101 protein-coding genes, 2 tRNA genes and 1 riboswitch (2 of these 104 only partly in view) are annotated in these 114910 nt (G+C 67.5%); of the genes, 57 read left to right on the forward strand and 46 right to left on the reverse strand.

The annotated features are described in order from the left end of the window. The 8 genes from D3877_RS13265 to D3877_RS13300 form a co-directional block, all read right to left on the reverse strand. On the reverse strand, positions 1-71 hold the 5' end (the start) of the coding sequence (locus tag D3877_RS13265) for a dicarboxylate/amino acid:cation symporter (protein WP_119831270.1). Its footprint begins 1315 nt before the window's first position; the window shows 71 of its 1386 coding nt (coding positions 1-71); the start codon lies at positions 69-71; its stop codon lies off the left edge, out of view. 14 nt (positions 72-85) lie between these two features. Next, a complete protein-coding gene (locus D3877_RS13270; RefSeq protein WP_238474875.1) occupies positions 86-2404 on the reverse strand; it encodes an NADP-dependent malic enzyme in 2319 nt (772 codons plus the stop codon). A gap of 36 nt (positions 2405-2440) precedes the next feature. Next, positions 2441-4186 carry a dihydrolipoyl dehydrogenase gene (lpdA, locus tag D3877_RS13275; RefSeq protein ID WP_119831271.1) on the reverse strand — a complete coding sequence of 582 codons (1746 nt, stop codon included), beginning with the start codon at positions 4184-4186 and terminating at the stop codon, positions 2441-2443. Between the two features lie 69 nt (positions 4187-4255). Then, entirely contained in the window at positions 4256-5536 is a 1281-nt protein-coding gene (locus tag D3877_RS13280; RefSeq protein ID WP_199720796.1) for a 2-oxo acid dehydrogenase subunit E2, read from the reverse strand. An 83-nt stretch (positions 5537-5619) separates the two neighbouring features. Continuing rightward, positions 5620-8289 (reverse strand): pyruvate dehydrogenase (acetyl-transferring), homodimeric type, encoded by a 2670-nt coding sequence (aceE, locus tag D3877_RS13285; RefSeq protein ID WP_199720797.1) that lies wholly within the window; start codon positions 8287-8289, stop codon positions 5620-5622. A gap of 58 nt (positions 8290-8347) precedes the next feature. Then, a complete protein-coding gene (gene phbB, locus D3877_RS13290; protein WP_199720798.1) occupies positions 8348-9070 on the reverse strand; it encodes an acetoacetyl-CoA reductase in 723 nt (240 codons plus the stop codon). Positions 9071-9169: 99 nt separating this feature from the next. After that, positions 9170-10345 (reverse strand): acetyl-CoA C-acetyltransferase, encoded by a 1176-nt coding sequence (locus D3877_RS13295; RefSeq protein WP_119831273.1) that lies wholly within the window; start codon positions 10343-10345, stop codon positions 9170-9172. A 304-nt stretch (positions 10346-10649) separates the two neighbouring features. After that, on the reverse strand, positions 10650-12851 hold the full coding sequence (locus tag D3877_RS13300) for a tetratricopeptide repeat protein (RefSeq protein ID WP_119831274.1): 2202 nt from the start codon (positions 12849-12851) through the stop codon (positions 10650-10652). A gap of 192 nt (positions 12852-13043) precedes the next feature. Here D3877_RS13300 and D3877_RS13305 point away from each other — a divergent pair, with 192 nt between their 5' ends. Together D3877_RS13305 and D3877_RS13310 are read left to right on the forward strand one after the other, a co-directional pair. After that, positions 13044-13679, forward strand: a complete 636-nt coding sequence (locus tag D3877_RS13305) for an NUDIX domain-containing protein (RefSeq protein ID WP_338014616.1) — start codon at positions 13044-13046, stop codon at positions 13677-13679. 3 nt (positions 13680-13682) lie between these two features. Then, entirely contained in the window at positions 13683-14603 is a 921-nt protein-coding gene (locus D3877_RS13310) for a LysR family transcriptional regulator (RefSeq protein ID WP_119831275.1), read from the forward strand. Between the two features lie 28 nt (positions 14604-14631). Here D3877_RS13310 and D3877_RS13315 read toward each other — a convergent pair whose 3' ends face one another. Continuing rightward, positions 14632-15846 (reverse strand): plasmid replication protein, encoded by a 1215-nt coding sequence (locus D3877_RS13315; RefSeq protein ID WP_119831276.1) that lies wholly within the window; start codon positions 15844-15846, stop codon positions 14632-14634. Between the two features lie 694 nt (positions 15847-16540). Here D3877_RS13315 and D3877_RS13320 point away from each other — a divergent pair. From D3877_RS13320 to D3877_RS13390, 15 genes are all read left to right on the forward strand, one after another. Beyond that, entirely contained in the window at positions 16541-17323 is a 783-nt protein-coding gene (locus D3877_RS13320) for a helix-turn-helix domain-containing protein (protein ID WP_119831277.1), read from the forward strand. A 3-nt stretch (positions 17324-17326) separates the two neighbouring features. Next, complete coding sequence (locus tag D3877_RS13325; protein ID WP_119831278.1) at positions 17327-17968, forward strand: hypothetical protein; 642 nt, start codon at positions 17327-17329, stop codon at positions 17966-17968. 99 nt (positions 17969-18067) lie between these two features. Then, entirely contained in the window at positions 18068-18730 is a 663-nt protein-coding gene (locus D3877_RS13330) for a ParA family protein (protein WP_119831279.1), read from the forward strand. Beyond that, a complete protein-coding gene (locus D3877_RS13335) occupies positions 18727-19293 on the forward strand; it encodes a hypothetical protein (RefSeq protein ID WP_119831280.1) in 567 nt (188 codons plus the stop codon). Before D3877_RS13330 ends, D3877_RS13335 begins: the two co-directional genes overlap by 4 nt. Positions 19294-19315: 22 nt before the next feature. Beyond that, positions 19316-20224 carry a LysR family transcriptional regulator gene (locus D3877_RS13340; RefSeq protein ID WP_119831281.1) on the forward strand — a complete coding sequence of 303 codons (909 nt, stop codon included), beginning with the start codon at positions 19316-19318 and terminating at the stop codon, positions 20222-20224. Between the two features lie 155 nt (positions 20225-20379). Continuing rightward, positions 20380-21705, forward strand: a complete 1326-nt coding sequence (locus D3877_RS13345; RefSeq protein ID WP_199720799.1) for an ABC transporter substrate-binding protein — start codon at positions 20380-20382, stop codon at positions 21703-21705. Positions 21706-21932: 227 nt separating this feature from the next. Beyond that, a complete protein-coding gene (locus D3877_RS13350) occupies positions 21933-22799 on the forward strand; it encodes a branched-chain amino acid ABC transporter permease (protein ID WP_119831282.1) in 867 nt (288 codons plus the stop codon). Then, complete coding sequence (locus tag D3877_RS13355; RefSeq protein WP_119831283.1) at positions 22799-23797, forward strand: branched-chain amino acid ABC transporter permease; 999 nt, start codon at positions 22799-22801, stop codon at positions 23795-23797. The genes D3877_RS13350 and D3877_RS13355 overlap by 1 nt, the downstream gene beginning before the upstream one ends. After that, positions 23797-24516 carry an ABC transporter ATP-binding protein gene (locus D3877_RS13360; protein WP_119831284.1) on the forward strand — a complete coding sequence of 240 codons (720 nt, stop codon included), beginning with the start codon at positions 23797-23799 and terminating at the stop codon, positions 24514-24516. The genes D3877_RS13355 and D3877_RS13360 overlap by 1 nt, the downstream gene beginning before the upstream one ends. Positions 24517-24520: 4 nt before the next feature. After that, positions 24521-25225: an ABC transporter ATP-binding protein gene (locus D3877_RS13365; RefSeq protein ID WP_119831285.1), complete on the forward strand. Its 705-nt coding sequence runs from the start codon at positions 24521-24523 to the stop codon at positions 25223-25225. Positions 25226-25398: 173 nt separating this feature from the next. Continuing rightward, positions 25399-26181 carry a putative hydro-lyase gene (locus tag D3877_RS13370; protein ID WP_119831286.1) on the forward strand — a complete coding sequence of 261 codons (783 nt, stop codon included), beginning with the start codon at positions 25399-25401 and terminating at the stop codon, positions 26179-26181. Positions 26182-26280: 99 nt separating this feature from the next. After that, entirely contained in the window at positions 26281-27045 is a 765-nt protein-coding gene (locus tag D3877_RS13375; RefSeq protein WP_119831287.1) for a substrate-binding periplasmic protein, read from the forward strand. A gap of 86 nt (positions 27046-27131) precedes the next feature. Further along, a complete protein-coding gene (gene pxpB, locus D3877_RS13380) occupies positions 27132-27899 on the forward strand; it encodes a 5-oxoprolinase subunit PxpB (RefSeq protein ID WP_119831288.1) in 768 nt (255 codons plus the stop codon). Continuing rightward, positions 27896-28918, forward strand: a complete 1023-nt coding sequence (locus D3877_RS13385; protein WP_119831289.1) for a 5-oxoprolinase subunit C family protein — start codon at positions 27896-27898, stop codon at positions 28916-28918. The genes pxpB and D3877_RS13385 overlap by 4 nt, the downstream gene beginning before the upstream one ends. A gap of 17 nt (positions 28919-28935) precedes the next feature. After that, positions 28936-29697, forward strand: coding sequence for a LamB/YcsF family protein (locus D3877_RS13390; protein WP_119832431.1), 762 nt, complete (start codon positions 28936-28938; stop codon positions 29695-29697). Between the two features lie 4 nt (positions 29698-29701). On the opposite strand, the gene D3877_RS13395 is transcribed toward D3877_RS13390, so the two are convergent. Further along, positions 29702-30211 (reverse strand): winged helix DNA-binding protein, encoded by a 510-nt coding sequence (locus D3877_RS13395; protein WP_119832432.1) that lies wholly within the window; start codon positions 30209-30211, stop codon positions 29702-29704. A gap of 426 nt (positions 30212-30637) precedes the next feature. Here D3877_RS13395 and panD point away from each other — a divergent pair, with 426 nt between their 5' ends. After that, positions 30638-31066 carry an aspartate 1-decarboxylase gene (panD, locus tag D3877_RS13400; protein ID WP_119831290.1) on the forward strand — a complete coding sequence of 143 codons (429 nt, stop codon included), beginning with the start codon at positions 30638-30640 and terminating at the stop codon, positions 31064-31066. Here panD and D3877_RS13405 read toward each other — a convergent pair whose 3' ends face one another. Next, positions 31067-31645, reverse strand: coding sequence for a hypothetical protein (locus D3877_RS13405; RefSeq protein WP_119831291.1), 579 nt, complete (start codon positions 31643-31645; stop codon positions 31067-31069). A gap of 209 nt (positions 31646-31854) precedes the next feature. On the opposite strand from D3877_RS13405, the gene D3877_RS13410 reads away from it, so the two are divergent. The 3 genes from D3877_RS13410 (at position 31855) to D3877_RS13420 (ending at position 32913) form a co-directional block, all read left to right on the forward strand. Beyond that, positions 31855-31930: transfer RNA gene (locus tag D3877_RS13410), tRNA-Asn, on the forward strand. A 3-nt stretch (positions 31931-31933) separates the two neighbouring features. Then, positions 31934-32010, forward strand: a tRNA-Asp gene (locus D3877_RS13415). Between the two features lie 156 nt (positions 32011-32166). Then, positions 32167-32913, forward strand: a complete 747-nt coding sequence (locus D3877_RS13420) for a glucose 1-dehydrogenase (RefSeq protein ID WP_119831292.1) — start codon at positions 32167-32169, stop codon at positions 32911-32913. 14 nt (positions 32914-32927) lie between these two features. On the opposite strand, the gene D3877_RS13425 is transcribed toward D3877_RS13420, so the two are convergent. Further along, positions 32928-33674 carry a phytochelatin synthase family protein gene (locus tag D3877_RS13425; RefSeq protein WP_119831293.1) on the reverse strand — a complete coding sequence of 249 codons (747 nt, stop codon included), beginning with the start codon at positions 33672-33674 and terminating at the stop codon, positions 32928-32930. 263 nt (positions 33675-33937) lie between these two features. Between D3877_RS13425 and D3877_RS13430 the strand changes: the two genes are divergently transcribed. Beyond that, on the forward strand, positions 33938-34741 hold the full coding sequence (locus D3877_RS13430; RefSeq protein ID WP_119831294.1) for an enoyl-CoA hydratase/isomerase family protein: 804 nt from the start codon (positions 33938-33940) through the stop codon (positions 34739-34741). Positions 34742-34808: 67 nt separating this feature from the next. After that, positions 34809-35990, forward strand: a complete 1182-nt coding sequence (locus tag D3877_RS13435; RefSeq protein ID WP_199720800.1) for an acetyl-CoA C-acyltransferase family protein — start codon at positions 34809-34811, stop codon at positions 35988-35990. A 27-nt stretch (positions 35991-36017) separates the two neighbouring features. On the opposite strand, the gene D3877_RS13440 is transcribed toward D3877_RS13435, so the two are convergent. Further along, entirely contained in the window at positions 36018-36629 is a 612-nt protein-coding gene (locus tag D3877_RS13440) for a TetR/AcrR family transcriptional regulator (RefSeq protein WP_119831295.1), read from the reverse strand. Between the two features lie 217 nt (positions 36630-36846). Here D3877_RS13440 and D3877_RS13445 point away from each other — a divergent pair, with 217 nt between their 5' ends. The 3 genes from D3877_RS13445 to D3877_RS13455 are packed head-to-tail and all read left to right on the forward strand — an operon-like array spanning position 36847 to position 41458. After that, entirely contained in the window at positions 36847-38409 is a 1563-nt protein-coding gene (locus D3877_RS13445; protein ID WP_119831296.1) for a fatty acyl-CoA synthetase, read from the forward strand. Next, on the forward strand, positions 38406-40196 hold the full coding sequence (locus tag D3877_RS13450; RefSeq protein ID WP_119831297.1) for an acyl-CoA dehydrogenase family protein: 1791 nt from the start codon (positions 38406-38408) through the stop codon (positions 40194-40196). The genes D3877_RS13445 and D3877_RS13450 overlap by 4 nt, the downstream gene beginning before the upstream one ends. 56 nt (positions 40197-40252) lie before the next feature. Further along, positions 40253-41458: an ABC transporter substrate-binding protein gene (locus D3877_RS13455; protein ID WP_119831298.1), complete on the forward strand. Its 1206-nt coding sequence runs from the start codon at positions 40253-40255 to the stop codon at positions 41456-41458. An 86-nt stretch (positions 41459-41544) separates the two neighbouring features. Here the strand turns inward: D3877_RS13455 and D3877_RS13460 are convergent, their stop codons facing one another. Together D3877_RS13460 and D3877_RS13465 are read right to left on the reverse strand one after the other, a co-directional pair. Beyond that, the gene (locus D3877_RS13460; protein ID WP_119831299.1) at positions 41545-43233 is read right to left on the reverse strand and encodes a methyl-accepting chemotaxis protein; all 1689 of its coding nucleotides are present in this window, start codon (positions 43231-43233) and stop codon (positions 41545-41547) included. Between the two features lie 274 nt (positions 43234-43507). After that, positions 43508-44791, reverse strand: coding sequence for a glycerate kinase type-2 family protein (locus tag D3877_RS13465; RefSeq protein ID WP_119831300.1), 1284 nt, complete (start codon positions 44789-44791; stop codon positions 43508-43510). Positions 44792-44995: 204 nt separating this feature from the next. Between D3877_RS13465 and D3877_RS13470 the strand changes: the two genes are divergently transcribed. Continuing rightward, a complete protein-coding gene (locus D3877_RS13470) occupies positions 44996-47050 on the forward strand; it encodes an NADPH-dependent 2,4-dienoyl-CoA reductase (protein ID WP_238474876.1) in 2055 nt (684 codons plus the stop codon). A gap of 117 nt (positions 47051-47167) precedes the next feature. Next, a complete protein-coding gene (locus D3877_RS13475; protein WP_119831301.1) occupies positions 47168-47476 on the forward strand; it encodes a hypothetical protein in 309 nt (102 codons plus the stop codon). A gap of 16 nt (positions 47477-47492) precedes the next feature. Here D3877_RS13475 and D3877_RS13480 read toward each other — a convergent pair whose 3' ends face one another. The 5 genes from D3877_RS13480 to D3877_RS13500 form a co-directional block, all read right to left on the reverse strand. Continuing rightward, a complete protein-coding gene (locus tag D3877_RS13480) occupies positions 47493-47918 on the reverse strand; it encodes an Lrp/AsnC family transcriptional regulator (protein ID WP_119831302.1) in 426 nt (141 codons plus the stop codon). A 91-nt stretch (positions 47919-48009) separates the two neighbouring features. Continuing rightward, the gene (locus D3877_RS13485; protein WP_119831303.1) at positions 48010-48654 is read right to left on the reverse strand and encodes a 2-dehydro-3-deoxy-6-phosphogalactonate aldolase; all 645 of its coding nucleotides are present in this window, start codon (positions 48652-48654) and stop codon (positions 48010-48012) included. Positions 48655-48708: 54 nt separating this feature from the next. Then, entirely contained in the window at positions 48709-49701 is a 993-nt protein-coding gene (locus tag D3877_RS13490; protein ID WP_119831304.1) for a 2-dehydro-3-deoxygalactonokinase, read from the reverse strand. Beyond that, entirely contained in the window at positions 49698-50525 is an 828-nt protein-coding gene (locus D3877_RS13495; protein ID WP_119831305.1) for an IclR family transcriptional regulator, read from the reverse strand. The genes D3877_RS13490 and D3877_RS13495 overlap by 4 nt, the downstream gene beginning before the upstream one ends. 102 nt (positions 50526-50627) lie before the next feature. Further along, complete coding sequence (locus D3877_RS13500; RefSeq protein WP_119831306.1) at positions 50628-51977, reverse strand: ATP-binding cassette domain-containing protein; 1350 nt, start codon at positions 51975-51977, stop codon at positions 50628-50630. Positions 51978-52245: 268 nt separating this feature from the next. Here D3877_RS13500 and xdhA point away from each other — a divergent pair, with 268 nt between their 5' ends. Genes xdhA through xdhC form a run of 3 tightly spaced genes read left to right on the forward strand, consistent with a single transcriptional unit; the run spans position 52246 to position 56892 of the window. Continuing rightward, a complete protein-coding gene (xdhA, locus tag D3877_RS13505) occupies positions 52246-53721 on the forward strand; it encodes a xanthine dehydrogenase small subunit (protein WP_119831307.1) in 1476 nt (491 codons plus the stop codon). Then, positions 53714-56062 (forward strand): xanthine dehydrogenase molybdopterin binding subunit, encoded by a 2349-nt coding sequence (gene xdhB, locus D3877_RS13510; protein WP_119831308.1) that lies wholly within the window; start codon positions 53714-53716, stop codon positions 56060-56062. The genes xdhA and xdhB overlap by 8 nt, the downstream gene beginning before the upstream one ends. Continuing rightward, positions 56062-56892 (forward strand): xanthine dehydrogenase accessory protein XdhC, encoded by an 831-nt coding sequence (gene xdhC / locus D3877_RS13515; protein WP_119831309.1) that lies wholly within the window; start codon positions 56062-56064, stop codon positions 56890-56892. The genes xdhB and xdhC overlap by 1 nt, the downstream gene beginning before the upstream one ends. Before the next feature lie 61 nt (positions 56893-56953). Here the strand turns inward: xdhC and amaB are convergent, their stop codons facing one another. Together amaB and D3877_RS13525 are read right to left on the reverse strand one after the other, a co-directional pair. Further along, positions 56954-58450 (reverse strand): L-piperidine-6-carboxylate dehydrogenase, encoded by a 1497-nt coding sequence (gene amaB / locus D3877_RS13520; protein ID WP_119832435.1) that lies wholly within the window; start codon positions 58448-58450, stop codon positions 56954-56956. A gap of 70 nt (positions 58451-58520) precedes the next feature. Next, complete coding sequence (locus D3877_RS13525) at positions 58521-60179, reverse strand: thiamine pyrophosphate-binding protein (protein ID WP_119831310.1); 1659 nt, start codon at positions 60177-60179, stop codon at positions 58521-58523. Between the two features lie 113 nt (positions 60180-60292). On the opposite strand from D3877_RS13525, the gene gcvA reads away from it, so the two are divergent. After that, the gene (gene gcvA / locus D3877_RS13530) at positions 60293-61189 is read left to right on the forward strand and encodes a transcriptional regulator GcvA (protein WP_119831311.1); all 897 of its coding nucleotides are present in this window, start codon (positions 60293-60295) and stop codon (positions 61187-61189) included. 15 nt (positions 61190-61204) lie between these two features. Here gcvA and phoU read toward each other — a convergent pair whose 3' ends face one another. Continuing rightward, entirely contained in the window at positions 61205-61987 is a 783-nt protein-coding gene (gene phoU, locus D3877_RS13535; protein WP_119831312.1) for a phosphate signaling complex protein PhoU, read from the reverse strand. A 283-nt stretch (positions 61988-62270) separates the two neighbouring features. On the opposite strand from phoU, the gene D3877_RS13540 reads away from it, so the two are divergent. The 4 genes from D3877_RS13540 to D3877_RS13555 all read left to right on the forward strand — a co-directional run bounded on the left by D3877_RS13540 (position 62271) and on the right by D3877_RS13555 (position 73872). Continuing rightward, entirely contained in the window at positions 62271-62954 is a 684-nt protein-coding gene (locus D3877_RS13540; RefSeq protein WP_119831313.1) for a hypothetical protein, read from the forward strand. Positions 62955-63015: 61 nt separating this feature from the next. Further along, entirely contained in the window at positions 63016-65115 is a 2100-nt protein-coding gene (locus D3877_RS13545; RefSeq protein ID WP_238474877.1) for an adenylate/guanylate cyclase domain-containing protein, read from the forward strand. A 3-nt stretch (positions 65116-65118) separates the two neighbouring features. Next, entirely contained in the window at positions 65119-66849 is a 1731-nt protein-coding gene (locus D3877_RS13550) for a ShlB/FhaC/HecB family hemolysin secretion/activation protein (protein ID WP_119831314.1), read from the forward strand. 18 nt (positions 66850-66867) lie between these two features. After that, a complete protein-coding gene (locus D3877_RS13555) occupies positions 66868-73872 on the forward strand; it encodes a two-partner secretion domain-containing protein (RefSeq protein WP_119831315.1) in 7005 nt (2334 codons plus the stop codon). A gap of 243 nt (positions 73873-74115) precedes the next feature. Here D3877_RS13555 and D3877_RS13560 read toward each other — a convergent pair whose 3' ends face one another. The 10 genes from D3877_RS13560 to D3877_RS13605 form a co-directional block, all read right to left on the reverse strand. Beyond that, the gene (locus D3877_RS13560) at positions 74116-74805 is read right to left on the reverse strand and encodes a class I SAM-dependent methyltransferase (RefSeq protein ID WP_119832437.1); all 690 of its coding nucleotides are present in this window, start codon (positions 74803-74805) and stop codon (positions 74116-74118) included. 17 nt (positions 74806-74822) lie between these two features. Beyond that, positions 74823-75731 carry an NAD(P)/FAD-dependent oxidoreductase gene (locus tag D3877_RS13565; RefSeq protein WP_119831316.1) on the reverse strand — a complete coding sequence of 303 codons (909 nt, stop codon included), beginning with the start codon at positions 75729-75731 and terminating at the stop codon, positions 74823-74825. Continuing rightward, positions 75721-76137 (reverse strand): Rrf2 family transcriptional regulator, encoded by a 417-nt coding sequence (locus tag D3877_RS13570; RefSeq protein ID WP_238474878.1) that lies wholly within the window; start codon positions 76135-76137, stop codon positions 75721-75723. The genes D3877_RS13565 and D3877_RS13570 overlap by 11 nt, the downstream gene beginning before the upstream one ends. Before the next feature lie 135 nt (positions 76138-76272). Next, on the reverse strand, positions 76273-76536 hold the full coding sequence (locus tag D3877_RS13575) for a hypothetical protein (RefSeq protein WP_119831318.1): 264 nt from the start codon (positions 76534-76536) through the stop codon (positions 76273-76275). Between the two features lie 75 nt (positions 76537-76611). Continuing rightward, the gene (locus D3877_RS13580) at positions 76612-77940 is read right to left on the reverse strand and encodes a GH1 family beta-glucosidase (protein ID WP_119831319.1); all 1329 of its coding nucleotides are present in this window, start codon (positions 77938-77940) and stop codon (positions 76612-76614) included. Positions 77941-77977: 37 nt separating this feature from the next. Beyond that, a complete protein-coding gene (locus D3877_RS13585; RefSeq protein WP_119831320.1) occupies positions 77978-78313 on the reverse strand; it encodes an acyl carrier protein in 336 nt (111 codons plus the stop codon). A 360-nt stretch (positions 78314-78673) separates the two neighbouring features. Continuing rightward, entirely contained in the window at positions 78674-79474 is an 801-nt protein-coding gene (locus D3877_RS13590; RefSeq protein ID WP_119831321.1) for an ABC transporter permease, read from the reverse strand. Continuing rightward, entirely contained in the window at positions 79471-80250 is a 780-nt protein-coding gene (locus D3877_RS13595; protein ID WP_119831322.1) for an ABC transporter ATP-binding protein, read from the reverse strand. Before D3877_RS13595 ends, D3877_RS13590 begins: the two co-directional genes overlap by 4 nt. A gap of 15 nt (positions 80251-80265) precedes the next feature. Then, the gene (locus D3877_RS13600; protein ID WP_119831323.1) at positions 80266-81267 is read right to left on the reverse strand and encodes a YVTN family beta-propeller repeat protein; all 1002 of its coding nucleotides are present in this window, start codon (positions 81265-81267) and stop codon (positions 80266-80268) included. Beyond that, positions 81264-82469 carry an ABC transporter substrate-binding protein gene (locus tag D3877_RS13605; protein WP_119831324.1) on the reverse strand — a complete coding sequence of 402 codons (1206 nt, stop codon included), beginning with the start codon at positions 82467-82469 and terminating at the stop codon, positions 81264-81266. Before D3877_RS13605 ends, D3877_RS13600 begins: the two co-directional genes overlap by 4 nt. A gap of 221 nt (positions 82470-82690) precedes the next feature. Between D3877_RS13605 and D3877_RS13610 the strand changes: the two genes are divergently transcribed. The 15 genes from D3877_RS13610 to pqqE all read left to right on the forward strand — a co-directional run bounded on the left by D3877_RS13610 (position 82691) and on the right by pqqE (position 95135). After that, positions 82691-83557 (forward strand): substrate-binding periplasmic protein, encoded by an 867-nt coding sequence (locus D3877_RS13610; protein ID WP_119831325.1) that lies wholly within the window; start codon positions 82691-82693, stop codon positions 83555-83557. 44 nt (positions 83558-83601) lie between these two features. Further along, complete coding sequence (locus tag D3877_RS13615) at positions 83602-84468, forward strand: quinoprotein dehydrogenase-associated SoxYZ-like carrier (protein ID WP_119831326.1); 867 nt, start codon at positions 83602-83604, stop codon at positions 84466-84468. Next, entirely contained in the window at positions 84465-85430 is a 966-nt protein-coding gene (locus tag D3877_RS13620) for a quinoprotein relay system zinc metallohydrolase 1 (protein WP_119831327.1), read from the forward strand. Before D3877_RS13615 ends, D3877_RS13620 begins: the two co-directional genes overlap by 4 nt. Positions 85431-85669: 239 nt before the next feature. After that, positions 85670-87439: a PQQ-dependent methanol/ethanol family dehydrogenase gene (locus D3877_RS13625; protein ID WP_119831328.1), complete on the forward strand. Its 1770-nt coding sequence runs from the start codon at positions 85670-85672 to the stop codon at positions 87437-87439. A gap of 221 nt (positions 87440-87660) precedes the next feature. Then, positions 87661-88086: a cytochrome c-550 PedF gene (gene pedF / locus D3877_RS13630; protein ID WP_119831329.1), complete on the forward strand. Its 426-nt coding sequence runs from the start codon at positions 87661-87663 to the stop codon at positions 88084-88086. A 47-nt stretch (positions 88087-88133) separates the two neighbouring features. Continuing rightward, positions 88134-88616, forward strand: coding sequence for a cache domain-containing protein (locus tag D3877_RS13635; RefSeq protein WP_119831330.1), 483 nt, complete (start codon positions 88134-88136; stop codon positions 88614-88616). Positions 88617-88646: 30 nt separating this feature from the next. After that, positions 88647-89666 carry an ABC transporter substrate-binding protein gene (locus D3877_RS13640; RefSeq protein ID WP_119831331.1) on the forward strand — a complete coding sequence of 340 codons (1020 nt, stop codon included), beginning with the start codon at positions 88647-88649 and terminating at the stop codon, positions 89664-89666. Then, on the forward strand, positions 89663-90424 hold the full coding sequence (locus tag D3877_RS13645) for an ABC transporter permease (protein ID WP_119831332.1): 762 nt from the start codon (positions 89663-89665) through the stop codon (positions 90422-90424). Before D3877_RS13640 ends, D3877_RS13645 begins: the two co-directional genes overlap by 4 nt. Beyond that, positions 90411-91136 (forward strand): ATP-binding cassette domain-containing protein, encoded by a 726-nt coding sequence (locus tag D3877_RS13650; protein ID WP_119832438.1) that lies wholly within the window; start codon positions 90411-90413, stop codon positions 91134-91136. The genes D3877_RS13645 and D3877_RS13650 overlap by 14 nt, the downstream gene beginning before the upstream one ends. Before the next feature lie 27 nt (positions 91137-91163). Next, entirely contained in the window at positions 91164-91718 is a 555-nt protein-coding gene (locus tag D3877_RS13655) for a rhodanese-like domain-containing protein (RefSeq protein WP_119831333.1), read from the forward strand. A gap of 94 nt (positions 91719-91812) precedes the next feature. After that, entirely contained in the window at positions 91813-91908 is a 96-nt protein-coding gene (gene pqqA, locus D3877_RS13660; protein ID WP_238474879.1) for a pyrroloquinoline quinone precursor peptide PqqA, read from the forward strand. Positions 91909-92015: 107 nt separating this feature from the next. After that, positions 92016-92963 (forward strand): pyrroloquinoline quinone biosynthesis protein PqqB, encoded by a 948-nt coding sequence (gene pqqB / locus D3877_RS13665; protein ID WP_119831335.1) that lies wholly within the window; start codon positions 92016-92018, stop codon positions 92961-92963. Then, positions 92960-93736 carry a pyrroloquinoline-quinone synthase PqqC gene (gene pqqC, locus D3877_RS13670; RefSeq protein ID WP_119831336.1) on the forward strand — a complete coding sequence of 259 codons (777 nt, stop codon included), beginning with the start codon at positions 92960-92962 and terminating at the stop codon, positions 93734-93736. Before pqqB ends, pqqC begins: the two co-directional genes overlap by 4 nt. Continuing rightward, the gene (gene pqqD / locus D3877_RS13675) at positions 93733-94023 is read left to right on the forward strand and encodes a pyrroloquinoline quinone biosynthesis peptide chaperone PqqD (protein ID WP_238474880.1); all 291 of its coding nucleotides are present in this window, start codon (positions 93733-93735) and stop codon (positions 94021-94023) included. The genes pqqC and pqqD overlap by 4 nt, the downstream gene beginning before the upstream one ends. Then, a complete protein-coding gene (pqqE, locus tag D3877_RS13680; RefSeq protein WP_119831337.1) occupies positions 94020-95135 on the forward strand; it encodes a pyrroloquinoline quinone biosynthesis protein PqqE in 1116 nt (371 codons plus the stop codon). The genes pqqD and pqqE overlap by 4 nt, the downstream gene beginning before the upstream one ends. 239 nt (positions 95136-95374) lie before the next feature. On the opposite strand, the gene D3877_RS13685 is transcribed toward pqqE, so the two are convergent. From D3877_RS13685 to D3877_RS13705, 4 genes are all read right to left on the reverse strand, one after another. Further along, positions 95375-96094, reverse strand: coding sequence for a hypothetical protein (locus tag D3877_RS13685; RefSeq protein ID WP_199720802.1), 720 nt, complete (start codon positions 96092-96094; stop codon positions 95375-95377). Between the two features lie 1048 nt (positions 96095-97142). Beyond that, the gene (locus D3877_RS13695) at positions 97143-100658 is read right to left on the reverse strand and encodes an indolepyruvate ferredoxin oxidoreductase family protein (RefSeq protein ID WP_119831339.1); all 3516 of its coding nucleotides are present in this window, start codon (positions 100656-100658) and stop codon (positions 97143-97145) included. Positions 100659-100822: 164 nt separating this feature from the next. Continuing rightward, positions 100823-102163 carry a GH1 family beta-glucosidase gene (locus D3877_RS13700; protein ID WP_119831340.1) on the reverse strand — a complete coding sequence of 447 codons (1341 nt, stop codon included), beginning with the start codon at positions 102161-102163 and terminating at the stop codon, positions 100823-100825. Positions 102164-102245: 82 nt separating this feature from the next. Continuing rightward, positions 102246-103382 carry a cysteine desulfurase family protein gene (locus D3877_RS13705; protein WP_119831341.1) on the reverse strand — a complete coding sequence of 379 codons (1137 nt, stop codon included), beginning with the start codon at positions 103380-103382 and terminating at the stop codon, positions 102246-102248. Positions 103383-103481: 99 nt separating this feature from the next. Beyond that, positions 103482-103637, forward strand: a riboswitch (FMN riboswitch). A 137-nt stretch (positions 103638-103774) separates the two neighbouring features. On the opposite strand from D3877_RS13705, the gene ribB reads away from it, so the two are divergent. From ribB to D3877_RS13720, 3 genes are all read left to right on the forward strand, one after another. Continuing rightward, positions 103775-104437 carry a 3,4-dihydroxy-2-butanone-4-phosphate synthase gene (gene ribB, locus D3877_RS13710; protein ID WP_119832440.1) on the forward strand — a complete coding sequence of 221 codons (663 nt, stop codon included), beginning with the start codon at positions 103775-103777 and terminating at the stop codon, positions 104435-104437. Between the two features lie 141 nt (positions 104438-104578). Continuing rightward, entirely contained in the window at positions 104579-105190 is a 612-nt protein-coding gene (locus D3877_RS13715; RefSeq protein WP_119831342.1) for a DNA-3-methyladenine glycosylase I, read from the forward strand. A 277-nt stretch (positions 105191-105467) separates the two neighbouring features. Further along, positions 105468-106277, forward strand: a complete 810-nt coding sequence (locus tag D3877_RS13720; RefSeq protein WP_119831343.1) for a transglutaminase-like domain-containing protein — start codon at positions 105468-105470, stop codon at positions 106275-106277. Between the two features lie 25 nt (positions 106278-106302). Here the strand turns inward: D3877_RS13720 and D3877_RS13725 are convergent, their stop codons facing one another. Continuing rightward, complete coding sequence (locus D3877_RS13725) at positions 106303-106515, reverse strand: hypothetical protein (RefSeq protein ID WP_119831344.1); 213 nt, start codon at positions 106513-106515, stop codon at positions 106303-106305. A 13-nt stretch (positions 106516-106528) separates the two neighbouring features. Continuing rightward, positions 106529-106798 (reverse strand): hypothetical protein, encoded by a 270-nt coding sequence (locus tag D3877_RS13730; protein WP_119831345.1) that lies wholly within the window; start codon positions 106796-106798, stop codon positions 106529-106531. Positions 106799-107013: 215 nt separating this feature from the next. Between D3877_RS13730 and D3877_RS30245 the strand changes: the two genes are divergently transcribed. From D3877_RS30245 to D3877_RS13745, 3 genes are read left to right on the forward strand one after another with little or no spacing between them, the layout of a single operon-like run. Beyond that, the gene (locus D3877_RS30245; protein WP_199720803.1) at positions 107014-107535 is read left to right on the forward strand and encodes a hypothetical protein; all 522 of its coding nucleotides are present in this window, start codon (positions 107014-107016) and stop codon (positions 107533-107535) included. A gap of 52 nt (positions 107536-107587) precedes the next feature. Next, a complete protein-coding gene (locus D3877_RS13740) occupies positions 107588-107920 on the forward strand; it encodes a hypothetical protein (RefSeq protein WP_119831346.1) in 333 nt (110 codons plus the stop codon). 10 nt (positions 107921-107930) lie between these two features. After that, entirely contained in the window at positions 107931-108191 is a 261-nt protein-coding gene (locus D3877_RS13745; RefSeq protein WP_119831347.1) for a hypothetical protein, read from the forward strand. A gap of 18 nt (positions 108192-108209) precedes the next feature. Here D3877_RS13745 and D3877_RS13750 read toward each other — a convergent pair whose 3' ends face one another. The 7 genes from D3877_RS13750 to D3877_RS13780 form a co-directional block, all read right to left on the reverse strand. Then, the gene (locus tag D3877_RS13750) at positions 108210-109178 is read right to left on the reverse strand and encodes an isoaspartyl peptidase/L-asparaginase family protein (RefSeq protein ID WP_119831348.1); all 969 of its coding nucleotides are present in this window, start codon (positions 109176-109178) and stop codon (positions 108210-108212) included. Positions 109179-109188: 10 nt separating this feature from the next. Then, a complete protein-coding gene (locus tag D3877_RS13755; RefSeq protein WP_119831349.1) occupies positions 109189-110022 on the reverse strand; it encodes a M55 family metallopeptidase in 834 nt (277 codons plus the stop codon). Positions 110023-110052: 30 nt separating this feature from the next. Further along, complete coding sequence (locus D3877_RS13760) at positions 110053-111132, reverse strand: DmpA family aminopeptidase (protein WP_119831350.1); 1080 nt, start codon at positions 111130-111132, stop codon at positions 110053-110055. Then, positions 111107-111985, reverse strand: a complete 879-nt coding sequence (locus D3877_RS13765; RefSeq protein WP_119831351.1) for an ABC transporter permease subunit — start codon at positions 111983-111985, stop codon at positions 111107-111109. Before D3877_RS13765 ends, D3877_RS13760 begins: the two co-directional genes overlap by 26 nt. Then, positions 111982-112902 carry a glutathione ABC transporter permease GsiC gene (gene gsiC, locus D3877_RS13770; protein WP_119831352.1) on the reverse strand — a complete coding sequence of 307 codons (921 nt, stop codon included), beginning with the start codon at positions 112900-112902 and terminating at the stop codon, positions 111982-111984. The genes D3877_RS13765 and gsiC overlap by 4 nt, the downstream gene beginning before the upstream one ends. Before the next feature lie 70 nt (positions 112903-112972). Further along, complete coding sequence (locus tag D3877_RS13775; protein ID WP_119831353.1) at positions 112973-114505, reverse strand: glutathione ABC transporter substrate-binding protein; 1533 nt, start codon at positions 114503-114505, stop codon at positions 112973-112975. A 23-nt stretch (positions 114506-114528) separates the two neighbouring features. Further along, positions 114529-114910 carry the end of an ABC transporter ATP-binding protein gene (locus D3877_RS13780; protein WP_119831354.1) on the reverse strand. Its footprint extends 1508 nt past the window's final position, so the window shows 382 of its 1890 coding nt (coding positions 1509-1890); the start codon falls outside the window, past its right edge — the gene reads right to left on this strand; the stop codon is at positions 114529-114531.

Raw genomic sequence — 114910 nt, forward strand, 5'->3', positions numbered from 1 at the left:
TGGACATACAGGTGTTGGTAAAACTTCTTGTGCTCGGCGGGGGTGCGGACGGGCGTGCTGGAAACGGACATGGCGCGCTCTCTTTCTACTCAGCCGCAAGGGCGAGGGATGATGCGGCGGGTTGCGTCAGGGCATCGACCGCCGTCAGGGCGGTCATGTTGACGATGCGGCGAACCGTGCTGGTCGGCGTCAGAATGTGGGCGGGCTGCGCCGCGCCCAGCAGGATGGGGCCGACCGTCACGCCGTCCCCGGCCACCGCCTTCAGCACGTTGAAGGTGATGTTCGCCGCGTCCAGGTTCGGCATAATCAGGAGATTGGCCTCCCCAGTCAGGCGGGATCCTGGAAAGGCGCGGTCGAGGATCAGCTTGGACAGAGCGGCGTCGCCGTGCATCTCGCCCTCCACCTCCAGATCGGGCGACAGGCGTTGGATGAGCGCCAGGGCGGCCCGCATCTTCCGCGCCGAATGGGTGTCGGCGCTGCCGAAGTTGGAATGGGACAGCAACGCCACCTTCGGCGTCAGGCCGAAGCGCCGCAGTTCGGCGGCGGCCAGCCCGGTCATTTCGGCGATCTGCTCGGCGGTCGGGTCGGGGTTGATGTAGGTGTCGCAGATGAACAGCGTGTGACGCGGCAGCATCAGCAAATTCATCGCCGAAAAGTCGCGCACCCCCTCGCGCAGCCCGATGATGTCGGACACGTTTTTCAGATGCGTGCCATAGGGGCCGGAGGTGCCGCAAAGCAGACCGTCGGCCCGCCCCTGCCGGACCAGCGCCGCGCCCAGCAGCGTGGCGTTGCCGCGCGTTTCGGTGGCGGCGTAGGCCCGTTCCAGCCCGTGGCGGCGGCGCAGCTCGTAATAAAGATCCGCCGCCGGGCCGACCACCGAATCATCGTCCAGACCGGCGACCTCGTAATCGCGCCCGGCTTCCAGATGCAGGCCAAGGGCGGCGATCTTGTCGGTGATCGCGGCGGCGCGCCCGACCAGGATCGGGCGGGCCAAGCGTTCGTCCACCACGACCTGAACCGCCCGCAAGACGCGGTCGTCCTCCCCCTCGGCGTAGACCACGCGCTTGGTTTCAGCGGCGGCGGCGGCGGCGAAAACCGGCTGCATCACCGTGCCGGAGCGGTAGACGAAACCGGCCAACTGGTCGCGGTAGGCCTTGAAATCGGCGATGGGGCGGACGGCGACGCCCGAGCGCATGGCCGCTTCCGCCACGGCGGGGGCCACGCTGGTGATGAGGCGGGGGTCGAAGGGGTTGGGAATCAGGTAATCCGGGCCGAAGCGCTCTTGCCGCCCATAGGCGGTGGCGACCACGTCGGACGGTTCGGCGTGGGCGATGGCGGCGATGGCGCGCACCGCCGCCAGCTTCATCTCTTCGTTGATGGTGGTGGCCCCGACGTCCAGCGCGCCCCGGAAGATGAAGGGGAAGCACAGAACGTTGTTGACCTGATTGGGATAATCCGACCGCCCGGTGGCGAGGATGGCGTCCGGGCGGACGGCCTTGGCCAGCTCCGGGCGGATTTCCGGGGTGGGGTTGGCCAGCGCCAGGATCAGCGGGCGATCCGCCATATCCTTGACCATCTCCGGCGTCAGCACGCCGCCCGCCGACAGGCCGAGAAAGATGTCGGCCCCCGGCACGACGTCGGCCAGGGAGCGGGCGTTGGTCTGGCGGGCGTAGCGCGCCTTGTTGTCGTCCATGTACTCGGTGCGGCCTTCGAAGACCACGCCCTTGCTGTCGACGACGGTGATGTTCTGTTTGGACAGGCCAAGGCTGACCAGCAGATCCAGGCAGGCCAGCGCCGCCGCCCCGGCCCCCGAACAGGCCAGACGCACCGAGCCGATGTCTTTACCGACCACCTTCAAGCCGTTGAGGATGGCGGCGGCGGTGACGATGGCGGTGCCGTGCTGGTCGTCGTGGAAAACGGGGATCGTCATGCGGTCCCGCAGACGGCGTTCGATCTCGAAGCATTCCGGGGATTTGATGTCTTCCAGATTGATCCCGCCAAAGGTCGGCTCCAGGCTGGCGATGATCTCCACCAGCTTGTCGGGGTCGGTTTCGTCGATCTCGATGTCGAAGACGTCGATTCCGGCGAATTTCTTGAACAGGCAGCCCTTGCCCTCCATCACTGGTTTGCTGGCCAGCGGGCCGATGTTGCCCAGCCCCAGAACGGCGGTGCCGTTGCTGATGACCGCCACCAGATTGCCGCGCGCGGTGAGGTTCAGCGCCTCCAGCGGTTCTTTCTGGATGGCCAGACAGGGGGCGGCGACGCCCGGCGAATAGGCGAGCGACAAATCATGCTGGTTGGTCATGCTTTTGGTCGGCGTGACCGCGATCTTTCCCGGCGCCGGAAAGCGGTGATAGTCGAGCGCGCTTTGCGTCAGTTGCTCGTCGGCAAGATGAGTGTCCACGAATGCCTCCCTGGGGCGGTGCTGTGTGGCGGGGGCTTATTTGCGTTTGGGCAGATAGAGGTCGGTGATCGACCCCTCGAACACTTCGGCGGCCAGACCGACGGTTTCGGACAGGGTCGGGTGCGGGTGAATGGTCAGGCCGATGTCGTGGGCGTCGGCCCCCATCTCGATGGCCAGCGCGGCTTCGGCGATCAGATCCCCGGCGTTGCTGCCGACGATGCCGCAGCCGATCAGACGCCCCGTCGCCTCGTCGAACAAAACCTTGGTCAACCCCTCGTCCCGGCCCAGCGACAGCGACCGACCGTTGGCGGCCCAGGGGAAAACGCCCTTGCCGTATTTCAAGCCCTTGGCCTTGGCCTCAGTCTCGGTCAGGCCGACCCAGGCGACTTCGGGATCGGTGTAGGCGACCGACGGGATGACGCGGGCGTCAAAGACGCTGGCGTGGCCCGCCGCCACCTCCGCCGCCACCTTGGCCTCGTGCACCGCCTTGTGCGCCAGCATCGGTTGGCCGACGACGTCGCCGATGGCGAAGATGTGCGGCACGTTGGTCCGCATCCGCTTGTCCACCGGGATGAAGCCGCGCTCGTCCACCGCGACCCCGGCCAACTCGGCCCCGATCAAACGACCGTTCGGACGACGGCCCACGGCGACCAGGATTTTGTCGAAACGGTCGGTCGTCGCCCCCGTCGGCCCTTCAAAATGGACGGTCAAGCCATCCGCCCCGGCGTCCACCCGCGTGACCTTGGTTTTGAGGTGGATCGCCTCATACTGGCGCTGGATCCGCTTGGTCAGCGGCGTGACCAGATCCTTGTCGGCGCCGGGAATCAACTGGTCCATCCATTCGACCACCGTCACCCGCGCGCCCAACGCGCGGTAGACCGTGGCCATCTCCAGCCCGATGATGCCGCCGCCGATCACCAGCAGCCGATCCGGCACGCCGTCGAGCGCCAAGGCGCCGGTGCTGTCGATGACGCGCCGGTCGTCGTGGGGGATGAAGGGCAGAGTCACCGGCTCCGACCCGGCGGCGATGATCGCCTGATCGAAGGAGACGCTTTGGCTGGATCCGTCCGCCCCCGTCACCACCAGCCGGTTGGGTCCGGCGAAGCGGGCGGTTCCGGTCAGGGTGGCGACCTTGCGTTGCTTGGCCAGCCCGGCCAAACCGCCGGTCAGCCGCTTGACCACGCCGTCCTTCCAGGCGCGCAGCGCGTCGAGATCAATGGTCGGCGCGCCAAAACGGACGCCGTGCGCCGCCATGTCCTCCGCCTCGTCAATCACCTTAGCCGCGTGCAGCAACGCCTTGGACGGGATGCAGCCGACGTTCAGGCAAACGCCGCCCAGCGTCGGCCAACGATCCACCAGCAGCACCGATTTGCCGAGATCGGCGGCGCGGAAAGCCGCCGTGTAGCCGCCCGGCCCGGCCCCGATCACCACCAGCTCGGCGTGACGGTCGGCCTTGGGCTGGTTGTCGGGCGCCGGGGCGGGAGTTGGGGCCACGGTCGCCGGAGCCGCGACGGCGGGTGGCGCGGCTTGCGGCGCGGCGGCGGCCCCGCTGTTCAGCACCAGCAGCAGGTCGCCTTGCGACACGCGGTCGCCGACCTTGACCTTCACCTCATGGACGGTTCCGGCGCGGTCGGTGGGGACCTCCAGCGTGGCCTTGTCGGATTCCAACGTCACCACCGGATCCTCGGCGGCGAGCGTCGCGCCCGGCGTCACATGCAACTCAATGATCGGCACGTCCTTGTAATCGCCGATGTCCGGGACGCGAATCTCGATCATGCTCATGGGGTATTCTCCGCAAACGGTGGAACGCGATGAAGGGCGGACGGGGCGCCGCGTCCGGCGCCCGCCCGGTCAGTGCAGCAGACGGCGCACATCCTCCAACACGTGACCCAGATGCCGGGTGAAGCGGGCGGCCAGCGCCCCGTCGATCACCCGGTGGTCGTAGGACAGCGACAGCGGCAGCATCAGGCGCGGAACAAAGTTTTCGCCGTTCCACACCGGCGCCATTTTGGAGCGGACCACCCCAAGGATGGCGACCTCCGGCGCGTTGACGATGGGGGTGAAGCTGGTGCCGCCGATGCCGCCCAGGCTGGAGATGGTGAAACCCGCCCCCTGCATGTCGGCGGGCGTCAGCTTGCCGTCCCGCGCCTTTTTGGAGGCGCTGGCCAGCTCCTGGCTCAGCTCCACAATGCCCTTGCGGTCCACGTCGCGCAGAACCGGCACGACCAGCCCGTCGGGCGTGTCGGCGGCGATGCCGAGATGGTAGTAATTCTTCAAGATCAAGCTGTCTTTCTCCGGCGACAGCGAGCTGTTGACCTCCGGGAAGGCTTTAAGCGCCGACACCGCCGCCTTGATGAGGAAGGCCAGCAGGGTGACGCGATAGCCCTTGTCCTTGGCCGCCGCGTCCAGCTCCTTGCGGTAGGCCTCCAGATCGGTGATGTCCGCCTCGTCGGTGTGGGTGACGTGCGGGATGTTGAGCCAGGCGCGGTGCAGATGCGGCCCGGACAGTTTTTTGATGCGCGGCAGCGGGCGCGTTTCGATGGGGCCGAATTTGGAGAAATCGACCGCCGGGATCTCAGGAATCCCAGCGCCGCCCGCCGGAGCGGCGGCGACCGGGGCGGCGGCGGGGCCGCGCAGGAAGGCGGTCAAATCCTCTTTGGTGATCCGGCCCTTTTCGCCGGTTCCCTTCACCTTGGTCAGATCGACGTCCAGTTCACGGGCGGCGCGGCGCACGCCGGGGCTGGCGTGGACCTGCCCGAAATCGATGATCGGCGCGCGGCCATCCGGGAGCGCTGCGGCGGGCGCGACCGGGGCGGGCAGGGCCGCCGGGTGCGGCTCTTGCTGGCTGAGCAGGGTGTTCGGTTGCGACAGCCCGCCGTCGCCCGCCGTCAGCTCCAGAACCGGCGCGCCCTGGCTGACCCGGTCGCCGACCTTGACCAGCAGCTTGCCGACGGTCCCGCCGAAGGGGGCCGGAATCTCCATCGTCGCCTTGTCGGATTCCAGGACGAGCAGCGGATCCTCGGCGTTGATCCGGTCGCCTTCCTTGACGTGGATCTCGATGATGGGAATGTCTTTGAAATCACCGATATCGGGGACCGTCACCGTCGTGATGGGCATCGTGTTTTCCACCATGGTCGTCAGTTCCTATTCCCAGCGCCCCGCCGTCTTCGCGACGACTCGGGCGCGGCGTTGTCTATGCTGCCGAGCGGGAGCGCTCAGGTCCGGGCCGGGTTGTTTTTGTCGGGATCGATGCCAAAGCGGCGCATCGCCTCGGCGACGGTGGCGACCGGAATCGCCCCCTCCTCCGCCAGCGTTTTGAGCGCGGCCAGCGCGACCCACCGGCGATCCACCTCGAAATGGTGGCGCAGCTTGCGGCGGAAGTCGGAACGCCCGAAACCGTCAGTGCCCAACACGCGGTAACGCCCCGGAACCCAGCCCCGGATCTGGTCGGCGAACAGGCGGGTGTAGTCGGTGGCGGCGATCACCGGCCCCTCGCGGCTCTCCAGACAGGCCTGGACGTACGGCACGCGCGGCGTTTCCGTCGGGTGCAGCAGGTTCCAGCGTTCGACGTCGATGGCCTCGCGGCGCAGTTCGGTCAGGCTGGGGGCGCTCCAGACGTCGGCGGCGATTCCGAAATCAGCCTCCAGCAGGGCGGCGGCGGCGATCACCTCGCGCAGGATGGTCCCGCTGCCCAGCAGTTGGACGCGCGGGCCGGGCTTGTCCGCCGCCCCTTCGCGGAACAGATACAGCCCCTTGACGATGCCCGCCTCGGCCCCCTCCGGCATGGCGGGATGCTCGTAATTCTCGTTCATCACCGTCAGGTAATAGAAAACATCCTCCTGCTCGGCGAACATCCGGCGCAGGCCGTCCTGAATGATGACGGCGACCTCATAGGCGAAGGTCGGGTCGTAGGACACGCAGTTCGGAATGGTGCCGGACAGCAGGTGGCTGTGGCCGTCCTCATGCTGAAGCCCTTCGCCGTTCAGCGTGGTCCGCCCCGCCGTGCCGCCGATCAGGAAGCCGCGCGCCCGCATGTCGCCCGCCGCCCAGGCGAGATCGCCGATGCGCTGGAAGCCGAACATCGAATAATAGACGTAGAAGGGAATCATCGGCACGTTGCTGGTGCTGTAGGCCGTGGCGGCGGCGATCCAGGACGACATCGCGCCCGGCTCGTTGATGCCCTCCTGCAACAGTTGGCCCTGCTTGTCCTCGCGGTAATACATCAACTGGTTGGCGTCTTCCGGGCGGTAGAGCTGGCCGACCTGCGAGAAGATGCCGAACTGGCGGAACATGCCCTCCATGCCGAAGGTGCGGGATTCGTCGGGCACGATGGGCACCACGCGCTTGCCGATCTGCTTGTCGCGCAACAGCGTGTTCAGCAGCCGGACGAAGGCCATGGTGGTTGAAATCTCGCGCCCCTCGCTGCTTTTCAGCAGGGCGTCGAACGTCGACAGCGGCGGGATCTCCAGCGCCTCCGACTGACGGCGGCGCGCGGGCAGGCTGCCGCCCAGCGCGGCGCGGCGGGCCTTCAGATAGACGTCCTCCGGCCCGCCCTCGGCCAGCTTCAGGAAGGGGATCTCCATCAACTGGTCGTTGTCGATGGGCAGGCTGAAGCGGTCGCGGAACTCGCGCAGCACCGCTTCGCCCATCTTCTTTTGCTGGTGGGTGATGTTCTGGCCTTCGCCCGCCTCGCCCATGCCGTAGCCCTTGACGGTCTTGGCCAGGATGACGGTCGGGCGCTCGACGCTGCGCGCCGCCTCGGCGTAAGCGGCGTAGACCTTTTGCGGGTCATGGCCGCCGCGCGTCAGCCCCCAAATCTCGTCGTCGGACATGTGGGCGACCATCGCCAACAACTCCGGGTTTTTGCCGAAGAAATGCTCCCGGACATAGGCGCCGTTCTTGGACTTGAAGTCCTGGAACTCGCCGTCGACGCACTCCTCCATCCGCTTCAGCAGCAGGCCGTTGACGTCGCGCGCGATCAGCGCGTCCCATTGGCTGCCCCACAGCACCTTCAAGACGTTCCAGCCCGCTCCCCGGAAATCGCCTTCCAACTCCTGCACGATCTTGCCGTTGCCGCGCACCGGGCCGTCGAGACGCTGAAGGTTGCAGTTGATGACGAAGATCAGATTGTCCAGCTTCTCCCGCGCCGCCAGCGCGATGGCGCCCAGGCTCTCCGGCTCGTCCATCTCGCCGTCGCCCATGAAGGCCCAGACCTTGCGGTTGGCGGTGTCGGCCAGACCGCGATGGTGCAGATATTTCAGGAAGCGCGCCTGATAGATCGCCATCAACGGGCCAAGCCCCATCGACACCGTGGGGAACTGCCAGAAATCCGGCATCAGCCACGGGTGCGGGTATGAGGACAGGCCGACGCCGTCCACCTCCTGGCGGAAATTCAGCAATTGATCTTCGGTCAACCGCCCTTCGACGAAGGCGCGGGCGTAGATGCCGGGCGCGCAATGGCCCTGGATGAACACCAGATCGCCGCCATGCCCGGCGCGCGCGGCGTTCCAGAAATGCATGAAGCCGACGTCGTACAGCGTCGCCGCCGATTGGAAGCTGGCGATGTGGCCGCCCAACTCAGACGATTCCTTGTTGGCCTTCAGCACGATGGCCAGCGCGTTCCAGCGGATGATCGACCGGATGCGGTGTTCGACGGCGCGGTCGCCGGGATGCTGGGATTCCTTGTCGGGCGGGATGCTGTTCAGATAGGGGGTGTTGATCGAATAGGGGACGGGCGCGCCTTTGCGCCGCGCCTCCGCCACCATTTCGGTCAGCAGGAAATGCGCGCGGTCGGTTCCCTCGAAATCAACGACGGCGCTCAGCGCCTCGCGCCATTCCCGCGTTTCCTGCGGATCGCGGTCGCCGGATCGTTCAATGCTGTCCATGTCGGGTGGTCCTCACAAGATCGAAAGTCGGTCGGGTCGGCGTCTTGCGGGCGGGGCGTCAGTACATGTGCTGACCGCCGTTGATCGACAGGGTCGAGCCGGTCATGAAGCCGTTGTCGTCGCTGACGAGATACAGAACCGCGTTGGCGATTTCCGACGCGCGGCCAAGCCGCCCGACCGGGATGCGGGCGACGATCTTTTCCAGCACGTTGGCGGGGACCGCGCGCACCATGTCGGTGTCGATGTAGCCCGGCGCGATGGCGTTCACGGTGATGCCCTTGGCGGCGCTTTCCTGCGCCAGCGCCTTGGTGAAGCCATGGATGCCCGACTTGGCGGCGGCGTAATTGACCTGCCCGTATTGACCGGCCTGCCCGTTGATCGAGCCGATGTTGACGATGCGGCCAAAGCCGCGCTCGCGCATGCCGTCGATGACGTTGCGGCACATGTTGAAGCAGGAGGACAGGTTGGTGTGGATCACCGCCTCCCACTGCTCGTAGGTCATGCGGTGCATGACGCCGTCGCGGGTGATGCCCGCGTTGTTGACGAGGACGTCGATGGGGCCGAGATCGGCGGCGATCCGGGCGACGCCGTCCTTGCAGGCCTCAAAGCTCGCCACGTCGAATTTGTAGGCGGGGATGCCGGTGCGGGCGGTGAACTCCTTCGCCGCCTCGTCGTTTCCGGCGTAGGTCGCGGCGACGCTGTAACCGGCCCTCTTCAAACCAACGGCGACCGCTTCGCCGATGCCGCGCGTTCCACCCGTGACGACCGCAACTTTGGACATGAACAAACACTCCCATCAGGACAGGGTCCGTCGCGCCGCGACGGCGGCGGCGACGGGGAATTTTCGTGTGAGGTTTCGTGTGGGGGGTTGGGGCGCCGACTAATCGCGGGCGACGCAGAGCGCGATGCCCATGCCGCCGCCGATGCACAGCGTCGCCAGCCCCTTGCGGGCGTCGCGGCGGCGCATCTCGTGCAGCAGCGTCACCAGCACGCGGGCGCCCGACGCGCCGATGGGGTGGCCAAGCGCGATGGCCCCGCCATTGACGTTCACCTTGGCGACGTCCCAACCAAGATCCGTGTTGACGGCCAGCGCCTGCGCGGCGAACGCCTCGTTCGCTTCGATCAGGTCGAGGTCGTCCACGGTCCAACCGGCCTTCGCCAAGGCCAGACGCGAGGCCGGGATCGGACCCGTTCCCATGATCGCCGGATCAACCCCGGCGGTCGCCCAGGATATGACGCGGCCCAACGGCTGGATGGCCCGGCGGGCGGCCTCCTTGGCGCTCATCAACACCAGGGCGGCGGCGCCGTCGTTGATGCCCGACGCGTTGCCCGCCGTCACCGTGCCGTCCTTGGCGAAGGCCGGGCGCAACTTCGCCAGCGAGTCCACCGTGGTCCCATGCTTGGGGTGTTCGTCGTCCGACACGACGACGTCGCCCTTCCGGCCCTTGATCGTCACCGGGATGATTTCCTCCTGGAAACGCCCGGCCTTCTGCGCCGCCTCGGCCTTTTGCTGCGAGGACGCGGCGAAAGCGTCCTGCTCCTCGCGCGTCAGGCCCCATTGGCGGGCGACATTTTCCGCCGTGGTTCCCATGTGATAGCCCTGGAAGGCGTCCATCAGCCCGTCGCGCAGCATGGTGTCGATCATCTCCGCCGACCCCATCTTGACGCCGCCGCGCAGATGCAGGGCGTGGGGCGCCTGGCTCATGCTTTCCTGGCCGCCCGCCACCACGATGGTGGAATCGCCGTTGCGGATCGCCTGGAAGCCCAACGCCACCGACCGCAGGCCGGACCCGCAGAGTTGGTTGATTCCATAAGCGGTCTTCTCGACCGGAACGCCCGCGTTCACCGCCGCCCGCCGCGCCGGATTCTGCCCGGCGCCCGCCTGGAGCACCTGCCCCAACACCACCTCGGACACGTCGGCGGGATCCACGCCCGCCCGCGCCAGCGCCGCCTGGATGGCGACGGTTCCCAAGGCGTCCGCCGACAGGCTGCTGAGCGCTCCGTTGAACGCGCCCACCGGCGTCCGCGCGGCGGCGGCTATGACAATCTCGGACATCGCGTGCTTCCTCTCCCCTGGGCGTTTTCGTCGTCCAGACCGCCCGCCTTGCGGCGGCGACGGCGGTCTGTCGCCCAGGGGACAACGCATGTTCCGTGCCATGTTTCAGGAACCGCGCGCGATCAATCAACCCATTGAAACGGCGTTTATTTTCTCATTCGCGCAACGGCGTTTCCCCGCGCGTTTCCGAAAATTCGGAACATGTATGTTTATATGGCTGATTGTACGGACAACAAGCGTTAAGCGGCGGTGGACCGCGCGAGACGCTGGATCCCGTGGTTCCAGAGCGACAGGGCGCCGGATGTCAATCTTCACGCCCAAACCTCAGCCGCGTCGCCACCCAACGCCGCCAGAGCGCGCGGTAGGCGCGCTCGATCTGCCGCGCCCGCAGCGGCCCGTTCAGCGTCGGCGAGGCCGCCAGCCGCTGGCGCAAACTCGCGTGGTACAGCGCCCGGCGGTCGGGCGCGGCGGCCAGATCCGCCGCGATGGCGACGAACTCATCGGCGTCGCGGGCGATCAACTCAGGCGCGCCCACCGCCTTCAGATGCGCGGCGGACACCCGGCCCATCATGTTGGTTCCCGGCAGCGTCACCAGCGGCACCCCCATCCACAGCGCCTCGAAACTCGTGGTCGCCCCGCTGAAGGGGAAGCTGTCGAGCGCGATGTCGATGTCGTGATAGATGGCCAGATGATGCCGCCGGTCGGTCGCGCCGTCGGGAAACAGCAGGCGGTCGGCCCCAACGCCGCACCCCGCCAGAACGCCGACGACGTGGCGTTGCAAGGTCGGCTCCAGAAACTGCCCCTTGTAGCGCAGCAGCAGCCGGGCGCCGGGAACGGCGATCAGCGCGCGCGCCCACAGGGCGAGCACCGCGTCGTTCACCTTGGCCGGGTTGTTCAAGCTGCCGAACACCAGCGGACGCCCCGCCGCCAGTTCCACCGGATGGGGCGGCGGGGCGTCGAGCGGGACCGGAAAGGAATAGAAGCCCGGCAAGCGGAACGGCCGTTCGGTGAAGCGCTCCGGCCCGCCGCGCGGGGCCAGGATCCTGTCGGTCAAAAGCGCGTCCACCCCCGCCAGACCGCTGGTCCCGCCGTCATGCGCGCTGACCAACAGCGGAGCCGGACGGTGCGCCGCGACCAAGGGCCGGTTGGCGTCAAACCGCCCGCCCAGCATCACCAGAAGATCAACCCCATCCCCCCGGATCCGCTCGGCGATGGCGGCCTCGCTCAACCCGTCCACCGGGTGCCAAAGGTCGGCCCAGCCGCGCAGCCGCTCCGTCATCGCGTCCGACCGGGAATCGCTGGAATACAGCGCGATCTCGAACGCTGCATGGTCGTGATTCGCGAGGATCGACTCCATGTTCCGGGCAATCGGATGATCGTGAAAATCCGACGACAGATAGCCAATCCGCAGCCGCCGGTCGGGCGTCGGGTCGTTGCGGAAAGGGGGGGCGGCGACCGACGGCGCCCGGCGATGGGCGAAGGCCAACGCCTCGGCGAAGCGCGCCTCTTCGTCCAGGGTGGGGTCGTAGAGGATGGCCGACAACAGGCCGCGTTCGGAATCGTAATTGCCCAGCCGCGCGCCGCGCCGCAACAGCGGCAGCCCCGCCGTCACCGCCCCCAACGACCGCAGGCCGCTCGCCAGATTGCTCAAGGCCGGGCCGCAAGCCGGATCCAGGGCCAACGCCCGCCGAGCGGCGGCGACGGCGGCGGCGTGGCGGCCCATCCCGAGAAAGGCCGCGCTTCGGTTGATCCAGGCGGCGACCAACGTCGGGTCGGCGACCAGCGCGCGGCGTCCGCCGGTCAGGGCGGCGGCGACCGCCCCGCGCTCGTCCAGCAGGGCGGCGGCGTTGGCCCAGGCGTCGGCCCGCTCAGGGGCCAGCGCCAGAGTCCGGCGGAATCCCGCCTCGGCGGCCCGGCGGTCGCCCGTCGCGTAGGCCAGTTGCGCCGCCTCGAACCGTAGATCAGCGGAGTGGGGGGCAAGCGTCAGCGCCCGCCGCAACAGGCCGCGCGCGTCCGCCAGCCGCCCGGCCTCCCGCTCCCCCAAGGCGCGCCGGCGCAGCAGCAGGACGGCCCGCCCGGCGGACGCGCCGTCCGACGGGTCCAGCGCCGCCGCGCGGGTCAGCGCCGCGATGGCCCCGTCGCCATCGCCCAGCCGATGGCGCGTCGCCCCCAGCCGCGCCCAGGCGGTCGCGAAATCCGGGCGCAGCGCCAACGCCCGGCGATAGGCCGCCGCCGCGCGCTGCGGCTCCGCGTTCGCGTCGAACAAGGACCCCAGATTCGATGGGTAATCGGCGGCGTCGGGCCGCAGCGCCATCGCCTGCCCGATCAGGTCGATCCCCAAGGCGGCGCGCCCGGTCTGCCCGGCCAGAACCCCCAAAAGATGCCGTGCGTCGGGCTGCGCCGGGTCGGCGTCGAGAATGCGGCCATAGAGGGTTTCGGCAGCCTCCAGCCGCCCGCCCAAATGATGGTCCAGCGCCAGCGCCAGCGCTTCCGCAATCGTCGCCACAGCGTCCCCAACGGATCCAGGATTGTCCGCCCCTGTTGTCGCCCGGCCTCCGGGCCACGTCCAGGAAATCCGCGCCCGCCGGATTGGTCACGCCCACGGAATCGCACAGCCGCTCTTCAATTCTGACAGGCTGCGGCGCAGGCTCGATGACGGCAGACTGCGACCAACGCCCACCAAACAGGATCACGCCCCATGGCCGACGCCACGCCGCCCGCCGTCCCCAACGCAACCGCCCCCAACCCAACCGCGATGAGCGACCGCATCCGCGTCCGCGACGTCACCGTGTTGTCGAACGACTGGTATGTGCTGAAGAAAACCACCTTCGACTACCGCCGCCGCGACGGATCGTGGCAGACCTTGAGCCGCGAGACCTACGACCGGGGCAACGGGGCGGCTCTGCTGCTCTATGATCCGACGCGCGGCACGGTGCTGTTGACCCGCCAATTCCGCTATCCGGCTTACGTCAACGGCCACCCGGAACCGCTGCTGGAGGTTTGCGCCGGTCTGCTCGACGACCGCAGCCCGGAGGACGCCATCCGCGCCGAGGCGGTGGAAGAGCTGGGCGTCGCCGTCGCCGCGCCGCGCCGGGTGTTCGACGCTTTCATGAGTCCCGGCTCCGTCACCGAAAAGCTGGCCTTCTTCGTCGCCGAATACCGCGCCGCCGACCGGGGCGAGGGCGGCGGCAATCTGGAGGAGGGGGAGGACATCGACGTCGTCGAGTTGACCTTGGCCGACGCCCTTGCCATGGTCGAACGCGGGGCCATCGTCGATGGCAAAACCATCATGCTGCTGCAACACGCCGCCTTGCGCCGCCTGATGGAGGTCTGAGCCATGAATCCAGGCGGCGACGGGGGATGGATGATCGACGATGGGGCGCTTGATTGGGAGGACATCCGCGCCTTCCTCGCCACCGCCCGCAGCGGCAGCCTGACCGACGCCGCCCGCGCCCTGGCGCTCAGCCAACCCACCTTGGGGCGGCGGTTGAAACGTCTGGAAAACGCTCTCGGCGCGCCGCTGTTCGACCGTCTGCCCAACCGGCTGGCGCTGACGCCGCTGGGCCGCGCCGTTCTGGAGTCCGCCGAGGCGATGGGCGCGGCGGCGGCGGCCTTCGCCCGGCGGGCCGACCGGCAGGTCGCCGTTCCCCAGCCGGTGCGGGTCACGGCCACCTCGTCGGTCTCCACCTTTCTCACCATCCATCTGCCGGAGTTGCTGAGCGACACCGGCGCGGATCTGACCATCCTCAGCACCCGCGCCGCGCTCAACCTCGCCCAGCGCGAGGCGGAAATCGCCCTGCGCATGGACCGCGTGCCGGTGGAAGGCGATCTGGTGACGCGGCGGCTGGGGCGCTTCGGCTTCACTCTCTACGCCGCGCGCGGCTTGCGGCCCGACTGGTCGGGGCCGTGGAACGGCGCGCCGGTGATCGGCCTGCCGGAAACCCGGCGGCGGCCCTCGCAATCGGGTTGGGTGGACGACACGGCGGCGGCGCGGGGCGGGCGGATCGTCGCTCGGCTCAGCGAGTTGCCAATGCGGCTCGACGCTGTCCGGCGCGGGTTGGGTGTGACGCTGCTGCCCTGCGTGCTGGGCGACCGCGACGCCGATCTGGTCCGCGTGGTCGAACCGCCCGAAGAATTGCGCGAAGACGTCCATCTGCTGACGCACCGCGACGTGCGCGAGCTTCCGGCGGTGGCGGCGGTGGCCGAGGCGCTGGTCCGCCTGTTCCGCCGCCACGCCGACGCCCTGGCGGGCGTTTGAGACCCTGGCGGGCGTTTGAAACGTCGGCTCAGTCGTCGCTGAGCGGCAGCGACACTTGCGCGGAATCGGCGGCCAAGCGTTTCGCGCGCTTGCCGCGCATGTCAGCCGCGTCCACCGTCTTCAACGGCACGAAGCCGTCCGGGCGCATGGCGGTGCCGACGATGGCCTTCAACAAATCGATGTTGGTGCGCTGGACCCGACGGCCACGGCGGACCTGATCGAGGAACTTCGCCGACGGCGTCAGCAGATAGTCGATGGCGTCGATGCGCTTGCCGACCTTGGTGTATTCCTTGTCGGCCCGATCCAGAATCCCCTCGTCCACCAGGGCGTCCACGGCGGCGGTGACGACGCGCAGCGTGTCGCGCAGGCGCGACCATTCGTTCATGCCGCTGTTCTTGATGATCTCGTCGGCGCTGATCGCCACCGGCTTGGCCTCATCCTCCGCGCTGTCGCATTCGATGGACAGGCGGTTGTAGAGCCAGCGCGACACCGGCGATTTCAGCTTCATCAGCCAAGCATACGAGATGGGCTTGAACTCCAAATCGCGGATGGCGGCGGAGACCAGCGGGTTGAATTCCAGATAGGTTTCCTCGACGCCGCCGTCCTCGTCCACCAGATCCGGGCGCGAGCGGATCGCCAGCACCGGAAAAGCGGTCGATTCCAGCAAATTCTGGCCCCGGCTTTTCTTGCCCGGCTCCGGCGCCGGGCCGGTGGAGATGATGATGCGCGAGCGGGCCAGAATGGTCAGCGATTCGCGGATGTCCTGGATCGACAAAGTGTGATTGACCGCCCGCAGCTCCCGCTGAATTTCATACAGGCTGAAGCGCATCTGCACCTTGTCGTGATTTTCCCCGGTCAGCGACAGGCGCGAACGATCCATGGCGAGGCGGCGGACGACCTGCTCCACCACCTGCTCGCGTTCGGACGGGAAAATCTCGACTTCCACCAGATCCGGGGCGGATCCGGGGGCGCGGTCGTCTTTGCGCTGGGCGCTGAGCCGGTCGATACGGGCGGGTTGCACGGTCAGGCGGTAGTTGCGGCCACGGAAGGAAAACTCCCGGCGCACCGACTTGATGAAGCTGTCCTTGGTGACGATTTCGCCCTTGTCCTTGGCCTCGTTGTCGCGCGACACGAAAACGAAGCGCGGCGCCAGATCATACAGCGCGATCAAATGCGACTGCGAACGGTCTTCCAGCTCAAACAGAATGAGCTGGGCCGCGCTGGTCGGGGCCAATTTGGACATCGTCATCTCCGAAGGTCGAGAGTCAGCATGGCGCGGCCCGACGCTTCGCGCAACAAAAGCGCCGAATCCCCCCGTCGCGGCGTGGAGCGACGGCCCGCGATCATAACGCTTTTCCCCGCGATGATGGCGCGACAGCCCGCGATGATGGAGCCTTTGCCCGCGATTCGTCGCCACACCAAGCGAATCGAGAGGCCCTGGCGGAACCGCGAGCAAACACTCCATCCCGAACGGCGAATCGCGGGCTAAAACTCCACAAAAGCCGGTTGCCCGTTCCATCATCCGTTCCGACCAAGGCTGCCCGCCCGAAGAGTGACAGAAAAAAGTCCCTTTTCTTTGCCCTCTCCCTCCTCTGACCAAGGCTTTGCGGTCATTCCCATCCCTTCATCACCGCCAACCGGGATCAAGCCCAAGTCACGGCGGCTAATCGCGAGCAATCGCTCCAGGGCATTTGGCCGGGAATCGCGAGTCAAGGCTCTATAGTCGCGACCAAAGACACCAGGAATCCGATTCGGGCGGGCATCGCGAGCTGCGACTCCATGGTCGCGGGCTGTCGCGTCATGGTCGCGGGCCGTGGCTTTCGGGCCGCGAGCAATGACGTCATAGAGCGCTTGCCCGCGATTCGACTTTCCCACCGTCCGCTCCGAATCCTCGCCGCCAATCACCCCATCACGACTGGCGGAGGCCCATCCCCATCATGACCCATGACCCGAGCGAACACAGCGCCCCGCCCGAACGCGGCGGGACGCGATGGGGGCGTATTCCCGCCTGGTGGCTCGACCATCCGGATTTGGACGCCGACGGGCTGGCCGTGCTGGCAGCGCTGAGCACCTACGCCGATGAGGCGGGAGTTTGTTGGCCCTCGCAAACCACCTTGGCGGCCAAGCTGAAACGCAGCCGCCCGACAATCAACCGCATCGTCGGTCGGTTGGAGGCCATCGGGCTGGTCGCCGTCGAACACCGCAGCGCGGCCAATGGCGGACGTTTGACCTGCCGTTATCGGCTGTCGCTGACATCGCCCACCCTGACTCACGCACAAACAGCCCCTGACTCGGCAGCGGACTCCCCCTGTTCAGCCCCGAGTCACGAACAGCTTCAAACAAAACAAATTCCAGACTCGCTCTCCAAGCGCGAGCGAGCGGCTTCACCGTCAGCCTTGATCGACGAAGTTCCGGACAACTGGTCGCCGAGCGCCGATGACCGCGTTTGGGCGACGACCCGCTTTCCGGACGCCGACCTGGATCGCCACGCCGAACTCTTCGTCCGGCGCTGCCAAGCCCACGGCTACCGTTACAAGGATTTTGGCGCGGCGTGGCGGTCCTGGCTGTTGCAGGATATTCCGGCGCAAACGCGCGTTGCTCCGCCGCCCCGCAAGGACAGCGCCGCCGCGCGTCAAGACGCCGCCGACAACCGTTTGTCCGCCTGGACCAGCGTCGCCAACCGCTTGAACGCCGCCGTCCCCCCCTCACCCTGGGCGTAAAAAATGGCTAACCTGCATTCCCTGCCCACGCCGCCGACCCGCCCGCCGGTCAGCTTGGCCTTCGACCCGGCCTTGCCCGCCGCGCGGCGCCGCCAAAGCCTGATCGACGCCTTGCCCCCCGCCTTGCGGACGGTGTTGGACGGCGGACGGATCGACCGACGCAGCCGCTTCACCGAAGACGGCTTCGTCGGCATCGCCGAAGATTGGACGCCACCCGACGACGTCACGCCGCGTCACGCGCTGTTGGCCCGGCAGGCGCTGAACGAGCTGGTTGTGGAGATTTTGGTTCCCGCCACGCCCAACCATTTGTTGGGCCGGGTTCTGGCGTTGCTCAGCCATTACCCGGCCAAGGCGACCAGCCCGGATGTGGAGCAATTGCTCGCGATGGACTGGGCCGACGATCTGGGCGAGTTTCCCGCCTGGGCCATCGACCACGCCGCGCGGATCTGGCGGCGCACCCGCAAATGGCGGCCCAGCATCGCGGAAATCCGCGCCTTGTGCGAGGATGCCTGCGCCTCGGAACGCGCTCTGGCCGACCGGCTGCGCGCGGTGATCCAGGCGGGGGAGGCCGCTTCAGGGGGCGCCGCCGACCGTTCCGCGCCGCGCGCGGTTACGGCGACGGTGCGGCGCATGCCGGGGGTGTGACCGGCAAATACAAAGCTAAGACATGTCTTAACTTTGCCCCGCGCCACGGGTCTGCTATCAGGGGACGGCGCGCAGGAATTTGGTGAAAAAGGAACGGGAATGACCATCATCGATGGGCAAGCGCCCTTGAAACGGCTGTTGGTCAACGGCCCGAAGGGGGGCGTCGGCAAGACCACCCTCAGCCGCAACATCGCGGTGGCGGCAGCGCTGGATGGCTGCTCCGTCGCGACGCTCGATCTCGACCCGCAGCGCAGCCTGACCAAATGGTTCGCCAAGCGTCCCGACGGCATGGCCCCGATCACCCATTTCGAGGCGGGCATGACCCCCGCCGACATCCGCGCCGCGCTGGTCGGCATCAAGGGCTTCGATCTTCTGGTGATCGACACGCCACCCTCCATCGAGGATCACCCGGAGGAGTTCAAGCTGTTGGCGCTGTCGTCCGACCTGATCGTCGTGCCCACCGGCCAGTCCGACGATGATCTGGATTCGGTGCGCCCCTGGATGCGCTTTGTCCGCCGTTACGGCAAGAACGCCGCCTTCGTGATGAACCGGGTGAAGCCGCGCACGCGGGGCTTCACCGAGGCGCAGCGCAAGCTGTTGGGCGATGGGCGGATCTGCCCGGTCGAGGTGCCGGATTACGAAGACATCCAATTCACCGCCGGGCGCGGCCTGGGGCTGCTGGAGTTGAAGGGCGGCAAGGGCATCGAGCATGTCGCCGGGGTGTGGGCCTTTGTCCGTCACGAGCTGGAGTTGGGGCAATGAGCGGCTTCAAGCAGGTTTCCAAGGCGCAGGCCCGCCGTCACATGGCGGTGGATGAGCGGATCGAGCGGATGGCCGAAGCGCCGCTGGATCTGCTGCTGCGCGAAGAGTTCGTCCATGAAATCGCCACGCTGTGGCGCAGCGCTCAGGAAAAATTCCTGCTGATCGGGCGCTATCTGGTGCAGGCGCGCCAGCGGCTGCCGCATGGCGAATTTCAGGCGATGGTCGAAAACGAACTGCCCTTCGGCTATCAGGTCGCCTATCAGCTCCGCATGGTGGCCGAGGCGGTGGACAGCGGGCGTTTGCCGGGCGCCAAGCTGCCGCCCAGCTACGCCACGGTTTACCAATTGGCGACGCTGACCACCGAACAGCTTCGCTTGGCCGACCAGCGCAACCTGATCCGCCCGGACGTGACGCGGCCCGAGATCGTCCGCTTCAAGCGCGATTTGCGGGAAACCGCCATGCCCGCGCCCGACCAGCGCGAGGCGTTGATCGCCGAACGCGACCAGTTGCGCGCCCGTCTGGCGGTGATCGAAGCCGCGTTGGAGTCGTTGGGCGAGGTCTGAGGCTGGACCGAAGGGACGGGCGATGCTGGATCTGAAAGCGCTGGAAACCTTCATCTGGACCATGCGGTTGGGCGGCTTTCGCAAGGCGGCGGAGCGTTTGAACACCACGCAGCCCGCCATTTCCGCCCGCATCGCCCAGCTTCAGGACGAGTTGGGTGTGTTGCTGTTTGAACGGGTCGGGCGGCGGGTCGCCCCCACCCCACAGGCGATGGTTCTGCTGACCTACGCCGAACGGATGATGGCCTTGCGCGCCGAACTGCTGGACGCGGTGGCCGACCGCCAGGCGATCCGGGGCGTCATTCGGCTGGGGGTGGCCGAGACGGTGGTTCACACCTGGCTCAGCCGCCTGATCGAACGGTTGAACGCGCTATACCCCGCCGTGTCGCTGGAGATCGAGGTGGAAACCTCGCCCAGCCTGCGCGAGGCGCTGTTGCGGCATGAAATCGACATCGCGGTGATGCTGGGGTCCTACACCGACATCCGCTTCAAAACCGTGCCGGTTGGCAATTACCCGTTGGGTTGGGTGGTCAGCCCGGCGCTGAATCTGCCGCCGGAGCCGGTTTCTCTGCACGAGCTGTCGGCTTGGCCGATCATCACCTTTTCCCGCACCACCCAGCCCTATGGGGTGATCCGCGAGTTGTTTTCCTCGCAAGGGATTCCGGTGCGGATGTTCGGCAACAGCTCGCTGGCCAGCGTGGTGCGGATGGCGCTGGATTCCGTTGGGGTCAGCGTCATCCCCATCGCCATCGTCCAGCGGGAATTGACCAACGGAACGTTGCGGCTGATCCGTTCGCAGTCGCCGCTGCCGGATCTGTCCTTCTCCGCCGCCTACCCGGCCAACCACGACAACCACATGGCGGCCATCGTCGCGCAGCTCGCGGTTGAGGTGGCGACCGACTATGGCGCGTTGGGGCCTGAGTCGGGCGATTGATAGAAATCCGTTATCAATCTGTATCAAAATATTCGATTGGACGGCATCAGTACTGTTCGTGCCATCATCGGCTCAAGCGCACAATCATTTCAGCCGACAAGGCAGCGCCTCAGCCAACGACGAAAAACGACGGCACGAACAGAGGAGATTTTACGATGCGGTTTACGGTTGCGAAGGCCAAGGGTCAACACGCCGCCACCCGCCGACAGACGATCACGCGGTTGATGGCGACGGCGGCTTTGCTGGCGACCACCGCGCTGACCGGCCTGGGATTTGGCATGAGCAGCGCGCGGGCGGAGGACGAAATCCGCATCGGCGTGATCTACCCGCTGACCGGGGCCGCCGCCTCGACCGGCGTGGAGCTGAAGGCCGCCGCCGAGCTGGCCGCCGCCATGGCGAACAAGGAGATCGCCACGCCGGACGGTCTGGTGGTGGGCGCGGGCATGCCCCATCTGAAGGGCGCCAAGATCAAGCTGATTTTCGGCGACCATCAGGGCAACCCGCAGGTGGGCGCGACGGAGGCCGAACGCCTCATCACCACCGAAAAGGTCGTGGCGCTGACTGGCGCCTATTTCTCCAACGTCACCGCCACCGCCAGCCAAGTGGCCGAGCGCTACGGCGTGCCGTTCCTGAACGGCGAATCCTCCTCGGCGTCGCTGACCCAGCGCAAATTCAAGTGGTTCTTCCGCACCACGCCGCACGACGATCTGTTCGTGACCAACTTCTTCACCTTCCTTGAGGAGATGGAGAAGAAGACCGGCAAGGAGCTGCGCACGCTGGGCCTGTTCAACGAAAACACGCTGTGGGGCAACGAAACCACCAAGCTCCAGGTCAAGCTGTCGGACGAGCGCAAGTTTAAGATCACGGAAAAGATCATCTACCCGGCCAAGACCACGCAAATGACGTCGGAGGTGCAGCGCCTGAAGGCCGCCAACCCGGCGGTCATCATGCAAAGCTCCTATCTCGGCGACGCCATCTTGTCGATGAAGACCTACAAGGAGTTGGGCTTCTCGCCGAGCATGCTGCTGGCCAACGACGCCGGGTTCAACGACAGCGAGTTCCTCAAGACCCTGGGCAAGGACGGCGAATACATCATCAGCCGCGAGGTCTGGGCGCTCGATCAAGCCGAACGCAACCCGCTCATCAAAAAGGTCAACGACCTGATGCGCGAGCGGTCCGGCGTGAACTTCAACGGCAACTCGGCCCGCGCCTTCACCGGCATCGCCGTGCTGGCCGACGCCATCGACCGCGCCGGGTCGACCAAGCCTGAGGACATCCGCAAGGCCCTGCAAGAGACCAACATCCCGGCCAGCGGCCTGATTATGCCTTGGAAGGGCATCAAGTTCGACGCCAGCGGCCAGAACGAGCTTGGCCAGGGCATCATCGTGCAGGTCCAGGACGGCAAATACATGACCGTTTGGCCCTTCGACGTGGCGACCAAGGACATCGTGTTCCCGATGCCCGCTTGGGACAAGCGCTGAGTTTCTGACGCTTTCACAGGGGCTTTGACGGGGGTGAGTCCCTCTCCCGACGCGGGAGAGGGCGGCGCGATCCGCGCCGGTTGAGGGGGCTTTTCAGGATCGGCGCGTCCGGTCCCCGCCGTCCCCTCGCCCTTCCCATGCCATCGGGCATGGCCCCCCTGCCTCTCCTAGACCGGGAGAGGTCCAGCAAAGCCCTTCGGCCCACCCTGTTTCATGGGGGCGCGGCAATGACCGCCGACATTCTCCTTCAAGTGCTCGTCTCGGGCCTGCTGATCGGGCTGATCTACGCCCTGGTCGCGGTTGGCCTGACGCTGATCTACGGCGTGATGGACATCGTCAATTTCGCCCATGGCGAATTTCTCATGCTGGGCATGTACGCCAGCTTCTGGGCCTTCACCCTGTTCCACGTCGATCCGGTGATCGCGCTGCCCATCACGGCGGTGCTGCTGTTCGGGGTCGGCATCGTCGTCTATCAGACGGTCATCCGCCGGGTGTTGAAAGCGCCGATGCTCTCGCAGATTTTCGCGACCTTCGGCCTGATGATCCTGCTGCGCGGTTTGGCGCAATTCTTCTGGAAGCCCGATCACCGGCTGATCCCCGATTCTCTGGTCAGCGGCAACATCGCCCTGGGGCCGGTGCAGTTCGGTCTGCCGCAGGTGATCGCGGCGCTGGGGGCGGTGGGCGTCACCGGGGCCTTGTGGTTCTTCCTGCACCGCACCCGTCTCGGCACCGCGCTGGAGGCCACGGCGATTGACCGCGAGGCCGCGACCCTGATGGGCATCGACGGTCAGAAGATGTTCGCCCTGGCCTGGGGCATCGGCGCCGCCTGCGCCGGGATCGCCGGTGGGTTGATCGCCACCTTCTTCCCGATCTTCCCGGAGGTTGGCTCCAACTTCATCCTGATCGCCTTCGTCGTCGTCGTGTTGGGCGGGTTCGGCAGCGTCGCCGGCGCCTTTCTGGCGGGCATCATCGTCGGCCTGATCGAGGTGGTCGGCGGGTTTGTGATCGGCCCGGAATACAAGACCGCCATCGTGCTGTCGTTGCTGCTGATCGTTCTGCTGGTGCGCCCGAAGGGCCTGATGGGGAAAGCGTGATGTCGAACCGACCCGTCCTTGAACCGCGCAAGGCCCTGGGAGCGCTCGCTCTTCTCGCCTTCGCCCTTGTTCTGCCGCTGAGCGTCAGCGATCCGTCGCGGCTGAACTTCTTTGTCCTCATCCTGATGGGCGCGCAAATGGGCGTCGCCTGGAACATCGTCGGCGGCTACGCCGGGCAGGTCTCGCTGGGCCATGCGGTGTTCTATGGGATCGGCGCCTACACCTCGACCATGCTGGCCCTGTCGCTGGGGCTGTCGCCCTGGATCGGCATGTTGGCCGGTGGGCTGGTGGCGGTGGTCTTCGCGTTGGCCATGGGCTGGCCCTGCTTCCGCCTGAAGGGCCATTACTTCGCGATGGCCACCATCGCGGTGGCCGAGATCGTCCAGATCCTGGTGACGAACAGCGATTTCCTGGAAGGCGCCGTCGGCCTTTCGCTGCCGCTGGACCGCAGCGGTTGGGGCGCGATGGTCTTCCTGTCCAAGCTGCCCTACTACTACATCATCCTCGGCCTGCTGGTGGTGACGATCCTGGCGGCCTGGGCGATTGAGCGCAGCCACATCGGCTACTACTTCCGCGCCATCAAGGACGAGCCGGAAGCGGCCCGCGCGCTGGGCGTCAACCTGACCCGCTACAAGCTGATCGCGCTCAGCGTGTCGGCCTTCCTGACGGCGGTGGGCGGCAGCTTTTACGCCCAGAAGGAAATGTTCATCGATCCGGGTTCGGTCTTCGCCACCTCGATTTCGATCAAGATCGCGCTGGTCGCCATCCTGGGCGGCGTCGGCACCCTGATGGGGCCGGTGCTGGGCGCGGTGATCCTCATCACCATCGAGGAATACAGCCGGACCCTGTTCGGCAGCACTGGGTCGGGCACCGACATGATCATCTACGCCCTGATGATTATTCTGGTGGCCGTGTTCAGCCCGGCGGGCGTCCTGGGACTTTTGCAGGATTTGCGCCGCCATCTGCCCGGTTCGGGCAAGACTTCGGAGACGCGCTGATGAACGCTCCCCCTCTCTTGGCCGTGGACGGCCTGGGCAAGGCCTTTGACGGTCTGGTCGCCAACCGCGACATCAGCTTCATCATCCACCACGCCGAAATCGTCGGCCTGATCGGCCCCAACGGGGCGGGCAAGACGACGCTGTTCAACTGTCTGGCCGGGTTCCACACCCCGACCACCGGGCGCATCAGCTTCGAGGGCCAGGACATCACCGGCACGACGCCGGAAGCGGCGGCGGCGCTCGGCATCGCCCGCACCTTCCAGATCGTCCGCATCTTCCATTCGATGACGGCGTTGGAAAATGTGATGGTCGGCGCGATGCTGCGCAGCAAGCGGGTGGCCGACGCGCGATACCGGGCCGAACAGGAGTTGGCCTTCGTCGGGCTGTCGCACCGGGCCGACAATCAGGCGTCGGATTTGACGGTGTCGGAGCAAAAGCGGCTGGAGGTCGCCCGCGCGCTCGCCACCGAACCGAAGCTGATCCTTCTGGACGAGGTGATGGCCGGTCTGAACCAGACCGAGGTGCGCGAGGCCTCGCAACTCGTCCACCGCATCCACCAGCGCGGCATCGCCAGCATCATCGTGGAGCATGTGATGGAGGGCATCATGCCGATCGCCCATCGCATGCTGGTGTTGGATTACGGCGCGAAGATCGCCGACGGCACCCCGGCGGAGATCGCCGAAAACCCGGCCGTCATCGCCGCCTATCTGGGGGAGTGAGACCATGCTTGAGGTCCGCAACATCCAATCCAGCTACCGCCGCGTCCCCGCCATCCGCGACGTCAGCCTGACCCTGAACAAGGGCGAGATCGTCGCCATCGTCGGCGGCAACGGCAACGGCAAATCCACCACGCTGCGCGCCATCGCCGGTCTGAACGCGCTGGACGGCGGCTCGATCACCTTGAAGGGGCAGGATCTCTCCACCGTCCCGGCCCATGAGCGGGTCAAGAAGGGGCTGGTCCTGGTGCCGGAAGGCCGCCGCCTGTTCCCCCGCCTGACGGTCGAACAAAACCTGATGCTGGGCGGCTTCACCACGCAGGACGCGCACAAGCGGCAGGAAACCATGCAATTCGCCTACGACACCTTCACGGTGCTGGGCGAACGCCGCCGCCAGCAGGCGGGCACCCTGTCGGGCGGCGAACAGCAATTGCTGGCCATGTGCCGGGGGCTGATGAGCCAGCCGGATCTGCTGATGCTCGACGAACCGTCCTGGGGCGTCGCGCCGAAGCTGGTGACGCGCATTTTCGAGACGATCCAACTCATCAGCCAACGCGGCATCACCATCCTGCTGGTCGAACAGAACATCCACCGCGCTTTGGAAATCGCCGACCGAGGCTATGTCATTCAGACGGGCCGCGTGGTGATGGAAGGCAGCGGCGCCGATCTGCTCGGCAACGACGAGGTGCGGCAGGCGTATTTGGGCATGTGAGCGCTCTTCCGGTTGCCCCCTCCCCAAACCCTCCCCCGCGTTGCGGGAGAGGGGGCCTTGCGGAGAACCGGCATCCGTCCCCTCCACCGCCGCAGGCGGGGGAGGGTTAGGGAGGGGGCTTTCGAAGCCTGCCTTTTTGATCCCATGGACCACCCAACCCCGGAACTCCATCCATGACCATTCTCTCCGCCGCCGCTGAACGCCTCCGCATCCGTTCGGGCGCCTATTCCGGGCAGACCGCCGGGTTGGCGCGCGGGCATGTTCAGGCGAACCTCGCCATTCTGCCCGCCGATTGGGCGGGGGATTTCCTGCGCTTCTGCCAGGCCAACCCGAAGCCCTGCCCGCTGCTGGCGGTGTCGGAGGTTGGCGACCCGACCTTGCCGACGCTGGGCGCCGGCATCGACATCCGCACCGACGTGCCGCGTTACCGCGTCTACCGGGACGGCGTGTTGATGGACGGCCCGACCGACATCACCGACCTGTGGCGCGACGATTTCGTCAGCTTCCTGATCGGCTGCTCCTTCTCCTTTGAGGAAGCCCTGTTGGCCGACGGCGTGCCGGTGCGCCATGTCGAGCTGAACCGGAATGTGCCGATGTACGAAACCAACATCGACTGCGTCCCCGCCGGGCGCTTCTCCGGCAAGATGGTGGTGTCGATGCGGCCGATGACGCCGCGCGACGCCATCCGGGCCATTCAGATCACCTCGCGCTTTCCCTCGGTCCATGGCGCGCCGGTGCATTTCGGCGATCCCGCCGCCATCGGAATCCGCGACATCGCCGACCCCGAGCATGGCGAGGCGGTTCCCATCGCGCCGGGCGAGGTGCCGGTGTTCTGGGCCTGCGGGGTGACGCCACAGGTCGCGATCCGCACCGCCCGCCCGCCCATCGCCATCACCCACAGCCCGGGAACCATGCTCATCACCGATCTTCTGAACACGCATTTGTCAGTCTTGTAATTCGGCTCGCCTCTTCGTGGTTCCATCAGTCCCCTCCGCAGAAGAGGGGAATCGCGAACAAAGACTCCATCGATCCGACGAACAGCGGAGGCTCCTTCCATGTCCCACATCAGCAAGACCGGCGTCCTCGCCACGACCATGCTCGCCACCGGCCTTTTCACGGCCTTGCCCGCGTCCGCCGACGCGCTGCGCATGGTGGCGCTCAGCTTTCCGCCCTTGATCTACGACGACGGCGGCAAACCGGCGGGCATCGCCTATGAGATCGTCACCGAGGCGATGAAGACGGCCGGTCACACCGTGTCGGTGGAGATCATGCCCTGGGCGCGCGCGCTCGACACGGTGAAGGAGGGCGGGGCCGACGCCATCTTCACCGCCTACAAGACTCCCGAACGCGAGCAGTTCCTGAATTATTCGACGGAGGTTCTGGTCCCGCAGGTGGTGTCCTTCTTCGTCACCAAGGATTCGGCCATCACCTTCGACGGCGATCTGACCAAGCTGGGCAAGGCCAAGATCGGCGTGGTCAACCAGATCAGCTACGGGTCGGTGATCGACGAGGCCATCAAGAGCGGCGTTCTGGCCAACGTCGAGAAATCGAACGACAGCGACAGCAACGTGAAAAAGCTGCTGTCGGGCCGGTTCGACGTGATGCCCAGCAACCGCTACGTCGCCCAGTATTTCCTGAAGCAGCAAGGCGCGCTGGATCAGGTGAAGGAACTGACGCCGGAGGCGCAAAACCTGCCCAGCTACATCGCCTTCACCAAGGCCCGCGACACCGCCAAGCTGCGCGCCGATTTCGACGCCGGGGTGGCGGCGATGAAGGCCAGCGGCGCTTATCAGCAGGTTCTCGACAAATACGCGCGCTGACCCGCGCCTGAAGCGCGCTGGGGGCGGACCCTCCACCCCCAGCGCGCCCCTCATCCCATTCCCTTTCTCGTTCCTTGGGACCGACCATGAGCGTGACATCACCGTCGTCGCCCAGCCTGTCGCCGCGCCTGCTTGCCGCCGGCGACGGCGCGCTGATCGTCGAATTGGGCGAGGGCGTCGCCCCCGCGCTGAACGCCGCCGTCCACCGGCTGGACCGCCGCATCGCCGACGCCGGTTTGCCGGGGGTGGTGGAGACGGTGCCGACCTACCGTTCCGTTCTGGTCGTGTTTGATCCGGCGCTGACCTCGCCCGACGCGCTTGGCCCGGCCTTGCTGGACCTGGCGCGGGATCTCGCCCGCCCGACGGCGGAGCCGCAACGGCGTTGGATCGTGCCGGTCTGCTTTGGCGGCGCGCATGGCGAGGATCTGGACGACGTCGCCCGCCGCGCCAACCTGACCAGCGACGAGGTGGTGGCCCTGCATTGCGCCGCCGATTATCGGGTCTACATGCTGGGCTTTTCGCCGGGCTTCGCCTATCTCGGCGGGCTGCCGGACGCGCTGCACCAGCCGCGCCGGGAAAATCCGCGCATGGTCACTCCGGCGGGCAGCGTCATGCAGGGCGGGGCGCAGGCGGCGATTTCGCCCATCGCCATGCCCAGCGGTTGGCATCTGCTGGGGCGCACGCCGATCAAAACCTTTGATTTGCGGCGGACCCCGCCCTTTCTTCTGGCGCCCGGCGACCGCATCCGTTTTTCCCCGATCACGGCGGCGGAGTATGACCGTCTGGCCGCGCGCGACGGGCTGTCGCCCGACCAGGAAACCGTGACCGACGACCAGCAGGGAGCCGCCGCATGACCACCCATCTGCGCGTCGCCGCCGCCGGTCCCAGCTCCACCGTGCAGGATCGCGGACGGGTCGGCTATCAGCGCTACGGCGTGTCGGTGGCGGGCGCCGCCGATCCGCTGCTGCACGCCGTCGCCAACGCCCTGGTTGGCAATCCGGCCAGCGAGGGGGCGGTCGAGTTCACCATGCTTGGCGACACCCTGACCGTCGAAGGCGGGCCGGTGCGGCTGGCGGTGGCCGGGGACGCCGCGCTGTTCGTCGATGACCAGCCGGTTCCGTCCTGGACCAGCCTGCGCCTGCGCGACGGCGAGACGCTGCGCGTCGGCGCCCTGCGCGAGGGCACGCGCGGCTATTGGGCGGTGGAGGGCGGCTTCGCCCTGGATCCTGTGCTGGGCAGCGTCGCCACCCACAGCCGCAGCCGCATGGGCGGCCTGCACGGCACGGCGCTGAAGGCGGGCGACCGCATCCCGCTGCGGCTCGACGCGGCGGCGGATCGTGGCGAAGCCACCCTCGACCCGTCGTTGTTGCCGACGCGCGGCGAGGCGATCCGGGTGGTTCTGGGGCCGCAGGACGACGCCTTCACCCCGGCGGGGATCGCCGCCTTTCTCGACGGCGATTACAGCGTCAGCCACGAGGCCGACCGCATGGGCTACCGCCTGACCGGCCCGGTGATCGAACACGCGCGCGGCTTCAACATCACCTCCGACGGCATCCCCTTGGGCGCGGTCCAGGTGCCGGGAACCGGGCAACCCATCGTGTTGCTGGCCGACCGGCAGACGACCGGCGGCTATCCGAAAATCGCCTGCGTCATCGGGCCGGACGTGGCGGCGCTGGCGCAGAAGAAGCCGGGCGACCGCCTGCGCTTCCGCGCCGTCAGCGTCGCCGAGGCCCAGGCGATCCACGCCCGCCACCGGACGGCGTTGGCGGGTCTGCCCGGCCTGTTGCGCGCGGCGGGCGGCTTCGCGTTGTATGACAGCGCGCGGCTGTTGGGCTTCAACCTGATCGGCGGGGCCGTGACGGGCTGGGAATAGAGGGGGATTTGCGGATCATGCCGACCATCGATCTGAATTGCGACATGGGGGAAGGCTTCGGCGCCTGGGCGATGGGCGACGACCGGGCGATGCTCGACATCGTCACCTCCGCCAACATCGCCTGCGGCTTCCACGCCGGGGATCCGTCGATCATGGCGGAGACGGCGCGGCTGGCGCGGGAGAAGGGGGTGCGCGTCGGCGCCCATCCCGGCTTCAACGACATCCTCGGCTTTGGCCGCCGCAACATCCAGGGCGACAGCCCGGCGGTGATCGAGCGGATGGTCGCCTACCAGATCGGCGCGTTGCAGGCCTGCGCCGCGCTGTCCGGCCACCGCGTCACCCATGTGAAGCCGCACGGCGCGCTCTACAACATGGCGGCGCTGGACGCCGACATGGCCCAGGCCATCGCCCGCGCGGTCAAGGCGGTGGATCCCGCCCTGCTGTTCGTCGTGCCGCCGCTGAGCGCCATGGACAAGGCGGGGGAGGCGCTGGGCCTGCGGGTGGTGCGCGAGGCCTTCGCCGACCGCAGCTATGAGGATGACGGCACGCTGACCCCGCGCAAGATCGCCGGATCGGTGATCCATGTCCCCGAATTGGCGGCGGAGCGGGTGGTCCGCATGGTTCTGGACGGCGCGGTGACGAGCCGCCATGGCAAGCGCCTGCCGATCAGCGCCGACACCATCTGCGTCCATGGCGACACCCCGACCGCCGTGGCGATGGCGGCGGCGGTGCGGGCGGCGCTGGAAGCGGCGGGGGTGACGGTGCGGGCGGTCGAATAACCCCTTACAGCGAGGTCGCCGCCCGCGCCGCTTGGTCGTAGATGCCCGACAGGGCGCGCAGCAGGTTGGCGGCCTCGCCGATCTGCTTGTGATCGACGGTGCCCAACGCCTCCAGCGAACGGATCAGGCAATCCTCGCGGATGGCGCGGTAGCGGTTGACGGCGTCCTTGCCGACGTCGGACGTGCGGTAGGTCACTTCCTTGCCGCGCTTGCCGCGTTCGACCAGCCCCAGCCGGTGCAGCTTCTTCAGGGCGTAATTGACGATGTGGGTGTCTTCGATGTTCAGGACGAAGCTGATGTCGGCCAGGCTTTTGTCGCGGGCGCGGTGGTTGACGCTGTGCAGCAACAGAACCTCCAGCGCCGACAGATCCGGCAGGCCCGCCGCCGTCATGCAGCGCACGACCCAACGGTGAAAGGCGTTGCCCGCGACGATCAGGCCATACTCGAACTCGCTGGTTTCGCCGCTGTGTTCGGACGCCAGATGGGATGACGAAACGATCGGTTGAGCGTTCATCGGGTCGTTTTCTTTCGCCAAGCCCCCGAACGCGCGCCGAAGACGCAAGGTTTCAGAGGTCAATTCGCAATCTTGCTTGGCAATTTATCGACATATCGCCGTCGTCTCAACCGGAACCGATGATCCGGTCGTCGATGGCGATCCCGGTTCGGGCGGCCAGCGGTCCGCCCGAAGGCGTCGGCTGTCCTTGTCTCCCCTGCATGTCCGGGGCGGTCGCCGCCACTCCTCCCGACTGGAGCGGGTCCAGCCTTCGCGCTGGACCCGTCTTTTTTTGGGCGAAACCGGGCAATCGCGGGCGGGGACTCCATAGGCGCGACGGATGAGGGCGACCGGCGGAATGTTGCGCCGCACAAAGATCGCTTGCCCTTTCCATCATGGGCTTTACAAACGCTCTCCTCTGTCACAGACGATTCGGGGGACGCGTCGATGATCAAAGTGGTTCGGGCGAAGCTGCATTGCCTGCGGGTGACGGACGCCAATTTGAATTATCAGGGGTCGATCACGCTCGATCCTGAACATTGCGAGGCCGTCGGCATCGTGCCGCTGGAGTTCGTCGAGATCTGGAACAAGAACTCCGGCACGCGGATCAGCACCTATGTGATCTATGGCGAGCGCGGGTCGCGCGCCTGCGTGCTGAACGGATCGGCGGCGCGCAGTTGCCAGCCGGGGGACGAGGTGATCGTCGCCGCCTCCTGGTACTGCCAGCCGACGGAGATCGCCACGCTGAAACCGCGCGTGCTGACCTTCAACGCCGACAACAGCGTCGACAAGGCGCTGCATTACGACGTCACGGCGCTGGAGGAAGGGCGCTACGGCTTCGCCATCCGCGAGGGGTTGATTCCCGAAACGGCCTAATCAGCGCCGCATTGGCGCGGCGCGGCGGACCAGACGGCGGTCGAGGTCGCCGGACCCGACCGTCGGTTCGCCCAGGCTCTGCATGGCGAAGGCGAAGGTGTCCATCACCCGGTCCAGCACGATTTCCTGATCGTCGGGGCGGCGGCTGACCGCGATCACCGCGTAACCGGCGGCGCGCGCCACCGCCGGATCGCCGCGCAAACCCCGCACGCCCCAGCCCGACAGCGCCGCCTTGCAGCGGAACAGCTCCGCCGCGAAACCGCTGGTCGATTGGGCGCGGCCAATCACATAGGCGGCGGCGACCGCCAGCGGGGCCAGCAGCCCGTCCCAATCCAGGCAATCCTCCCGCGACACCCAAACCCCGCCGACCGAGCAGGCGGCGGGGCCGACGGCCTCGCCCAGCCCGGCGCGGAAGGCGCGCAGCGACTCCACGGCGTCAATCGCGGGCATTGGCTCCACCCGTTGCCCGTCCGGCATCAGCATCAAACGCCCAGCCCACTCGGCGGACGGCGGAAGCTGTTCGGTCAGGCGAGCGATCAGCGCCGCGCGGGCGGCGGCGAAGGGGACGACCTCGGGCATCGGGGCCTTGTTGCGTCAGGGATGCGGATGTGGGGGGAGAAGAAGCCGCAAGACGCCGGATTTGTCAAGATGTTGGCGGCTACTCCTCAATCAGGAGATGTGAAGGCATGCGACAGCAATGAAAAATCACACCCTTTGGTAAAAAACGCGACGCAACGCGATTTTGTGCTTGCCAGACCCTGCGATCACCCTTATAAGCCGCACTCCGTTCCCGGTTAGCTCAGTTGGTAGAGCAGCGGACTGTTAATCCGCTTGTCGCTGGTTCGAGTCCAGCACCGGGAGCCAGACGCGGGTGTAGCTCAGTTGGTTAGAGCGCCGGCCTGTCACGCCGGAGGCCGCGGGTTCAAGTCCCGTCACTCGCGCCATTCTCTCAAAGTCTCCCCCCTTTCTGGGGGAAAACCCCCACGATGATTGCACGCATTGGCGCCTGCCCCTCGGGCTGGCTTCGCGCTATCATGCGCTGTTTGCCATGCGCCAATCCGCCGCCCGAATGGGCGGCCATTCCGTGGGAGGATCGTCTCATGCGTCTTGCGGGCAAGGTTGCCGTCGTCACCGGCGGTGGTTCGGGTTTCGGGGAAGGCATCGCGCGACGCTTCGCGGCGGAAGGGGCGAAGGTCATCGTCGCCGATCTGGACGAGGCCGCCGCCGGGCGGGTGGCCGATTCCATCGGCGACGCGGCGCTGGCCGTCCGCGCCGACGTGGCGGTGGGGGAGGATTACGGGGCCATCGTGTCCGCCGCGCTGGGGGAATTCGGGCGGCTCGACATCCTCATCAACAACGCCGGATACACCCACCGTTACGGCTCGATGCTGGAGGTGGACGAGGCGACCTTCGACCGCATCTACGCCGTCAACGTGAAGTCGATCTACCACAGCGCGATCCACGCCGTGCCGGTGTTCCGCGAGCAGGGCGGCGGGGTGATCCTCAACATCGGCTCCACCGCCGGTCTGCGCCCGCGCCCGAATTTGACCTGGTACAACGGGTCGAAGGGGGCGGTCATCACGCTGACCAAATCCATGGCGGTCGAACTGGCGCCCGACAAGATCCGCGTCTGCGCCATCAACCCGGTGGCCGGGGAAACCGGCATGCTGCACCGTTTCATGGGGCAGGATTCGCCCGAACGCCGGGCGCAGTTCCTCGCCTCCATCCCGGCGGGCCGACTGTCCACCCCGACGGACATCGCCAACGCCGCGCTGTATCTCTGCTCCGACGAGGCCGAGTTTCTGACCGGCGTTTGCCTGGAGGTGGATGGCGGGCGCTGCGTCTGAGTCCGCTGGTTGGGTCAGCCAGAAACCCGGCGGGGGCGGACGCGGATCAGGCCGCTGCCCTCCGGGTCGGCCCGGTCGGGTTTCAGCATGGCGGCCAGAAGCTTCTCGTCGCTGGTCCAATAGGGCACATACCAGCTTCGGTCGGGATCCATCACCAGAACCCGCCGCGTCGCCGCGTCATAGGCCCCCAGCGGGGCGATGTGGCCGGCGCCGACGTCGCCGGTCAGCGTGCCCTGGTCAAAGGCCAGGAGGATGATGTCGCCGTCGCTCTGCTCGTTGTCGGCCAGGATGCGGCGCAGGGCGGCGAGCGTGCGCGGCGAGTCGTCTTGCGGGCGAAAGACCTCGACCTCGGCGTCAAGCCCGTAGGCTTCAAGGCTGCGGCGCACGTAATGGGCCAGATCGGTGAAGGAGATCCCCTCGCCATCCTCGGCCACGGCGTCGCGCCAACGGTCGTCGTCCACCGCGTCGAGAAGCTGTCTTTGTGTGACGATCCGATCCGCCGCCGCGTTGGGCAGGCCGCGCAGCGCGTTCATCATCATGGCGACGCTGGCGACCGAACAGGCGCTGCCCGTGACCTGTGGCACGTAGAAGGGGGCGAGCGCCCAGTAATCCGGGGCAGGCGCGCTGCGCACATAGCTGGCGGCGCGGGTGATCGGCTCCGCGTCCGGGCCGAATTTCGCCTTGATCGCTTCCTCCGCGTGGACAGGGGTCATCGCGGCCAACCACAGGGCGACGCCAACCGTTGTGATTCTGCGCATCATCGACACACCCCTTCCGTCACCGATCCCATCCCTGCGTTGCTGGGCGCGAGAAGCCCATATGGTGCAGCGCACTGGGATCGCCAAGAGGCAATGACGGCGAGATATGGAGCGTTTGCCCGCGCTTGTCCCGTGGTCCGGCCCATCACGTCGTTGACGGCGGTCGGGCGCCTCGATACCGTACTTTTGAGTAACATATCTTACTCCAAATCAATCAGCCCGGATCCCGCCGCCCGCGCGATCCCATGTGGAAAGGCCCGCTTCCGATGAACGACGCCGACGCGCCGGTCCTGCTGTCCCGCGAAGGGGATGTGGCGTGGATCCGCTTGAACCGCCCTGCCGTTCTCAACGCTTTGGACGAGCGAATGGCCGCCGCCCTGCGCGACGCCTGCCAAGCGGTGGCGGATGCGCAGGGGGAGGGTGGCGCGCGTTGTCTGGTGCTGGCGGGGAATGGCCGGGGTTTCATGGCGGGCGGCGATGTGGCGCGCTTCCACGATGATCCGGCGGCGGCCCCGGCGGTGGCGACGGCCATCATTGATTTGTTGCACGAGGCGCTGCGGATTCTCGACCGGCTGGACATGCCGGTGTTGGCCTCGGTCCATGGCCCGGTGGCCGGGGCGGGGATGAGTCTGGCTTGCGCCGCCGATCTCTGCGTCGCCGCCGACGACGCGCTGTTCACCACGGCCTACGCCCGGCTGGGGACGACGCCGGACGGCTCCGGCACCCATTCCTTGCCGCGTCTGGTGGGAACCCGCCGGGCGCTGGAGCTGGCGCTGCTGTGCGACCGGGTGGACGCCGCCGAGGCGTTGCGGCTGGGGCTGGTCAACCGCGTGGTTCCCGCCGCCGCTCTGGTTGACGAGACCCGCGCGCTGGCCGAACGGCTGGCCGCCGGGCCGACGCGGGCCTACGCTGGGATCCGCCATCTGATGCGGCAAAGCTGGACGGCCTCGCTCGACGAGCAGCTTGACGCCGAGCGCGCGTCCTTCCGCGCCTGCGCCGCGACCGGGGATTTCCGCGAGGGCGTGTCCGCCTTCCTCGCCAAGCGCAAACCGACGTTCCAGGGCCGCTGACGGCCCGTTCCAACCAACAGCCTCCAGCCAACAACCAGAAAAACCACCGGGAAGGATCACCAGAATCATGAAGCAAGACATCGTCATCGTCGGCGCCGCCCGCACCGCCATCGGCGCCTTTGGCGGCAGCCTCAAGGACGTGCCGCTGACCACGCTGGCCACCACGGCGGTCAAAGCCGCGCTGGAACGGTCGGGGACGGCGCCCGACAGCATCGGCCATGTGGTGATGGGCAACGTCATCCCGACCGACACCAAGGACGCCTATCTCAGCCGCGTGGCGGCGATTGACGCCGAGATCCCGCTGGAAGTTCCCGCCTTCAACGTCAACCGTCTGTGCGGCTCCGGCCTTCAGGCGATCATCTCGGCGGCGCAAGCCATCGCGCTGGGCGACGCGGACATCGCCATCGGCGGCGGCGCCGAATCCATGAGCCGTGGCCCCTACATCGTGCCGACGGCGCGCTGGGGCGCCCGTCTGGGCGACGGCGCGTTGGTCGATTACATGAACGGCATTCTGCACGACCCGTGGCAGAAGATTCACATGGGCGTCACGGCGGAAAACGTCGCCGTTCGCTATGGAATCAACCGCGACGACCAGGACGCGCTGGCGCTGGAAAGCCAACGCCGCGCCGCCCACGCCATCGCCGAGGGCCGTTTCAAGGAACAGATCGTCCCCGTCGAGATCGCCACCCGCAAGGGCGTCGTCCGCTTCGACACCGACGAGCATGTCCGCGCCGACGCGACCCTTGAGTCGCTTGCCAAGATGAAGCCGGTCTTCAAAAAGGACGGCACGGTGACGGCGGGCAACGCGTCCGGCCTGAACGACGGCGCCGCCGCCGTGGTGCTGGCCGAGGCGGGCCGCGCCGCCGCCCTGGGCCTGAAGCCGCTGGCCCGTCTGGTCGGCTACGCCCACGCGGGCGTCGAGCCGGACCATATGGGCATCGGCCCGATCCCGGCGACCCGCAAGGTGCTGGAGCGCACCGGCCTGACCATCGCCGACCTCGACGTCATCGAATCGAACGAGGCCTTCGCGGCGCAGGCCTGCGCGGTGGCGCGCACGCTTGGTTTCGACCCGGCCAAGGTCAACCCGAACGGCTCGGGCATTTCGCTGGGCCACCCGGTGGGGGCGACTGGCGCGATCATCACGGTGAAGGCGATCCACGAACTGCACCGCGTCGGCGGGCGCTACGCCCTGGTGACGATGTGCATCGGCGGCGGCCAGGGCATCGCCGCGATCTTCGAGCGGGTGTAAGAAAAAGCTTACGGTTGCGCCGGCGCGTCAGCGCGGGCGCAACCCGTTCAGCAGCAGCGCGATGGATTGCTGGGCCACCGCGTCGGCGTCCAGCGCGCCGTCGGGCTGGTACCAGCGGGCGATCCAGCTCAAGGCGCCGGACAGGGTGAAGGCGGCGATTTTCGGGTCGCAGGCGGTGATCGACCCCTCGGCGACGCCGCGTTCGATCAGGCTGCGGAATTTCAGGTCGATGCGGCGTTTGAGCGCGCGCAGCGTGCGGCGGCTCTCTTCGGTCAGCGGCTCTTCGCCGACGCGGATCACGCACATGCCGAAATCCATGGTGACGACGCCGACATAGGCGGTCATCACCGCCACCAGCTCCTCATAAGCGCTGCCGCCGTGGCCGATCACGTCGTTCGAGGCGGAATCGAGCCGCTCCAGCCCGATGCGCACGCACTCGAACAGGATCTCTTCCTTGTTCTTGATGTAATAATAGATCGTCGGTTTGGTGACGTTCAGCCGCCGGGCGATGTCGTCCAGCGAGGTGTTGTAATAGCCGACTTCGTTGAACGCCTGCGCCGCCGTCCGCAGGACGGCGATTCGCTTCTCTTCCCGTTCGTTCCGTCGATCGGTGGATGATTTCCACGGCGATTCCGACATCGTGCGTTTGCTCCTGTGCCGCAATCGCCCTTCCTTCCCACCTCGCCCCCGGATGTCCAGCCCCCGCGTTGTCGGCTGTGCGGCAAAATGGTGGTTTGACGAATTGTTCGTAGCACGCCCTTGTGCCTCGTCCTACTTTTAAGTAACGTTCCTTCCAAGAAGTACAAAGGCGCGGGCCGCCGGTGGCCGCGCGCGCGATCGGGGAGGAAAAACGGCCATGGACAGCATCGTAGCCGCGCGGGGAACCAGCATTGGCGGCGCTTTGGCGCGGGCGGCCCGCCGCCACGGCGACCGGGTGGCTCTGCGTTACGCCAGGCGGGAGTGGAGCTTCGCCGCGTTGAACCAAGCGGCCCGGCGGGTCGCCGGACGGCTCCGCGATCTGGGCTTGCGGCCCGGCGACCGGGTGGCGGCCTTCGGACGCAACTCCGACGCCTATGTGGTGGCGTGGCTGGGCTGCGCGGTCGGCGGCTTCATCCATGTGCCGGTCAACTACGCCCTGACGGGGGAGGAGCTGGCCTACATCCTGGGCCAGTCCGGCGCGCGTCTGGTTTTGCGCGACGGCGATTTGGCGGGCGTTCTGGACAGCGTCGGCGACGGAGTCGCGGTGGAATGGACGGGGAGTTTCGCCGACGGCGCGGCGACCGGCGGCGCAGCCTTCGACGCGCTGGCCGTGGCGCTGGATCCGACCGCGCCCGAGCATGAAGGCGCGGCGGTCGAGGCCGACACGGTGGCGCAGCTTCTCTACACCTCCGGCACCACGGCGGCGCCGAAGGGCGCGATGATGACCCATGGCGGCTTGCTGGCGGAGTATCAGAGCGCCATTCACGATTGCCGGTTCTCAGGCGCCGACCGGGCGCTGGCGGCCCTGCCGCTGTACCATTCGGCGCAGATGCATGTTTTCCTGATGCCGCAACTGATGGTCGGGGCGATGACGCTGCTGATCCAAGCCCCGGCGCTGAAAAGCTGCCTGGAATTGATCGAGGCGCATCGCGTCACCTCCTTCTTCGCGCCGCCGACGGTGTGGGTGGGGCTGCTGCGTCACGCCGATTTCGACGCGCATGATCTGGGATCGCTGGAAAAGCTCTATTACGGCGCGTCGATCATGCCGGTGCCGGTGTTGCAAGAGCTGCGGCGACGGCTGCCCAACGCCCGCCCCTTCAACTGCTACGGCCAAAGCGAAATCGGCCCGCTCGCCACCGTCCTGTCCCCGGAAGAGCATGAGGCGCGTCCGGCCTCCGCCGGGCGTCCGGTGCTGAACGTCGAAACCCGGGTGGTCGATCCCGACATGAACGACGTGCCGGTTGGTCAACAGGGTGAAATCATCCACCGCTCGCCGCAATTGATGATCGGTTACTGGGGCAAGGAGAAAGAGACGGCGGAAGCCTTTTCCGGCGGCTGGTTCCATTCCGGCGACGTCGGCGTTCTCGATGCGGACGGCTATCTCACCATCGTGGACCGCATCAAGGACGTCATCAACACCGGCGGCGTTCTGGTCGCCAGCCGCGAGGTGGAGGAGGCGCTCTACACCCACCCGGCGGTGGCGGAGGTCGCGGTGGTCGCCTTGCCCGATCTGAAATGGATCGAGGCCGTCGCCGCCTTCGTCGTGCTGCGCGAGGGCCGCAGCGCCGACGCTGAGGAGTTGATCGCCCATTGCCGGGCGCATCTGGCCCCCTTCAAGCTGCCCAAACAGGTGCATTTCGTCGACGCGCTGCCGCGCAACACGGCGGGCAAGCTGCTGAAACGCGAATTGCGCCGCGCATACGCGGATGCGGCGTCGTGAGCGTCTATCAGCCGCCGCTGCAATCGCTGCGCTTTCTGCTGAACGCGGTGTTGCGCGCGCCCGAGGCATTGGCCGAGGCGGGGTGGGAGGATCTGTCCGCCGATCTGTTCGACGAGGTTCTGGCCCAGGCCGGGCGCTTGGTCACGGACCGATTGCTGCCGCTCAACCTATCGGGCGACGAGGAGGGCGCGGCGGTGGTGGACGGGGGCGTGCGGACCCCCGCTGGTTTCGCCGCTTTCTGGCAGATTTGGCGGGCGGGCGGCTGGGCCGGGCTGGCCGGGGATCCGGCCTATGGCGGGCAGGGGATGCCCGCCGTGCTCGACACGCTGGTCACGGAAATGCTGTGCGCCGCCAATCTGGCCTTCAGCATCACCCCCGGTCTGACTCAAGGGGCGATTCGCGCGCTGGCCGCCCATGGCGACGCGGCGATCAAGGGCTGGTGCCTGCCGCCGATGATCGCCGGGGAGTGGACCGGCGCCATGGCGCTGACCGAACCGCAGGCGGGCACCGATCTTGGCCTGCTGCGCGCGCGGGCGGATCCGGATCCGGCGGGCGGCTTTCGGTTGACCGGCCAGAAGATGTTCATCTCGGCGGCCGATCATGATTGGACCGACAATCTGGTTCATCTGGTGTTGGCGCGTCTGCCCGACGCGCCGCCGGGAACGCGGGGAATCAGCCTGTTCGTCGTGCCCAAGCGTTTGGCCGACGGCGCGCGCAACGGCTGGTCGGTCCTGTCGGTGGAACGCAAGATGGGGCTGCACGCCTCGCCGACCTGCGTCGTGTCCTATGACGGGGCGTTGGGCTGGCTGGTGGGCGCCCCCCATCGCGGTCTGACCGCCATGTTCACCATGATGAATCACGAGCGGCTGTTCGTCGGGCTTCAGGGCGTCGGCGTCGGCGAATGCGCCGCGCAATCGGCGCTGGCCTACGCGCAGGAGCGTTTGCAGGGCCGGGCGCCGAGCGAGAGCAAGGGGGGCGGAACCGACCAACCCGCCGACCCGATCATCCGCCATCCCGACGTCCGCCGCATGGTGTTGACCGCGCGGGCGCTGACCGACGCCGGGCGGGCGCTGGCGGCCTGGACCGCCCTGTGGCTCGACCGCGCCGAGAAAAGCGCCGATCCATCCTTGCGGCAGGAGGCGGAGGATTGGGCGGCGCTGCTGACGCCGATCATCAAGGCCGCCGGGACCGATTTCGGGTTTGAGGCGGCGGTGCTGGCCCAACAGGTGATGGGCGGTCACGGCTACATCCGCGACAACGGCGTCGAACAGCTGGTCCGCGACGTGCGCGCCACGCAGATTTATGAGGGCGCGAACGGCGTCCAGGCGCTGGATCTGGTCCAGCGCAAGCTGACCCTGCATGGCGGGCGTCCGCTGGCCCGGCTGGTCGCGGCGGTGGAGGCGGCGTTGGCCGATCTGGCGGCGGATCCCGCCACGGCGGCGCTCGCCCCGCCCCTGCGCGACGGGCTGGAGCGCCTGCGCGCCTGCGCGGCGTGGCTGACGGCGGCGGAACGCGGGCCGCGCGACGCGGCGGCGGGGGCCAGCGATCTGCTGCGGCTGGCGGCGCTGGTCGTCTATGGCTGGATGTGGGCGCTGATGGCCGTGGCGGCGGCGCGGCGGCCCGCTGGCTACGACCCGGCTTTCCTCGACGCCCGCGTCGGTCTGGCTGGATTTTTCATGGAACGGCTGTTGCCGGAAACGGCGGCGTTGGAAGCCCGCGCGCGCGGCGGCGACGCCAGCTTGCGCGGGCCGGGGCTGGCCGAGGATTTGGCGGCGCTTCAGGGTTGAGCGTCGCCGCAGGTCAAACACCACACAAAAACAGGCAAAATGGGGGAGAATGCTTCATGACGCGGATTCTTTTGGCGGTTGGCGCCTGCGCGCTGGTGGCGCTGGCGGGAGCGGCGCGCGCCGAGATCTCGGATGATCGGGTCAAAATCGCCGTGCTCAACGACATGACCGGCCCTTACGCCGACCCGACCGGGCTGGGATCGGTCGAGGCGGTGCGCATGGCGGTGGCCGAGTTCGGCGGCGTGGTCGGCGGCAAGCCGATCGAAATCGTCTTCGCCGACCACCAGAACAAGCCCGACGTCGGCGCGGCGCTGGTCAACGCCTGGATCGACTCCCAGCAGGTGGACGTGGTCGTTGACGTTCCCACCTCGTCGGTGGCGCTTGCGGTGCAGGAGATCACTCGGCGCAAGAACCGCGTGTTCCTGATTTCCGGCGGCGGCGCGGCGCAATTGACCGGGACATCCTGTTCCCCGACCACCGCGCAATGGACCTACGACACCTACGCGCTGGCCCAAGGCATGGGGACGGCGGGCGTCAAGGCGCTGGGCGGGAGCTGGTATTTCCTGACCGTCGATTACGCCTTTGGCCACGCGCTGGAAAAAGATCTGACGGCGGTGCTGAAGGACAACGGCGCCACGGTGCTGGGCGCGGTGCGGCACCCGCTGAACAGCGCCGATTTCTCCTCCTATATTTTGCAGGCCCAGGCGTCGAAGGCGAAGGTCGTGGCGCTCGCCAACGCCGGGGGCGACACCACCAACGCGATCAAGCAGGCGCAGGAGTTCGGCCTGACCCAAAGCGGACAGACCCTCGCCAGCCTGTTGATGTTCCCGACCGACATCCATTCGCTGGGGCTGGCGGCGGCGCAAGGCTTGGTGATGATGGACGGCTGGGATCCCAACCGCGACGACGACAGCCGGGCCTTCGCCGCCGCCTTCCGGACCAAGACCGGGCGGATGCCCAGCATGCTCCAAACTGGCAGCTATTCGGCGGTGCGCCATTATCTGAAGGCGGTCCAGGCGACGGGCAGCGACGAGGCCGGAACGGTGATGGCCCAAATGCGGGACACCCCGGTCAACGACGCCTTCGCCAAGGGTGGGCGTTTGCGCGTCGATGGCCGCATGGTTCACGACATGTATCTGATGCAGGTGAAGACCCCGGCGGAATCGACCGGCCCGTGGGATTACAGCAAGGTTCTGAAGACCATTCCCGGCGATCAGGCCTTTCGCCCCTTGGACAAGGGCGGTTGTCCGCTGGCGAATTGATCGGCGCAAGGAAAGCCGCCCGCGCCGGGATGGTCTCCCGGCGCGGGCGGCGTGGGTCGCTGATGGATGGAATCAGGCGGATGGAATCAGGCGGCCCGCACGGTGTTGAGGAAGCCGCTGACCTCGGTCCGCAAGGTTCCGGTCTGTTGGGACAGATGTTGGAAGGCGTCGAGCACCTCGCGGGCGACCTTGCCGCTTTGATCGGCGGACGCGGTGACGCCGACGATGGAGGCCGACACCTCGTTCGTGCCGCTGGCCGCCTGCTGGATGTTCCGGGCGATTTCGCGGGTGGCGGCGCCCTGCTCCTCGACCGCCGAGGCGATGGACCCGGCGATCTGGTTGAGCTGGGTGATGACGTTGGCGACGCTGTTGATTTCGGTCACAGTTTCGCCGGTCGCCGATTGCACGCCCGCCACATGGGCGGCGATTTCCTCCGTCGCCTTGGCGGTTTGGCTGGCCAGTTGCTTGACCTCAGACGCGACGACGGCGAATCCCTTGCCGGCCTCTCCGGCGCGGGCCGCTTCGATGGTGGCGTTCAGCGCCAACAGATTGGTCTGGCTGGCGATGGAGTTGATGAGATCGACCACCGCGCCGATGCGTTCCACCGCCTGCGCCAACCCGGCGATGCGGCTGTTGGCGCGTTCGGCCTGATGCTCCGCCGTCGCCGCCATGGCGCTGGATTTGGCGACCTGCGAGGAAATCTCGTTGATCGAGGCGGCGAGTTCTTCGGATGCCGACGCCACCGTCTGCACGTTCACCGCCGTCTGTTCGGTCGCCGCCGACACGGCGGCGGCCAGCCGGTCGGTTTCCGCCGTGGCTTCGGTTATGGCGCGGGCCTGCTGTTCCATCGACGCGGTCTTTTCGGCGACCGAGCGGATCACGCCGCCGACGGTGCATTCAAAGGTCGAGGCCAGGCGCTCCATCGACTGGCGCTTTTCGGCGACGGCGCGCTGTTCGGCGGCGACCTGTTCGGCTTCCAGCCGTTGTTTGGCGACGGCGTTGTCCTGAAACACCTGGACCGCGCGGCCCATTTCGCCGATTTCATCGCCGCGCCCGGCTTCTGGAAAGGACAGATCAAGGCGCCCGGCGGCCAGAGCCGCCATCTTGCCGCTCAACCCGCGCACCGCGTCGCTGATGCTGTGCCCGGTCCAGGCGATGGCGGCGATCACCGGCAGGGCGAAGCCAACGACGATGAGCGCCAACCACAGAGCGTGGCGGCGGAATTCGGCTTGCAGATCATCCATATACACGCCGGTGGAAATGAACATGCTCCAAGGGGTGAAGCTCTTCACATAAGACGCCTTGGGCGAGGGTTCGGTCTGGCCAGAGCGGGGAAACGAGTATTCGACCACGCCCTCGCCATGGGATTTGGCGACGTTGACCATCTCAATGGCGAAGAGCTTGCCATTGCCATCCTTCACCTGGGCCATGGATTTGCCCACCAAGTCGGGGCGCGCCGGGTTGACGATGTTGACAGCATCCATGTCGGCGACAAAGATGTAGTCGCTCTTGTCCGCGCCGTACCGCATGCTGTTGAGGGTGAAGCGCAGGCGCGTCAACGCCTCGTCGCGGCTCATCGCGCCCTTTTGCACCTCGCCATCCAAAGCCGTGGCCAGACCATGCGCCGTTTCAACCACGGTGCGCAGGCTGGCGATGCGGTCCTCGTACATTTGCTTGTAGCTAAGCCACAGCCCGCCACCGGCCACCGTCAAGACGGCCAGGGTGGTCAATGCGACCAAACCCATCAGCTTGGCTTTCAAAGACAATGTTTTCATGGCTGGTTCTTTCTGGCTTTAGCGAGTGCTCTAAAAGGAGGCAAAAAGCGCGCCAATTTCACGAGTGGGTGGATGGAAAATGTTGGGCTGCAAGATTCTTGAATATTAGGTGTTTATGATGCGAAGTTGAGGCGTTCCAAGCGGCTGAGGGCGGCGGCCTGCCGTGGAAACTGCAAATTGCAGTGCATATTGGGGCATGCATTTTCAGTATGCGAAAACCGACAGGCCGCGACGGGCGGAATGGGAACGTCCTCCGTCGCGGCCTTGCCGAGCGTCACGTCGTCGGGCGTTCCACCAAGATCACCCGGAAGTCGTTGACGTTGGTCCGCGTCGGGCCGGTGACGACCAGATCGCCCAACGCCTTGAAAAAGCTGTAGCCGTCGTTGTTCGCCAGGAAGGCTTTGGCGTCCAGGCCAAGGGCGGCGGCGCGCGCCAGCGTGTCGGGGTGCAGGATGGCCCCGGCGTTGTCCTCCGTCCCGTCGATGCCGTCGGTGTCGAAGGCGGCGGCGTGGATTCCAGGATGGCCGCCCAGCGCCACGGCGAGCGCCAGCAGGAATTCGACGTTGCGCCCGCCGCGCCCGGAGCCGCGCACCGTCACCGTGGTTTCGCCGCCCGACAGGATCACGGCGGGGGCGGGCGCCGGTTGGCCGTGGCGGGCGATCTGGCGGGCGATTCCGGCATGGACCTTGGCGACCTCGCGCGCTTCGCCTTCGATGGCGTCGCCCAGGATGATTGGGGCGAAGCCGCGCGCGCGGGCCAGCGTCGCGGCCGCTTCCAGCGCGTCTTGCGGGGTGGCGATGATGGTGGTGACGGCGCCCGCCAAACGCGGATCACCGGGCTTGGGCGTCTCGTCCGCCCCCTGGTCCAAATAGGCGGCGACGGCGGGCGGCGGGGTGATGCCATGCTTGGCGAGAATGGCGCGGGCGTCGGCGACGCTGGTCGGGTCCGGCACGGTCGGGCCGCTGGCGATCACCGACGGGTCGTCGCCCGGCACGTCCGACACCAGCAGCGACACGACCCGCGCCGGGTGCGCCGCCGCCGCCAGCCGTCCGCCCTTGATCGCCGACAGATGCTTGCGCACGCAATTCATCTCGGCGATGTCGGCCCCGCTTTTCAGCAGCGCCTTGCCGACCGCGCGCTTGTCCTCCAGCGACACGCCGGGCGCGGGCAGGGCCAGCAGGGCGGAGCCGCCGCCGGAGATCAGGCACAGCACCAGATCATCCGCCGTCAGCCCCTGGACCATCTCCAGAATCCGCCCCGCCGCGTCCTGCCCCGCCGCGTCCGGCACCGGGTGGCTGGCCTGCACCACCTCGATCCGGCGGGTCGGCAGATCATGGCCGTAGCGGGTGACGACCAGCCCGGACAGCGGCCCCGGCCAATGATCCTCCACCGCCTTCGCCATGGCGGCGGCGGCCTTCCCGGCCCCGACCACGACGGTGCGGCCCTTGGGCGGGGGCGGCAGGGCGGCGGGCAACCGGCTGTCGGCGGTCACGGCGGACAAGGCGGCCTGGAACAGATCCTGGAGCAGGGCGTCGGGGAGCAGGGCGTCGGCGGTCATGCGGACTCGGGTTTGGCTGGTGGTTGGGCGTGGTAGAATGCACCGGATCGCTTTGAACGCAAATGGCGAGACGACCCACGCCGCCACCTTGTCACGACGGAATGAAATTGACCTTTACGTAAACGTCATCTAACTTTCGCGTCACGGATGATCCGTGATCCCAGCGCCATGAAGAGCGCCCTTGTCCGCCGGAGGAATCGCCCCGTGAGCCAGCCCGCCGCCAGCCCCTACCCGCATCTGCTCGCCCCGCTCGATCTTGGCTTCACGGTGCTGAAAAACCGCGTGCTGATGGGGTCGATGCACACCGGCCTGGAAGACCGCCGCCGCGACTTCCCCAAGCTGGCCGCCTATTTCGCCGAACGGGCGCGCGGCGGGGTCGGGTTGATGGTGACGGGCGGCTTCGCGCCCAATGTGGAAGGCTGGCTGTCGCCCTTCGGCTCGACCCTGGCCCGTCATTCGACGGCGCAGGCGCACCGAATCATCACCGACGCGGTTCATGCCGAGGGCGGCAAGATCGCCCTGCAAATCCTCCACGCCGGGCGCTACGCTCACAGCCCGCTGTCGGTCGCGCCCTCCCGCATCAAATCGCCGATCACCCCCTTCACCCCGCGCGCGCTGACCAACCGGGGGGTGGAGCGCCAGATCCGCGCCTTCGTCCGCTGCGCCACGCTGGCGCGCGAGGCCGGGTATGACGGGGTCGAGGTGATGGGGTCGGAAGGCTACCTCATCAACCAGTTCCTGGTGACGCACACCAACCAGCGCACCGACCGCTGGGGCGGTTCCTACGAAAACCGCATGCGCTTCCCGGTGGAGATCGTCTCGCGCATGCGCGAGGCGGTCGGGCGCGACTTCATCATCATCTTCCGCCTGTCGATGCTCGACCTTGTCCCCGACGGCAGCAGTTGGGAGGAGGTCGTCCAACTGGCCAAGGCGATCGAGGCGGCGGGCGCCACCATCATCAACACCGGCATCGGCTGGCACGAGGCCCGCGTCCCCACCATCGCCACCAGCGTGCCGCGCGGGGCCTTCGCCTGGGTGACGCAAAAGCTGAAGGGCGAGGTGTCGATCCCGCTCTGCACCACGAACCGCATCAACGCGCCCGACGTCGCCGAAGGCATTCTGGCCGACGGCTGCGCCGACATGGTGTCGATGGCCCGCCCGCTGCTGGCCGACCCGGAGTTCGTCAAAAAGGCGGCGGCGGGCCGCCCGCAGGCGATCAACACCTGCATCGCCTGCAACCAGGCCTGTCTGGATCACGTTTTTTCGCGCAAGCTGGCGAGCTGTCTGGTCAACCCGCGCGCCTGCCACGAAACCGAATTGCCGACGGCCAGCCCGGCCAAGCGGGCCAAGCGCGTCGCCGTGGTCGGCGCCGGCCCGGCGGGCTTGAGCTGCTCCACCGAATTGGCGGCGCGCGGGCATGAGGTGCATCTGTTCGACGCGGCGGCGGAGATCGGCGGCCAGTTCAACATGGCCAAGCGGATCCCCGGCAAGGAGGAGTTCTTTGAGACCCTGCGCTACTTCGCCAACCGGCTGGACGAAACCGGGGTGCGTCTGCATCTGGGCCAAAAGGTGACGGCGGACGAGCTGGCGCGCGGCGGCTTCGACGATGTGGTTCTGGCGACCGGCGTCCGCCCGCGCGACCCGAAGATCCCCGGCCAGTCGCACCCGATGGTGCTGAGCTACATCGACGTGCTGCGCGACGCCAAGCCGGTGGGCCGCCGCGTCGCCGTGGTGGGGGCGGGCGGCATCGGCTTCGACATCTGCGAGTTTCTGTCCCAAGACGGCCCCTCGCCCAGCCTGGACATCGACCTCTGGCGGCGGGAGTGGGGCGTGGGCGATCCGTCCGCCGCGCGCGGCGGCGTCGCCGGGATTCGCCCGCACGTCGCCCCGGCGGAACGCCAGATCACCCTGCTCCAGCGCAAGGCGAGCAAGCCGGGCGCGGGCTTGGGCAAAACCACCGGCTGGATCCACCGGGCGCAGTTGAAGATGAAGGGCGTCGAGGCGCTGTCCGGCGTCAATTACGAGCGCATCGACGACGACGGCCTGACCATCAGCTTTGGCGAGAAGCGCGAAAAGCCGCAATTGCTGGCGGTGGACAACGTCATCCTGTGCACCGGGCAGGAGCCGCTGCGCGAACTGAGCCACCCGCTGGAGGCGGCGGGCGTCCGCGTCCATCTGATCGGCGGGGCCGACGTGGCGGCGGAGTTGGACGCCAAGCGGGCGATTGACCAGGGGGTGCGGCTGGCGGCGACGCTGTGACGGCGGACGGTCGGCGCGTGATCTATCGGCGCGTTCTGGCCATCGCGTGTTTGATCCGTGTGTTCTATGCTCCCGACGCCAGCGGCGCGCGCGCCGAGCCTTGCCAGGAGTCCTGATATGAGCGTCATTGCGACGGAAGTTCCCTTCACGCTTCCCATCGGCTACCGCGACGCGGACGGCGCGCTGCACAAGGACGGGGTGATGCGTCTGGCCACGGCGGGCGACGAGATTCTGCCGCTGAAAGACCATCGGGTGCAGTCCAACCCGGCCTATCTGACCATCATCCTCCTGTCGCGGGTGATCGTGCGTTTGGGAACGCTGGACATGATAAACACCAAAGTCATTGAGGATCTGTTCGCGGCGGACTTCGCCTATCTGCAAAAACTCTACGACACCATCAACAATGTGAAGGGGGAGGCGGAGTAAGCCGCGCGCGGCGGACTCACCGTTCCATTTTGGTGGAGAGGACGATGGACGACATCGTTTTTTCCACCCCCGGCAGCCGCCCGATGGCGTCGAGCGCGGCGTCCATCGCGTCGTGGCTGTCGGCGCTGACGGTGGCGCACAGGTCATATTGGCCGCTGATGCTGTGCAGGCGGGTCAATTCCGGCATCTTGCGCAGGGCGTGCACCACCCGGTCGGCCAGCTTGGCGTTGACCGTCATCATCACCAGCGCCGACACGCCGCGCCGGGGCGCGGAATCGCCCAGCCGCACCGTGTAACCGGCGATGGCCCCCGTCCGCTCCAGCCGCGCCAAGCGATCCTGCACGGTGGAGCGCGACAAACCCAGCGCGCGGCCCAGCGCCGCCGTGCTGGTGCGCGCGTTCAACGTCAACAGGTCGATGAGTTGGCGGTCGAGATCGTCCATGGGCGTGCCGGGTCGCGTCCTGCGGGGTGGTGATCGTGACCCGCTTGATATCCGGCGGTGCGTCCAGCGGCAAGGCCGCTTGGCGGTTCCGTCATTCGGCGTTCAGCGCCGCCCAAGCCTCGACGAAGCGCTTGGCCCGCACGGCGATGTGCTCCACCGGCAGGCCGGGGCTGTAGAGCGCGGATCCCAGCCCGAACCCGGCGGCTCCGGCGTCCACATAAGCGCGCATGGTGTCGGGGGTGACGCCGCCGACCGGCAGCAGGCGCAGGTCGCGCGGCAGCACGGCGCGCAGGGCCTTGACGATGGCGGGCGGAATCATCTCCGCCGGAAACAGCTTCAGCGCGTCGGCCCCGGCGGCGAGCGCGGCGAAGGCCTCCGTCGCGGTGGCGACGCCGGGCGTGCAGATCAGACCATGGGCCTTGGCGGCGCGGATCACCGCCGTGTCGGCGTGCGGCATCACCACCAGATCGGCCCCGATTTCGGCCAGCCGCTCCACCGCCTCCACCGTCAGCACGGTCCCGGCCCCGACCAGCGCGTCGGGCGGCAGGCGGCGGCGGATCGCGGCGATGCTGGCGAAGGGATCGGGCGAGTTCAGCGGCACCTCGATCAAGCGAAACCCGGCGTCGTAGAGCGTGACCCCGACCTCTTCGGCCTCGACGGGTTTCAGGCCGCGCAGAATGGCGACCAGGGGCAGGGTGGCAAAGGCGCGGTCGAAGCGGGTGGCGATGTCGGTCATGGAAAGGCTTCCTCGGGCGGAGCCGCAGGGGCGGCGAAGGGTGGGCGCAGGGACTCAGGGCGCGGCGGCGATCAGCCCGGCGGCGGCGGCGAATTGGAACAGCCCGCGCGGGGCCGTGTTGCCAAGCTGGGCGGTGACGGTCGCGCCGAAATGGTCCAGCGCGCGGGCGTAGCGGCGGCACAGCCCGGCGTCGCCGATCAACAGCAAGGGAGCGCCGTTTGGCCAAACCCGCCGCGTCATGGCGAGGCTGGCGGTCAGCTCATGCCCGATCAACAGGCCGGACAGGTAATGGCTCAACGCCTCGGGCGGCAGGCGGCGGGTCAGGCCGAGCGTGCGGGTGGCGAAGAGTTGGTGCGGCAGGGCGCCGGGTTCGCCGTCGCGGGCGGCGTCCAGGCCCAGGGCGAAGGCGGCGGCCTCGTCCTGCGGGCTGGCGACGCCCTCGGCGGGCATCAGCCGCCCAAGCAGCGAGTGGTTTTTCAGCACGGCGAACAGCTCGCCGGTCATGTGGGTGGCGAATCCGACGATCTTGCCGTCGGCGACCCGCACCCATTTGGAATGGGTGCCGGGCATGGCGACGCAGGCGCTGGCCGCCCAAGCCGGGTTTTCGGCGAGCGCGCCCGCGATCTGCACCTCTTCCCCCCGCATCACGTCGGGAGCGGCGTCGGGCGGGTCATACAGCACGCCCGGCGCGATCAGCAGACGCCGCCCGTCGGCGACCTCCACCCACGCCGCGTGGTCGGCCAGACTGCGGGCGTCCGCCGGGCAGGGGACATAGGGGGCCTCGACCCAGCCCTGGGCGCTGCCGACCATGCCGCCCGCCACCACCGGCAGATCCGGGCAGGCCGCCAGCCAATCGCCGCACAGCGCGGCGAAGGCGGCCTCGAACCCCGCCGCGCCGGGATGCGGCAGATGTTGGATGCCGTGCGGGCTGGCGCGTTCGGCCAACACGCCGCCCGCCTCGTCCATCAGAAAGCCGCGCAGGCTGGAGGTTCCCCAATCCAGCGCGACGAGAACCGGGGAGCCGGTGGAATCAAAATGGTCGGTCATGCCGCAGTCCATCCCAAATCACAGGAAATCGCGTCCGCCGCCGCGCGGACCAGGGGGCCAAGCGCGCGCATGCGGTCGTCGGGCATATAGGGGGTGGCGCTGGCGACGCTGATCGCCCCCGCCACGCCGCCGCGCGCGTCGCGCACCGGGGCGGCGACGCAGCGGATCCCCAACTCATTCTCTTCCAGATCAAAGGCCCAGCCCCAGGCGGCGTAATCGGCCATCCGCGCCGCGAATTCCGGCCAGGGCGGCGGGCGGGGCCGGTCGGCGGGGGTGGCGGGGGCGGCGGACTCCTCCGGGCAGGCCCGCGCGTGCAGTCCGGCCCAACGCGCCGGATCCAGCCCCAGCATCAACGCCTTGCCGATCCCGGTCGAGGCCAGCGGCATCCGCAGCCCGGCGCGCGAACGCATCTCCAACCCGCGCGTTCCGGCGATCTTGTCGAGATAAAACACCTCGTCCCCCTCGGCCACGCCAAGATGGACGGTGTCGCCGGTCTGGCGGGCCAACGCCTCGATGCGCGGGCGGGCGACGGCGACCAGCGGGCGCTGCTCCAACGCCTTCTGCCCCAGTTGGATCAGCTTCGACCCCAGCAGATAGCCCTTGTGCGGGATGTGGTGCAGATAGCCTTCGGCGACCAAACTGGTCAGCATCCGGTGGGTGGTGCTGCGCGGGGTTCCCAGCCGCGCCGCGATCCCCTTCACGTCCCCCACCCCCGCCGCCACGCATTCCAACAGCGTCAACCCCCGCAGCAAGGTCTGCGTCCCGGCGGGCTTGGCGGGGGCGTCGGCGTTGTCGGCGTCGTCAAGAGTCATGGGGGCGGTCATGGGGGGGCGCGCGTCGTCCAGGAATGGCGCGATGCTAGGGCGATGGGTGGTGTTGTGTCAAATAGTAAACGTATGTCTCATATAATGAGATAATTGGGTCGATCACGCCGCCCTGTGCAGGCGACCGTCCTGCAAGCGCAGGGTTTGGTCGGCCCAGCCGGTCAGCGGGTTGTGGCTGGTGGACAGGATGGCGGTTCCGCTGGCGCGGGCCATGTCGGACAGAACGGCCAGGGCGTGGGCGGCGCGGGCCGGGTCCAGGCCGCGCAGCGGGTCGTCCAGCAGCAAAAGCCGGGGGGTGCCGGCCACCAGACCGGCCAGAGTCACCAACCGGCGTTCCCCCGCGCTGAGCGCTTGCGGCGGGCGGTCGGCCAGTGGGGCGAGGCCGAAACGGTCGATCGCCTGTTCGACCCGCCGCCGCCGGTCGGGCGGGCGCAGACCGGCGCGGGTCAGGGCGAAGCCGATCTCCGACCGCACGGTTTCCCCAAAGAAATGCCGGGGCGGCTCTTGCGGCAGAAAGCCCACCCGGCCCGGCAGGTCGCGCGGCGCCGGGTTGTCCACATCCATCACGGTGACGCTGCCGCCCGCCACCGGCGCTGCCCCGATCAGGCAGCGCAGAAGCGTGCTTTTCCCCGCCCCGTTCAGGCCGCAAATGTGGGTTCGCCCGCCCGCCGCCACGCTCAGGGTCAGCCGGTCGAGCAACGGCGCGCCATCCTCGCGCAGCACTCGCAAATCCTGCGCCCGCAGCACCGCCCGCCCGGCGTCGGCTGTGGCGGCGGTGGGGATGTTTGGATCCGTCGGCTCCTCCGCCCAGGCCAAGGCGGCGGCGCCCGCTGTCTGCGGAAGCGGCATGCGCAGATGGACGCTGCACAGCCCGACCGCCGCGCCCTCCGCGTGGGCGGTCAGCAGGATGATCCTCCCCGCGCTCAAGCGCCGCCGGATCGCCGCGCGCAGCCGTTGCACGCCGTCGTGGTCCAAGGCGGCGAACGGCTCGTCCAGCAGCAGAACCGCCGGATCGCGGGCCAGCGCGGCGGCGATGGCGACGCCGTGCCGCTCCCCCATCGACAGGCTGTCCACCCGGCGCGCCGCCAAGCCGCTCAGCCCCATGTCAGCCAGCGCCCCGGCGATCCGCCGCTCCCGCTCCCCCTCGCTCAGCGGCAACCCGCGCAGCGCCCGCCCGACGGCTTCGGCCACGTCGCCGCGCGGGGCGTCGGTCTCAGCGATGTGCGGGACCAGGGCGACGGGGCAGGCGGTTCCCACCGGCACGGCGACGCCGCCATCCACCGCCAACACCCGGCCATCCCACCCGGCGACGCCCGCCAGCGCCTGCAACACCGAGGTCTTGCCGGTCCCGGTCGGCCCGGAAATCAGCCCGCATTGCCCCGCCGTCAAGTGAATCCGGCCAAGCCGAACCCACGCGGTCCCCTGCCCGACGATGAGGATGGGAGGCTGCATCGCCAATCCTTTCTGAACCCGCCAGTATGACCCCGCCAACCGCGCGGGGCGCCGCTGCGGCAATCGCTATATTCAGTAGGATATAATGATTGTGTGCGGCGCACAAGACGGCTCCCCCCCCGCCATTGCCCATTCTTTGACCACGCCCTTTTCGTGATCGTTTGAAAGTCTTTTCAGCCGGGCCGATCTGGTGGACAGTTCATGGTGGTGAAACACTGGAAGGGTCGCAGCGTCCCCGCCACCCGAACGAACCAGCAGGATTCGGCCCATGCGCGAAAGCCTTCGCTTTTATCTGGGGGATGAGTTGCGGGAGATCCGCGACGTTGATCCGACCCTGACGGTTCTCGACTGGCTGCGGCTGGACCAGCGGCGCACCGGCACGAAGGAGGGCTGCGCGGAGGGCGATTGCGGGGCCTGCACCGTGGTGGTCGGGCGGCTCGATTCCGATGGCGCCCTGCGGTATGAGGCGGTGAACGCCTGCATCCGCTTCCTCGCCACGCTCGACGGTTGCCAGTTGTTGACGGTGGAGCATCTGCGCGGGCCGGACGGCGCGCTGCACCCGGCGCAACAGGCGATGGTCGATTGCCACGGCTCGCAATGCGGCTTCTGCACGCCGGGCTTCGTCCTGTCGCTGTTCGCGCTCTATCTGAACGAGGATCGCCCCGGCTCTGAGCGGATCAACGACGCGCTGGCCGGGAATCTCTGCCGCTGCACCGGCTATGAACCCATCGTCCAGGCGGCGCGCCGCATGTATGAGTTGGGCGACCGGGCGGCCGACCGCTTCGCCGACCGCGCCGCGACCGCCGCGCGGCTGGCGGCGCTGGCCGACGCCGACTGCCTGTCGGTCGGCGCGGCGGGCCGCCGCTTTCTCGCCCCCGCCACGGCGGATCAATTCGCCGACCTCTACGCCGCCAACCCCGACGCCACCATCGTCGCCGGGGCGACCGACGTCGGGCTGTGGGTGACGAAGTTTCAGCGCGTGCTCGCCACCGTGCTTTACACCGGGCGGGTTCAGGAGTTGCGCCGCGTCGTGGATCGTGGCGACGCGCTGGAGATCGGCGCGGGCGTCACCTACCGCGACGCCGCCGCGCCCATCGCAGCGCTCTACCCGGATTTCGGCGAGTTGATCCGCCGCATCGGCGCGGAGCAGGTGCGCAACGTCGGCACCATCGGCGGCAACATCGCCAACGGCTCCCCCATCGGCGACAGCCCGCCCGCGCTGATCGCGCTGGGGGCGTCGATCCGGTTGCGGCGGGGGTCGGAGCGGCGGGTCTTGCCGCTGGAAGACTTCTTCCTCGCCTATGGCCAGCAAGACCGCCGTCCGGGCGAGTTTGTCGAGGCCATCCTGTTGCCCAAACCGCAGCCGGGCGAGCGGTTCCGCGCCTACAAGATCGCCAAGCGCTTCGACCAGGACATTTCCGCCGTCTGCGGCGCCTTCCGCCTGCGGTTGGACGCGGACGGGCGGGTGGCTGACCTTCGCGCCGCCTTTGGCGGCATGGCCGGAACGCCCAAGCGCGCCAGCGGCACCGAAGCGGCGCTGATCGGCCTGCCCTGGACCGAGGCCAACGTCCGCGCCGCGATGACGGCGCTGCGCGGCGATTTCACCCCGCTGTCGGATTGGCGGGCCAGCGCCGCCTACCGCAGCGAGGTGGCGGCCAACCTGCTGCTGAAGCTCTATGTCGAGACGACCGACCCCGACGCCGACACGCGTCTGGTCGGCGACCGGAGGCTTGCCCATGCCTGACGCCGCTCTGCCCGTCCCGACCATCTCGGCCATCGACGGGGCCGTCCACTCCCCGCGTCCGCATGAAAGCGCGCACAAGCATGTCAGCGGCGAGGCGGTTTACATCGACGACATCGCCGAACCCGCCGGGCTGCTGCACGTCGCGCTAGGGCTGAGCGCCAAGGCGCACGCGCGCGTCACGGCGCTCGACCTGTCGCGGGTGCGCGCCGCGCCGGGGGTGGCGGTCGTCGTCACCGCCGCCGACGTGCCCGGCGTCAACGACATTGGTTACATGGGCAAGGGCGACGAGCCGCTGTTCGCCAGCGATCTGGTCCAGCATGTCGGCCAACCCCTGTTCGCCGTCGCCGCGCACACCCGCGACCAAGCCCGCCGCGCCGCCGCGCTGGCCGACGTGACCTATGAGGATTTGCCCGCCATCCTGACCATCGCCGCCGCGCGCGACGGCGAGCGGACGCTCGTCACCGCGCCGATGACCCTGACGGTGGGCGACAGCGCGGCGGCGCTGGCCGAAGCGCCGCGCCGCCTCGACGGTCGGCTGGCGGTCGGCGGGCAGGAGCATTTCTATCTGGAAAGCCAGATCGCCCTGGCGATCCCCGGCGAGGATGAGGAGGTGCTGGTCCATGTCTCCACCCAGCACCCGACGGAGGTCCAGCACATCGTCGCCCACATCCTGCACGTCCCCAACGGGGCGGTGACGGTGGAGGTGCGGCGGATGGGCGGCGGCTTTGGCGGGAAGGAGACGCAAGCCAACCTGTTTGCCGCCTGCGCCGCCCTGATCGCCAAAAAGACCGGGCGCGCCGCCAAGCTGCGCCCCGACCGCGACGATGATTTCCAGATCACCGGCAAGCGCCATGACTTCGAGATCGACTATGCGGTGGGCTTCACCGACGAGGGCCTCGTCACCGGGGTGGAGATGCTGTTCGCCGCGCGGGCGGGCTACGCCGCCGACCTGTCCGGGCCGGTGACGGACCGCGCGCTGTTCCACGCCGACAATTGCTACCACTACCCCGCCGCCCGGCTGGAATCGCTGCCGCTGAAGACCAACACGGTGTCGAACACCGCCTTTCGCGGCTTTGGCGGGCCGCAGGGCATGGTCGCGGCGGAACGGGTGATCGACGAGATCGCCTTCGCGCTGGGCGCGGATCCCTTGACCATCCGCAAGCGCAATTTCTACGGCGTGGAGGACCGCAACCTCACCCCCTATCACCAGATCGTCGCCGACAACATCATCCCTGAACTGGTGGCGGAGCTGGAAGCCGATTGCGGTTATTGGGAGCGCCGGGCCGCCATCCGCGCCCACAACGCGCGCAGCCGGATCTTGAAAAAGGGGCTGGCGCTGACTCCGGTGAAGTTCGGCATTTCCTTCACCGCCACCCATTACAACCAAGCGGGCGCGCTGGTTCATGTCTACACCGACGGCAGCGTCCAGGTGAATCACGGCGGGACCGAGATGGGGCAGGGGCTGCACACCAAGGTGGCCCAGATCGTCGCCGAGGAATTCCAGATCGACATCGCCCAGGTCCGCCCGACGGCGACGACCACCGGCAAGGTGCCCAACACCTCGGCCACCGCCGCGTCTTCGGGGACCGATTTGAACGGCAAGGCGGCGCAGAACGCCGCCCGCGCCATCAAGGAGCGGCTGGCCGCCTTCGCCGCCGAACGCTGGGGCGTCGCCGCCGACGCGGTGGTCTTCGCGCCGGGCCGAATCCAGGCGGGCGACCAGTCGATGAGCTTTCCCGAACTGGTCCGCGCCGCCTACATGGCGCGGGTGCAACTGTCGGCCACCGGCTTTTACAAGACGCCGAAGATTCATTGGGACCGCGCGGCGGGGCGGGGGACGCCGTTCTTTTATTACGCCTATGGCGCGGCGTGCAGCGAGGTGACAGTGGACACGCTGACCGGGGAGTATGTGGTGGACCGGGTGGACATTCTGCATGATTGCGGACGCTCGCTGAACCCGGCCATCGACAAGGGCCAGATCGAGGGCGGCTTCGTCCAGGGCATGGGCTGGCTGACGATGGAGGAATTGTGGTGGGACGGGCAGGGCCGCCTGCGCACCCACGCGCCCAGCACCTATAAGATCCCGGCCTGCGGCGACCGTCCGCGCGTGTTCAACGTCCGCCTGCTCGACAACGCCCCCAACCGCGAGGACAGCGTGTTCCGCTCCAAGGCGGTGGGCGAGCCGCCCTTCATGCTGGGGATGTCGGTGTTGCACGCGCTGTCGGACGCCGTGGCCAGCGTCGCCGATCACCGTTTCTGCCCGCAACTTGACGCGCCCGCCACGCCGGAACGGGTGTTGGCGACCATCGGGCGGCTGCGCGCCCGCGCCGCCGGGGTCTGATGGGCGGGTTGTCCGAGACGCTGGCCGACTGGCTGGCGCGCGGCGAGGCGGCGGTTCTCGTCACGGTGGCCGAAACGCGCGGCTCAACCCCGCGCGAGGTCGGGGCGGCGATGCTGGTGACGGCGCATGACAGTCGCGGCACCGTCGGCGGCGGACGCTTGGAATGGACGGCGGTGGAGCGCGCCCGCGCCATGCTGGTCGAGGGCGTCACTGCCGACCGGCTGGATCTGCCGCTGGGTCCGGCCATCGGGCAATGCTGCGGCGGCCATGTTGCGCTGTCGTTGGAACGCGCCGACGCCGCGACGGTCCTGGCGCTGGCCGAAGGGGAACGTCGCGCGGCGGACGCCCGCCCGACCTTGCTGCTGTTCGGCGCCGGGCATGTGGGAAAGGCGATGGCGACGGCCTTCGCGCCGTTGCCGCTGCGCCTGCGCTGGATCGATTCCCGCGCGGGCGAGTTTCCCGAGGTCATTCCGCCGGGAGTCGAGCGAATCGTCACCGACCGACCGCTCGACCATCTGGCCCAGGCCCCCGCCGGGGCGGGCTATCTGGTGCTGACCCACAGCCACGCCCTGGATTTCGAGTTGACCGACGCGGCGCTGCGCCGGGGCGACGCGGCCTATGTCGGTCTGATCGGCTCCGCCACCAAGCGCAGCCGGTTTGAGCGCTGGAGCGCCGCCCGCGCCTATGACCCAGCCTTGCGTGATCCGGCCTTGCTGTCGCGGCTGACCTGCCCCATCGGCGCGGCCTTGACCGGGGACAAGCGCCCGGAGGTCATCGCCGCCCTGGTCGCGGCGGAGCTGTTGGTGGCCTTCGCCGCGCGCGGTTCATAAGCCCCCTCGACCACCGCCGGAGCGGAAAGCCGAGGGGGCGGACTCACAATCAACCCAGAAATCAGCCCAGATCGAACTTGATGCCCTGGGCCAGCGGCAGCGCCGCCGAGTAGTTCACCGTCGCGGTCTGGCGGCGCATGTAGGCCTTCCAGGCGTCGGAGCCGGATTCGCGACCGCCGCCGGTTTCCTTTTCGCCGCCGAAGGCGCCGCCGATTTCGGCGCCGCTCGGGCCGATGTTGACGTTGGCGATGCCGCAATCCGACCCCGCCGCCGACAGGAAGCGTTCGGCTTCGCGCAGGTCGGTGGAGAAGATGCAGGAGGACAGGCCCTGCGGAACGCCGTTCTGCAAGGCGATGGCCTCCTCCAGCGTCTCATAGGTCAGGACGTAGAGGATCGGCGCGAAGGTTTCGTGGCGGACGACGTCGGTCTGGCCGGGCATCTCGACGATGGCCGGGGTGACGTAATAGCCGTTGGGGAAACGGTCGGTCAGCGTGCGTTCGCCGCCCGTCACCACGCCGCCCTCGGCCTTGGCCTTGGTCAGCGCGGTCTGCATGGCGGCGAAGGCGTCGGAATCGACCAACGGACCCATCAGCACGCCGGACTCCAGCGGGCTGCCGATGGGAACGGAGGCGTAGGCGGCCTTCAGGCGCAGCAACAGCGTCGGCGCGACGTCCTTGTGGACGATCAGGCGGCGCAGCGTGGTGCAGCGCTGGCCGCAGGTGCCGACGGCGGAAAACAGGATGGCGCGCAAGGCCATGTCGAGATCGGCGGACGGCGCGACGATCATCGCGTTGTTGCCGCCCAACTCCAGAATGCTGCGCCCGAAGCGTTCGGCCACCAGCTTGGCGACCTCGCGGCCCATGCGGGTGGAGCCGGTGGCCGAGACGATCGGCAGGCCGGGATGGGCGACCAGCGCCTCGCCCACGGCGCGACCGCCCTGGACGACCTGATTAAGATGGGCCGGGGCGTCGCCGAAGCGGGCGACGGCGCGCTCGAAAATCACCTGACAGGCGGCGGCGGTCAGCGGGGTCTTTTCCGACGGCTTCCAGATCACCGGATCGCCGCAAACCAGCGCCAGCGCGGCGTTCCACGACCACACCGCCACCGGGAAGTTGAAGGCGGAGATGACCAGACACGGACCCGTCGGGTGCCAGGTCTCGCGCATCGCGTGGCCCGGACGCTCCGACGCGATGGTCAGGCCGTAAAGCTGGCGCGACAGGCCGACGGCGAAGTCGCAGATGTCGATCATCTCCTGAACTTCGCCCAGACCTTCCTGATAGATCTTTCCGGCTTCCAGCGACACCAGACGGCCCAGATCCTCCTTGGCGGCGCGCAACTCCTCGCCCAGCAGGCGGACCAACTCGCCCCGGCGCGGGGCGGGAACGGTGCGCCACGCCTCGAACGCGCGGGCGGCGTTGGCGACGAGGTCCGGCACCAGCGCCGGATCGGTTTCCGCCACGGTGGCGAGCGTCGCGCCGTCCACCGGCGACCGCGCGGTCAGACCGGCGCCGGTCGAGGAAGTGAGGCCGAAACGGGAAAGGATGTCGCTGTGCTGCACCGGGATGGTTCCTTCTGACAAAACTTTGCGCGTCGCGTTGACCGACATTAGCGCTTCGCGCTGACAGGCATTAGCGCTTCGCGCCGGCGGCGCGGATTTCGGACAGGGTTCGGGTCGGCGTCAAGGCTTCCGGGTCGATGACGACGTGCAGGATCGCGGGCAGGCCGGACGCGCGGGCGCGTTCAAAGGCCGGGGCGAACTCCTCCGTCCGCTTCACCGTTTCGCCATGACCGCCATAGCTGCGGGCCAGCGCGGCGAAATCGGGGTTGCGCAGGGCGGTGCCGGACACGCGGCCCGGATATTCCCGCTCCTGGTGCATGCGGATGGTGCCGTACATGCCGTTGTCGATGACCAGCACGATGATCGCGGCCCCCTCCTGCACGGCGGTGCCGAACTCCAGCCCGGTCATCTGGAAACAACCGTCGCCGGCGAAGCAAATCACGTCGCGCTCGGGAAATTCCAGCTTCGCCGCCAGCGCGGCGGGCAGCCCGTAGCCCATCGAGCCGCAGACCGGCGCGGCTTGCGTGCCGAAGCGGCGGAAACGGTGGAAGCGGTGGATCCAGGTGGCGTAATTGCCCGCGCCGTTGGTGAAAATGGCGTCGTCGGCCAAGGTCTGGTCCAGCCAGCGCATGACCGCGCCCATCTGGACGTCGCCGGGGATTTTTTCGGGTGGGGTGCTCCACGCCTCAAACGCCGCGTGGGCGGTTTCGGCGCGGGCGGCCCAGGCAGGGTTCGGCGTCACGGCGACGTCGGCCACGGCGTCGAGGAAGCCGCCCGGCGTGGCGACGACGCCCAGCGTCGGGCGGTAGACGCGGCCGATCTCTTCGGCGCCGGGATGGACATGCACCACCGCCTTGCCCGGATCGGGAACGCCGAGCAGCGTGTAGCTTTGCGACGGCACTTCGGAAAAACGGTCGCCCAGCAGGATCAACAGGTCGCTGTCGGCGACCAGCGCCGACAGTTTCGGGTTGATTCCCAGCCCGATGTCCCCGGCGTAGAGCGGGTGGTTGTGGTCGAACAGCATCTGGCGGCGGAAGGTGACGGCGACCGGCAGGGCCAGCCGTTCGGCGAAGCCGCGCAAGGATGCTGCCGATTCCTCGGTCCAGCGCGAGCCGCCGACGACCAGCAACGGGCGTTCGGCCTTGGCCAGCAGCGCGGCGAAGGCGGCGACCTGCGCCGGGGTGGGGGCGCTGTCCACCGGCTCGGCGCGCGGGGCGGCGAGGGCGTCGGCCACTTCGGTCAGCGTGTCTTCCGGCAGGGCCAGCACGACCGGACCGGGACGGCCCGCCATCGCGGTATGGAAGGCGCGGGAGATCATTTCCGGCACGCGGTCGGCGCTGTCGATTTCGGCGACCCATTTGGCCATGCCGCCGAACAGCCGCCCGTAATCGACCTCCTGGAAGGCGTCGCGCCCGCGCATGCCGCGTTCGATTTGGCCGATCAGCACGATCAACGGGGTTTCGTCTTGTTGGGCGACGTGGATGCCCGACGCCGCGTTGGTCGCGCCGGGGCCACGGGTGACGAGGCACACGCCGGGACGCCCGGTCAGCTTGGCCTGCGCCTCGGCGGCCATGGCGGCCCCGCCCTCGTGGCGGCAGACGACCATCTCGATGGGGCTGTCGTGCAGGGCGTCCAGCACGGCGAGATAGCTCTCGCCCGGCACGCCAAACACCCGCCGCACGCCCTGCGCCTCCAGCGCTTCGACGATCAACTGCCCGCCGGTCTTCATTCCGTTTCCGTCCTGTCTGTCCTGATCTGCGACCATACCGACGTTGCCCCCTTGCGCGCCATCCCGCAACCGACTTTCTTTCCAGGGGTCATGAGCTGTGGTAATGATGAGGCATGGATCTGCAACGGCGACTCCTCCCTTCGATGAGCGCGTTGACCGCGTTCGAGGCGGCGGCGCGCACCGGCAGTTTCACGGCGGCGGCGAACGAGCTGTCGCTGACCCAAGGCGCCGTCAGCCGCCAGATCAAGGCGTTGGAGGAACAGATTGGCACGCCGCTGTTTGTCCGCAAGGACCAGCGCGTGACCCTGACGCCGACCGGCGCGCAGTACGCCGAACCGATCCGCGACGCGCTGCGCCAGATCGCGGCGGCGACGGTGCGGACCATCGCCGCGCCCAAGGGGGGCGAGTTGAATCTCGCCATTCTGCCGACCTTCGGCACCCGCTGGCTGGTGCCGCGCCTGCCCGCCTTTCAGGAGGCGCACCCCCATGTGGTGATCCATTTCACCACCAAGCTGGCCCCCTTCGATTTCCGCACCCACGACATCGACGCGGCGATTCATTACGGGCTGGGCGATTGGCCCGACGCGATTTGCGATCATCTGCTGGATGAAGAGGTGTTGCCGGTCTGCGCCCCGTCCTTCCTAAAGGCGCACCCCATCGCCGAACCGACGGATCTGATCGCTTTGCCGCTGCTGCACACCAGCACGCGGGCCGACGCCTGGGCCGAATGGTTCGCCGCGCAGGGGCTGGCGGCGCGCACCGGGGCGGGGATGTTTTTCGAGCAGTTCATCACCACCGCCCAAGCCGCCGAGGCCGGGTTGGGCGTGGCGCTGTTGCCGACGCTGCTGGTGCATGGCGAATTGCGCGAAGGGACGCTGATTCCGGCGCTCGACCGACCGCACCGCAGCGCGCGGGCCTATTATCTGGTCCACCCGCGCAACAAGGCCAACCACCCGCCGCTCGCCGCCTTCCGCCGCTGGCTGTTGGACGCGGTGGGGAAGGGGCGCTGAGGGGCGGGGGCGTTCTTACATCGCGTCGTCGTTGGCGTTGTCGCCGGTGTCTGACTCCTCAACGACCTGGGCGTCAGGGCCGTCCAGTTGGATCGGCGACACCACGGCGAAGCTGGAGCCGTCGCTTTTGGGTCGCGCGAGGTTGAGTTGCGTGCCGACCACCAGATAATGGATGGTCTCGGCGATGTTGGTCGCGTGGTCGCCGATGCGCTCCATGTTCTTGGCCATGAACAGCAGATGGGTGCAGGGCGTGATGTTGCGCGGGTCTTCCATCATGTAGGTCAGACCTTCGCGGAACAGGCTGGTGTAAAGATCGTCCAGCTCCTCGTCGCGCTCCCAAGCGGCGATGGCCTTGTCGACGTCGCGTTCGGTGTAGGCGTCCAGCACGTCTTTCATGATGGTTTCGACCAGACGGCCCATGCGCGGAATCGCCACCGCCGGGCGGACCAGCGGCATTTGCGCCAGCGCCAGCGACCGTTTGGCGATGTTGGCGGCGTAATCGCCGATGCGCTCCAGATCGGCGGCGATCTTCAGCGAGGACACGATTTCGCGCAAATCCTGCGCCATCGGCTGGCGCAGCGCCAGCAGGCGCACAGCCTCGGCGTCGATGTCGCGCTCATAGGCGTCCAGCCGGGCGTCGGCCTGCATCACCTGGGTGGCAAGCCCGACGTCGCGCCGGGCCACCGCCTTGACGGCGGCCTCGACCTGGGCCTCGGCCACACCGCCCATCTGGGTCACGAGGTTGGAGAGGCGCAGCAATTCTTGCGCGAAGGAGCGGACGATGTGTTCCGTGCTCATGAGTCGCCGACCTGCCCCATCCGTTTGTTCTCACGCGGATGTGTGCGAATTCGCACACACGCGATGGCGCAGAATAGCCGGGGGCGATGACGCGCCGGTTGCGGCGATGTTGCGGTTTTATGACAATCCGCCCCTTGCGGACGATTGGTCCCCCGGTCCTTTCCCCGGCCATGCGATGGGGTTTGAAGTGGGTCGGTAACTTCGCTAAAGGATAGACGCAGCGATTCGTCCGTTTGACCGGGGTCTTACGCCCTCCGTCACAGACCAGGAGGTTTCAGCCATCATGACCGTGACGTTCCAGACGCCCTTGCGGGCGCTCGCCGTCGGCGCCCTGTTGTGGCAGTTCGGCGTTTCGACCGCCGCCGCCGCCCCCGTCGCGCTGGTCGAGGACGTGTCCGACGGCGTGGCGGGCGTCCAGCCGATGGATTACCTCAACGCCGGTCAGACCGTGGCCTTGGCGGCGGGCCAAGTTCTGACTCTGAGCTACCTCGATTCCTGCGTCAACGAGACGATCACCGGCGGCGGCGTCACCATTGGTACGCGGGAATCGGCGATCTCCGGCGGGACCATCAACCGTCACACCCTGCCGTGCGACGGCGGCAAGCTGCTGTTGGCCGCCAGCGAAACCGGCAAGGCTGGGGTGACGGTGTTCCGCAGCGTCACCGTCGCGCTGCCGGGGGCCAAGCCGAAAGCCGATCTGACGCTCTACAAGACCCGCCCGCTGCTGGCGCTGACCGCGCCCGGCCCGGTGAGTTTCGAGCGGCTGGACGAAGCGGCGCCGCCCGTCACCATCGACGTTCCCGGCACGATGCTGGACACCGCCAAGAGCGGCGCGGCGCCGGTTCCCCCGTTGGTTCCGGGCGGGCTGTACAAGATCGCGGCCGGGGCCAAATCCTACATCGTCAAGATCGACCCCCAGGCCAAGGACGAGGCGGGTCCGGCGCTGGGCCGTCTGATCCGTTTCTGATCCCGGCCTGCGTGTGACGATCCGGCTGTCCCGGCGTTTTCGCCTGATCCTTTTGGGAGCCATGACGCCGCTGCTGGCGGCGTTCCTGGTCCTGAGCTTCAGCGCGTCGTTGCAGGGGCCGTCCATCGACACGCTGTACCGGCTGCGTGAGGCGGCGCATGGGCCGAAGCCCGCCCCGAACCCGTCGCCGGTCGTCGTCGTCGGCATCGACGAGGAAACCTACCGTCGCCCGCCCTTTGTCGGCACGCCGCAAGCCCTCTGGGGGCCGAAGCTGGGCAAGGTTCTGGCCGGAATGCTGGATGGCGGCGCGGCGGCCATCGGGCTTGACCTTGTCCACCCGACCTCGGTCGAAACCCTGATTCCGGGCTTTGAGCGCGAGTATCTGTTGACCCTGCGCCGGGGCGGCAAGGAGGGGCGGTTGGTGCTGGCCAAGGTCCAGCATCAAAGCAACCCGCTGATGCCCTATCGCGGCTATCTGATCGCGGCGGGGGCGGGGAACGTCCGCTCGGTCAATCTGGTGGAGGATCCCGACGGCGTGCTGCGGCGGATTCCGGTCACGCTGCTCGTCACCGATCCCAACGGCGGCAACCCGCGCCCGGAACCCGGCATGGCGGCGGAGGTGGCGTCGCGCGCGCTGGGCGCGCCGGTGGTCCGTGGGGAGGATGGCTGGACTACGCTGGCGGGCTATCGGCTGCCCGGCGGGACGAGCAACCGCATGCTGGTCAACCACGCCACCATGGCGGGGGCCATCCCGACCTATTCGCTGGCCGACCTGTTCGCCTGCGCCGAGGCGGGCAACGCCGCCTTTTTTGAAAAGCACTTCAAGGGCAAGGCGGTGATGGTCGGCACCGTCCTGGACGTCGAGGACCGCAAGCTGTCGTCAAACCGTTGGGTGACGAAGCCGGAGGGGCTGAACCTGCCTGAACGCTGCGCCCTGCCGGTGATGAGCGACCTGTATGTCGATGGCCTGCGCCGGGATTCGATCCCCGGGGTTTACATTCACGCGGCGGCGATCTCCAACCTGATGACCCGCGACGGGCTGGCGGAAACCGGCAAACCGGCCAGCGTGGCGTTTGTCCTGCTGTTGGCGGGGCTGGCCGCCGCGATCACGTTGGCGACCCGCCCGGCGCTGGCCGCCCTTGGCCTGCTGGTCGTGCTGGCGCTGTGGAGCGGGGCGGCGGTGGAAAGCTTTCAGAACGGGCTGGTTCTGCCCTATCTGCAAGGCGTCGTCGCCATTGGCTTGGTCTTTCCGTTGCTGCTGGGCTTTCGCTTCGCCGTTCTGGACCGCGACCAGCGGCAGATCCGCAACGCCTTCAAGCTCTATCTGCCCGGCTCGTTGATCGACGACATGATCGCGTCCGGCCAATCGCCCAGCCTGGGCGGGGAAGAGCGCGACCTGACCATCCTGTTTTCGGACATCGCCGGTTTCACCAAAATGTCGGAGGGGATGGAGCCGGAAGCCCTGGTTCTGGTGTTGAACCGCTATTTCACCGTGATGACCGACATTGTCGAAGCCCATGGCGGCTTTGTCGACAAATACATCGGCGACGCGGTGCTGGCGGTGTTCGGCGCGCCCTACGCGCTGGACAACCACGCCCGCGCGGCGGTCAACGCCGCCTTGGCGATGGCCCGGGCGATGGAGGATGATCCGACCTTGCTGGCGACCGACAGCGGACGCGGAACCGCCCGCATCGGGTTGGCGACCGGCCCGGTTCTGATCGGCAACATCGGTTCGCCGCGCCGCTTCAACTACACGGTGATGGGCGACACGGTGAATCTGGCCTCGCGGTTGGAAGGGGCGAACAAATATTACAGCACGCCGATGATGGTCAGCGGCGAAACGATGGCCCATCACGGCGACCCCGCCGCCTTCCGCGCGCTGGACATCGTCCAGGTGGTGGGCCGTCATGAGCCGGTGGCGGTTTATGAGCCGCTGTCCGACGCCCGCCGCGCCGACCTGGAGGATGGCGCCCGCCGCGCCGCCTACGCCCGCGCGCTGGCCGATTGGCAGGCCGGGCGCTTCGACGCGGCGGCGGCGGGATTCCGCGCGTTGGCCCCGTTCGACAGCGCCGCCGCCACCATGCTGCGCAAGGCCGACGCGCGGGTGGGCCGCGCGCCGGAACCGGGTTGGACCGGCGTGACGGCCCTGACCGAGAAATAGCCGATGCGCAGCCCCCGCTTGTCCCGCCCCCGTCCGTCTCGCTGCGGTCTGCCCGCCGCCCTGCTTCTCGCTTCGCTCTGCGGCGCGTTGACCGCGCCGTCGGCTTTGGCGCAGACCGCGCCGCCGGTGGTTCTGCCGCCCTCGCTCGACCCCAATCGGCTGGAGCAGCGCTTTGAGCGGCCGTTGACGCCGCAATCTCTGCCTGAAATCGAGATGCCGACGCCGGAGAAGGCGCCGCCGCCCAAGGACGCCGAGCGCGTCACCCTGACCCTGACCGAGCTTCAGGTCAGCGGCAACAGCGTCTACGACGTTGAAACCCTGTCGCCGCTGTGGCGTGACCTGCTGAATCGCCCGGCGACGCTGGCTGACCTTTATGGGGTGCGCGACGCCATCACCAGCAAATACCGCAACGCCGGTTACGTGCTGTCGCAGGCCATCGTTCCGGCCCAGCGCATCCGCAACGGCGTGGTGCGGTTGGAGGTGGTGGAGGGGTATGTCAGCGACGTGCTGATCCAGGGCGAGGCGCGCGACCGTCTGGGCCTGCTGCGGCGGATGGGCGAAAAGATCAAGGACTCGCGCCCGCTGCGCATGGCCGACATGGAGCGTTACGTCCTGTTGGCCGACGATCTGCCCGGCGTGGCGGTGAAAACCGTGCTGGAGGCCGCGCCCGACACCCCCGGCGCCTCGCAATTGACGATGACGCTGGAACGGACGCCGTTTGACGGCTCATTGGCGCTGGACAATCGCGGCACCCGCTCCGTCGGGCCATTGCAACTGACCGGGGTTTTGAACGTCGAAGACCAGTTCGGTCTGTTTGAGCGGACGACCGCTCAGGCCATCGGCGCCCAGCAATGGCGCGAGTTGCGGTATCTGGATCTGGGCCAGTCGGTCCCGCTCGACGCCGAAGGCACCACGCTGAATGTCGGCGTCCGCCGCTCCTGGTCGCAGCCCGGCGACAGCGTGCGGTCGCTGGAGCTGGACAGCCTGACCTCCTCCGCCCGCGTCGGGCTGTCGCATCCCTTTTTGCGCAGCCGGGCGGAAACCCTGCGCGGAGAAATGACCGTCACCTTTCGCGACAGCCGCACCACGGCTTTGGGCGATCCCCTGTCGGAAGACCGGCTGCGCATCCTGTCCGCCGATTTGTCTTACGACGTGTCCGACGATTGGGACGGCAGCAACGTCCTGTCGCTGCAACTGTCCAAGGGGCTGGACATTTTGCACCCCACCCGCAGCGGATCCGCCGGTTTGACCCGCGCGGGCGGGCGCAGCGATTTCCGCAAGATGAACGTGACCGCCCAACGCAATCAGAAGCTTGGCGACGCCCATATCCTGGTGTTGGCGGGCGAGGCGCAATACAGCCCCGATGAATTGTTGTCGTCGGAGGAATTCGGCGTCGGCGGCAAGGCCTATGGCCGGGCCTTTGATTCGTCGGAGATCAGCGGCGACAGCGGTTTTTCCGTGCGCGGCGAGCTTCAACGCATTTTGGAGGTCTCGCAGGACGGGCCGGATTATGCGATGATTTACGGCTTTGGCGATTATGGCGCGGTGTGGAATTACGAAAGTGGATCGCGCCATGGCCGCCGGTCCTTGGCCTCGGCGGGGGCAGGGGTGCGATTTGGACTTTTTAAACAATTCGACGTCAGCCTGGAACTCGCCAAGCCGTTCATCGCCGTTCCCACCAGCACGTTGGACCGTGGGATGCGGATCTTTTTCAATCTGTCCACGCGCTTTTGACCGCAAGGTTTGCACAGGATGAGGACGCCCCAGCCACCGCAAGACGCCGCCCGCCGCGCTGAACCGCGCGTCGCCGCGCGGCTGCGCGGGGCGACGGCGTTGGCCGGGCGCGCCGGAATGGTGATCGTCGCGGCGATGCTGGTTCCGGGAACCGCCTTCGCCAACCCCGAGGGCGGGGTGGTGACGGCGGGAAGCGTGGCGATCCGTCCGGGCGGGCCGGGACAACTCGACATCGTGCAGACGACGTCGAAGGCGATCATCGACTGGCAGCGTTTCGGCGTGAAGGAGGGGGAACACACCCGCTTTCAGCAGCCTGACTCAAAATCCATCACCTTGAACCGGGTGGTTGGGCCGGATCCCTCGGCGATCCTGGGGCGGCTGTCGGCGAACGGGCAGGTCTGGCTGGTCAACCCGAACGGCATTCTGTTCGGGCGCAACGCCCAAGTGGACGTCGCCGGTCTGATCGCCACCACCCACGACATCCGCAACGATGATTTCCTGGCTGGCCGCTACAATTTTGAAGGCCGGTCGGGTTCCACCGCGACGGTGGAGAATGAGGGCGTCATCACCGTGGCCCAAGCGGGCTTGGCCGCCTTCGTCGCCCCCGGCGTCGCCAATCGCGGCGTCATCGAGGCGCGGTTGGGCGAGGTGGCGTTGGCGTCGGGGCGGCGTTTCGTCGTCGATCTGTTCGGCGATCAAAAGATCAATCTGGCGCTGGACGCCAAGACCGACGCCCGGCCCATCGGGGCCGACGGCAAGCCGGTCGACGCCCTGGTGCGGAACGACGGCCAGATCTTCGCCGACGGCGGCCGGGTCCGCATGTCCGCCGCCGCCGCCAAGGGGCTGGTGGACAGCGTCGTCAACATGTCGGGTCGCGTCCAGGCGCGCAGCGTCGAGGAGCGCGACGGCGAGATCATCCTGAGCGGCGATCCTGAGGCCGGAACGGTGCGCGTGTCCGGCACGCTGGATGTGGCGGGCGCGGACGCCAAACGGACGGGCGGCGCCGTCACCGTCACCGGCGACAAGGTCGAGTTGACCGGAGCCGCGCGGGTGGACGCCAGCGGCGCGGCGGGCGGCGGAGCGGTTCTGATTGGCGGCGATCTTCAGGGCGGGCGGGCCGACGCCGCGACCTACGCCCTCTACAACATCCGTCCGGGCCGCAAGCCGGTTCCCCCCGCCCGCAATCTGACGGTGGAGGACGGCGCGGTCATCGCGGCGGACGCCACCAACCAAGGCAAGGGCGGCAAAGTCATCCTGTGGTCGGACGAGGCCACCCGCTTCGACGGCGTCATCACGGCGAAGGGCGGGCCGTCGGGCGGCGACGGCGGTTTTGTTGAAACGTCCGGCAAGCTGACGCTGCGCGCGCGCGGCGCGGTGGACGCCAGTTCCAAGGGCGGGTTGGCCGGGCACTGGCTGCTTGACCCGCGCAACGTGACCATCACCAACACCGGCTACGACCTCAGCGCGGGCGGCGTGTTCGATTCGGCGACCGACGATCAAGAGGTCTACGCGTCGTCCATCGTCGCGGCGCTGCAATCGGGCAACGACGTCACCGTCACCACCGGCAGCACAGGCGCGCAGACCGGCAATCTGTTCGTCACCAGCCCCATCGCCGTCACGCTGACCGGCGGCGACCGCAGCCTGACCCTGAAATCGGCGAATGATCTGTTCGTCACGGCGAACATCACGGCGGCGGGCGACAACAAGCTCAACCTGACGCTCAACGCCAATTCCGACGCCACCGACAGCGGCGCGGTCGAAATTCAATCGACGGCGACGATCACCACCAACAACGGCGCGCTGACCATTGGCGGCGGGACCAACCCGGCGACCACGGCGGCGAAGGGCGACAACAGCTCCAGCAAGGTCGGGGTGTATCTGAACGGCTCCACCATCAACACGGGGACCGGCGCCGTCGCGATCAGGGGCGAGGGCGGCGGGTACACGAGCGGCAGCAACATCGGGGTCAACGTCAGCGGCGGGTCGATCACCACCAGCTCCGGCAACATAACGATCATTGGGCAAGGCGGTTCGGCGAGCGATGGCGTCAACACCGGAATTCAGGTGGGCAACGGCGCGACGATCACCACGGTTTCAGGATCGCTGACGTTGACGGGAACGGGCGGTTCGGGCGTGGCGACCGGATCAAGCAGCGGCGGCAATCATGGCGTCAGTCTTTTGGACGCTTCAGTGGTCAGAACCAATTCCGGCTCCCTCGCCGTCAACGGCACGGGCGGAACCGGGATGGGCGGAGGCAATCACGGCGTTCATCTGGCCGCCGCGTCGGAAATACGTTCCACCACCGGGTCGGTGGCGCTGACCGCCATCGGCGGCAACTCCGGATCCTTGAACGAGGGGTTGCGGTTGGAAGTCACGTCGAAGATTTCCTCCTACGGCAGCGCGCCGATCAGCATCGCCGCCTCGACCCCCGACACGGCGAACTCGATCGCCATGACCGCTGGCGGCGGCAACAACACCATCGGCGGGGCGTCGGCCACTGGCGCCATCACCTTCACCCTCGACAGCCTGGACGCGAGCAGCGTCGGCACGGTGCGGAGCACCGGGGCCTTGACCATTCGACCCAACACGCTGTCCACCCCGATCAACGTCGCCACCGGGTCAACCGGCCTGCAACTGACCAGCGCCGCCCTGGGGGCGCTGCAAGACGGCTTCTCGTCGATCACCATCGGGCGGGCCGACGGGACCGGCGACATCAATGTCGGAACCGTGTCCTTCATGGATCCGCTGGTGATGGCGACGGGCGGCAACATCACCGTGTCGTCGTCGCTTGGAACCGGATCGGGATCGCATGTTGGCTCTATCGCCCTGCGGGCGGGGGGCGACGTCGCCATTCTGGGGTCGGGCCTCAGCACCTATGGCGAGGCGATCATCCTGAACGCTGATCGCGACGCCACCGACGGCGGGGCCATCGAAACCAGCGCCGCCGTCATCAACAGCCATGGCGGCGCCATCACCATGGGCGGCGGCGCCGATCCGTCCACCATAGCGGCCAAGGGCAGCGCCACGCGCGCCTATGGCGTGCGCCTGTCGTCGGGGTCGGTGTCGTCGGAAGGCGGCAACATCATCATCAATGGCGAGGGCAAGAACGCGGACGGTGGCCATGGTGTGAGTTTTGTCAACGATCTGACCCTGGATTCCGGTGCGGGAACGGTTCAGATCAAAGGCAAGGCGGTCGCGACCACCGGCACGGTGGGCGGCGTGGTCATGGACGGGAACGGCAACGCGCTGACGGTCCGTTCGGCGGCGGTGAACACTACGGCGATCCAGATCGAAGGGGACGCCAGCGCCGCGAACGCCACCGACGCCTATGGAATCGGGATTCGCGCCGATACCGACATCAAGGCCACGGGCGCTGACGGTGGCATCACGCTGACCGGCAAAGCGGGGCGGTCGGTGACAGCCGGGATCGCCGGGGTGTCGATCTTGCAATCGGGCGGTTCGCCCTACGTCGAAGCGGCCAGCGGTCCCATCGCCTTGAATGGAACAGCGGGATCCGATTCCGACTCGCTTGGCATTGCGTTGGGTGGCCCAGTGAAGATCGGCGTTGGCAGCCGCACCGGCGGCAGCACGTCCAACATCACCCTGACCGCCGACCGCATGAATTTGGCCCAGACCAGCGGCGCCGAAATCAAGAGCAGCGGCGTTCTGACCCTGCGGCCGGAAACGATGTCCGCCAGCATCGGGTTGGCGGGCGGGGCCGGGGGCTTGTCGCTGTCGAGCGCGTCGCTGGGCACGCTGGCCAGCGGCTTTTCGGAGATTGTGATTGGCCGGTCGGACGGAATCGGCGCCATCACGGTGGGCGGCTCCACGAGTTTTTCCAGCAATCTCAAGCTGCTGAGCGGTGGAACCGCGAGCGGCGGCATCGCCATCAACGGCGCCCTGTCGGTCGGCGGCAACCGCCTGACCATGAACACGACCGGCACGGTGTCCCAGACCTTTGCGATATCGGCGGATTCGCTCGAGCTTTTGGGAGCTGGCAGCGATTACACCCTGACTGGGGCGAACGCGGTCAACACTCTGGCGGGGTCTGTCGGTCGTCTGTCCTTCCACAACGTCAAGGGCTTTGTCATCGGGACGGCGGGCGGCTCCAGCGGGTTGACGATGGAGACTGGTTCGCGCCTGTCCTTGGCCACGGACAACGGGTCGGTGACGCAAACCGCAGCAATCCGGGCTGCCGATCTGCAAGTGGTGGGCAGCGACGCGACCTACATTCTGGACCATTCGGGCAACGCGGTCGACACTCTGGCGGGCGCGGTCGGCACGCTGACCTTCCGGGACAGCGTCAGCCTGAACATCGGCACGGTTGGCGACCGCAGTGGCCTGGAGGTCGCGGGAACCACTCTGCGGCTGACGTCCGACGGCGGTTCCATCCAGCAAACCCAATCCTTGCGCAATGTCGGCACGCTGATCCTGGCGGCGGGCGGCGGCGGCATCACGTTGGACAGCGCCGGCGTTTCCAACACCATCGCCAATTTGGGCGAGGTCCGTCGGGCTGGCGCGTTTCGGTTGTCGGACAGCGCGGGCGGGCTGACGGTGACGGACGCCGTGTTGGCCGACAGCAGCGACGTGTCGATCCGCACCGTCGGGGATCTGACGCTGGCGTCCGGCGCGTCGATCACGGTCGGGGGGGCGCATGATTTGGTGTTGGCCGCGACCGGGAATTTCATCAACAGCGGGACCGCGTCCATTCTGTCGGTCAGCGGTGGACGTTGGTTGATCTACGCCGCCAATCGCGCCGCCATGCAATTGGGCGGCTTGGCCGGAAACACGCTCTACAGCCAGACCTACGCCAGCCTGCCGCCCGCGTCGGTGACGACGACGGGCAACCAGTTCATCGTCGCCAACGCGGATCCCGCGTCGGGCGACTCTGGCGCCTCCAACACGTCGGACACGCCTCCGCCGGTGTCGCCGCCTGTTTCACCGCCGGTATCGCCGCCTGTCTCACCTCCGGTGTCGCCTCCGGCGCCGCCGCCAGTTTCACCTCCGGTGTCGCCGCCGCCTGTTTCACCTCCGGTGTCACCCCCTGTTTCACCGCCAGTGTCGCCGCCTGTGTCTCCACCACCGTTTCCGCCGGTCGTCGTCGCGCCGGTGGCGACCAGCACGACGGTGACGAGCGCGGTCGTTCAGTCGGTGTTGCAAACCGTGAACACGGTGATCGTCGCCCCACCACCTCCGCCGCCTCCTCCTCCGCCGCCAGCGGTGGCGGCGGTGGTCGCCAACGGGGCGACCAGCGTGGCGGCGTCGCGTGGCGCGGAGCCTAAGACCTTCCTGGCCGTGTTGGAAAACAGCGGCTCGTCCTCCTCGGCGGCGCAGGTGGATGCGGCGGCTCCGGCGAACGGCGCCGCCGGGACAGGCTCGTCCGCCAGCGCGGCGCAAGCGTCTTCTGGAACGGCCAGCGGAGGGCAAACCGCGAGCGCGCGGTCGCCGGACCCGACATCGCCGCCGGTTGCCCCACCGCCAGCGGCTCCGGCGATCGTGGCGCTGGCGGGCGGCGGAACGGCGACATTTTCCTCGACCGCGACGGCGGCCTACACGACGGGCGCCACCTTGTCACAACCCGGCCCGCAGGTGTTGAGTTCGCCGGTGGTGCAGGCGGCGGCGGGCGGCATGGTCCAGGCGGCCAGCGGCGGAACGATCACCCAGGCGGTGACGGCGGTCGCCAGCAGCGGCATGACGATCACCGAGCAAAAGGCGGTCTTCCAGAGCGTCCCCGTCGCCACCATCGTCAGCGGTCTGGTCAACAGCCCCGACCCGGTGGCCAAGCAGGTGGGCGGGTTGCTGCAAACCACGTCAAACAGCGGTCGCGCCGCCTATGCCGAGGTGAAATCCGTCCTGAAGCTGGCTGGCTACGATCAGGCGACGACCAAGACCTATCTGGCCATGTACCAGCGGGTGCGGCGGGAGCAGCGGACGCGCTCGCTGGCCGGGGCGTTGCGGCAGTTGACGGCGGATCCCTCGGCGTCCGATTTGTTTCCTTCGCACACGGCGGACGGCACGCCGCCGCCCAACATCGTTGAGTTTTCCAACGCGGGGGCGCGGCGGACGCGCGCCATCGTGCGCGGGTTGATCGAAAGCAACGAACGGGTGGCCGAGGCGCGGGTCAACGGCCAATGGGTCTTCGTGGACGAGCAGGGCCGTTTCGGCGCCAACCTCACCGTCGCCCCCGGCCAGACGGAGGCGGTTTTGACGGTGATCGACGACACCGGCGCGTCGTCGGAACGGCGCATCGCGGTGCAGGCGCCGCCCGCCGCGTCGGCGTCGGCGCAACCAGCCGTGCCCGATGGACGCAAGATCGCCTTGATGATCGCGGTGGACACCTACCGCAACCCGGAGATCCCGGCGCTCGGCACCCCCGCCGCCGACGTGGCGGAGGTCGGCCGGGCCTTGAACGACCGCTTGGGCTACGAAACCCGTGTGTTGCGAAATCCGACCAAGGCGCAGATCGCCGACGCTCTGCGCAAGCTGGGGCGCGAGGTGACGGAGCAGGATCAGGTGATGGTCTATTACGCCGGTCACGGTTATGAGCTGGCGGAAACCGGAACCGGCTATTGGCTGCCGTCGGACGCGGAGACGACCAGCGCCCGCAACTGGGTGTCGAACAACGACATCGCCCGTTTTCTGAACCGGATGCCCGCCAAGCAGGTGCTTTTGGTGTCGGACAGTTGCTATTCCGGCGCCTTCACCAAGGAGCAGAAGCTCGACGCCTCGACCCGCGCCCGCACGGGCGAGGAACTGCGGCAACGCCGCTCAGTGATGGCGCTGTCGTCGGGCGGAGACGAGCCGGTGGCCGATGGCGAGGTGAACTCCCCCTTCGCCACCGCCCTGATGACCCGCATCCGCGCCCTGCCACGCGAAAGCGGCGGGTTCGACCTGTACGAGCAGGTTCGCGAGGACGTCACCCGCGACGTGCCGCAAACCCCGCAATACGGCGTCATCAAGGCGGCGGGCTATGATGAAGGCGGCGATTACGTGCTGTCGCCGACGCGGGCCGTCATCAACTGACAGGCGGACGGGATGCCGATCAAGCCCGCCCCGCTTGTTTCGGCGGCGTCGGCTCATATCGTATGGCGCGTCCGCTGTTCTTGTAATTGCTTCCGTAATGGGCCTTTGGCAGTCAAGCCCCCGCATGCGTCACGTCGCCGGTTTCATGCTTCCGTCCGTGGTCGGCGCGTGGCCGCCACGCCATGCGGTCAGTAGGAACCCGCGAGCGGATCTCACAGAGCGTGATCCGGCGGGGCGGAGTGGTCACAATGCGCCTGCGGCAGCGACCCAGCCGCGAAGTGAGAAAGCGGCATAGAACAGCGCAACATCCAGAAAGCCGGCTTCGCGCAGGAGTTCTTCTTCGTCGGCGGGTGCGAGCAGCGGCAGGCGTTCGGCCAACATCCTGCCCGACGCCCTGGCCTTTGCCTGATCGAAGTCGGCGCGATCGCCAAAGGCGGCCAAGCGCTCCATCCAGCGCGCGGCGTCGTCGACAGGCGGCGAGTGATGGACGACCACGATGGTTGCGCCCGGCTTCAGGCGGCGACGGATGTCTTGCAGCGTCCGCAGCCGCTCGGTTCGGTCGAGAAAATGCAGAACGAGAAGGCAGGTTGCCCCGTCGAACGGACCAGCCGAAGCCTGATCGACCGTGCCTGTCACGAGATCAACGCGATCCGCGAAGGGCAAGACGGCCTCGCGCGCAAGGTTCAGCATCGCGGGCGAGGGATCGACGCCAGTAAAGCGCCAGTCCGGCCGTGCCTCGGCCATGGCCTTGAGTTCCAGCCCGCCCCCGGCGCCGACGACGAGCATATGCGCCACGCCCGTTGCCGACTCGGCAAGGAGGAGCGTCACCATGCGATGGAGATCGGCCAGCCCCGGCACCTTGCGTGGGGTTTCCACCGCGTAGGACGCGACGGCGGCCGGATTCGCAAAGGGGGAGGGATTGTGTTGCGTCATGCTTCCATCCTTTTCCATCAGGCCGCGAGCGGCTCGAACACCAGAGACTGGTGGAGCGAGACACCCGCCGTGACGCCATCGGCAGCCGCCCAGCTGGCGTTGTGCGGCGCGCGTGCGGCGTCGCCTGCGGCATAGACGCCCGGCACGGTGGTCAGCTTTGCCGCGTCTGTGCGGATCACCGCGCCGAACGGGCCATCATCGAGCGCGCAGCCGAGCTGTTCGGCGATTGAACTGTTGAGGCGGGAGCGCGGTGCGAGATAGAGCGCGTCGATCAGCGCCTCCCGCCCGTCCGCAAGCGTCATCGAGGACAGGGCTGTGTCTTCTCCGCGAAGCGACAGAATCGGCGTCGGCTCGATCACCACGCCACGACGGGCCAGCTTCGCCTGCGCCTCGGTGTCTGGCATGGCGCCGCCGTTGAGATACAAGGTCGTTGGCCCCCAGTCGGCGATGAGCAGCGCCTGATGTGCCGACATCGGCGTCGTCTGAAGGACGCCCAGACGGCCATCGGCATATTCGAAGCCGTGGCAATATGGGCAGTGCAGCACGCTTTTGCCCCAGCGTTCCGCCAAACCGGGCAGCTTCGGCAGCACGTCGGATATGCCGAAGGCGAGCACCAGCTTGGCCGCCGTTAGCGTATCGCCGCCGACCAGCTTTACTTCAAATCCACCCGCGATGGCGGACGCGTTGATCGCTTCGTCGGCCACAGCCCTTACGGTGGGATAGCGTTGAAGCTGCGCTAGCGCCCGGGCGATCATGGCGCGCGGCTCGTTGCCGTCCTGGCCGAAGAAGCCGTGAGAAGCATCGGCGAAGCGGTTGCGTGGACTACCGACATCAATGACGCAGACGGAGCGGCGCGCGCGTGCGATATGAATTGCGGCGGACAGCCCGGCAAAGCTGCCGCCAATGACGATCGCGTCATGCTGCATGAACAGTCTCCAGATCGATGGATTTGCCGCTTGCCACCATGCGCGCGTGGAAATCGGCGCTCAGCGCCGCCAGCGTCACCGCGCCGAAGCGGTGGAGCAGCAGCGCGGCCGCGTCTTGAAAGGCGCTGTCCAGCGCGGCGTTGACCGCCTGCTCGACCAGACAGCCTGGTGCGTCCGCACGGTTGCCCATGGCAAACGGCTCTGGCGCGCCAAGTGCCGAATACACGTCGCGCAATGTGATGTCGGCAAGATCACGGGCGATGGTCCAGCCGCCGCCATGACCCTTTTCCGAGTGGACGAAGCCAGCATCACGCAGGCCCGCCATGACCCGGCGGACCACCACCGGGTTGGTCTGCATTGCCTTGGCCATGGTTTCCGATGTGACCGGCCCGTCCGCTTCGGCCATGTGGAGCAGGACGTGAAGCACGCCTGACAGTCTGCTATCGCGTTTCATGCACTTTCATATGTTGCGAGATCGGAAGGAGTCAACCCTTCAGCAGGCTTGTGTCGCGAAAATGACGGCCTTCTCGGCGGTCGGACGTTAGGATTGTCGCGACGGAGCATCTCGAAGAAGGAAAATTTTCTTTGATTTGAGCGCATATTCGGGCAGCGCTTGATTGAAACAGCGGGACTGACCGCAAACATCGACCGCTTTGGCGTCCAGATTGAGCAGGCCCAGCAATTGGCCGTCATCGTGCTGGGCTGCGTCAGTGACGATGATTGGCGGGCGGTCGTCCTTCGAGCGGCCCTTCCGGCCAAGCGCCCAATCCGGACGCAGACAGAACAGTTTGAAACCCAACACCAAAGACAGATTTTCATAAACTCAAACCGACGCATCGACTGAGTTTGACTTTCAGAACAAGGAGGCTGGAGACAATGGTCAGGGGTGATGTGCCCGCGCGATCAACTCGGCGTACCAGCGTGACGACGCTTTGGGCGTGCGTTTCAGCGTGGCGAAATCGACGTGGATCAAGCCGAAGCGTTGGCCGTAGCCGCTGCCCCATTCGAAATTATCCAGCAGCGACCACAGGAAATAGCCGCGCACGTCGGCGCCTTGCGCCATCGCGTCGCGCATCGCCGCGTTGTAGATGGTCAGGTAATTGATGCGGTGCGGGTCGTTCACCGCGCCGTCGGCCTCCACCACGTCGCTGCCGCCGCAACCATTTTCCGTCACCACGATGGGCAGCCGGTAGCGGCGCTGGATGGTCAGCAGCTCGTCGCGGAAGGCGTCGGGGAAAATCGCCCAGCCCACGCCGTGGGTCGGCGAATCCGGCGGCGCGTCGCCCCAGCCATAGCCCCAGACCCGCGACGGGTCGGCCTTGGCGAAGATCGGGCCGTAATGGTTCAGGCCGAACCAGTCGGTCGGTTGGGCGATGCGCGCCATGTCGCCCGCCTGGACGTAGGGTTCGATGTGTTCGGCGGTCTGCGGCGGGTAATGGCCGAGGATCTGCGGATCGCAGAACACCAGATTCCAATGCTCGTCCAACAGGGCCGCCGCCGCGCGATTGTCCGCCGTGTCGGTTTCCGGGATGACGATCTGCCGGTTGTGGATCGCCCCGATGGAGGCGTCGGGAACCAGCGCGCGCAACACCGCCACCCCGTCGCCATGGGCGAGGTTGACGTGGTGGATGGCGCGCAGATGCTGGGCGCGGTCGACGATGCCGGGGGCGGCCCATGGGATCGCGTAGCCGAACAGGGTGAAGACGGAAAATTCGTTGAAGGTGATCCAGCGCTTCACCCGGTCGCCGTAGCGCTTGGCGCAGAGCGCGGCGTAATCGGCGTACCAGCCCGCGCAATCGCGGCTCGACCAGCCGCCCAGATCATGCAGGGCCTGCGGCAGATCCCAATGATACAGGCACAGCCACGGCTCGATCCCGGAGTCCAGCAGGCGGTCGATCAGCCGGTCGTAGAAATCCAAGCCCGTCTCGTTCACGGCCCCACGCCCGCGCGGCAGCACGCGCGGCCACGCCACCGAAAAGCGGTAGGCGTCCACCCCCAGCCCCTTCATCAGGGCGACGTCCTCCTCCCAGCGGTGGTAATGGTCGCAAGCGACGTCGCCGGTGTCGCCGCCGACCACGCCGCCCTGGGTGCGGCAGCGGATGTCCCACACGCTGGGGCCGCGCCCGCCTTCGGCGGCGGCGCCCTCGATCTGATAAGCCGACGTGGAGACGCCCCAGACGAAACCGGGCGGATAGGGGTTCGTCGTCATGCGTCCTCCCGGCTGGGGGCTTTGGATAAGGGGGCGGTCAGGCGATGGTGTTGATGGCGCGGCAGCGGGCCTCGAACCCGTCGGAAATGAATTCCGGGCGCTTGTAATAGCCCTTCATCCAACTGGCGAGCAGGCACAGCTCTTCCAGCTTCACCAACTCGTCCAGCGTGCCTTCGGGGAAGCGGATGCCAAAGCTCTCGGCGATGATGTCCAACAGCTCCTCCACCTTGTCGATGGTCAGGCCGATGTCGGTTTCCAGCGTCGCGTTCCGAGTCAGCAACGCTTCATCAATGCCGTAATCGTCGCGAATGAGTTTCACGATCCAACGGAACATGTGCATCCAGTTGGAGATGCCCTCGATCGATTTGCTCATCACGACACTCGTTGCGGTTCCCGGAGGGGAAGGGCGTTTGAGAGAACGGGGTCAAGCAGGTTTTCCGAACTCCGCCCACACATGGGCGGGCTCGGAAAACCTGCAAAACCATAGAGTCCGCAGGTTACTTCAGGCCGGGCCATGTGTGGCCCGATCTGGAGTAACCTGCTTAGGCCGAACGGCGAGGACTATACACGACCGCATCGCAAGAAGAACTCAGGATCATCAGCAATCCCCTGCGCGCAAGGGCAAAAAATTGGTGGACTTTTGCCACCCCAACGGGCGGGTTGGAGTCACCTTGATAGGAATGTTGGGGCGTGTTCCACCTTTTTCGCCGTCAAAGCGTCGGCTTTTGCCGCGTCAACCCGCCGACGGGCCGCGCGCGCCCATGCCGCGCGCCGGGGAATAGCCGCGAATCGCCAGGGCGGCGAACAGCAGGGTGGATCCGGCGACCACGGCCAGCGCTTCGGCTTCGATCTGGCCGTAAAGGGCGAATCGGACCAGCTCGACGCCGTGGGTGAAGGGGTTGAGTCGGCACAGCCACCACAGCAACTCCCCCGCCTCCTCCATCCGGTAAAGCGGGTAGAGGGCGGAGGACAGGAAGAACAGCGGGAAGACGACGAAATTCATCACGCCCGCGAAATTTTCCAACTGGCGGATGGTGGAGGCCAGCACCATCCCCAGCGCCCCCAGCATCAGGCCGTTCAGCAGCAGCGCCGGAATCACCGTCAGCGGCGCCCACAGCGGCAGGGCGATGCCGTAAAGCCGAACGATCAGCAGAAAGGCGGCCACCTGAACCACCGACACCACCACGCCGCCCAGCAGGCGGGCCACCAGCAGAAAACCGCGCGGCAGCGGGCTGGTCAGCAGCACGCGCATGCTGCCCATCTCGCGGTCATAGACCATCGACAGCGAGCCTTGCATGCCGTTGAACAGTTGGATCATGCCGATCAACCCCGGCACGATGTAAACCTCGTAGGGGATGTAGGTTTCATAGGGCGGGATGATGGCGATGCCCAGCGCGGCGCGAAACCCGGCGGCGAAGACGAACAGCCAGACCAGCGGGCGGACCAGCGCGCCGAAGAAGCGTTCGCGCTGGTGCAGAAAACGCAGCATTTCGCGCGCGACGATGCCGTAAAGGGCGATTCCCCAGCCGGTCATGCGGCGGCTCCATCGGCGTTGGGGGCGGCGTTGGGGATGGCGGGACGGGCGGTCAGCCGGTCGAAGCTGTCGGCGATGCTGGCCCCGCCGGTCTGCGCGTTGACCGCCGCCACCGTGCCGCTCGCCCGCACGGTTCCCCGGTGCAGCACGACGACGGAATCGGTCGCCGGGTCGATCTCGTCGATCAAATGGGTGGCCCACAGCACGGCGATGCCGTCTTGCGCGCACAGCGCGTGGACATGCGCGATCAGGCCGCGCCGGGCCGGAATGTCCAACCCAACCGTCGGTTCGTCCAGCAGCAGCAGCGCCGGGCGGTGGAGCAGGGCGCGGGCGATCTCCACCCGGCGGCGGTGGCCGCCGTTCAGCGCGCGGATCTTCTCGCCGCGCCGGTCGGACAGAGCCAGCCGCTCCAACTCCCCGTCGATCCGCCGGTCGGCCTCGGCGCGTGGAATGCCGTGGAGCGCCGCGAAGTACCGCAGATTCTGCGTCACCGTCAGGTCAAGATCGAGGGTGGGTTGCTGAAACACCACCCCCATCCGGGCCAGGGCCTTGCCCGGCTCGCGGGTCAGGTCATGGCCATGGACGCGGACCGTCCCGGCGGTTGGCCGCAACAGCCCGGTGGCGAGCGCGAACAGCGTGCTTTTCCCCGCGCCGTTGGGGCCAAGCAAGACTGTGACGGCACCGCCCGCCGCCCGCAGGCTCACGCCGTCCAACGCCGGAACGCCGGGGCGGTAGGCGTGACGCAGACCCTCGATCTCCAGCGCCGCTTGGGTCATGCCCGGTTGTCCCCCTTACCCCTTGACGGCCACGCCCCAGGGGAAGCGGCCCACCTTGACGGATTTGGTCACGGTCAGGCTGTTGACGTCGATCACCGACACGTCGCCGCTGACGCCGTTGGTGGTGTAGAGCGTCTTTTGATCCGCCGTCAGCGCCATTTGCCAGACGCGGCGGCCCACCAGCAGATAGTCTTTCACCTCATAAGTCTTGGCGTCCACCACGGCGACGTGGTTGGCCGGGCCAAGCGCGACGAAGGCGTAACGGCCATCGTCGGTCAGCTTGACGCCGACCGGCTGGATCTTGTCCTTGGCCACGCCCTTGATCTTGAAGTCGATGGTTTTCTGCACCTTGCGGGTGCTCACGTCGATGACGCTGACCGTGCCGCCGATTTCCGACGACACCCACAAAAGCGAGCTGTCCTTGTTGAACTGGGCGTAGCGCGGGCGGGCGCCGACCAGCGTGTTGTCCACCACGGCGCGCTTTTCCAGGTCGATCCAATGGACCATGCTGGTGGTTTCCGAGGTGCTGACCGCCCATTTGCCGTTCGGGCTGGCGTCCATCCCCTCCGGCTCCACCCCGACATCGACCTGGAAGGCGACCTTGCGGTTCGGCACGTCCACCACGGTGACGACGTTGCTGTCCTCGTTGGCGATGAACAGATTGGTCCCATCCGGCGACAGGGCGAATTGTTCAGGATCCTCGCCCGAGGGCAGGTTGTGCAGCAGCTTCTTGCTGGCGAGGTCGAGCACCTGGACGGCGTGGTCGTCGCTGGCGCAGATGAAAAGCTGCGTGCCGTCTTTGGACAGGGTGATGCCGCGCGGGCGTTTGCCGACCTTGATGGTGTCCGTCACCGTGTTGGTCTTGGCGTCGATCACCGACAGGCTGTTGTCCTTCTCGTTCGACACGTAGATCGTCTGGGCGCTGGCCCCCTGCGCCAGCGCCGCGCAAAACAGGCTGGCCAGCAGGGAAGGGAGCGCGTGGCGGCGGATGGCGCGGGTGGTGGCGCGGGTGGTCATGGCGTTTTCGATCCTCGTGTCTTGCAGAGCGTTTCCGGTTGGTCGAACCCCAGCGTGTCGAGTTCGGTTCGGGGGTGCAGAAAGCCGTCCTGCGGCGACACCGACACGAGCGAGCGGTCGGCGGCCAGCAGCACCGGCTGGCGCAACTGCCCGTCCCAGGCCCGCAGGCTGAAGGGCGTTCCGCGAAAGGCGGACAGGGTGAAGGCGGGGCCGTTGATGGTGGCGATCAGCCGATCCGGGTCGGCGGAACGGGCCTGCGCCGCCGCTTCCCCCACCACGCGGACGGCGGTCCAGGAATTGTGGTCGCGCGCGGTCATCGGGCGCTTGGCCGCCGTCTTGAAGCGCGATTGCAGTTGCGCCGCGCCCCATTGCTCGTGCGTGCGGTGCCAGACGGTGGGAACCAGCCCTTGCGTTCCGGCGACCGGGCGCGGGTCGGTCGTGCGGTAGGCCAGATAATCGCCGAACTCGTCCAACTCGTCGGCGACCACCAGCACGTCATAGGCTTTCACCTGAGTGAAGACGGGGATTTCCGCCTCGGCGGTGCGGTTGACGTCGCTGTCGGCGGTCCAGGTCTTTTCGGCGACGATCTGCGCGCCAAAGCGTTTGGCGGCGCGGCGGATCGCGGCGGCGTACAGCGCGTCTTCCGGGCGGCGGCCCGTCACCAGAAACCAGCGGGTCCAGCGCTTTTTCACCAGATATTGCCCCAGCGCGTCGGCCAGCATGGCGCGGCTTGGCCCGACATTCAGCAGATGCGGGGCGCAGGATTCCGCGCGCAGGGAATCGTCGGGCGCGTTGGCGTTCAGCAGCAGCAGGCGCGCGGCTTCGGGCAGAGCGGACAAGGCGGTTACGGTCGATCCCGGCGCGTCCACCACGATGAAACGCGCGCCGCGTCCGACCAGCTCGCGCAGGGCCGCCGCCGCGTCGCCGTCGGGCGGCACGTCCACTGCGTCCAGCTCGAAGCTCTGGTTCAGGAATTTGCCGGTGGTGGCGTTGTCGGCCAGCGCCAGCCGCGCCCCGGCCAACCCGTCATCGGCGGGCGGCTCGTCGGGGTTGGCGACCGACGGCGGCGGTTCGGGCGTTTGCGACAGATAGCCGATGCGGATGAGATCCGCCGCCGCCGCGCCCGACGCCGTCCCCAGCAGCAGGCTCAACGACAGCGTCAGAGCGGCGCAAAGCCGGCGGGCGGGCGGGGGAGCGGTCATGGCGTCCGTGGCGTGGAAAGAATGGGTGGAGCGAACAATTGGCCCACCACCCTATCGGGCAAAGCCCCCGGTCGAAATGAGACTATGGGAGGATGGACGGGCGTTGGATTGGGCGTCGCGCCGTCTTGTACGAAAGTCCAATTATTCGCTGTGCAAACGAAGGCGTATGGTCGGCGTCCAGACCACGCCGCTCCGGCTTGACGCCCATGGGATTCCCGCGCATGCCCGTTTTGACCCGCCGCCGTCTTCTGTCCGGTCTCGCCGTCGCGGCGGCGGCCCCGCTGGCGCTGGCGGGGCGTCCGTCGCTGGCCCGTCCGTTGGACGACGTGGCGGCGCGCGGGCGGCTGCGGGTGGCGGTTTACCGCGATTTTCCGCCCTTTTCCTTCCGCAAGGACGGGGTGTTGACCGGAATCGACGTCGATGTCGCCGATCTTATCGCCAAGAAACTTGGCGTGCGGTTGGATTGCGCCGATCAGATGGCCGGGGAAACCGTGTCGGACGATTTGCGCGTCGCGGTGTGGCGCGGCAGCCTGTTCGGCGGCGAGATCGCCGACATTATGATGCACGCCCCCTATGACAAGGAATACGGCCTGCGCAACCCGGAGGCCGTGCTGTTCGCCCCCTATCATCAGGAAGGCTTCGCGCTGGCCCGCAACCCGGCGCGCGTCCCGTCGGCGATGCTGGCGACTCTGCCCGATGAGCCGATCGCCGTGGAAAGGGACAGCGTCCCTGATTTCTTCCTATTGGGCCTGCAAGGCGGGCGGCTGCGCAACCGGCTGATCCATTGCCGCACGCCGGAAGCGGCCATGGAGAAACTTCTGTCGGGGGAAGCGTCGGCGGTGCTGGCCCCGCAAAGCCAGATCGAGGCGGCGCTTGGTCCCCGCGCGGCGGAATTCCCGGTCACGAGCGTCATCCTGCCCGGCATGATGGCGTCGCGCTGGAACATCGGCTTGGCGACCAAGGAAAACGCCCGCGACCTCGCCTACGCCGTCGGCGACGCCATCACCGCGATGATCGAGGATGGGACGATGGCGGCGATCTTCCGCCGCTACGGCGCCACCCACACCCCGCCGCCGCTGGTGGACTGACGGACGCGGCGGAAAAAACAACGACAGAAGGGGAGGAATGGCCGATGACCGGATTGTGGACGAACGGCGCGATTGCGGCGCGCGGGGCGGTGGTCGGTCTGGCTCTGTCGGCGGGCGCCGCGCTTGCCGCGCCGCCCGATCCGGCCAATCCCCCCGATCCGCTGGGGTCGGTGATGTGGGAGGCGCTGCGCGACCAGTATTTCGCGGGCGCGCCGGTTCAATTCGACGACCGGGTGAAGGTGCGCGCGCCGCTGGACGCCGAGGACACCCGCGCGGTTCCCATCGCGGTGGACGCCACCGCGCTCGATCAGGTGGTGGAGGTGGCGGCCATCGCCGATCTCAACCCCTTTCCGCTGGTTCTGCGCTATCACCCCATGGGGGCCGCGCCCTACATCGCCACCCGCATCAAGATTCAGCAGGCGACCGCCGTGCATGGCGCGGCGCGCACCGCCGATGGCGTGTGGCATGTGTCCGGCGTGATGGTGGACGCGGCGGGCGGCGGGTGCAGCGCGCCGCCGCTGTCCTACGCCACCAAGGATTGGGCCGACCATGTCGGCGAGGTTCAGGCGCGGGTTTGGCGAACGGATGAGGGCAAAGCCGCGCGGCTGCGGTTGCGCATCCGTCACCCGAATGACACCGGCTTGGTTCCCGGCATTCCCGCTTATTTCGTTGAAAGCCTGAGCGTCCGCGCCCGCCTGGACGGCGGCGTCAGCGGCCCGGAGCTGGCCCGCATCGACAGTTTGGAGCCGGTGTCCGAGGATCCGGTCTTCCTGCTCGACCTGCGCCCGCCGCCGGGAACCACCGCCTTGATCCTGCGCGGGCGCGACAACCAGGGCGGGGAGATTTCGGCGACCGTGCCGCTGCCAGCCCTCATCCCCGCGCCCGACCTGAGCCGGAGCGTCGGCCAATGATCCGCCCCCTTCTGCGCCGTTTGGCGCTGGCCGCCAGCCTTGCCGCTGTGTCCACAGTCGCCCTGTCCACGGTCGCCGTCGCCGCCGGGCCGCTCAGCTATGATCTGACGCCGACGCGGGTCGGTCCCGACACCTATGTGTTCGTCGGCTCGACCGAGCATTTCACCCGCGCCAACGGCGGCAATATCCTGAACGCCGGGTTCATCGTCACCAGCGACGGGGTGATCGTCATTCAGACCGGCCCGTCGCGCCGCTATGGCGAGGAGATGCGGGCCGCCATCCGCCGCGTCACCGACAAGCCGATCCGCAAGGTCTTCATCAGCAACCTGCACCCCGATTATTTCCTGGGCGCGCAGGCCTTCGCCGATGTTCCCATCGCCGCCCTGCCCGGAACCATCGCGGGCATCCAGGAGGAAGGGCACGGCATCGCCGACAACATGTACCGGCTGGTCGGCGATTGGATGCGCGGCACCGAGGTGGTGATTCCGACCGAGCCGGTGTTCGGTTCCACCGTCGTGTTTGGCGATCATCGGCTGCGCTTGATCCCGCTGAACGGCCACACCGCCGCCGATCTGGCGCTGTTGGACGAGACCACCGGCATCCTGTTCACCGGCGGCGTGGTGTTCTGCGACCGCACGCCGACGACTCCGCACGCCGACGTCGCCGCCTGGCTGAAGGAGTTGGACGCGCTCGACGCGCTCGACGACGTCCGTCTGGTCGTGCCCAACCATGGCCACATCCGCCCGGACAAGGCCTGCGTCGGGCAAACCCGTGACTGGCTGATCTGGCTGGACGGCACGCTGCGGGCGGCGGTCGAGGCCGGGCTGGACATGACCGACGCGCTGGAACTGCCGATCCCCGACCGCTTCGCCGGACTGGACGTGCTGCGCGCCGAATACCGCCGATCCGTCGCCCATCTCTGGCCGAAGATCGAACGCGAAAGCCTGCCCCGCGTCCATTGACGTTCGCGGCTGCTACTATCCGACAATTTACCCCGCCAACCGTCCGCCTACACTGCCGATCGTGTGACACGAAGCGGTTTTCCAAAGAACCGCCGCCCTTCACCCGCCGTTCCGCCCGACCCGCCCCGCCGACCCGCACGTCGGCGGACACGGTCGCGCCATGCCCGGACGGCGCCCGCGCAACCGGCCTAAAGCACCACCCGTCTTGGGCACCACCAGTCTTGGGAGGCAACCACACCATGAAGCGTCTGGTATCGAAGCGCCTGGTATCCACATTCGCCCTGGCCGTCGCGATGACCGCCGCCGGGATGACCGCCGCGTCCGCTGGCGGCCCGACCAGCGAGGATTTGCTGAAAAGCGCCACGACCACCGATTCGGTGCTGACCTACGGCATGGGGCCGCAGGCCCAGCGTTTCAGCCCGCTGACCGATCTGAATCCCGACACGGTCAAGAAGCTGGTCCCGGTCTGGTCCTTCTCCTTCGGCGGCGAGAAGCAACGCGGGCAGGAAGCCCAGCCGATCATCTATGACGGCACGATCTACGTCACCGGCTCCTACTCCCGCCTCTACGCGGTGGACGCGCGCACCGGCCACAAGAAGTGGCAATACGACCATCGTCTGCCCGACGGCATCATGCCCTGCTGCGACGTGGTCAATCGCGGCGCCGCCATCCTGGGCGACAAGATTTACTTCGCCACGCTCGACGCCCGTCTGGTCGCGTTGAACCGCGAAACCGGCAAGGTGATCTGGAACAAGAAGCTGGCTGAGTACAAAGAGGGCGCGTCCAACACCGCCGCCCCGATGATCGTCGACGGCAAGATCATCACCGGCAATTCCGGCGGCGAGTTCGGCGTGGTCGGCATGGTCGAGGCGCGCGACGCTGAAACCGGCGAACTGATCTGGCAGCGCCCGACCGTCGAAGGCAACATGGGGACGCTGAAGGGCAAGGATTCGACCGTCACCGGCACGCTGAACGCGAGCTGGCCGGGCGACCTCTACAAGACCGGCGGCGGCGCGACGTGGTTGGGCGGCACCTACGATCCAGAAACCAAGTCGCTGTTCTTCGGCACCGGCAACCCGGCCCCGTGGAACTCACACCTGCGCCCCGGCGACAACCTTTACACGGCCTCGACTCTGGCCATCAATCCCGACAATGGCGAGATCAAGTGGCACTACCAGACCACGCCGCACGATGGTTGGGACTTTGACGGCGTGAACGAGTTTGTCTCCTTCGATCTGAAGAAGGACGGCAAGATCATCAAGGCGGGCGGCAAGGCCGACCGCAACGGCTTCTTCTACGTCATCGACCGGACCACCGGAAAGCTCATCAACGCCTCGCCCTTTGTCAGCAAGATCACCTGGGCCAAGGAAATTGATCTGAAAACCGGCCGCCCGGTCTACAACGACGACAATCGTCCGGGCGCCCCCGCCGAGGGCGAGGCGCACGGCGCCAAGGGCAAATCGGTCTTCGCGGCTCCCGCCTTCCTGGGCGCGAAGAACTGGATGCCGATGGCCTACAACCCGCAGACCGATCTGTTCTATGTCCCGGCCAACGAGTGGGGCATGGACATCTGGAACGAGGCGATCACCTACAAGAAGGGCGCGGCCTATCTCGGCGCCGGTTTCACCATCAAGCCCCTCTATGACGATTACATCGGCGCCCTGCGCGCCATTGATCCGAAGACCGGCAAGATCGTCTGGGAATACAAGAACCCGGCCCCGCTGTGGGGCGGCGTCCTGACCACCGCCGGAAACCTGGTCTTCACCGGCACGCCGGAAGGCTTCCTGAAGGCGTTCGAGGCCAAGACCGGCAAGGAAGTCTGGAAGTTCCAGACCGGCTCGGGCGTGGTCGGCAGCCCCGTCACCTGGACGATGGATGGCGAGCAGTATGTCGCCGTCGTGTCCGGTTGGGGCGGCGCGGTGCCGCTGTGGGGCGGCGACGTCGCCAAGCTGGTGAAGGACATCAACCAGGGCGGCTCGCTCTGGGTCTTCAAGCTGCCCAAGGCTTGATCCCAAGGCTTGATCTCGGCCTGGTTGTAAAGAGCCTTTTGTGAGCATCGCGGCGGGCCGAATTCGTTCGGCCCGCCGCAGCGCATGAAAAGAACAAGAATTAGCCGATAAATGAAAAATCATACCATAGTCCAATTAAGAAAAGACCGTGGCGCTGGTAAATTCTGGACATGATCCTGACCGCTGAAAAGCGACCACGCACGACAAGGAACGCCAGACCGATGAACACCCGGCTTTGCCAGATCGCCGTTGCCGCCTTCTTGATTGGCGCGAGCGCCTCGACCACAGTTTTCGCCCATGGCGACGTCACGCCGCAGGCGGTGGACACCACCGGGCTTGATAAGCTCGGGGCCACATGGAAGGACAGCAACCCCTTTCGGGGGAACCCGCGCGCCATCGAAATCGGCGCGTCGGCCTTCAACCAGAATTGCGCGCGCTGCCACGGGCTGGGCGCGGTGTCGGGCGGCATCGCGCCGGACCTGCGCTATCTGGAAAAGGACGACGCCGGGGACGAATGGTTCAAGGAACGGGTCATCAACGGCTCGATCCGCAACGGTGTGACCTACATGCCGCAATTCGGCGACGCGCTGGGGCAGGAAGCGCTGTGGTCGATCCGCTCCTGGCTCGACACCGTGCGCGCCGACTGACGCCGCGCGCCGACCGATCCGACCGTCTGTTTTTGAAAGGGTTCGTCATGCTTCGCAAAGCCGTTTCCCGCCTCGCCCCCGCCGCGCTGTCGCTCGCCCTTCTGATGGGCGCGTCGGCGGCCAGCGCCACCGACCATTCCGCCCACGCCACGCCCGAACAGGCCAAGGCGCTGGTGGCCGAGGCCGTCGCCTATCTGAAGGCCAAGGGGCCGGAGGAGGCGACCAAGGCCTTCCAGGACGCCAAGGGCGCTTTCCGCCGGGGCGAGCTGTATGTCTTCGTCTTCGACGGGGCCGGGCGCTACGTCGCGTCGGGCGGCAACCCGCGTCTGGCCGGGACCGACGCCGCCAACCTGAAGGACGCCGAGGGCAAGCCCATCGTCCAGGCGATGATCGCCGAGACCAAGGACAAGCCGAACGCGGTGATCGATTACGTCTGGCTGAACCGCCAGACCAACAAGGTCGAGCACAAGCATTCCTACGTCACCCGCGACGGCGGTTACATCGTCGGGGCTGGAACCTACGATGATTGATTGAGTCCGGTCGGATCGGGTGATGACGGCATGAGGATCCTCGCGCGGGCGCGTTGGCTGGTGGGCGTGGCGGCGTTGTTGTTGTTCGCCGTCCTGTCGCTCTGCGTCGGCCCGGCGGGCGCGGCGGATCGGCCCGTGGTGCGGGTGGGCGTGTTGAAGTTCGGTACGGTGACGTGGGAACTCGACACCGTCCGCGCCAACCATTTCGACGACGAGGCCGGGATCACCCTGCAACTGGTCGAGCTGGCGGGCAATCCGGCGACGCAGGTGGCGCTTCAGGCCGAGGCGGTGGACGTCATCGTGTCGGATTGGCTGTGGGCGTCGCGGATGCGGGCGGCGGGAACCGCCCTGTCCTTCATCCCCTATTCGACGGCGGTCGGCGCGCTGGTGGTTCCCAACGGGTCGCCGATCCGAACGGTGGGCGATTTGAAGGGCAAGCGTGTCGGCGTGGCGGGCAGCCCGCTGGACAAAAGTTGGCTGCTGTTGAAGGCGGTGGCGCGCGACCGGCACGGTCTGGCGCTGGAGCGTGAGGCGCAGGCCTTTTTCGCCGCCCCGCCCTTGCTGAACCGCAAGCTGGCCGACGGCGAGTTCGACGCCGTGTTGACCTTCTGGCCCTTCGCCGCGCGGCTGGAGGCCGAAGGCATGCGGGTGGTGGCGAGCGTGGCCGATCTGTTGGCGGCGCTGGGCCTGTCGGCGGAGGTTCCCGCGCTGGGCTACGTCTTCCGCGAAGAATGGGCGGTGAAGAACCCAGCGGCGCTCGCCGGATTCCAACGGGCGACGGCGCGGGCCAAAAGCCTGTTGGCCGACTCTGACTCCGCCTGGGACCGGCTGACTCCGCTGATGCAGGCGGAAAACGAAACCGTGCGCCTGCGTCTGCGCGACCGCTACCGCGAGGGGATTCCCCGCCGTTGGGGCGCGGAGGAGCAAGCGGCGGCGGCGCGGCTGTACACGCTGTTGGCCGGTTTGGGCGGGCGCGATCTGGTCGGCGATTCGCCGGTCATCGCCGAGGGGGTTTTCTGGCCCGGTCCCGCCCCCAACCTCGCTCCATGAGGGTTCCGCGCGCCCTGTTCCCCCTGCTGTCGCTCGCCCTGCTGCTGGGGCTGTGGGAGATTGCCGCGCTTTGGGGCGGCGGGCGCGTGTTGCCCACGCCGGGGGCGGTGGCCTTGGCCTTGGCGCGCGAGGCGGAGAGCGGCGCGCTCGCCCATCATCTGGGCGTCACGCTGCTGCGGGTTCTCGCCGCCTTTGTTCTGGCCCTGTCGGTTGGGGTGGCGCTGGGCGTGCCGATGGGGCGTTCGCCGCTGTGCGACCGGCTGTTCGGGCCGTGGCTGGTGTTTTTCCTCAATCTTCCGGCGCTGGTGGTGATCGTTCTGGCCTATGTCTGGTTCGGCTTGACCGAAGCGGCGGCGGTGGGCGCGGTTGCGGTCAACAAGATCCCCAACACCATCGTTCTGGTCCGCGCGGGCGCGCGAACCATCGACGAGGGGCTGATCGAGATGGCGCGCGTCTACCGCATGTCGCGCCTGGACCGGCTGCGTCATGTGCTGCTGCCCCATCTGGCCCCGACCATCGCCGCCGCCGCCCGGTCGGGGTTGGCGCTGATCTGGAAGATCGTGCTGGTGGTCGAGCTGTTGGGGCGCGGCGACGGGGTGGGGTTCCAGATCAATTTGCTGTTCCAGACCTTCGACGTCGCCGGAATCCTCGCCTACAGCGTCGCCTTCGTCGCCGTCATCCTGCTTCTGGAGTATGGCGTCTTGCAGCCCATAGAGCGGCGCTGTTCGCGCTGGCGGCGGTCGCATGCTGAGGCTTGAGATCCGCTCCAAACGCTTCGGCGCGGTGGAGGCGCTGCGCGGGTTCGCGCTCACCGCCGCGCGGGGGGAGGTGGTGGCCCTGGTCGGCCCGTCCGGCTGCGGCAAGACCACGGCGCTTGGCGTCGTCGCCGGGCTGGACCGTGATTTCGACGGAACGCTGAGCGTCGCGCCCGGTCCCGACGGGCGTCCGCCCCGCATCGGCATGGTGTTTCAGGAGCCGCGCCTGTTGCCTTGGCGCACGGTGCGGCAAAATCTGGCGCTGGCCCTGCCGCGCGCCCTGCGCCGCGATCCCCGGATCGACGCCACCCTGGCGCTGCTGGATCTGTCGGCGTTGGCCGACCGCTTTCCGGGGCATTTGTCGCTGGGCATGGCGCGGCGGGCGGCGTTGGCGCGGGCCTTGGTCGTCGATCCCGATCTTCTGCTGTTGGACGAGCCGCTGGTGTCGCTGGACGAGGTGACGGCCCAGCGGCTGCGGGCGTTGCTGGCGCGGGTGCTGGACGGGCGGCCCAGAACGGCGCTGCTGGTCACGCACAATCTGCGCGAGGCGCTGGCGCTGGCCGACCGTTTGCTGATTCTGGCCCCGTCGCCGGGCCGGGTGGTGGCGGAGATCCCCATCGCCACGCCGCGCGCCGCCCGCGACGACGCCATGGTCGAGGCGCTGCGCGCCGATCTGCTGGCGCGCGCCGACCCTGTTTTTCGTCTGTTGGCGTGACGTGACTCTCAGGGGGAGGGACGGGTGATGGTTGCTGGATGGTTGATCCGGGTCGCGTGCGTGGTTCTGGCGCTGGCGGCGGTTCTGCCCGCCCGCGCCGCGCCGGTGGAGGAGTTGACGGGCTATCGCCTGTCCGATTACCGCGCGCCAACCCCCGCCGGGCTGACGGGCGCGGTGACGCTCGACGCCGACGGCGTGCGCGGCCTGCTGGCGCGGGGGGAGGCGCTGCCGCTGTTCGTCCAACGGCTGGACCGCAGCCCGACCTTGCCCGGCGCGCCTTGGCTGCTGTCAAAGCCCTACCGCCAGATACCGGGCAGCGTCTGGTTGCCCAACGTCGGGCTGGGCGCGCCCGATCCGGCCACTTTGGCGTGGTTCCAACGGCATCTCGACCGTTTGAGCGGCGGCGACCGCGCGCGCGGGCTGCTGTTCTATTGCCTGTCGGATTGCTGGCTGTCCTGGAACGCGGCCAAACGCGCGCTGTCCCTGGGCCACACGCGGGTTTACTGGTTCCCCGCCGGAATCGACGGCTGGCTGGAAGCCGGTCTGCCGAGCGAGGAGGCGACGCCGCTTCCCGGCCCCTAAAGCCCCCTATTGCACCATGGTATCATGGCGGGATCAGGCCCCCGCCCACTAGTATGACGACCGACCAATCATCCTGGTCGGCAACAGTCAGATCGTGGGAGAAACCGCTATGAAGTCCTGGCGCAAACCGAAGACCACCGAGATCGCCGTCGGCACGGAAATCAACGCCTACGCCTGCGCCGCGCTGTAACCACAGCCGGATGATACGGACGCTGTGACCGGCTTTCCGGTTGGAACCGGACGCGGCGTCCACCCCTCTTCAAGCCCCCCAACACGCCGGTTTCAAAGGCCGCTCCCATGAAAATTCTCGTGCTTGGCTCGGCGGCGGGCGGTGGGTTTCCGCAGTGGAATTGCGGTTGCGTCGGCTGCCGCCGCGCCCGATCCGGCGACCCGGCGGCCAAGCCGCGCACGCAATCCTCGCTGGCGGTCAGCGCCGACGGGCGGCGCTGGGTATTGCTGAACGCCTCGCCTGATTTGGGCGCGCAACTTCTGGCCTCGCCCGCGCTGCACCCGCCCGCCTCGCCTGGGGCCAGCGTCATGCGGGGCAACCCGATCGCGGCGGCGGTGTTGACCAACGCCGACATCGACCATGTCGCCGGGCTGCTGACCCTGCGGGAATCCCACCCCTTCGCGGTTTACGCCACGGCGCGGGTTCAGAGCGTTCTGGCGGCCAATTCGGTGTTCAACGTGTTGAACCCGGCCCTGGTCCCGCGCCGGGTCATGAACCTCGGCGCGCCCTTCCAGCCCGCCGACGCCGACGGCGTTCCGCTGGGGCTGGAGATCGAGGCCTTCGCCGTTCCTGGCAAGGTGGCGCTGTATCTGGAGGATGAGGCCGCCGGTCCCTCCTTCGGGTCGGTGGCCGAAGACACGGTGGCTCTGCGCGTCCGCCCGACGGACGGGGCGAGCGACGGGTTTTTCTACATTCCCGGCTGCGCCGCGCTGCCGGGCTGGCTGGCCGACCGGCTTTACGGCGCGCCGCTGGTGCTGTTCGACGGCACGACCTGGACCGACGACGAGATGATCCGCAGCGGCACCGGCGTGAAGACGGCGGCCCGCATGGGCCATATGGCGATGTCGGGGCCGGACGGCAGTCTGGCCGCCTTCGCGCCCCTGAACATCGCCCGGAAAATCTACATCCACATCAACAACACCAACCCCGCGCTGCTGGAGGACTCGCCCGAACGGCGGGAGGCGGAAGCGGCGGGCTGGCGCATCGCCCATGATGGGCTGGAGCTGACGTTATGAGCGATTTTCTGTCGGTTGACGCCTTCCGCGACGCCCTGCACGCCATCGGCGCGCGGCAATACCACGACCTGCACCCCTTTCATCAATTGCTGCACGGCGGCGGTTTGAAAAAGGGGCAGATCCAGGCCTGGGCGCTGAATCGCTTCTATTATCAGGTGTCGATCCCGCGCAAGGATCTGACGATCATGGCGCGGATGGACGATCCGGCTTTGCGCCGGGCCTGGATGCAGCGGGTGCTGGACCATGACGGGCTGACCCAAACCGGGGCCTTGGACGAAACCAAGGTCGGCGGCATCGAACGTTGGTTGCGGCTGACCGACGGGCTGGGGCTGGACCGCGATTACGTGCGCTCGCTGGACGGGCTGCTTCCGGCCACCCGCTACGCCGTGGACGCCTACGTCAATTTCGTCCGCGACCATTCGCTGTTGGAGGCGGTGGCCTCCTCCCTGACCGAGCTGTTCGCCCCGGCCATCCACCGCGAGCGCATCGCCGGGTTTGAGCAGAATTACGCCTTCGCCAACGACAGCACCCTGTCTTATTTCCGCAAGCGGCTGGACGAAGCGCCGCGCGACGTCGAGTTCGGCCTGAATTACGTGCTGACCAACGCCCGCACCGCCGAACAGCAGCAACAATGCCTGCGCGCCCTGCGCTTCAAGACCGAACTGTTGTGGGCGCAGTTGGACGCGCTGCACCACGCCTACGTCACGCCGAACCTGATCCCGCCCGGCGCCTTCGTTCCCGACGACATGACGCCGACCGAGTACCGGCGGTGAGCGCCGCCGCCCTCATCGACGAGGCGGCGCGCGTCCGGCTGGCGGCGGGGGTGATGCTGCGGCATGACCGTCGGCGCGGCCAATGGATGCTGATGGCCCCGGAACGGCTTTTGGTGCTGGACGACATGGCGCTGGCCGTGCTGCGCGCCTGCACTGGGGCTGAGGATGAAGTGGGCGGCGCCATCGACCGTCTGGCGGCGGAGTATGACGCCCCGCGTGGCGAGATCGCCGCCGACGTGCTCGACCTGCTCAACGATCTGCGCAACAAGGGGTATGTCGCCGCATGACCTGCGCCCTGCCGTCCCTGGCGACCGCCGCCGCCGAACCCGCGCCGCCGTTTGCCGTTCTGGCCGAACTGACGCACCGTTGCCCGCTGCGCTGCGCCTATTGCTCCAACCCCGTCACGCTGGAACCGGCGAGCGCGGAGCTGGACACCGCCACCTGGAAACGCGTGTTGGACGAGGCCGCCGACGCCGGGGCCTTGCAGGTGCATTTTTCCGGCGGCGAACCCTGCGTCCGCAAGGATCTGGAGGAGCTGGTCGCCCACGCGACTGAGGCCGGGCTGTACAGCAACCTCATCACGTCCGCCGTGCTGCTCGACGCGGATCGGCTGGCGCGGCTGAAGGCCGCCGGGTTGCAGCATGTCCAGATCAGCGTGCAGGACAGCGAGGCGGAGGGGGCCGACTGGATCGGCGGCTATCGCGGCGGCCACGCCCGCAAGCTGGAAACGGCGCGGCGGGTGGTGGACAGCGGTTTGGCCCTGACTATCAACGCGGTTCTGCACCGTCACAACATCGAGCGGGTCAACGCCTTCATCGACCGGGCGCTGGAACTGCGCGCCGGGCGGATCGAGATCGCCAACGTCCAATATTACGGCTGGGCCTTGGAAAACCGCGCGGCGCTGATGCCCTCGCGCGAGCAGCTTTTGACCATGGACGCCGCCGTGCGCGCCCGGCTGCCGGAATTGGCCGGGCGGCTGGTCGTCGATTACGTGGTTCCCGATTATTACGCCCGCCGCCCGAAATCCTGCATGGGCGGCTGGGGGCGGCGTTTCATGAACGTCACCCCGCGCGGTCGGGTTCTGCCCTGCCACGCGGCGGAAACCATCCCCGGCCTGAGCTTTGAGACGGTGTTCGACCGCAGCCTGTCCGACATCTGGCGCGACGGCCCGGCCTTCGCCCATTACCGGGGAACCGCCTGGATGCCGCAACCCTGCCAATCCTGCGATGATCGCGAAGAGGATTGGGGCGGCTGCCGCTGTCAGGCGCTGGCGCTGGCGGGAGACGCCGGAGCCGCCGACCCGGTGTGCGAATTGTCCCCCTCCCACGCCGCCGTGGCCCTCCTGCGCGACCGCGACGCCGCCGCCCTGGGCACGCCCTGGCGCTATCGCGGCGGGTGAGGGGGGCTGATTTGGCGGGGTGTGGCCCTCCCTTTCGCGACATTGGTTCGGGTATCGAATCTACGCCATGCACATCCACCGGATGCGCGGAGATCTTGATCGTCACGGGTCTGTTGGCGAGATGATCAACCAAGATAAGATAGAGAATAGTGTTTGCTGATTTTGGACGTTGTTGACCGCGCACTGCAAGTCGGTAGTCAAAATGTTCTGCCGATTGCACCTGCGTTGTCCAGTAATGGTTAGGGAGTTATGGTGTACCAATCTACCGAAGGGTCATTCTGGAACTGCCATCCGTCGATGGTTACAACCCCGCTGGCATCGAGCGTTACCGCTGCGGTCATTCTATCAATGGCGTTTGCACGAAACGCGTCGAGAAATTCATCCGGTTCGATACCGATCTGCTCTAGATCGGCAGTTGAAGGAATACGGTTCATTCTCATCGTTGCCACATGATCACTAAGATCCTGATCGTAATCCTCCTTAGTCTTAAGCATGGTCTTCCACACTTCGCCCAAAAGCTTCACGGGATTTTCGTCAAGATGCCGGAAAAGGGAGTCGATAACCGGAAACCCCTTGCTGATCGCAGCGCGTATCGCGGTTACAGATTCCGAGGTGTAATGATGCTCGATGTCATTGCGGATTTTGTTCAGCGCGTTGAGCGCGCCAGGATCCAGCGGTATTCCAAAGGTGCGCGCTCGCTCACCAATCTCTTGAAAGTCAATTGTCGTATGGCCGGATTGTCGCATCGCAATACCGCCAGCCCCATCAGGGACAGGCTTAATCTTGGCACCGATAACCAGAGCAGGATCTGCCTTAGGTGCAGCCCGAACCAGTGCTTCTTTTGCGAGCAGGAGGGTTCCCGCATATAAATTTCGAACCGCAGAGATATCGCGATCATGATCCTGTTGACGGAAATCTTCTATTCCCATTCGAATGGACGCTATTGCGTTCTCAAACATTGATGACACTTTGTCCCTCCAAAGATTTTATCTTTTCGACGCAAAATCAGCCTCTCAAAAATTGTCATACCGTCTTAATTGTGCGCAACTTTGCTCCAGAGGCTTTAGGAATTCACAATATCTCATTCTCGCGAAAAGCGAGCATGAGAAAATCATATGCTGGTTGGTTTGGAGTGACGAGATGGCGGTCGTTTTTGCCGATTTGCAAAAAGGATTTGCACTTGATCGTTAGGCAGGTATCCTGAACATCCGATCCTGATATCCCTTGAGGGGTATCCACAGCAGATGGATAGATTGATCCATCGCGTTGCCCTATCCATGTAGAGGGTACGCATCAAACCCTGACTTCGGGGCTGGAGAGCCTTAAGTCGCCCTCTCTACGGGGAAAGGGGGAGAACGACTGTTGGTCGGCATCCAAGGTGGCGTCCTCCGCGCCCGCTTGATTCGCTATACCTAAGACACGGCCGTAGCGCATGGGCTTATGGCGTGTGTCGTAGCGAAGGAACAAGTCGTTGAAAAAATCTCGACGCAATGATGGCCCATCTCGTTCCAGTGGTATCTTATTCGTTGCTTCGGCAGCGAAGCACCATACCCAAAGAGAACTTCGAGAGGAAGCGCAAATCTTTAAGAAGGGACGACTGATCAGAAAGCTATTGCCGAATGCTCCAGAGATTGCACGCGATCTTTTAGAACAAGGACTCACTCACGCGGAGGTCGGCGCGAGGTTGGAGGCAATGGCAAGAGTCAGGTAACGAGATGGGCGGCGCTTCGGTGCCGCCCTGTTTTTCTTTCCTTGCCAGCATTGCGGTGTTCAAGAGAACGACGATATGCATTCAGCAGGAAGCCCACCTTTCGCGGCAGTGAGGCCGTCGGCACCCAGCCGGTGGCCTGCGCCATTTTCGGGGCATGGGGCCGCAGTTTTCAGCACATTGGCCAGGGATCTAGTGTTCCACTCCCATCCTTAAATTCCGAACAATCGGATCACTTTCGTGCCGTACCCCTTCCTCCGCGTCATCGGGGGAGGGCAGGCCGTTGCTGAGACTCTGGCTTACGCCGCCGTCCTTTCCCCGCCCGCGCGCAGCCGTTCCGTCAATTCTCGCCAGCGCGGTTCCACCGCCGCGACGGCGCGCTGTTTGACCGGGCCGAAGCCTCGGATGTCCAGCGGCAGGGCGGCAAGCTCCACGGCGAGCGGCAGGCGATCCGCCGTCAGGGTGGCGGCGATGTCGGCCACCGCCGCCTCATAGCGGGCGATCAGGGCGCGTTCCATCTTGCGTTCTTCCGTATGGCCGAACGGGTCGAAGACAGTGCCGCGCAGCCGTTTCAAGCGGGCCAACCCCCGGAAGACCGGCAGGATCCAGCGCCCGAACGCCATCTTGCGCGGTTCGCCCACCGCGTTGCGGGCGCGGGACAGCAGCGGCGGGGCGAGGTGGAAGACCGGGGTCCAATCGCCTTCAAAACGGTCGTGCAGGCTTTTGAGGAAATCGGGGTCGCCGTGCAGGCGGGCGACCTCGTATTCGTCCTTGTAGCTCATCAGGCTGAAGGCGGCGCGCGCCACCGCGTCGGCCAGCGCGGTGGAGGCGGGGGCGACGCGCGCCTCGGCCCGGCGGGCCTGTTCGACCAACGCCCGGTAACGCGCGGCGTAAGCGCGGTCCTGATAGGCGGTGAGGAAATCGGCGCGGCGTTCGATCAGGCTGGCCAGATCGGCGGCGGGCGGCTCCTCCGCCGCGCCCAGATCGGCCAAGGCGGCGGGCTGGTGGGCGGCGAGGCGGCCAAAGGCGAAGGCGCGCTGGTTGGCGGCGACGCCGGTTCCGTTCAGTTCGATGGCGCGGGTCAGCGCCTCCAGCCCAACCGGCAGCAGACCCTTTTGAAAGGCGTAGCCGAGCAGGAAGACGTTGGCGAGGATGCTGTCGCCGAACAGCGCGGCGACGCGGCGGTTGGCGTCCACCACCTCCACCCGATCCGGCCCGGCGGCGCGGCGCAGGGCGCGCAGCAGGGCGTCGGCGTCGGGCAATTTGGCGCCGTCGCGGGTGAAGGCCCCCGTCGGCGCGACATAGGCGTTGGCGATCACCCGCGTCCGCCCCAGCCGCACCGTGCGCAGCGCGTCGGGCGCGGCGGCGACCATGGTGTCGCAGGCCAGCACCAGTTGCGCCTGGGCCGGGTCGATGCGGGCCTGATGCAGCCGCGCCGGATCGCGCGCCACCCGCAGGAAGCTGCACACCGCGCCGCCCTTTTGCGCGAAGCCCATGAAATCCAACACCGACGACGCCTTGCCCTCCAGATGCGCGGCCATGGCGAGCAGCGCGCCGATGGTGACGATTCCGGTGCCGCCGACGCCGACGATCAGGATCTCCGCCGGGTCATCGGCGGCGACCCGCAAGGGGGTCGGCAAGGGGGGCGGCAGATCGGCCAGCGCGTCGGCGAAGCGGGCGGCGACCGCCGCCGGGTCGGGCTTGCGCAGACGCCCGCCCATCACCGAAACGAAGCTGGGGCAAAAGCCCTCGACGCAGGAATAATCTTTGTTGCAACTGGATTGGTCGATCTGGCGCTTGACGCCGAACTCGGTGGCTTTGGGCAGCACCGACAGGCAGTTCGATTTCTTCCCGCAATCGCCGCAGCCCTCGCACACCCGGTCGTTGATGACCAGACGGCGGGCGGGATCCTCCAGCGTGCCGCGCTTGCGGCGGCGGCGTTTTTCCGCCGCGCAGGTCTGTTCATAGATCAACGCGGTGACGCCGGGAATCTCCCGCAATTCGCGCTGCACGGCGTCGAGATCGTCGCGGTGATGGATGGTGGTGAAGGGGGCGAGGCCGGAGCGTGGGCCGTATTGTTCCGGCGCGTCGCTGACCAGGGCGATGCGGGTCACGCCCTCCGCGCTCAATTGCCGGGTGATGGCGTCCACGGAAATCGGCCCGTCCACCGGCTGGCCGCCGGTCATGGCGACGGCGTCGTTGAACAGGATTTTGTAGGTGATGTTGATGTTGGCGGCGACCGCCTGCCGGATCGCCAGACTGCCGGAATGGAAATAGGTGCCTTCGCCCAGATTTTGAAAGATGTGCGGGCGGGTGGAGAAGGGCGCCTGCCCGACCCAGCTTACCCCCTCGCCCCCCATCTGGGCGAGGCCGACGGTGTCGCGGTCCATCCAGGAGGCCATGAAATGGCAGCCGATCCCGGCCAACGCCTTGCTGCCCTCCGGCACCTTGGTCGATGTGTTGTGCGGGCAGCCTGAGCAGAAATAGGGGGTGCGGATGGCGGGCGGCTTGGCGATGGTTTCGGCGGGCAGGAGGGAGGCCAAGCGGTCGGTCGCATGGCCGACGAAGGGATGGTCGGGGAAACGGCGGCGCAGCCGTTCGACCAGCGCCTTGGCGACGATCCAGGGGCGAAGCTCGCCGGTGGCGGGCAGCAGCGGCGCGCCCAACTCGTCGGTTTTGCCGACCAGCGCGCGCGGGCGCTCGCCGTCGGGCAGATGGTAGAGCAGATCCTTGAGCTGCCCTTCGACCAGCGGGGCCTTTTCCTCGACCACCAGAATTTCCTCGGCCCCGCGCGCGAAGGCCAGAGCGCCGTCCGGCTCCAGCGGCCAGGACAGGCCGATCTTGTGAACCGACAGGCCGATCTCCGCCGCCTCCGCGTCGCCGATCCCCAGCAGGCGCAGGGCTTCCATCAGGTCGAGATGGGCCTTGCCGGTGGTGACGACGCGCAGCCAGCCGCCCCGGCCCAGCACCGTCCGGTCGATGCGGTTGACGCGGGCGAAGGCCTTGACCGCCGCGATCTTGGCGGCCAAACGCTCCTCGATCCGCAGGCTGGGCAGGTCGGGCCAGCGGCAATGCAGGCCGCCCGGCGGCGGGGTGAAGTCAACCGGGGCGAACGCGGCGTCGAGCGGGGGAAGCTGGACGGTCGCCCCGCTCTCCACGCTTTCGGAAATCGCCTTGAAGCCGACCCAGCAGCCGGAAAAGCGCGACAGGGCGTAGCCATAGAGGCCGAAATCAAGATACTCGCGCACGCCTGACGGGTTGAGAACCGGCATCGACCAGGCGACCATCGCCAGATCGCTTTGGTGCGGCATGCTCGACGACACGCAACCGTGATCGTCCCCGGCGATGGCCAGCACGCCGCCGCGTGGGGAGGTTCCATAGGCGTTGGCGTGCTTCAGCACGTCGCCCGCCCGGTCCACCCCCGGCCCCTTGCCGTACCACAGGCCGAACACGCCATCGACGGTCGCCTCGCCGGAGGATTCCACCCGCTGGCTGCCCATCACGGCGGTGGCCCCCAGATCCTCGTTGACGCCGGGAACGAAGGTGATGGCGCGGCGGTCGAGATGCGGACGCGCCTGCCACAGCGCCATGTCCAGCCCGCCAAGCGGCGAGCCGCGATAGCCGCTGACGAATCCGGCGGTGTTCAGCCCGGCCCGCTGGTCGCGGTCGCGCTGAAGCAACAGCAGGCGCACCAGCGCCTGCGTGCCGGTCAGGAACACTTGCCCTTGCGCGCGGGTGTAACGGTCGTCCAGGCGATAGCTCTGGTCGATGCGCGCCGGTTCGTCCCACAGGCCGCCGCCCGCCATGCCGTCCATGTCTCGTCCCTCGGTTCTTTGGTGCGTTGAACCGAGTGTGCGCCGAACCCGCGCGAAGGATTGTGCGCGTTGGGTCCGGGTTGGGGGTCATCTGGGCATGGCGATGCGGATTGTTGGCAAGGTGCGCAAAAATCATGCGCGCTTCGGCGTGCGGCGCGAGAGGTCTACTCCGGATTGTGGGATCGGCGGATCAGATCGGCGTACCAGCGCGCCGACTCCTTGGGGATGCGGGCCTGCGTCGCGTAATCGACGCGGACGATGCCGAACCGGGTGCCGTAACCGCCGCCCCATTCAAAATTGTCCAGCAGCGACCACACGAAGTAACCGCGCACGTCGGCCCCCTCCGCCCGCGCTTGGCCCATCATGCCGACGCAGTCGCGCAGATAGGCGACGCGCTTGTCGTCGATCACCCGCCCGTCGGCGTCGGGCGTCTCGTCGGCCTTCGTGCCAAAGCCGTTTTCCGTCACGTAGATCGGCAGCCGGTAACGCTTGGTCAGATCCAGCAGAACCTCGCGGAAGGCGCTGGGGTCATAGGGCCAACCGACGTCGGTGCGCGGCATTTCGGGTGGCGGGGAGCCAAAGCCAAAGCCCCAAATCAGGCTGTCGTCCTTGCGGCCATAGACCGGGGCGTAATGGTTCAACCCGAACCAATCGACCGGGCGGGCGATGCGCGCCATGTCGCCGGGCTGGACGTAGGGTTCGATGGCGGCGGCTATGCGCGGCGGGTAATGGGCGCGCAGTTGCGGATCGGGGAAGGCCCAATTCCAATGCTCGTCGAACAGGGCGGCGGCCTCGACATCCTCCGGCTGGTCGGTTTCTGGGCGCATCGGCTGGACGCTGTGCACCGCGCCGATGGAGGCGTTGGGAACCAGCGCGCGCAGCGTGTCCACCGCCGCGCCATGGGCGAGGTTGACGTGATGGATGACCTTCAGATGGACCGCCCGGTCGGCGATGCTGGGCGCGCCCCAGCCAAAGGCGTAGCCGAACAGGGTGAAGACGGAAAACTCGTTCACCGTCGCCCAGCGCTTCACCCGGTCGCCGTAGCGCTTGGCGCAGAGCGCGGCGTAATCGGCGAACCAGCCGACGCTGTCGCGGTTCGACCAGCCGCCCAAATCCTGCAAAGCCTGCGGGAAATCCCAGTGATAGAGGCAGAGCCAGGGTTCGATTTTGGATTCCAGCAAGCGGTCGATCAGCCGGTCGTAAAAATCCAACCCCTTCTCGTTGGGCGCGCCGCGCCCGCGCGGCAGCACGCGCGGCCAGGACACCGAAAAGCGGTAGGCGTCCAGCCCCAACCCGGCCATCAGTGCGACGTCGTCGGCGTAACGATGGTAATGGTCGCACGCGACGTCGCCATTCTCGCCATTGTCCACCCGGCCTTTCAGGTTGCAAAAGCTGTCCCAGACGCTGGGCGCGCGGCCATCCTCCCGCGCCGCGCCTTCGACCTGATAGGCGGAGGTTGAGGCCCCCCACAGGAAATCTTTGGGAAAGGCTGGGCTGTCGGTCATGGCGGAACGCCTTCCAGGGTAATGTCGCCCTGCCAGCCTACCCGTTTCCCGGTTGGAGGGAAGGGGCTGAAAGGTCGCTGCCTCAATCGGCCAGGATCGCCGCGATCAGCAGCCCGGCGGCGCGCTCCACCTCCTCCGCCATGGTGGTTCGGCCCAGACCGAAGCGCAAGGTCGCGTGCGCCTCCTCCACCGACCGCCCCATCGCCAGCAGGACGTGCGACGGCTCCGCCGCGTCGCTGTGGCAAGCCGATCCGGTGGACAGGGCCAGATCGGGCAGGCCGAGCAACAGATCGGCGGCGTCCAGGCCGGGCAGGGTGACGCTCAGGCAACCCGGCAGCCCGTCCGGCGGGCTGTTGCGGCGCAGCCTCGGCAAGGCGGCGGACAGGAGGAACCACAGCCGTTCGCGCAACCCGGCGATCCGCCGGGAGTCCTCCGCCGCGCGGTCGCGGGCCAAGCGGCAGGCCGCGCCCAACCCGACGCAGAGCGCCGTCGGCAGCGTGCCGGGGCGCAAGCCCCGCTGTTGCCCGCCCCCCGCCGACGGCGGGCGCAGCGCTGCCCCGTCGCGCGCCGCCAACGCCCCGATCCCCATCGGGCCGCCCAGCTTGTGGCCGGACAGGCTGAGAAAATCCAGGCCAAGCCCATCCATCGACAACCCGCCGCCGCCCGCCGCTTGGGTCGCGTCGCTGTGGATCAGCGCGCCCCGCGCCCGCGCGACGGCGGCCAGTTCCGCCAAGGGTTGGAGCGTCCCGACCTCGTTGTTCGCCGCCATGACGGAGACCAGCGCCGGGCCGGGCGGGCGGTGCTGGGCTGTCTCAAGCGCCGTCTCCAGCGTCGCCGGGGCGAGGCGCCCGTCGGACTCCACCGGCAGGATCGTCACCGGGCAACCCCGCCGCCGCAACTCCGGCAAACAGCCCAGCACGCTGGCGTGCTCGACGGCGGAAACCAGACAGGCCGCGCCCGGCGCCGTGCCGCCCAGCAGGGCCAGCGTGTTCGCCTCCGTCGCGCCGGAGGTGAAGAGAACCGCGCCCGGCGGCGCGCCGATCAGGGCGGCGACCTCCGCCCGCGCCGCCTCCACGGCGTCGGCGGCGCGCCAGCCGGGCCGGTGCGCGGCCTGCGGGTTGCCGACCGCCGCCGGGGAGAACCAGGGCAGCATGGCGTCCAACACCAGCGGGTCGAGCGGCGTCGAGGCCAGATGGTCGAGGTAAATCGGCGTCGTCATCCGTTTTCCGCCATGCTCCCGCGCGTCGCCGGAACGTTGACAGGCGCCAAGCCGTCCGGTTACGCAAGGGTGCCGTCCCTTGCGGGGCGGCGTCCATACGCTTGTTCTCAGGGCAGGGTGAAATTCCCGACCGGCGGTATTCCGTTCTTCCGAACGGGCAGCCCGCGAGCGCCCATCGCCCCCGTGGCGGTGGGGTCAGCAGATCCGGTGCGACGCCGGGGCCGACAGTCACAGTCTGGATGGAAGAGAATGAGCCGATCTCGAAGGCGTCCGCGCGACTGCGCGTGGGCGTCGTCGCGGATCCGCGCGCGGCGTTCCGGGGCTTCAACCTTGGCGCGCCGAACCCTCTTTTGCGCCCTGATTCAGGCTCGCCCAATCCAGGAGTGAGTGACATGAATCAGATCAACCACCAAGACAGCCTGCTCAGCCCCTTCGGCGATCCGCAGGAGCGGGTCGCCCGCGCGGTCGAAGCCGTCCGCAATGGCGGCGGCGTCATCGTCGTGGACGATGAGGACCGCGAAAACGAAGGCGACATCATCTTTCCCGCCGACAGCCTGACGGTCGCGCAGATGGCCCTGCTGATCCGAACCTGTTCGGGGATCGTCTGCCTGATCCTGACCGACGAGCGTCTGAAGAGGTTGGAGTTGCCGCCGATGGTGGCGTCCAACTCCTCGCGCTTTGGCACCGCCTTCACCGTGTCGATCGAGGCGCGGGTGGGCGTGACCACCGGGGTGTCCGCCGCCGACCGCGTCGTCACCGTCAAAACGGCGGTGGCCGACGATTGCCGACCGGAGGATCTGGCCCGGCCCGGCCATGTCTTTCCGATCCGCGCCCATCCGGGCGGTTTGGCCGTCCGTCGGGGCCACAGCGAGGCGACCATCGCCCTGATGCGATGGGCCGGACGGACGCCTGCGGGCGTGTTGTGCGAGGTGACGAACCCGGACGGATCCATGGCGCGGTTGCCCGATCTGGTGGTCTTCGCCCGCGAGCAGGGCTTGCCCATCGTCAGCATCGCCGATCTGGTCGCCGCTGAAACGGCGCGCGCCGCCGCCTGATCAGACTTGAGGCCTCTCGGACATCTGTCCTATAATTAGGAATGGGGCAAAGGTCCGGGAAGCGCGGTCAAACCAAGGGGAGCGGGGGAGCTTTTCCCCCGCCGACCGCCGCCGGGTCCGGCTTTTTTGAAAGGGAGAAGGATGGACGCGACGATTCCCGGCCCGGATGGCCGACCCCGCTGCCGCTGGTGCGCGGCGGCGCCCGAGTTTTTCGCCTATCACGACGCCGAATGGGGCTTTCCCGTCGGCGACGACCGGCGTCTGTTTGAAAAGCTGTGTCTGGAAGGCTTTCAATCGGGTTTGAGCTGGCGGACCATTCTGGCCAAGCGGGAAAATTTCCGCGCCGCCTTCCACGGCTTCGACATGGATCGAATCGCGGGCTTCACGGACGACGATTTGGCGCGGTTGCTGACCGACGCGGGCATCGTCCGCCATCGCGGAAAGATCGCGGCGGTCATCAACAACGCCCGCCGCGCTCAGGAGTTGGTTCGGCAGGAAGGCTCGCTCGCCGCCTATGTGTGGAGCTTCGAGCCGTCCCCCGCCGATCTGCCGCCGCCGCAAACCGTCTCCACTTCGGCGGCGTCCGTGGCCTTGTCGAAGGATTTGAAAAAGCGCGGTTGGGCTTTCGTTGGGCCTACGACGGTCTACGCCTTTATGCAGGCGATGGGGCTGGTCAACGACCACGCCGAAGGCTGCGCCATCCGGGCCGAGGCCGAACGGGCGCGGGCGACCTTCATCCGTCCGCAGCGCTGACGGCGCGCGACTGCGCGCGAAATGGGCAAAAACCGATGATTTTTCAGGCGCTTCCCGTGCTCTTGCGTGGGGAGGCGGCTTTTTCTCGCCGCAGAGCGGTTCCGTGACGAATCAATGGTGGCTGGTCGGTTGAACCGCGTGCCATGATCGTCGCGTCGGGGGCCGTCGCCCCCTGTTGTCCCGGTCAACCCGGTCCCCGTACCCGGTTCGCGCCCTGCGGCCGTGGCCCGCCCGTTCGCCCGCTTCAGCGCCGGGCTTATCCTGTGGAGAGTGTTCCATGCGCATTCGTCTGGGCTACGAGTTGACCTATTCCTTCGCCGCGCCGACTCCGATGATCGTCCTGCTGAACGTGCATTATTCTCGGGTCGCCGGTCTGGAAAGCCCCGATCACATTTTGCCCAACCCGCCGGTTCCCATCCAGGGCTACCGCGACAGTTTCGGCAACTGGTGCAGCCGTCTGGTCGCGCCCGCCGGGCTTTTTTCCCTGACCACGGACAGCGTCATCCGGGATGATGGCCAACCGGATCCCATCGTGGTGAACGCGATTCAGCATCGGGTGGAGGATTTGCCGACGGACGCGCTGCTGTTTCTGTTGGGCAGCCGCTATTGCGAAACCGACGTGCTGGCGGATGAGGCGTGGCGGCTGTTTGGCGCGACGCCGCCGGGCTGGGCGCGGGTGCAGGCGATTTGCGATTTCGTCCACAACCACATTGTTTTCGGTTACGAGCATTCGCGCCCGACCCGCACGGCGGTGGAAGCCTACACCGAGCGGCGCGGCGTGTGCCGGGACTACGCCCATCTGGCCGTCACCTTCTGCCGCTGCATGAACATTCCGGCGCGCTACTGCACCGGCTACATCAGCGACATCGGCACGCCGCCGCCCTATTCGGCGGGGGATTTCGCGGCCTGGATGGAGGTCTATCTGGGCGGGCGCTGGCATGTGTTCGACCCGCGCAACAACGCCCGCCGGATTGGCCGCGTGTTGATCGCGCAAGGACGCGACGCCGCCGACGTGCCGTTGACTCACACCTTCGGCCCCAACACGCTGACCGGCTTCCGCGTCTGGACCGACGAAATTCCGGGCTGAGATTTTGGGCTGAATTAGGGCGGCGCTATTTGCGTGGCGCGCGCCGCTTTTTCACGGGGGGCGTCAGATCGGCGGGCAGCGGGCGCCACCCGGCGATGGTGCGCGCCCAGCGCCCCGCCTCGTCGTCGTTGTCGAGGCCGGGGATGTGCCGTCGCAGGATCAGCACCGCCGCCGTCACCCCGCTTTCGGTGTAGGCGGTGCGGATCGCGGCGGCAATGGCGTCATCGACGACGAACATCGGGTCGAGCCTTTCAAGACCAGGGGTGACGCGCGGCGCGAACGCCAAGCCACGCCGCAATCAGCAGCGCGCCGACTCCGCCGACCAGCATCAGCGGTTCCGACGGGGCGCCGGGGGCGTCGGGTGGTCGGGATTGTCCATTCCAGGGCCGTTGCGCGATCAGATCGCGGGATCGCTCCTGCGCCCAGGCGGTTTGCGCCTGTTGGGCGGCGGCGACGGCTTCATCCGACCCGGACCGGGGGGCGCCATTGAACAGCAGGATGCCACCAACCACGGTGAACATCAGGCAACCCGAAAAAAGGATGGTGTTTCGTAATGTCATTATCGCTTGAACCTATGCCTGTTGAGCATGAATTTCAATGTTTCCGCATGAGTTGACTGATAAAATTCAGGAAATCCTCTGAAAAATATTTCATGTCATTCGGTTTGATAGTGTTTTGAAATTCATCGAATTGCGCCCATAGTGATCAAATATCTTTGAAAACAACTGAATCGGCGATGACAAACGGCAAAGAGACGCCCTTCGCCTCGCGTGGCAAGGATGAACGTTGGGAGCGTGTGGCGTTTCTCACCGGCAAGCTGGCGGCGAGCGTCGGCTCCGCGCGGGAAGAGAACCCGCACCCACAGGGCAGCCGGTCCGCGCAGGGCTGGTTCGCCGGCTGGCAGGCTCACGACGGCGAGGCGGTCGCTCCGCCGACCAGGCGTGTCCGCATCGCCGTGAAAATCTCGCCCGCCCCCCGACCGATCCGACTGGAAAGCGACCTGACGATGGACATGATCGAACGACTGCCGGGCATGGGCGACGACGACCTCCGCACCCTGGGCGTCAACGCCGAACGGCTGGCCCTGACTGGGACGCCCAAGCAAAAAGCCTCGGCGCAGGCGGTTCTGCCCGCCATCCAGGCGGAAATCGCCGAGCGGCTGGCCAAGAAGATCGCGGCGGCCCCGCCGAAAAGCGCGGCCACCTTGAAGCGGAAAGCCGCCGCTGTCGCCGCCGCCGCCGCCGCTCGCTCCGCATGATTGTCCTGCGGGGCTTCCCCACAAGCTGTGTCCGCACGGCTGGAGACGCGCCATGAATGGCCAGAAATACCATGTCGGCCAGATCGTTCATTTCGCCGAACCGGAGGTGAAGCGCGGCGCCCCGCGCGGCGATCACCGGGTCGAACGCTTCTTGCCGCCGGACGCTGGCGAGTATCAATACCGGGTCAAAGGGCTGGAGAGCGGGCGCGAGCGGGTGGCGCGGGAAAGCCAGCTTGGTGGGCAGATGGCCGTCGAAACGCTGGCGCAAAGCCTGTATGAGGCGGAAAACGCCACGAAAGTGCCCTGGTCGCAGCGCGACCGCACAATCCGCGCCCCGTGGCTGAAAGAAGCCCTGCACCAGCTCGCCAGCCCGGAAAAGGTGTGAGTCACGACCGATGTTCGAACGCAAAAGCCAACGCACCGTCACCTTCGTCAAGCCCTTTCAATTGTCGAGCGTGGACGGCGTGCAGCCGCCCGGCGCCTACAGCGTCGAGATCGAGGAAGAGCTGATCGAAGGGTTGTCCTTCCCGGCCTACCGCCGGGTGTTGACGGTCATCCTGCTGCCGGGACCGTCCGGCAGCGGGATTCTTGTGCAGGCCGTCACCGTCAATGGCGACGAGCTGGACGAAGCCGAACGGCTCGACGCGCTGCCGTAACGGCGCTCCTCCCGCCGTTCAGCGGCTGACCCGGTAATCCTCGCGGTGGATGGCGGTCAGCAGCGGGCCGTCGGCCTTGGCGATGCCCCGGTACATGCCCGAACAGTTGAAGGGCAGCGACACCCGGCCCTCGCGGTCCACCGCGACCAATCCGCCGGATCCGCCGATGGGGCCAAGCTGGCCGACCACCACCGCGTCGGCGGCCTCGAACAGCGATTGCCCGCCCCAGCGCATGCGCGCGGCGATCTCGTGGGCGACGACGTGGCGGATGAAATGCTCGCCATGGCCGGTGGCGGAAATCGCGCAAGTGTCGTTGTCGGCGTAGGTTCCCGCCCCGATCAACGGGCTGTCGCCGACCCGGCCCACCGCCTTGGCCGTCATGCCGCCGGTTGACGTGGCGGCGGCGACGTCGCCATGGACGTCGCGGGCCACCGCGCCAACGGTGCCGTGGCGGCGCTGCTCGTTGCCATCGTCGGGCGCGCCGGAGCGGCGGAAGGCGAGTTCGGCTTGCAAGGCGTCCCAGCGGGCTTGCGTGAAGAAATAGGGCGCCTCCTCCATCACCAGCCCGGCGCGGCGGCACAGATCCAGCGCGCCCTCGCCGATCAACAGCACATGGTCGGTGCGCTCCATGACAGCGCGGGCGGCGAGGATCGGGTTGCGCGGGCCGAACAGGCCAGCCACCGCGCCCGCCGCGCGGGTCCGCCCATCCATGATCGCCGCGTCCATTTCATGCGCGCCGTTGGCGGTGAAGACCGCGCCCCGCCCGGCGTTGAACAGCGGCTCATCCTCCAGCGCCATGACGGCGGCGGTGACGGCGTCCAGCGCCGTGCCGCCAGCGGCCAGCACCTCGCGCCCGGCCAGCAGCGCGGCGCGCAGACCGGCGTGGTAGGCGTCCTCAAGCTCCGGTGTCAGCAGGGACGCGTCGATAGTTCCGGCCCCGCCATGGATGGCGAGCGCGAAGGGTTGCGGGTTGTCGTCATGGGTCATGATTCTGCGCTCAACGGAGGGAGGCCGACATGGCCGACAGGCTGTTGATCCAGCCGAGAATCCCGGCCATCCGGTCGGCGGTCAAGCGGATGGTGACGGGGTCGAGGCGGACGGCCACCGGAATCAGCGCCGCCAGATCGGCCAGCGCCGGGCTGTTCATTTCGATCTCAAGGCGATAGGGGGCGCCGTCGCGTTCGGCGGGGATGCGGAAGGGCGTGACGCTTGCCGCATGTTCGACCGCGCGGCGGCTGGCCGCGCGCAGCCGGTCGCGCGCGATCATGGGCGCGACGGAACGGGCGGCGCGCTGGCCCAGCGCCTGTTTGACCACGACCCGCTCAGCCTCAGGAAACAGCGATTCGACCTCTTCGGCGAAGCGGTCGTCGCCCGACAGCAGGATCACCGGCACGCCGAGTTCACCCGCATACGCGCCGTAACAGCCCGCCTCGCCCAGTTCCAGCCCGTTCACGCGGACCCGGCCGAAGGCGAAGCTGTTGGTGGTGTGGGCGAGAATCCCCGACCGGCGGGCCGACCCGTGGAAGCCCAGACACAGCACGCCCGCGAAGTCCGGTTCCAACCCGGCGAACATGCCGTTGGGTTTGGGGCGGCCCAAAATAAGCTCGGCGGCGGGGTGCAACTCGTCGGGCAGCAGATTGAGCATCGGGCCGTGGCTGTCGTTCACCAGGATCTCGGTGGCGCCCCCGGCCAGCGCGCCTTCGATGGCGGCGTTGACCTCGGTGGTCATCAGACGGCGGGCGCGTTCATACTCCGGGTTGCCCGGCGTCACCTGGTTGGGGGCGACCACCCCGGCGACGCCTTCGATGTCGGCGGAGATGTAGATCTTCACGGCAGGCTCCCAGCGGTCAGCATAAGGCGATCAGAATGCGGCGGTCAAAAGGGCGGACAGGCAGGGGCGGGTCGCGCCGTCCCGTCCGGTCACGGGGGTGGCGGCGACCAGCGCGTCGAGAACCGCCTCCTGCGTCGCCTCGGCCATCGCCTCGAACAGGGCGTCGATGCGGCGTTCGTTCAAGACGCGGAAGGGGACGCTGTCGGCGGTTTCGTCATGGTCGATGCGGTTGGCGGTGGTGAAGCCCAAGGCGATGTCGCCGCTGCCATGGCCCCAGAAGGAGCCGACGCGGGCCAACCCCACCCCGGCGCGGCGGATCACCCGACGCAATTGCCGATGGTCCAACGGCGCGTCGGTGGCGGCGATGACGATGACCGATCCCTTTTCCGGGTCGGAGTCCTGCGGCGGCGGGCCGACGCGCCGCCCGTCGGGCAGGCGCAACTCGCCCGCCCGTCCGAAATTCGCCAGCACCAGCACGCCAAGGTGACAGCGTTTGCCGTCCAGCTTTATCCGGCGCGACGCGGTGCCGATCCCGCCCTTGAAGCCGAAACAGGACATGCCGCGCCCCGCCCCGACCGAACCGACGGCGACCGCCGCCCCGTCGGCGGAGGCCAAGGCCTCGGCCAGCGCGGCGGCGGCGTGCGCTTCCGTCACCGCCAGGGCCTGGATGTCGTTCAACGGGCCGTCGTTGCACTCCATTACCACCGGGTTGACGGTCGCGGTGGTCCGCCCGATGTCGGGATTCGCGGCGATGGCGTGGCGGATCAGCGCGGTGGCGACCGTGCCGACCGACAGGGTGTTGGTCAGCAGGATCGGCGTTTCCAGCGCCCCCAACTCCTCCACCTGCGTCAGGCCGACGCTTTTGCCAAAGCCGTTCAGCACGTCCGCCGCCGCGACCGGCTTGTCGCGGTAGAGGTTGCCGCCGTGCGGCAGGATGGCGGTGACGCCGGTTTGCGTCGCGCCGTCGCTCAGCGTGCAATGGCCGACGCGCACGCCCGGAACGTCGGTGATGGCGTTGCGCGGCCCCGGTTTCAGCCGTCCGCAGGCCAGCCCCACATCGCGGGCGCGACGCGGGGCGGCGGCGTCAGCGCAGCTTGGGGTCGAGGGCATCGCGCAATCCGTCGCCAAGCAGGTTGAAGGCCAGCACCGTGATGAAGATGGCCAGACCGGGGTAGAAGGTGACGTGGCTGGCGACGCCGATGTAGCTGCGCCCGTCGGCCAGCATCGCCCCCCATTCCGGGCTGGGCGGCTGGGCGCCAAGCCCGATGAAGCTCAGGCTCGCCGCCGTCAGGATGGAGGTGCCGATGCGCATGGAGAGGTAGACGATCACGCTGGGCAGGGTTCCCGGCAGGATGTGGCGCAGCATCAGCATGCGGTCGCGCACGCCGATGGCGCGGGCGGCGTCGACATAGACCGCCTGTTTCAGCGACAGCGTGCTGCCGCGCACCAGCCGGGCGAAGACCGGGATGGAGAAGATGGCGACGGCGTAGATGACGTTTTCAATCCCCGGCCCCAGAACGGCGACGATGCCGATGGCCAGCAGAATGCCGGGGAAGGCGAGCAGCACGTCGCACAGCCGCATGATGAGGGAGTCGATGAACCCGCCGCGAAAGCCGCTGATGAGACCCAGGGTGATGCCGACGATTCCGCCGAGCAGAACCGACAGCAGGCCGACCGACAGCGAAATCCGCGCGCCCCACAGGATGCGGCTGAAGATGTCGCGCCCGTAAGAATCGGTTCCGGCCCAATGCGCCCAGGATGGCCCTTCGAGCACCCGGTCGTAATCGAAGCCCGCCGGGTCGTAGGGGGCGATCCAGGGCGCGGCGGCGGCGGCGAGCGCCAGCAGCAGCAGGCAGGCCCCGGCGACCACGGCGGTGCGCCGCCGCAGGAACTTGCGCCAGAACTCGCCCAGCGGGGAGCGGATGGAATCGGTGGCCGTCGCGGCCTGCGCGGTCGTGCTCATGAGTAGCGAATCTCGGGGTTGGCCAGCGCGTACAACACATCGACCAGCAGGTTGATGAGGATGAATTCCAACGAAAACAGCAGGATTTCCGCCTGAATCACCGTGTAGTCACGGTAGGACACGCTGTCCACCAGCAGCCGCCCCAGCCCCGGCCAGGAAAACACCGTCTCGACGACGATGGATCCGCCCAGCAGAAAACCGAATTGCAGGCCGACCATGGTGATGATCGGGATCATGGCGTTGCGCAGCGTGTGTTTCCACACCACCAGCCGCGACGGCACGCCCTTGGCCCGCGCGGTGCGGACGTAATCCTCGCGCGCGATGTCGATGAAGGCGGAGCGGGTGAAGCGCGCCATCACCGCCGCCACCCCCAGCCCCAGCGTCAGCGACGGCATGACGAAATGCTGCCATGTGCCGTAGCCGCTGGTCGGCAGCCAGCGCAGTTGCACCGAAAACAGGTCGATCATCAACAGACCGAGCCAGAAGGACGGAAAGGCGATGCCCGACACCGCGACGAACATGCCGACGTGATCCTGCCAGCGCCCGCGCTTGGTCGCCGACGCCACGCCGATCAACAGCCCCGCCAACGTCGCCCAGGCCATCGCCGCGCCGGTCAAATACAAGGTGGGCAGAAACCGGCTGCCGATCTCTTCGGAGACTTTCCGCTTGGTCTTCATCGACCGCCCGAACTCGCCCTGGACCGCGTTGCCGAGGAAGCGGCCATACTGGACCCACAAAGGTTGATCGAGGCCGAGATCCTGGCGCACCAGTTCAATGTCGCTGGCGCTGGCGTCGCTGCCCGCCACCAGCCGCGCCGGATCGCCGGGCAGCAAATGGACGAAGCCGAAGACGAAGACGGAAATCACCAGAAGCACCGGGATGATCCCGGCGACGCGACCGACAAGATATTTCAGCATGGGGCAATCGTCCCGGAAAAGAAGGCGCGGGAGGCGCCCGACCGTTTGGCCGGGCGCCTCCCGCTGGCGCTCACTGGATGTCGGCTTCTTCGATCTGCAAGCCGCCGTCGGCGACGTAGTTCAGGCCGGACAGGCTCTTCGTCTGGGCAGCCAGCAGATTTTCAACGCCAAGGAACAGCCACGGGGCGTCCTTCCAGATCTGCTCCTGGGCGACGCGGTAGGCTTCGGCGCGCTTGGCGGTGTCGGCGGTGGCGATGCCCGCCTCGATCGCGGAGTCCACCGTCTCGTTCTTGTAATAGGCGGTGTTGAAGAATTTCGGCGGGAAGCCCTTGCCATACAGCAACGGACGCAGACCCCAATCGGCGTCGCCGGTCGAGGCTGACCACCGAGTGTACTGCATCTGTATTGTGGCGTCCTCCGGCTTCTCCACGCTCCAGACGCGGGCGGTTTCGACACCGGCTTCCAGCGGCGTGACCGTCAGCTTCACGCCGACCTGGGACAATTGTTGCTGAATGAACTGCATGCCGCGAATGAAGTTCGTGCTGTTGCGCGAGAACATCTCGGCTTCAAAGCCGTTCGGGTAGCCGGCCTCGGCCAGCAGCGCCTTGGCCTTGGCCAAATCAAAATCATACTGCTGGGCTTGAGGGACGTGGAAACCCAGCTTGGGCGGCAGCGGCGAGGGCAGCGGCCCGGCGTAGCCGCGATAGACGATCTTGGCCCAAGCGTTCTTGTCGATGGCGTAGTTCAACGCCTGACGAACGCGGACGTCGTTGAACGGTTTCTTCATCGTGTTCATCGCCACATAGTAGGCGATGATCGACGAACCGTTGGTGACGCTTAGCGCCGGGTTCTTTTCCACCATTCCGACCATTTCCGAGGGCAGCGGGTAGACGAACTGCGCCTCGTTGGTTTGCAGCATGGCGATGCGGCTGCCGTTTTCCGGCACGCTGCGGAAGGTCACGCTGTCCACCTTGGGCAGACCGGGCTTCCAATAATTGGTGTTCTTGACCGCCAGCATGGTGTCGGCCTGCCAGCTCACGAACTTGAAGGGGCCGGTGCCGACCGGGTGCCGACCGATGTCCTTGCCATAGGTTTCCAGCGCCTTCGGGCTGTGGATCATGGCGCCGGGGTGGGCGAGGTTGTTGTTCAGCGCGCCGAAGGGCTGCGACAGCTTCAACGTGATGGTGGCGTCGTCCACCACCACGGTTTCGGCCAGCATCGACAGCAGGCTTTGGCGCTTCAGCTTGTTGGCCGGGTTCGACAGGCGGTCGAAGTTGGTCTTCACGGCCTGGGCGTTGAACGGCGTGCCGTCGTGGAAAACGACGCCCTTGCGCAGCTTGTAGGTGTATTCGGTCGCCGTGTCGTTGACGGTGAAGCTCTCCGCCAGTTGCGGGACCAGCTTCATGTCCTTGTCGAAGGCGAACAGGCCCTGGAGCATGGTGCGGGTCGCCGACTGCGACAGGGTGTCGTTGACGTCGGCGGGATCCAGGGTGGTCAAATTGTCGGGAACGCCGACGACCAAATCCTTGGCGGCGAAAGCGGCGTTGGTCAGCGCGGTGCAGCAGAGCAGACCGGCGACCAGGGGAAGGGCGAAGCGCGTCACGTGAACTCTCCCGTTTTTTTGATTCAGAAATCGCCGCCGACCGCGTGGCGGGCGACGTAATGGTCATTCCCCACCGCGACCAGCGGCTGGACCTGCGGCTCGTCGCCGAGGTTGCGGATCGGGCTGGGGATTTCGCCGGTCAACAGCGTCAGCTCTCCCGTGCGTCGGCTGGGATCGGCGACTGGCACCGCCGCCATCAGGCGGCGGGTGTAGGGGTGCTGGGGATTCTCGAACACGGCCCGGCGCGGGCCGATTTCAACGATCTGCCCCAGATACATCACGGCGACGCGGTGGCTGATCCGCTCCACCACCGCCATGTCGTGCGAAATGAAGAGATAGGACAGCCCGCGCTTGGCCTGGAGATCCATCAGCAGATTGACGATCTGCGCCTGGATCGACACGTCG

The organism is Azospirillum cavernae (assembly GCF_003590795.1).
GTDB classification, from domain to species: Bacteria; Pseudomonadota; Alphaproteobacteria; order Azospirillales; family Azospirillaceae; genus Azospirillum; species Azospirillum cavernae.

What these genes read in the sequence shown, in the direction of transcription:
- D3877_RS13570 (WP_238474878.1), bottom strand. Translation starts at nt 76,137, where the DNA reads ATGGCCGAAGCGGACGGGCCGGTCACATCGGAAACCATGGCCAAGGCA.
- phbB (WP_199720798.1), bottom strand. Translation starts at nt 9,070, where the DNA reads ATGTCCAAAGTTGCGGTCGTCACGGGTGGAACGCGCGGCATCGGCGAA.
- D3877_RS13685 (WP_199720802.1), bottom strand. Translation starts at nt 96,094, where the DNA reads ATGTTTGAGAACGCAATAGCGTCCATTCGAATGGGAATAGAAGATTTC.
- D3877_RS13385 (WP_119831289.1), top strand. Translation starts at nt 27,896, where the DNA reads ATGACCACCCATCTGCGCGTCGCCGCCGCCGGTCCCAGCTCCACCGTG.
- D3877_RS13645 (WP_119831332.1), top strand. Translation starts at nt 89,663, where the DNA reads ATGAGGGTTCCGCGCGCCCTGTTCCCCCTGCTGTCGCTCGCCCTGCTG.
- D3877_RS13365 (WP_119831285.1), top strand. Translation starts at nt 24,521, where the DNA reads ATGCTTGAGGTCCGCAACATCCAATCCAGCTACCGCCGCGTCCCCGCC.
- phoU (WP_119831312.1), bottom strand. Translation starts at nt 61,987, where the DNA reads ATGAGCACGGAACACATCGTCCGCTCCTTCGCGCAAGAATTGCTGCGC.
- D3877_RS13315 (WP_119831276.1), bottom strand. Translation starts at nt 15,846, where the DNA reads ATGTCCAAATTGGCCCCGACCAGCGCGGCCCAGCTCATTCTGTTTGAG.
- D3877_RS13335 (WP_119831280.1), top strand. Translation starts at nt 18,727, where the DNA reads ATGAGCGGCTTCAAGCAGGTTTCCAAGGCGCAGGCCCGCCGTCACATG.
- D3877_RS13345 (WP_199720799.1), top strand. Translation starts at nt 20,380, where the DNA reads ATGCGGTTTACGGTTGCGAAGGCCAAGGGTCAACACGCCGCCACCCGC.
- D3877_RS13580 (WP_119831319.1), bottom strand. Translation starts at nt 77,940, where the DNA reads ATGACGACGAACCCCTATCCGCCCGGTTTCGTCTGGGGCGTCTCCACG.
- D3877_RS13310 (WP_119831275.1), top strand. Translation starts at nt 13,683, where the DNA reads ATGAATCCAGGCGGCGACGGGGGATGGATGATCGACGATGGGGCGCTT.
- aceE (WP_199720797.1), bottom strand. Translation starts at nt 8,289, where the DNA reads ATGGACAGCATTGAACGATCCGGCGACCGCGATCCGCAGGAAACGCGG.
- pqqE (WP_119831337.1), top strand. Translation starts at nt 94,020, where the DNA reads ATGACCTGCGCCCTGCCGTCCCTGGCGACCGCCGCCGCCGAACCCGCG.
- D3877_RS13585 (WP_119831320.1), bottom strand. Translation starts at nt 78,313, where the DNA reads ATGAGCAAATCGATCGAGGGCATCTCCAACTGGATGCACATGTTCCGT.
- D3877_RS13325 (WP_119831278.1), top strand. Translation starts at nt 17,327, where the DNA reads ATGGCTAACCTGCATTCCCTGCCCACGCCGCCGACCCGCCCGCCGGTC.
- D3877_RS13460 (WP_119831299.1), bottom strand. Translation starts at nt 43,233, where the DNA reads ATGAAAACATTGTCTTTGAAAGCCAAGCTGATGGGTTTGGTCGCATTG.
- D3877_RS13555 (WP_119831315.1), top strand. Translation starts at nt 66,868, where the DNA reads ATGAGGACGCCCCAGCCACCGCAAGACGCCGCCCGCCGCGCTGAACCG.
- D3877_RS13600 (WP_119831323.1), bottom strand. Translation starts at nt 81,267, where the DNA reads ATGACCACCCGCGCCACCACCCGCGCCATCCGCCGCCACGCGCTCCCT.
- panD (WP_119831290.1), top strand. Translation starts at nt 30,638, where the DNA reads ATGATCAAAGTGGTTCGGGCGAAGCTGCATTGCCTGCGGGTGACGGAC.
- D3877_RS13475 (WP_119831301.1), top strand. Translation starts at nt 47,168, where the DNA reads ATGAGCGTCATTGCGACGGAAGTTCCCTTCACGCTTCCCATCGGCTAC.
- D3877_RS13355 (WP_119831283.1), top strand. Translation starts at nt 22,799, where the DNA reads ATGTCGAACCGACCCGTCCTTGAACCGCGCAAGGCCCTGGGAGCGCTC.
- gcvA (WP_119831311.1), top strand. Translation starts at nt 60,293, where the DNA reads ATGGATCTGCAACGGCGACTCCTCCCTTCGATGAGCGCGTTGACCGCG.
- D3877_RS13395 (WP_119832432.1), bottom strand. Translation starts at nt 30,211, where the DNA reads ATGAACGCTCAACCGATCGTTTCGTCATCCCATCTGGCGTCCGAACAC.
- D3877_RS13340 (WP_119831281.1), top strand. Translation starts at nt 19,316, where the DNA reads ATGCTGGATCTGAAAGCGCTGGAAACCTTCATCTGGACCATGCGGTTG.
- xdhB (WP_119831308.1), top strand. Translation starts at nt 53,714, where the DNA reads ATGCCTGACGCCGCTCTGCCCGTCCCGACCATCTCGGCCATCGACGGG.
- D3877_RS13715 (WP_119831342.1), top strand. Translation starts at nt 104,579, where the DNA reads ATGGACGCGACGATTCCCGGCCCGGATGGCCGACCCCGCTGCCGCTGG.
- D3877_RS13615 (WP_119831326.1), top strand. Translation starts at nt 83,602, where the DNA reads ATGACCGGATTGTGGACGAACGGCGCGATTGCGGCGCGCGGGGCGGTG.
- D3877_RS13595 (WP_119831322.1), bottom strand. Translation starts at nt 80,250, where the DNA reads ATGACCCAAGCGGCGCTGGAGATCGAGGGTCTGCGTCACGCCTACCGC.
- D3877_RS13635 (WP_119831330.1), top strand. Translation starts at nt 88,134, where the DNA reads ATGCTTCGCAAAGCCGTTTCCCGCCTCGCCCCCGCCGCGCTGTCGCTC.
- D3877_RS13720 (WP_119831343.1), top strand. Translation starts at nt 105,468, where the DNA reads ATGCGCATTCGTCTGGGCTACGAGTTGACCTATTCCTTCGCCGCGCCG.
- D3877_RS13765 (WP_119831351.1), bottom strand. Translation starts at nt 111,985, where the DNA reads ATGAGCACGACCGCGCAGGCCGCGACGGCCACCGATTCCATCCGCTCC.
- D3877_RS13540 (WP_119831313.1), top strand. Translation starts at nt 62,271, where the DNA reads ATGACCGTGACGTTCCAGACGCCCTTGCGGGCGCTCGCCGTCGGCGCC.
- D3877_RS13545 (WP_238474877.1), top strand. Translation starts at nt 63,016, where the DNA reads ATGACGCCGCTGCTGGCGGCGTTCCTGGTCCTGAGCTTCAGCGCGTCG.
- D3877_RS13590 (WP_119831321.1), bottom strand. Translation starts at nt 79,474, where the DNA reads ATGACCGGCTGGGGAATCGCCCTTTACGGCATCGTCGCGCGCGAAATG.
- D3877_RS13485 (WP_119831303.1), bottom strand. Translation starts at nt 48,654, where the DNA reads ATGACCGACATCGCCACCCGCTTCGACCGCGCCTTTGCCACCCTGCCC.
- D3877_RS13440 (WP_119831295.1), bottom strand. Translation starts at nt 36,629, where the DNA reads ATGTCGGAATCGCCGTGGAAATCATCCACCGATCGACGGAACGAACGG.
- D3877_RS13320 (WP_119831277.1), top strand. Translation starts at nt 16,541, where the DNA reads ATGACCCATGACCCGAGCGAACACAGCGCCCCGCCCGAACGCGGCGGG.
- D3877_RS13760 (WP_119831350.1), bottom strand. Translation starts at nt 111,132, where the DNA reads ATGCCCTCGACCCCAAGCTGCGCTGACGCCGCCGCCCCGCGTCGCGCC.
- pqqB (WP_119831335.1), top strand. Translation starts at nt 92,016, where the DNA reads ATGAAAATTCTCGTGCTTGGCTCGGCGGCGGGCGGTGGGTTTCCGCAG.
- D3877_RS13465 (WP_119831300.1), bottom strand. Translation starts at nt 44,791, where the DNA reads ATGACCGCCGACGCCCTGCTCCCCGACGCCCTGCTCCAGGATCTGTTC.
- D3877_RS13370 (WP_119831286.1), top strand. Translation starts at nt 25,399, where the DNA reads ATGACCATTCTCTCCGCCGCCGCTGAACGCCTCCGCATCCGTTCGGGC.
- lpdA (WP_119831271.1), bottom strand. Translation starts at nt 4,186, where the DNA reads ATGAGCATGATCGAGATTCGCGTCCCGGACATCGGCGATTACAAGGAC.
- D3877_RS13445 (WP_119831296.1), top strand. Translation starts at nt 36,847, where the DNA reads ATGGACAGCATCGTAGCCGCGCGGGGAACCAGCATTGGCGGCGCTTTG.
- D3877_RS13405 (WP_119831291.1), bottom strand. Translation starts at nt 31,645, where the DNA reads ATGCCCGAGGTCGTCCCCTTCGCCGCCGCCCGCGCGGCGCTGATCGCT.
- D3877_RS13550 (WP_119831314.1), top strand. Translation starts at nt 65,119, where the DNA reads ATGCGCAGCCCCCGCTTGTCCCGCCCCCGTCCGTCTCGCTGCGGTCTG.
- D3877_RS13750 (WP_119831348.1), bottom strand. Translation starts at nt 109,178, where the DNA reads ATGACCCATGACGACAACCCGCAACCCTTCGCGCTCGCCATCCATGGC.
- D3877_RS13740 (WP_119831346.1), top strand. Translation starts at nt 107,588, where the DNA reads ATGAATGGCCAGAAATACCATGTCGGCCAGATCGTTCATTTCGCCGAA.
- gsiC (WP_119831352.1), bottom strand. Translation starts at nt 112,902, where the DNA reads ATGCTGAAATATCTTGTCGGTCGCGTCGCCGGGATCATCCCGGTGCTT.
- D3877_RS13330 (WP_119831279.1), top strand. Translation starts at nt 18,068, where the DNA reads ATGACCATCATCGATGGGCAAGCGCCCTTGAAACGGCTGTTGGTCAAC.
- D3877_RS13610 (WP_119831325.1), top strand. Translation starts at nt 82,691, where the DNA reads ATGCCCGTTTTGACCCGCCGCCGTCTTCTGTCCGGTCTCGCCGTCGCG.
- D3877_RS13730 (WP_119831345.1), bottom strand. Translation starts at nt 106,798, where the DNA reads ATGTTCACCGTGGTTGGTGGCATCCTGCTGTTCAATGGCGCCCCCCGG.
- D3877_RS13565 (WP_119831316.1), bottom strand. Translation starts at nt 75,731, where the DNA reads ATGCAGCATGACGCGATCGTCATTGGCGGCAGCTTTGCCGGGCTGTCC.
- D3877_RS13745 (WP_119831347.1), top strand. Translation starts at nt 107,931, where the DNA reads ATGTTCGAACGCAAAAGCCAACGCACCGTCACCTTCGTCAAGCCCTTT.
- D3877_RS13655 (WP_119831333.1), top strand. Translation starts at nt 91,164, where the DNA reads ATGGTTGCTGGATGGTTGATCCGGGTCGCGTGCGTGGTTCTGGCGCTG.
- D3877_RS13495 (WP_119831305.1), bottom strand. Translation starts at nt 50,525, where the DNA reads ATGACCGCCCCCATGACTCTTGACGACGCCGACAACGCCGACGCCCCC.
- pxpB (WP_119831288.1), top strand. Translation starts at nt 27,132, where the DNA reads ATGAGCGTGACATCACCGTCGTCGCCCAGCCTGTCGCCGCGCCTGCTT.
- D3877_RS13725 (WP_119831344.1), bottom strand. Translation starts at nt 106,515, where the DNA reads ATGTTCGTCGTCGATGACGCCATTGCCGCCGCGATCCGCACCGCCTAC.
- D3877_RS13625 (WP_119831328.1), top strand. Translation starts at nt 85,670, where the DNA reads ATGAAGCGTCTGGTATCGAAGCGCCTGGTATCCACATTCGCCCTGGCC.
- xdhA (WP_119831307.1), top strand. Translation starts at nt 52,246, where the DNA reads ATGCGCGAAAGCCTTCGCTTTTATCTGGGGGATGAGTTGCGGGAGATC.
- xdhC (WP_119831309.1), top strand. Translation starts at nt 56,062, where the DNA reads ATGGGCGGGTTGTCCGAGACGCTGGCCGACTGGCTGGCGCGCGGCGAG.
- D3877_RS13435 (WP_199720800.1), top strand. Translation starts at nt 34,809, where the DNA reads ATGAAGCAAGACATCGTCATCGTCGGCGCCGCCCGCACCGCCATCGGC.
- D3877_RS13490 (WP_119831304.1), bottom strand. Translation starts at nt 49,701, where the DNA reads ATGACCGACCATTTTGATTCCACCGGCTCCCCGGTTCTCGTCGCGCTG.
- D3877_RS13420 (WP_119831292.1), top strand. Translation starts at nt 32,167, where the DNA reads ATGCGTCTTGCGGGCAAGGTTGCCGTCGTCACCGGCGGTGGTTCGGGT.
- D3877_RS13620 (WP_119831327.1), top strand. Translation starts at nt 84,465, where the DNA reads ATGATCCGCCCCCTTCTGCGCCGTTTGGCGCTGGCCGCCAGCCTTGCC.
- D3877_RS13605 (WP_119831324.1), bottom strand. Translation starts at nt 82,469, where the DNA reads ATGACCGCTCCCCCGCCCGCCCGCCGGCTTTGCGCCGCTCTGACGCTG.
- D3877_RS30245 (WP_199720803.1), top strand. Translation starts at nt 107,014, where the DNA reads ATGACAAACGGCAAAGAGACGCCCTTCGCCTCGCGTGGCAAGGATGAA.
- ribB (WP_119832440.1), top strand. Translation starts at nt 103,775, where the DNA reads ATGAATCAGATCAACCACCAAGACAGCCTGCTCAGCCCCTTCGGCGAT.
- D3877_RS13455 (WP_119831298.1), top strand. Translation starts at nt 40,253, where the DNA reads ATGACGCGGATTCTTTTGGCGGTTGGCGCCTGCGCGCTGGTGGCGCTG.
- D3877_RS13390 (WP_119832431.1), top strand. Translation starts at nt 28,936, where the DNA reads ATGCCGACCATCGATCTGAATTGCGACATGGGGGAAGGCTTCGGCGCC.
- D3877_RS13375 (WP_119831287.1), top strand. Translation starts at nt 26,281, where the DNA reads ATGTCCCACATCAGCAAGACCGGCGTCCTCGCCACGACCATGCTCGCC.
- D3877_RS13525 (WP_119831310.1), bottom strand. Translation starts at nt 60,179, where the DNA reads ATGAAGACCGGCGGGCAGTTGATCGTCGAAGCGCTGGAGGCGCAGGGC.
- D3877_RS13295 (WP_119831273.1), bottom strand. Translation starts at nt 10,345, where the DNA reads ATGTCCGAGATTGTCATAGCCGCCGCCGCGCGGACGCCGGTGGGCGCG.
- D3877_RS13430 (WP_119831294.1), top strand. Translation starts at nt 33,938, where the DNA reads ATGAACGACGCCGACGCGCCGGTCCTGCTGTCCCGCGAAGGGGATGTG.
- D3877_RS13280 (WP_199720796.1), bottom strand. Translation starts at nt 5,536, where the DNA reads ATGGTGGAAAACACGATGCCCATCACGACGGTGACGGTCCCCGATATC.
- D3877_RS13305 (WP_338014616.1), top strand. Translation starts at nt 13,044, where the DNA reads ATGGCCGACGCCACGCCGCCCGCCGTCCCCAACGCAACCGCCCCCAAC.
- D3877_RS13695 (WP_119831339.1), bottom strand. Translation starts at nt 100,658, where the DNA reads ATGGACGGCATGGCGGGCGGCGGCCTGTGGGACGAACCGGCGCGCATC.
- D3877_RS13500 (WP_119831306.1), bottom strand. Translation starts at nt 51,977, where the DNA reads ATGCAGCCTCCCATCCTCATCGTCGGGCAGGGGACCGCGTGGGTTCGG.
- D3877_RS13650 (WP_119832438.1), top strand. Translation starts at nt 90,411, where the DNA reads ATGCTGAGGCTTGAGATCCGCTCCAAACGCTTCGGCGCGGTGGAGGCG.
- D3877_RS13360 (WP_119831284.1), top strand. Translation starts at nt 23,797, where the DNA reads ATGAACGCTCCCCCTCTCTTGGCCGTGGACGGCCTGGGCAAGGCCTTT.
- pedF (WP_119831329.1), top strand. Translation starts at nt 87,661, where the DNA reads ATGAACACCCGGCTTTGCCAGATCGCCGTTGCCGCCTTCTTGATTGGC.
- D3877_RS13700 (WP_119831340.1), bottom strand. Translation starts at nt 102,163, where the DNA reads ATGACCGACAGCCCAGCCTTTCCCAAAGATTTCCTGTGGGGGGCCTCA.
- D3877_RS13705 (WP_119831341.1), bottom strand. Translation starts at nt 103,382, where the DNA reads ATGACGACGCCGATTTACCTCGACCATCTGGCCTCGACGCCGCTCGAC.
- D3877_RS13560 (WP_119832437.1), bottom strand. Translation starts at nt 74,805, where the DNA reads ATGACGCAACACAATCCCTCCCCCTTTGCGAATCCGGCCGCCGTCGCG.
- D3877_RS13425 (WP_119831293.1), bottom strand. Translation starts at nt 33,674, where the DNA reads ATGATGCGCAGAATCACAACGGTTGGCGTCGCCCTGTGGTTGGCCGCG.
- D3877_RS13480 (WP_119831302.1), bottom strand. Translation starts at nt 47,918, where the DNA reads ATGGACGATCTCGACCGCCAACTCATCGACCTGTTGACGTTGAACGCG.
- D3877_RS13350 (WP_119831282.1), top strand. Translation starts at nt 21,933, where the DNA reads ATGACCGCCGACATTCTCCTTCAAGTGCTCGTCTCGGGCCTGCTGATC.
- D3877_RS13640 (WP_119831331.1), top strand. Translation starts at nt 88,647, where the DNA reads ATGAGGATCCTCGCGCGGGCGCGTTGGCTGGTGGGCGTGGCGGCGTTG.
- pqqC (WP_119831336.1), top strand. Translation starts at nt 92,960, where the DNA reads ATGAGCGATTTTCTGTCGGTTGACGCCTTCCGCGACGCCCTGCACGCC.